We start from the raw sequence: 111417 nt of genomic DNA, 5'->3' as shown, positions 1-111417 counted from the left end.
GGTCGTACGGGCTGAGGAGCGGCCCGGGCGCGACCACGAGGCGGCGGCGGCCCGCCACCGCCAGCAGGCGGTCCGGCAGGCTCCCCGTGCCCCAGACTGCGCCGACGGCGCCGGGGCGCGCCGGCGCGAAGGCGAGGCCCGTCGCAGCCTCGATCTCCGCCCGGAGGCCGTGGATCGTCCGGCCGGTCGCGTAGAGCGACGGGGTCGGTTCAGGGGACATGATCTGCGCGTCCGGCTCCGGTCGGTCGATAGGGTCCGCCCGCCTGTAGCGCATTTTCGCGCGGGAGGGATGGGCGTGGAAGGCGGGGACAACCTCGCCCGACGTCACGACTGCCACGGGCTGGAAAGGATTCGGACATATCGTCGCCGCGATTGCCCGCTCAATCCGCACCGTAGCCGCAGAAGCGCGACCGTTGCAGACGGGTCACGCCGGCGCGGAAAAGCCGTGCTGCGGCACAGCCTTGGATTGCCGGGCCGCTAGGCACCGTGCCACCTCATGGTCTCTCATCGGCTCGGCTTGTCCGGCCAAGGGTCAAGGATAGAAGCGCCGCGGAATGCAACAGCCCGCCCCCGACGCCCTCCGCGACCGCCCCGCGACCTTCCTCTTCCTGCAGGGCATCGCCACGCCGTTTTTCTCTGACCTCGGCAAAGCGCTGCGCGCGCGGGGGCACAACGTCCGGCGCATCAATCTCTGCCCCGGCGACTGGCTGTTCTGGAACGGCGAGGCGGACAATTACCGCGGCCGCCGTGAAGCCTGGGGCGAGTACCTCGAGGCCTATCTCGACCGCGAGCATGTGACCGACATCGTGCTGTTCGGCGATTGCCGGCCGTTCCACAAGGCGGCCCGGATGATCGCGGAGTACCGCGGTCTGCGGGTTCACGTGTTCGAGGAGGGCTACATCCGCCCGAACTGGATCACCTGCGAGCTCGGCGGCGTGAACGGCTTCTCGTCCCTGCCGCGGACGGCCGCCGAGATCCGCGCCCTGGCGCGGCGCCTGCCGCAGCCCGGTCGGGCGATGCCGTCGACCGGCGACATGGCCCGCCGGAGCGTCTGGGACGTCGGCTACAACCTCGCCAACGTCCTGTTCCCCTACCTCTTCCCGCATTTCCGCAGCCACCGGCCGACCCATATCGCCGCCGAATATGCGGGCTGGATCAAGAAGTTCGCCCGGCGCGCCCATACCCGACGCGAGGCGGCGCGCTGCGACGAGATCTACCGCGCGGTGGGCTGCGACTACTTCCTGTTGCCGCTCCAGCTCGACAGCGACTATCAGATCCGGGTCCACTCGCCCTTCCTCGGGGTCGAGGGGTTCATGGACCGTGTGATCAAGTCTTTCGCGGACGCCTCCTCGGTGCCGACGCGGTTGCTGGTGAAGCTTCACCCGCTCGACAGCGGCCTGATCAACTGGCGCAAGTTCGCCCGCGCCTCGGCCCGGCGCCACGGCGTCAGTGACCGCCTCGACTTCATCGATGGCGGGGACCTGCCGGCCCTCATCAAGGGCGCCCGCGGCGTGGTGATCGTCAATTCGACGGTGGGCATGCTGTCCCTGGAGATGGGCTGCCCCACCCACGCGGTCGGAACCGCGATCTACAACATGGCCGGCCTGACCCATCAGGGGGACCTTGACGGGTTCTGGAAGAATCCGACGCCGCCCGACATGGACCTGATGGCCGATTTCCGCCGCGTCGTGCTGCACCGGACCCAGGTCAACGGCGGCTTCTTCTCCAAGGAGGCGATCGACCGGGCCGTGGCGGGCTCTGTGCCGCGCATGGAATCGGCCCTGCCCGATTCCATGCTGGCGGCGGCGCGGGCGATCCGCGAGGCGGCCGAGCGGGATGGGGAACTCGCCCCGGTCTACTGAGCGGAATCCGACCGGGCCGGGTCGTTCGGCGGCGTTTGATACGGCTTTCGCCGCCGGTGAGTCTTTCCCGACCTTGATCTTTCCACACTCCGCGGCGTAGCACCCGGGGCATGCCCCGCATTCTGATCACCGGCGCGTCGAGCGGCATCGGCGCTGCGCTGGCGCGCCACTACGCGCAGACCGGCGTGAGCCTCATCCTCGTCGGCCGCAACGCCGAACGCCTGGAGACGGTCGCCCGGGATTGCCGCGCCAGCGGCGCCGCGGTCGAGACCGCCCGCCTCGATACCCGCGACCGGGCCGCCACGGTGGCGCTCGTCCGCCGTGCGGACGCGGAAGCGCCCCTCGACCTCGTCATCGCCAATGCCGCGGTGAACGGCGGCAACCAGGAGGGGCAGGTCGAGACCGAGGACGTGGCCTTCGAGACCGCCGACATCAACTATACGGGCTCGCTCAACGTGATGCTGCCCGCCCTGACGCTGATGCTCCAGCGCGGGCGCGGCCAGATCGTCCTGATGTCGTCTCTTGCGGCCTACGCCCCCTTGCAGGACGCACCCGCCTATAGCGGCGCCAAGGCGGCGCTCGTCGCCCACGGCCTCGCCCTGCGCCAGAAGGTCGAGCCCCGGGGGGTGAAGGTCAACGTTGTCACCCCGGGCTACGTGAAGACGCCGATGGGCGGCGAGCTGAAGGGCTGGCGCCCGTTGGAGATCAGCGCCGAGGACGCGGCCGTGCGCATCGCCAAGGGCATCGCGGCCAACCGCGACGTGATCGCCTTCCCGTTCATCCTCACGGCCTTGGCCCGCACCGTCCTGCTCCTGCCGGAGAACGTCCGCAAGGCTGGCCTCTACGCTTTCCGGTTCCAGCGGCGGAAGCGGCGCTGATGGCGCGCGCCCGGATCGCGCTGTTCGTTCTGGAGGCGCTGCCGAACGCCCGCGTGGTCCGCCGGCTCGTGGCCGACCATCGGGCCGACATCGCCTTCGTGGGGCTGTCCAACGCCGAGCGGCCCTCGAGCGGCGGCCTGACCGGCCAGATCCGGCGGCACCTCGCGCGCTCCGGCGCCGGGATCCTGCCGTACCTCGCGGTGAATTTCGGGCTGCCGGACCTTCTGCGCCCGCTCGCGCCGCTCACCCAGGCGGCGGCCGGGAGCACCGACGCGCCGGAATCGACGCCGCTCAAGACCCTGTGCGGGCGCCTCGGCATCCCGACCCTGAACGTCGACGACGTCAACGGTCCGGAAGTCGCGCAGAAGCTGCGCGAGACCGCACCCGATGTGATTTTGACCTACCATTTCGACCAGATCCTGAAGTCCGAGACGATCGCGCTGGCGCGGCTCGGCGGCATCAACGGCCATCCCGGCCTGCTGCCGCGCCATCGCGGTCCGGTCCCGACGATCCACGCTTTGGCCGAAGGGCCCGGCAGCTTCGGCATGACCCTGCACCGGCTGGCCGCGACGATCGATACCGGGGCGATCCTCGCGCAGGAGGCGGTGCCGCTGCCGGCCGGGACCACCGCGACCCACGCATCCGTTGCGCTCCACGCACACGGGCGCGGCATGCTCGACAGCTTGCTCGACGTGATCGCGCGGAACGGCGCCCTGCCGGAGGGGCGGAGTGCCGAGGTGCTGCCCTACTGCCCTTTCCCGGACCGCGCCATGCTGGCCGCCCTGCGCCGCCGGGGCCTGCGGCTGACGGACAGTCGCGATCTTCGCGAGGCGCTGAGCCTTTCCGGCAAGGCAGAGTAGGCCCCGGAGCCAGCGCCTTAACCGACCGTTAAGCCTGTCCCGAGAAGGTTCGCTGCGTCGCCCTCGTCGCCGATCAGCCCCGCGCATGCCGGATACCAGCGCCCTCCACTCGGCTTCCGACGCGCTGGCCTCCGGCCGGCAGGTGCAGAGCGGGCGGATCCGTGCGATCTCCGAGAACATCGCCAACGCCGATTCGGCTCCGACGACGCCGGGTGGCACGCCCTATACCCGCAAGATCGCGATGTTCGCGCCGGTCATCGCCGACAGCCCGCACAGCCCGGTGGGGCGCATCGTCCGCGACAGCGGCGATTTCCGCAGGCGGTACGACCCGTCCCACGTCGCGGCCGACACCCGCGGCTACGTCCGGCTGCCGAACGTGAACATCGCCGAGGAATCCGCCGATCTCCAGCGGGTCATCCGGAACTACGAGCTGAACCTCAGCGCCTCGGCCTCGATCGACACGCTGACCCAGGCGACGATCAACCTGCTCGGATGAACCGGGCGTTCCGCCGACCATAGCCGGCGTAGATCGCGAGCCCGATCGCCAGCCAGGCGGCGAGCCGGATCCAGGTATCGGCCGGCAACGAGGCCATCAGCGTCAGGCAGGAGAGGATGCCGAGCCCGGCAACGAGCGTCACGGCCGGCACGCGGAACGGCCGTGTCCGCTCGGGCTGCGTGCGCCGCAGGATCAGCACGGTCGTGCAGACGAGGCTGAAGGCCAGGAGCGTGCCGATGCTGACGATCTCGCCGAGGATGGAGATGGGCACGAGCCCCGCCAGCGTCGCCGTGAAGAGCCCGATCACCAATTGGCTCGCCACGGGCGCCCGCGTCACCGGATGGACCCGGCAGAACAGCCTGGGGAGCATCCCGTCGCGGGCCATGGCAAAGAAGATCCGCCCCTGGCCGTAGAGGGCGGTCAGTGCCGAGGTGGTCAGGCCGATCAAGGCGCCGATCTTGATGAGCGTCGAGAAGCCGGACAGGCCGATCGTGTCGACCGCCTTGGCCACCGGGTCGGCGACGTCCAGGTCCCGGTAGGGCACGAGGCCGGTGAGCACGGCGGCCATCGCCACGTACAGGATTGTGGTGATCAGGAGCGACCCGATCAGCCCCACCGGCGCGTCACGCTGCGGCGCGTGGCACTCGCCCGCGGCGGTCGCCACGGTCTCGAAGCCCACGAAGGCGAAGAACACCACCGCGGCGCCGCGGAACACGCCGCTCCAGCCGTAGGTGCCGAACGTGCCGGCGTTCTCCGGCACGAACGGGTGCCAGAGTTCCGGCCTGAGATGCGCGGTGCCCACGCCCACGAAGGCCAGGATGATCGCCACCTTGCAGGCCACCAGGAACCCGTTGACCAGGGAGGCCTCCCGGGTCGCGCGGAACAGCAGGGCCGTGAGCAGCAGCACGATGCCGGCCGCAGGCAGGTTCACCACGCCGCCCTCCCCAGGGGCCGCGGCCAGTGCGGGAGGCAGCGTCAGGCCGAACTCCGCCGCGAGCGACTGTGCGTAGCCGGACCAGCCGACGGCCACCGTGGCCGCCGCCACGGCGAATTCGAGCACCAGATCCCAGCCGATGATCCAGGCGGGGAACCGGCCCAGGCTCTCCCTCGTGTACGTGTAGGTGGAGCCTGCCTCCGGAATCATCGCGGCCAGTTCGGCGTAGCACAGGCCGACGAACCCGCAGGCGATCCCGCCGATCACAAAGGACAGGCTGAGCGCGGGGCCCGCATATTGCGCTGCGGCCGTCCCCGTCAGCACGAAGATGCCCGCGCCGATCGTGGCGCCGATCCCGATGCCGACGAGGCCCGAGGCGGTGAGGCTCCGCGCGAGGTCGCGGCCCTGTCCGGAAGTCCGTGGGGCGCCTGTCGTCAGGCCCGGCTCCGCCATTGCGCATCCTCTCCTGCAGAGCGTTGTTCAGGCGGGCCCGATGGCAAGCCTCGCGCCGGTCGAGTCAAGGGGGTGTTGGAACTCAGCCATCCAAGGATTACGGCAAGGTGGAGGAGTTCAACCAGCGCTTCACCGACAGGGCCGTCAGACGGCGCAAAGATGTGCGCGCGGTGCGCTCGTCCTGTTTCAGGCCATGGCACCCGTCACGGCATCGGGTAATCGGTTCTATCGCTTCCGTTGGTGACTATTTCACGCCAGATCGTTATTTCATCGAGAAACGCACAAGAAATCATAATGCTGCATCGATTGATGTGGCGCAAAGAGTTGATTCTTTATGCTGCGCATGATTGTGACCTCGGAAGGAGGAAGTCATGCCGCTCTTCATCACACAGGGCCGCTTTACGCCGGAGGCGCTTCGGGGAATGCTGGCAAAACCGGAGGACCGGGAGACTGCCATCCGCAATCTTTTCGCGCGATCGGAGGGCAAGCTCATATCTTACTATATGACCTTTGGGGATTTCGACTTTCTGATCGTTTCAGAGGCGCCATACGAAGGCGTCGCGACCTCGACGCTGGTTGCGGCCGCGACTGGAGGGGTAACCGACCTCAAGGCAACGCTCGCCATCACATCGGCGGATATGCAGAAGGCATTCACCAAGGCTGGATCGATCGCAGCGCAGTTCAGACCGGCCGGAATGCAAGGTTAGTGTCTGCCCCCCTGAGATAATCGAACGCCGCGGCAGGGCAAAGAATGCCGCTGAAGCTGGTGGCCGTCTTCTCACAGCGGGCCGCAATGGCCCGCCCTTTTTTCGATGGGTCCGCAAGGTGGGGCCGTCGGACGCATCAGGCGACACTGGCCTCTAACGACGGCCACCTTGCGGACGCCGTACCGCCGGCCGAGTCGCCTCCCCCAACCATACGGGTATCCGTCCGCAAGACCCCGCCGCTCAGGCCGCAGGGCCGGATGAAGGCACGGCGACCACGGAGGCGTCACCGTTCCCTCGGCGGAGCCGCTTCGCGACGCTTCCGGTCTGCAAGTCCGGATAGAGTCCGCTTCGCCGCACCCGTCCGGGCACGGGGCGGTGCGGGACCGAGCGCAGGACTCGCCGCGCAGCGGCCCGCCCGCAAACGGAACGCAGCGGGCTGGCATATCCGGCGGTTTCGTGTATGGATCGCGCGGCCTCGACCCGGGTTACCGGGCGGGGCTTGAGCCGCTTGGCGCTGTGACCGTGCTGGACGACATCCCGGCACCGGCCGAACGCCGAGCCCGCGCGCGCCTGGATGGGGCGCCGCATCCGACCAGCACAACCCGAAAGGCACGCGATGTCGATCACGGCAGAGCGCAAGACCGCGCTCATCAAGGAACACCGCAAGGACGCCAAGGACACCGGTTCCCCGGAGGTCCAGGTGGCGCTCCTCACCGAGCGGATCACCAATCTGACCAACCACTTCAAGACGCACGGCAAGGACAACCATTCCCGCCGCGGCCTCCTGAAGCTGGTCTCGCAGCGCCGCTCGCTGCTCGACTACGTCAAGCGCAAGGACGAGGCCCGCTACCGCGCCCTCATCGAGCGTCTCGGCATCCGCCGCTAAGGCGACACGCGCGGTCCTGAGCCCGGCTCGGGGCCGCGTTTTACGATCTCGGGATGCCGGAATGGGTCCGGCCTCCCGGCAAGCGGGCCGCTTCGAGGCGCCAGCGTCGGGGCAGGATCGCGAGACACTTCTCCAGAGAAGTGTCTCGCCGTCTTGCCCCCGGGCGGCGCCGGGCTAAGGCCCGCCGCAGGCAAGGAAGAGACAGGAATGTTCGACGTTCAACGCGAAGAGCTGATGTGGGGTGACCGCAAGCTCGTGCTGGAGACCGGTAAGGTCGCCCGCCAGGCCGATGGCGCCGTCGTCGCCACCTACGGCGAGACCTCGGTGCTCGCGACCGTGGTCGCCGCCAAGGAGCCCAAGCCCGGCGTGGACTTCATGCCGCTCACCGTGAACTACCAGGAGCGCGCCTATGCGGCCGGCCGCATCCCCGGCGGCTACTTCAAGCGCGAGGGCCGTCCCTCCGAGAAGGAGACGCTGGTCTCCCGCCTCATCGACCGCCCGATCCGCCCGCTCTTCGTCGAGGGCTGGCGCAACGACACCCAGGTCGTCGTCACCGTCCTGACCCACGACCTTGAGAACGATCCCGACATCGTCTCGATGGTCGCGGCCTCCGCGGCGCTGACCCTCTCGGGCGTGCCGTTCATGGGCCCGATCGGCGCGGCGCGCGTTGGCTACGTCAACGGCGGCTACCGGCTGAACCCGCTGGTCACCGAGACCAAGGATGAGTCGTCCCTCGACCTTGTCGTCGCCGGCACGCAGGACGCGGTGCTGATGGTCGAGTCGGAGGCCAAGGAGCTCTCCGAGGACGTGATGCTCGGCGCCGTGATGTTCGGCCACAAGCACTTCCAGCCGGTGATCGAGGCGATCATCCGCCTGGCCGAGAAGGCCGCCAAGGAACCGCGCGACTTCCAGGCCCCCGAGAACGCCGACGTCGAGAAGGCGGTGCTGGAGGTCTGCGAGGCGGAGCTGCGCGCCGCCTACACCAAGACCGTGAAGCAGGAGCGCTACGCCGCCGTCGACGCCGTGAAGGCGAAGGTGATGGCCGCGCTGTGCCCCGAGGGCGCCGAGAAGTTCCCGGCCGAGAAGGTCAAGGCCGCCTTCAAGGAGGCCCAGTCGAAGGTGGTCCGCTGGAACATCCTCGACACCGGCTCGCGCATCGACGGCCGCGATGTGAAGACGGTCCGCCCGATCCTCTCCGAGGTCGGCGTGCTGCCCCGCGCCCACGGCTCGGCCCTCTTCACCCGCGGCGAGACCCAGGCGCTCGTGGTGGCGACGCTGGGCACCGGCGAGGACGAGCAGTTCATCGACGCGCTGGAGGGCACCTACAAGGAGCGCTTCCTGCTCCACTACAACTTCCCTCCCTATTCCGTCGGTGAGACCGGCCGGATGGGCTCCCCGGGCCGTCGCGAGATCGGCCACGGCAAGCTCGCCTGGCGGGCGATCCACCCGGTCCTGCCGCCGGCCCACGAGTTCCCCTACACGATCCGCGTCGTGTCGGAGATCACCGAGTCGAACGGCTCGTCCTCGATGGCCTCGGTCTGCGGCGGCTCGCTGTCGCTGATGGATGCCGGCGTGCCGCTGCGCCGTCCGGTGGCGGGCATCGCCATGGGCCTCATCCTGGAGGGTGAGCGCTTCGCGGTGCTCTCCGACATCCTGGGCGACGAGGACCACCTCGGCGACATGGACTTCAAGGTGGCCGGCACCGAGGAGGGCGTCACCTCCCTCCAGATGGACATCAAGATCGCCGGCATCACCGAGGAGATCATGCGGGTCGCCCTGAGCCAGGCGAAGGAGGGCCGCGCTCACATTCTCGGCGAGATGGCGAAGGCCTTGACCGCTGCCCGTCCGGAGCTCGGCGAGTACGCGCCGCGCATCGAGACGATGCAGATCCCGACCGACAAGATCCGCGACGTGATCGGCACCGGCGGCAAGGTGATCCGCGAGATCGTCGAGAAGACCGGCGCCAAGATCAACATCGAGGATACCGGCGTCGTGAAGATCGCTTCCTCGGACGGGAAGGCCATCAAGGCCGCCTATAACTGGATCCGCTCGATCGTGGCGGAGCCGGAGGTCGGCGTGATCTACGACGGCACGATCGTGAAGTGCATGGAGTTCGGCGCCTTCGTGAACTTCTTCGGCGCCAAGGACGGCCTCGTCCACATCTCGGAACTCGCCGCGAACCGGGTCGCCAAGGTGACGGACGTCGTCAAGGAGGGTGACAAGGTCAAGGTGAAGTTCCTCGGCCAGGACGACCGCGGCAAGATCCGCCTGTCCATGAAGGTCGTCGACCAGCAGACCGGCGAGGACATCACCGAGAAGGTGAAGGCCCAGCGCGACGCCGAGCGGGCCGAGCGCGGCGACGAGCCGCGCGAACCCCGCGAGGGCGGCCGTCATCGCGGCGAGCGCCGCCGCGAGGCCGGCGAGTAAGCAACCATACGCACCCGCGCGGGCCCAGGCCGGCGCGGAAGCTCATGCAGAGGCGCGGTCCCCCGGGGCCGCGCCTTTTTCGTCTCTGCGTTGGGACGATGCGTTGGGACGATCGATCTCCGCAACGCGGGTCTCCGCGGCGCGGCGACGGGGAACGGGCCGCCGGATGCCGCGTTCCCCCGCGACTTCACACCGGAGACCTTCATGGCCAACGACATGATGCACGACATCTTCAGCGGACAGCCGAATCTCTCGACCACCGAGCGCGCCGTCTCGGTGGCGCTGGGCCTCGGCATCGCCGCTGCGGCCGCGCAGCCGCGGCCCAACAAGCTCCTGAGCCTGCTGGCTCTGGTCGTCGGGGTCGGCTTGGCGGTGCGCGGCGCCACTGGCCACTGCGCCGTGAAGGCTGCGTCCGAGCATTTCTGAGCGCCGGGCAAGCACGGATCGACCGGATTCCGGCCGGAGATCGCGGTCAAGAAAAAGGGGCGCCCTGCGGGGCGCCCCTCGTCGTTTCCGATCGTGCGGAGACGGTCAGATGGTCGTGCTGCGGCGGCTGGCGATCAGGCCGTAGATGAACAGCACCACCACGGCGCCCACGATGGCGCCGATGAAGCCCGCGCCCTGGTTCGGCCCGTACCAGCCGACGGCCTGCCCCAGGAAGGTCGCCACGAAGGCGCCGACGATGCCCAGGATCGTGGTCAGGATGAAGCCCGAAGGCTCGTTCGGCCCCGGCATCAGGAACTTGGCGATGACGCCGGCGAGAAACCCGATGATGATGGTCCAGAGGATACCCATGACAAACCCCAAAGCACGACAGTCGATGCCGGCAGAACGCTTCGCGGACCGCGACGGTTGCCCGCACCCCGGGCCGGGACGACGATTTTCCTCCGGTTCCCGCGGCGCGTGACCGCGCGGCTCTTTACGGCCGGGCCGCTGCGGCGGCAGATACGCCGGTTTTGAGGGTATGGAGACGGGTATGGACATTCAGCGGATCGAGCCGGGCAAGCGGATGTCGCAGGCCGTCACCTTCGGCGACATGGTCTACCTGGCCGGGCAGGTCGCGTCCGACACGGTCGGTACCGGGGTCACGATCCAGACCCAGCAGATCCTCACGGAGATCGACCGGCTGCTGAGTGCGGCCGGCAGCGACAAGGAGCGCATCCTCTCGGCCACCGTCTACCTCGCCGACATGGCGACCTTCGCCGAGATGAACGCCGCCTGGGACGCCTGGGTCTCGAAGGAGAACCCGCCGGCCCGCGCCACCGTCGAGGCCAAGCTCGCCGGGCCCGAATATCTCGTCGAGATCGTGGTCGTGGCCGCGAGGAGCCGGTGAGCGCTCGCCGTCGCGTCGTCCTGGCGGCCGTCGCGGCCGCCCTCGCGGGGGGGCTTCTGGCGGCCCTCCCCCTCGCACGGCCGGCTCCGGCCGCCGAGGAGCGGGTCGTCAACATCTACAACTGGTCGGATTATATCGACCCGAAGGTCCTCGATGCCTTTACTCGCGAGACCGGCATCAAGGTCGTCTACGACACCTACGACAACAACGAGATCCTGGAGACCAAGCTGCTGGCGGGCCGCTCCGGCTACGATATCGTCGTCCCGTCGGGGCCCTACCTGCAGCGGCTGATCCGGGCCGGCGCCTTCCGGCCGCTCGACAAGTCGAAGCTGAAGAACCTCGGCAATCTCTGGCCGGAGGTCACGGGCCGGCTGGCGGCCTACGATCCCGGCAATACCTACGCCGTCGATTACATGTGGGGCACCACCGGCATCGGCTACAACGTCGCCGCCCTGCGCGAGCGCCTGGGCGCCAACGCGGCCGTGAACTCGTGGAGCCTCGTCCTCAATCCGGCCTCCGCGAACAAGCTCAAGGAGTGCGGGATCATGATGCTCGACTCTCCCGAGGATCTGATCCCCAGCATGCTCCCGGCCTTCGGGGCCAAGGCGGATTCCAAGCGCTGGGACGACATGACCCTGGTGACCGACGCCCTCTACAAGGTGCGGGGCAGCGTGCGGAAGTTCCACTCGTCGGAATACATCCAGGCCCTCGCCAACGGCGATATCTGCGTCGCGGTGGGCTATTCGGGCGACGTAATGCAGGCGAAGCGCCGCGCCGACGAGGCCAAGAACGGGATCGAGATCGCCTACGTGGTGCCCAAGGAGGGCGCGCTGATGTGGTTCGACACCTTCGCGATCCCGAAGGATGCCGCCCACCCGGCCGAGGCGCTGGCCTTCATCGATTACATGATGCGGCCCGAAGTGGCGGCGGCCAACACGAACTTCGTGTCCTATGCCAGCGGCAATCTCGCGGCGAAGAAGTTCGTGAAGCCGGAGATCCTGAACAATCCCGGCATCTACCCGGATGAAGCGACGATGCAGCGCCTGTCGACCAACACCGCCTGGGACGACCGCACGCAGCGCTTCGTCACCCGGCTGTGGACGCGGGTCCGCACCGGACGCTGAGCAGGGAGCCTGGTCTGCCAAGCGGCCCGGCGATGCTGGTGGTGCGGCGCCGGGGACCGGGGCACCCGCATCGCCGCAAAGCTCGATTGTGCTGGGACGTCCGGACCACCCCTCATCCTGAGACGTCCGCTGCGCGCCGGCGCCTCAGGATGAGGGCGCGGATCTGGCTCCGGACGAGGCGGTCCCAGGGACGATCGCGTGCCGGAACCGCTCCCCTCCAGGGCGGACGTGAGCGGCCCCGGCTCCCGTCTCCGATGCGGCCTAGTGCTTGAGGTCGTCCGGGACCTTGCCGCCGTTCTCCGCGAGCTTCTGCATCACCTGCTTGTGCAGCCAGATGTTCATGGTGGCCGAGTCGTCCTTGTCGCCGGTGTAGTGCAACTCGTCGGCGAGTTGTTTGCGCGAGGCGAGGCCGGAATCGAGGCCGAGCAGCTTCATCAGGTCGACGATCGAGTGCCGCCAGTCGAGCTTCTGCGGGTTTTTCTCGGCGAGGCTGGTGAGGACGGCCGCGACATCCACGGGCTCGTTGCCGCCGGAGCTTCCGGGGGCCGATGGCGTGGACGGGGTCGTCGAGGTGGCGGGGCCGCCCGAACCCGCGGTCGGCGAGGGCGCGGCCTCCGCGGTCCCGCCGCCGAACGGGTGGAGGATCTTGCCGACGATGCTGCCGAGGAGGCTCATGGGTCCGCTCCGATAATCGACGCCCGACCTCCGTGCCGGGCTGGCGTTTAACCGGTTGTTCGGCGTGACGTTCCGAGGTTCGGGTTTCGCGATGCGCTGTCTAGCCGCGGGCGCCGTGCAGGGCGATGCCGAGCAGGCACAGGCCGAGAACGATGCAGATTCCGCTCCAGCGTTCCAGGACGGCCGCGCGTGTCGGATGGCGCAAGGACAGGCCCGCGAGACTCACACCGCAGATTAAACAACCCAAGCTCATCACGACGACCAGCACGTTCCCTTGATTCCGGAGTCGGTATGCCTAGCAATAATCAAGTTTATCAGACATTCTACGGAGAAAATCGCGACACCACAGGGAAAACTGCGTACCGCGCGCCGCTTATGCAATCCGTCCCCGTGAAATCACCGGAATATAATCTGAAGTTGCGAACTGATATCAATAGACAGGTAATATGTCTCGCGATAAATCAGAACTAACGAGGTATCGACCATTAACAATTGTGATAAATCGCTGCCCGTCGGGTGCTGCGGGTTCAGGGCGCGAAGAGCCGCCGCTCGGTCCGGCCCAGGAACGGCGGTGAGGCGAACTTCGATCCGTTGCGATGGGATGCCGGCGGTCAGGCCCGTTCCGACAGGGCGGCAATGATGGCGGCCCGCTCCTGCGCCAGCGTCTCACGCGATTCCGTCCGGCCGGCGCGGCCGTACCAGTAGCGCGCGTTGCCGGCATCGCCCTCGATCCGGTGGAGATGAGCGTGTACCCAGGCGGCATCGGGACTGGCCGCGTCCTGAACCAACGCATGCGCCCTCTGCCAGGCAGACGAATCCGGTCCGGATGGGTCCTTGGCGAGCCACCAGAGCGCGGCGAGCGGCGCCGGCCAAGTCTGGGGCGGCGCGTCCTCGCTCAGGGTCGCCGCGAAGGCGGCGGGCAGGCTCTCGGCCAAGGGGCACTCCATTCTGCACCGGCTCAGCGCCCGGCGGCGCGCTCCGGCTGCCAGCGCCCGCGGCGCTGGCGGGCGGACCACGCGTAGCGGGCGTCGCCGTCGAGGCAGTCGAGATGGTCCGAGAGGCGGTTGCGTTCAAGCCAGGCGAGGGCCGCCTCCAACTCGGGCAGGGTCATGGTCGCACGGCCCTTGCCCAGGACGCGCTTGAGCACGGCGTTGTAGCGGTGCGCGAGGTTGCCGCCACGGGGAACCCGCAGGGACGTTTCGTCCTCGACCGCCTGAGCCGCCACGGCGGCGGCGAGCCTCTGCCGCAGGGTCCGCTCGGTGATCGACGGCGGCTCGGGTGCCGGCGTGACGGAGGACGGCTCGGCGAGGCGCGGACGGAGCAGGGCGTAGCGCAGGCCGATCGCGTTGCTCTCCAGCGGGGTGATCCCGGCGGGTTCGTCATCGTGCCACCGGGTCCGCTCCGGGACGACGGCGCTGGCCGGCCGCTCGCGCTTGGACCGCACGCTGCTGCCCTGCTCGGTTTCGAGTTCCAGGCGGAAACGGGCGAAGAGCGGGTCGTCGGGGTGGAAGATGAGCGCCTGCTGCGTGTCGTAGGCGCCGGCCTGCGGATCGACCCGTGTGGCCCGCGCCAGCATCTGCTCCAGCCAGGGTCGCGAGCGGATATGGGTCAGGGCCGCGACCACCGAGACCTCGGGGGCGTCGAGGCCCTCGTATGCCATCGCCACCGTCACCAGAACGGCAGGCTCGGGCGTCAATCGGAACGCGGCCAGGGCGGCATGGGCGTCGCCCTGGCCGGAGGTCGCCAGCCGGACATCGCGCTCCCCCTGCCCCGCCGGCATCCAACTTCGCAGGGTCGCGAGGTACGAGCGCGCGCTCGCCTGATCCGGGGCCACCACCAAGAGCTTGCCGAGCCCCCGCGCCAGCTCGCCGGGCGGGAGGGACCGCTCGGCCCGGCGCCGGGCGCGCAGGCGCTTCGTGGCGAAGAAGGCCTCGTTCAGGAGGTCGCGGGCGAAGCCCGTGCGCAGGGCCGTGAACAGGGCCGGCCGCGTGGTGACCCGCACCGATCCGGCGCCCAGCCGATGCGGTCCGACCCGGGGTGTCTCCCCGGCGATCCGCCCGCCCTCCAGCCAGCTCGCCTCGCCGTCGATGGCCCCGAACGTCACCGGCAGCACCGCCCGCTCGGCGAGTGCCTGCGCCCGCGAATAGCCGATGACCGCGAGGCCGGGCGCGTCGAGGTCGAGCTCCGGCCCGCGGCCCGGCGCGGCGGGATGATAGGGCAGGCCGAGGATGCGCCGCCCGTCCGCCCGCTCCAGCGTGCCGGACAGGTACAGGCGGACAGCCGCCGCCTCCATCACGGGCAGCATCGCCCGGGACCACGCGCCCGCCTCCGCATCCTCCGCGGAGGCCTCGTCCGCACCGGGCCGGCCGGGTGCCGGCAGGTGGTGGACCTCGTCGACCACCAGCAGAGTGCGGTGCGCCCGCGCCTCCGCCAGATGAAGCGCCGGAGCGGCGGCGACGGCCTGGTAGGTGGTGATGTAGCCGGCAAGGCCCCGGGCGGGATCGCGTTCGTTGTCGGCGGCACGGACGCTGAGCGCGTGCCCGAACGCCGCCCGCCAGAGCGGATCGGTGAAGGCTTCCTCAGCCTGCAGCCGCAGGGAATCGCGCGGCACCACCCAGACCACGCGCTCGACCAAGCCCGCCGCGATCAGCCGGTGCGCCGCGATCACCGGCAGCAGCGACTTGCCGCCGCCGGGCGTCACCGCCGCCAGGATTTTCCGGATATGGGCCGCCTCCCCGCTGGCCATGGCCGCGACTAGGGCCATCAGCGTGCGCTGGTGGGACCGCAGGGACGGGACGGGGCGGGTCAACGGCCGGCGAAGCAGGGCGACATCGGTGCACCGTGGCCGATCCCGATTCCTTTGTGAATCCCCGCGGACACGGAACGTTCGCGTTTTCTTCCCGGACGCGGCGATGGTGCATCGGGATCGGCCGAGCCGGCTCCGGCGATGGCTGCGCCTTTTGCGGGCCGACGGAGCGCAGTGGCATGCGATAGGCACCCGGCGGAGGATGCGCCGCGCGGCCGCTTCGATCTCGGCCCGGCGAAGGCTCGTAAACGTGGCGCCGGAGCGTTGATCGAGCCATGACAAGCGTTGACACCCGGCCGGCCCCTCACCATAAGAGCGCCGCGGGCGCGATGCCCGCCTTGGGGGAATGTCCCGAGCGGCAAAGGGGGCGGACTGTAAATCCGCTGCGTAAGCTTCGTAGGTTCGAGTCCTACTTCCCCCACCAAGTCTCTTCCGATCCTGTCAGCCCTGTTTCGCCAGCGCGGCCTCGATACGTGCCGCGGCGGCGGCGGAAAAGCCTTTCCCTTCGAGACCCTGTCCCGCGGCCGCCTGGCCGGAGAGCGAGCGCCGCTTGCCCCCCGGCAGATGCGCCTGACGGAGCGCGTGCGCATCCCGGTGGCTGGCATGGGTGATCGCGATGGCGAGCGCGTCGGCGGCGTCGGCCACGCGGAACTCGGCCTTCGGCAGCAGGAAGCGCACCATCGCCTGAATCTGCACCTTCTCGGCGTGGCCGGATCCCGCCACGGTCTTCTTGATCAGGTTGGCGGCGTATTCGAAGACCGGAAGCCCGGCGAGCGCCGGCACCACCAGCGCCATCGCCCGGGCGTGGCCGAGCTTGAGGGTCGCCTGGGCGTCCTTGTTGACGAAGGTCTCCTCCACGGCGACCTCGTCGGGCTTCACGCTGTCGACGATGCGTCCGATACCCTCGAACAATTCGCGCAGGCGCAGGGCCAGCGGCAGGTCTCCGTCCGAGGTGACGACGCCGCAATCGCCGTAGGTGAGCTTGGTCCCCTGCGCGGTGATCAGGCCCCAGCCGGTACGGCGGAGTCCGGGATCGATGCCGAGGATTCGGACGGGGCTGGTCATGATGCTCCACGGCTCGACGAACGGTCCGAAGCTGCCGTACGTATCGTGAACGCCTGGTTTCACCAAGGCATGTTCAGAAAGGACGATCATGCGCGCCGAGGCCCCGGTCAGCCGCTTTCCGGTACCGAAGCTCTCCGAGTTGCCGGACGACATCCGCGCCCGGATTGACCTCGTGCAGGAGAAGGCGGGCTTCGTGCCCAACATCTTCCTGGCGCTCGCGCACCGTCCGGACGAGTTCCGCGCCTTCATGGCCTACCATGACGCGCTGATGGACCGGCCCGGCGGTCTCACCAAGGCCGAGCGCGAGATGATCGTGGTGGCCACCAGCGCGGCCAACGACTGCCTGTACTGCGTCATCGCCCACGGGGCGATCCTGCGGGTTCGGGCCAAGAACCCGCTGATCGCCGACCAGATCGCAGTCAACTATGCCAAGGCCGACATCACCCCGCGCCAGCGCACCATGCTCGACTTCGCCGTCAAGGTGGCGACGGCCGCCCAGACCGTCGGTGCGGAGGACCACGCCGCGCTTGCGGGTCACGGGTTCAGCCCGGACGACGTCTGGGACATCGCGGCGATCACCGCCCTCTTCGCCCTGTCGAACCGGATCGCCAGCGTGGCGGAACTGCGCCCGAACGGCGAGTTCTACGCGATGGGGCGGTGAGGCCGGCCTACTCCCGGCGGCCGAGCAGGATGATCGCGGTGCCGGCGAGGCAAATCGCGCTCCCTGCGAGATCCCACCGGTCTGGTCTCTGGCCTTCCACGAGCCAGAGCCACAGGACCGACGCGGCGACGTAGACACCGCCATAGGCCGCGAAGGCGCGTCCTGCCGCCGGGCTTTCCACCAGGGTCAACAGGCCGGCGAACGCCACGAGGGCGGCGAGGCCGGGCAAGGTCCACCAGGCGGACCGGCCGAGTCGGAGCCAGGCCCAGAACGCGAAGCATCCGGCAATCTCGGCCAGGGCGGCCCCGGCATAGGCGATGAGGGTCATGGGATCAGCTTGGCACGGAGGTTCGCGAAGGGCGAGCCGTGCGACGGGGTGAAACAGGCGTCGGCATTAAGCCTGCGGCAAGGATATCGCGGTCGATTCAACCGCATGAGCGCGCGCGAGATGGCCGACGATCTGATGCTCCTTCCGGGCGACGCGCGCCTGCGCGAGGTCGTCCGCGCCTGGAGCGACGGGCTGGCGCGCGAGCGCCGGATGTCGCCCAACACCGTCGAGGCCTATGCGCGGGACCTGCGTCAGTTCCTCCGCCACCTCGCCTCGCGGCGGGGGACCCCGACAATCCCGATGCTCGTGGGCCTCAAGGTCCGCGACATCCGCGCCTTCATGGCCGCGCGTCGGGCCGACGAGGTTTCCGGGCGCTCGCTGATGCGGATGCTCGCGGGCCTGCGCTCCTTCGCGCGCTTCCTGGAGCGCGAGGGCTACGGCACGGTCTCGGCACTCGGCGGGGTGCGCTCGCCCAAGGTGCCGCGGCGTCTGCCGCGCCCTCTGCCCGTCGCCGCCGCGGTGGCGCTCACCGACACCGGGATCCGCGCCGGGGAGGAGCGTGAGCCCTGGGTGCTGGCCCGGGACGCCGCCGTGTTGGCGCTCCTCTACGGCGCGGGCCTGCGCATCTCAGAGGCGCTCGGCCTCGCGCGGCGCGACGCGCCGCTGCCCGGCATCGATCAGGTCACCGTGCTCGGCAAGGGCGGCAAGCAGCGCATGGTGCCGATCCTGCCCGTTGTGGCCCAGGCCGTCGCCGATTACGTCGCCGCCTGCCCGCTGCCGCTGCCGCCGGAGGGACCGCTCTTCGTGGGTGCGCGGGGCGGCCCGCTCTCGCCGCGCATCATCCAGTACACCGTGGCCCGCGCCCGCGGCGCTCTCGGCCTGTCCGACAGTGCGACGCCGCATGCCCTGCGCCACTCCTTCGCCACGCATCTTCTCGCCCGCCAGGGGGAATTGCGCGCGATCCAGGAGCTTCTCGGGCATGCCTCCCTGTCCACCACTCAGCTCTACACCCAGGTCGACGCGGCCCGGCTGATGAGTGCCTACGCGGCGGCCCACCCCCGGGCCGGCCGCTGATCCAAGTCGGTCGAGACGCCATCTTTCGAGCATATCCACGCCCGGGAATGGCGGATGATCCAATAGATCGGCGGCACAGCCACTTTCCTTAAGGGCTTCGTCACGATCTGAGGTCACTCTGTCCGGCAGGTAACTGATCGGCTTGGACGGGCGTCATGGGGCTTGAGGATGGGAGGACGCCGGCACGAGTCGTGATCGCGGATTGCGACGCGGGCCGCCGCGCTTCTCTCCGGGAGATCGTCGAACGCTTCGACAGCCGGTCTGTGATCGAGGAGGCGATCTCCGGTCAGGCTCTCTGCGACATCCTGCTCCGGCACCGCCCGACCCTGGCCTTCGTCGGCCTTCAGCTGGCGGATCTCAGCGGGCCCGAAGCCGTGGCGGTGGCACGCCGGGCGGGCGCCGAGCCGCCCTGCCTCGTGCTGGTCGCCCACCGCGTGCTGGCGCAGTGGCAGGAGATCGCCACGAGCCTCGGGGCCTACGAGGTTCTCAAGACGCCCCTCGACCCGAGCCATATCGAGCAACTCCTGCACGCCGATGCGCGCCGACGTGCGCCGACCAGAGCCCTCCTTGCCTGTTCATCGCCGGCCGGCCGCTCGGCGATCAGCCGTGTCGTGGCCCGCAGCGGCTTCGCCATCGAACTCGATGAGACGGATGATGGCCGCCACGCGCTGAAGCAGCTGAAGCTCGCCGCCTACGACTTCGCCTTCATCGATGTGAAGCTCGGCGGCATCGACGGGCTGGAACTCGCCTGCCAGATCCAACCCCTGAACCTCGCCACCCGGATCACCCTGCTGACGACCGCCGAGCTGGAGCCGGTTGCGCAAGCCGGACGGTATTTCGGAGTCGACGCGGTGCTGCGGATGCCGTTCTACGCGCGCGACATCGACCTCGCTTTGCACAACGCCCTGGGCCTGCGCAGGCCGTATCTCCTGAACGCGCTCACCGCCCCGCCCGCGCCGAGCGCGCTCTTGCGGATCGCGGACCTGCCGAATCCGCGGCGCAAGATCGCCTGATCGTCAGCCGGATCCGGCGTCGTCGTCGCGCGGCGCCAACGCGGCCGACCTCCCGCCCTCGCTTCGTCCTGATGTGCCGCGTCAGCGGCCTCGAAAGGAGGGCTCCAGGGATCGCAGCGTCACCTGGAGGGCTCCTCCGAGGCTTGCGCTTCGCGCGAGCGCCTCAGGATGAGGTCGAGGGTGGGATCTGACCGTCCGCCTGTCGCTCAGACGTGGATCGCGCGCTTGCTCACCGCCAGCGCGGCTTCCTTGACGGCCTCGGTGAGCGTCGGATGCGCGTGGCAGGTCCGCGCGATGTCCTCTGACGAGGCGCCGAACTCCATGGCCACCGCCACTTCGGCGATCAGGTTGCCGGCATCGGCGCCGACGATATGCACGCCGAGCACCCGGTCGGTCTGCGCATCCGCCAGCACCTTCACGAACCCGTCCGTGGTGCCGTTCGCCTTGGCCCGGCCGTTGGCCGTGAAGGGGAACTTGCCGGCATTGTAGGCGATGCCGTCCTTCTTGAGCTCCTCCTCGGTCTTGCCCACCGAGGCAACCTCCGGGAACGTGTAGACCACGTTGGGGATCACGCCGTAATTCACGTGGCCGGACTGGCCGGCCAGCATCTCGGCCACCGCGACGCCCTCGTCCTCGGCCTTGTGGGCCAGCATCGGGCCGGCGATCACGTCGCCGATGGCGTAGACGCCGGTGACGTTGGTGGCGTAGTGCGAATCCGTCTGGATCCGCCCCTTGTCGTCCCGCTGGACGCCCACCGTGTCGAGGCCCAGACCCTCCGTGTACGGCACCCGGCCGATGCAGACGAGGACTACGTCGGCCTGCAGCGTCTCCGCCGTGCCGCCCGTGGCCGGCTCCACGGAGACGGTCGCGCCGCCCTTCTTGCCGACCTCGACGCCAGTCACCTTGGTGGACAGCTTGAAGGCGATGCCCTGCTTGGTCAGGATCCGCTGGAACTGCTTGCCGACCTCGCCGTCCATGCCGGGCAGCACCCGGTCGAGATACTCGACCACGGTGACCTCGGAGCCGAGCCGGCGCCACACGGAGCCCAGCTCCAGCCCGATCACGCCGGCGCCGATCACCAGGAGCTTCTTCGGCACCCGGTCGAGCTCGAGGGCGCCCGTGGAGGACACCACGACCTTCTCGTCGATGGTCACGCCCGGCAGGCGCGCGACGTCCGAGCCGGTGGCGATGACGATGCTCTTGGTCTCGAGCATCTGGTTGCCGCCATCCTCGGCGATGACCTCGACGCGGCCCGCGCCGGCGATCCGGCCGGTGCCGTGGAAGGTGTCGACCTTGTTCTTCTTGAGCAGGAACTCGACGCCCTTGGTGTTGCCGGCGACGCCCTCTGCCTTGAAGGCCATCATCTTCTTCAGATCGAGCTTCGGCGTGCCGACATCGATGCCGAGATCGGCGAAATGCTTGTTGGCTTCCTCGAAGGCCTCGGAGGCGTGGAGCAGCGCCTTCGACGGGATGCAGCCGACATTGAGGCAGGTGCCGCCATGGGTCGCGCGCTTCTCGACCACGGCGGTCCGCAGACCGAGCTGGGCCGCGCGAATCGCACAGACATAGCCGCCAGGGCCGGTGCCGATGACGACGAGATCGTAGGACATGGGCGTTCGCTTCCGCTCGGTCGTGCCGCGTTCAGACGGGCAGGGAATGTCGGGTCGGGCTCAGGCTCAGCGGCCGCCGCCGATGTCGAGGATGGCGCCCGTGGTATAGGAGGCTTCCTCCGAGAGAAGCCACACGATCGGGGCGGCGACCTCGTCGGCGGTGCCGGCGCGGCCCATCGGAACGCCCGGGCCGAGCCGCTCCACCCGGTCGGGCTCGCCGCCGCTGGCGTGGATCTCGGTGGCGATGATGCCGGGCGCCACCGCGTTGACGCGAATACCCTCCCCGGCCACCTCGCGGGCGAGACCGATGGTCAGCGTGTCGATGGCACCCTTCGAGGCCGCGTAATCGACGAACTGGCCGGGACCGCCGAGGCGTGCCGCCACCGAGGACAGGTTGACGATCGCGCCCCCGGCCCCGCCGCGCTTGGTCGACATGCGCCGGACCGCCTCGCGGGCGCAGAGGAAGCTGCCGACCACGTTGGTGGTCATCATCCGCTGAAGCCGGGCCGCGCTCATGTCGGCGACGTCGGATTTCACGTCGACCACGCCGGCGTTGTTGACGAGCGCGGCGAGACGGCCGAGCCCGTCGGCCGCTTGGAACAGAGCGATCACGTCGGCCTCGCTGCCGACATCCCCCTTCACGGCGAGCGCCCGGCCGCCCTGGGCGGTGATCGCGTCCACCACGGTCTGGGCCGCGTCGGCGTCCGACACGTAGCTCAGGCAGACCGCGTAGCCGCGCTCCGCCAGGAGCAGCGACACGGCCCGGCCGATGCCGCGGCTGCCGCCGGTGACGATGGCAACCCTGTTCTCAGCACTCGACATGTCGGCCTCAGAGGTCCAGCACGAGCCGCGCCGGATCCTCCAGCGCCTCCTTGACCCGCACCAGGAAGGTCACGGCCTCCTTACCGTCGACGATGCGATGATCGTACGACAACGCGAGGTACATCATCGGCCGCGCCTCGATCTTCCCGGCGCGGACCACCGGGCGCTCCTCGATGCGGTGCATGCCGAGGATGCCCGATTGCGGCGCGTTGAGGATCGGCGTCGACATCAGCGAGCCGTAGATGCCGCCGTTGGTGATCGTGAAGGTCCCGCCCTGCATCTCCTCGATGGAGAGCTTGCCCTCGCGGGCCTTCTTGCCGAAGCCCGCGATCTTCTTCTCGATGCCGGCGATGGAGAGGTCGTCGGCGTCGCGCACCACCGGCACGACGAGGCCCTTATCGGTGCCGACCGCGATGCCGATGTGGTAGTAGTTCTTGTAGACGAGGTCCTGGCCGTCGATCTCGGCGTTGACCGCCGGCACGTCCTTGAGGGCGCCGATCACCGCCTTGGTGAAGAAGCCCATGAAGCCGAGCTTCGTGCCGTGCTTCTTCTCGAAGATGTCCTTGTACTGGCTGCGCATCGCCATCACGGCCGACATGTCGACGTCGTTGAACGTCGTCAGCATCGCCGCGGTGTCCTGCGCGTCCTTGAGGCGGCGCGCGATGGTCTGGCGCAGCTTCGTCATGCGCACGCGCTCCTCGCGCGCGGCGTCGTCCGGCGCCGAGGGCGCGCGCGGCAGGGTCGGGCGCGCCTCCTTGGCGGGCGCCGACGGGGCCGGGCCCTTGGCGAGGGCGCCCAGCATGTCGCCCTTGGTGACGCGGCCGTCCTTGCCCGAGCCGTTGATGCTCGAGGGATCGACACCCGACTCGCGGGCGAGCTTGGCCACCGCCGGTCCGTTGTCGCCCACCGGTCGCTGCTGGGCCGCCGGTGCGGCGGTTGCACCGTGATTGCCGTAGCCCGCGGCGGATTCCTGAGCCGGCGCCTCGGCCTTCGCGGGTGCGGCGGCCTTCGGGGCCTCGCTCCGGCTCTCGGCCTTGCTCTCGGCGGCCTCCTTCGGCGCCGCCCTCTTGCCGGCGCTGGCGCCGTCGCCCGCCCCGGCCTCGACGATCGAGCCGAGCAGCGCGCCGGGTTCCACGGTCTCGCCGTCCTTCACGAGGATCTCGCCGAGCTGGCCGGCCGCCGGGGCGTTGACCTCCAGGGTTACCTTATCGGTCTCAAGCTCGACGATCGGCTCGTCGGCCGCGACCGTGTCGCCGGGCTTCTTGAACCAGCGGCCGATGGTGGCCTCGCTCACGGATTCGCCGAGTGTCGGGACGAGGATGTCGGTAGCCATGGGTCTTGCACTTCCGGATCGGTTCGGCCGTGCCGGACGGCCTGGAAAGTAGAGGCGGCAGCCCTCTCAGGCCGCCGCCAAGTCCTGAAAGGAATCAGACCGCCAGGGCCTCGTTGAGGAAGGCCTGGAGCTGCGCCTGGTGCTTCGACATCTGGCCGACCGCCGTGGAGGCGGAGGCCGGACGCCCGACGTAGCGGGCGCGCTTCACCGCGGAGCCGGCCTGGCCGAGGACCCACTCCAGGTAGGGCTCGACGAAGGACCAGGCGCCCATGTTCTTGGGCTCCTCCTGGCACCAGATCACGTCGGCGTTGCGGAAGCGGGCCATCTCGGTGGCCAGCGCCTTCAGCGGGAACGGGTAGAGCTGCTCGACGCGCATCAGGTAGATGTCGTTGAGGCCGCGCTTCTCCCGCTCCTCCAGGAGGTCGTAGTAGACCTTGCCGGAGCAGAGCACGACGCGGCGGATCTTGTCGTCGCGCACCAGCTTGTTCTGCGCGCCCTCCTCCTCGGCGTCGTCCCACAGGACGCGGTGGAAGGTCGAGCCCTCGGCGAGCGCGTCGAGGTTCGACACGGCGCGCTTGTGGCGCAGCAGCGACTTCGGCGTCATCAGCACCAGCGGCTTGCGGAAGTCCCGCTTCAGCTGCCGGCGCAGGATGTGGAAGTAGTTCGCCGGCGTCGTGACGTTGGCGACCTGCATGTTGTCCTCGGCGCAGGCCTGCAGGTAGCGCTCCAGGCGGGCGGAGGAGTGCTCGGGCCCCTGGCCCTCGTAGCCGTGCGGCAGCAGCAGCACGAGGCCGGACATGCGCAGCCACTTGCGCTCACCGCTGGCGATGAACTGGTCGATCACCACCTGGGCGCCGTTGGCGAAGTCGCCGAACTGCGCCTCCCACAGGACTAGGGCGTTGGGCTCGGCCAGGGAGTAGCCGTACTCGAAGCCGAGCACCGCCTCCTCGGAGAGCATCGAGTTGATGATCTCGATGGAGGCCTGCCCCTCGCGGATGGAGTTGAGCGGCGTGTAGCGCTGCTCGTTCTCCTGGTCGATCACCACGGCGTGGCGCTGCGAGAATGTGCCGCGCTCCACGTCCTGCCCGGAGAGGCGGACCCGGTTGCCGTCGAGCAGGGTCGCGCCGAAGGCCAGCGCCTCGGCGGTCGCCCAGTCGACGCCGATCCCGGTCTCCACCGCCTTGGCGCGGTTGTCCATGAAGCGCTGGATCGTCCGGTGCAGGTGAAAGCCCGGGGGCACCTGCGTGATCTTCCGCCCGATCTCCTGCAGGGTCTCGACCGGCACGGCGGTACGGCCGCGGCGCGGATCGTCCACGTCCTCGTGCACGGCCTTCACGCCGGACCAGCGCCCATCGAGCCAGTCGGCCTTGTTGGCCTTGTAGTTCGACGCGACGTCGAACTCGCTGTCGAGCATCGCGCGGAACTCGGCCTTGCGGGCGTCGAGCGCCTCCTGACTGACGGAGCCGTTCTCGACGAGCTTGCGGCCGTAATTCTCCAGCACCGACGGATGCTTGCGGATCCGCTGGTACATCTTCGGCTGCGTGAAGGCCGGCTCGTCGCCCTCGTTGTGGCCAAAGCGGCGGTAGCAGAGCATGTCGATGACGACCGGCTTGCCGAACTTCTGCCGGTACTCCACGGCCACCTTCGCCGCGAAGGTGACGGCCTCCGGATCGTCGCCGTTGCAGTGGAAGATCGGCGCCTCGACCATCTTGGCGACGTCGGACGGATACGGCGAGGAGCGCGAGAAGCGCGGATCGGTGGTGAAGCCGATCTGGTTGTTGATGATGAAGTGCACCGAGCCGCCGGTGCGATGGCCCTTCAGGCCCGACAAACCGAAGCACTCCGCCACCACGCCCTGGCCCGCGAAGGCGGCGTCGCCGTGGATCAGGAGCGGCAGCACCGTGCGGCGCTCGATGTTGGGCTTGGCCCACTGATCCTGCTTGGCGCGGACCTTGCCGAGCACCACCGGATCGACGATCTCGAGGTGTGACGGGTTGGCGGTGAGCGACAGGTGGACGTTGTTGCCGTCGAAGGAGCGGTCCGAGGACGCGCCCAGGTGGTACTTCACGTCGCCCGAGCCTTCGACCTCGGCCGGGGAGGACGAGCCGCCCTTGAACTCGTGGAACACCGCCCGGAATGGCTTGGCCATCACGTTGGTGAGCACGTTGAGCCGGCCGCGATGGGCCATGCCGAGCACGATCTCGCGCACGCCGAGCGCGCCGCCGCGCTTGATGATCTGCTCCAGCGCCGGGATCATCGCCTCACCGCCGTCGAGGCCGAAGCGCTTGGTGCCGGTGTACTTGAGGTCCAGGAACTTCTCGAAGCCCTCGGCCTCGATCAGCTTGTTGAGGATCGCGCGACGGCCCTCGGGGGTGAAGGAGATCTCCTTGTCCTTGCCCTCGATGCGTTCCTGGATCCACGCCTTCTCGGCGGGGTCGGAGATGTGCATGAACTCGACGCCGAGCGTCTGGCAGTAGGTCCGCTCCAGGATGTCGACGATCTCGCGGATCGTGCCGAACTGGAGGCCGAGCACGTTGTCGAGGAAGATCGGGCGGTCCCAGTCGCTTTCCTGGAAGCCGTAATGCTGGGGATGCAGCTCCTCGTGATCGCCTCGCGGGGCCAGCCCGAGCGGGTCGAGCTTCGCGTGCAGGTGGCCGCGCATGCGGTAGGAGCGGATCAGCATGATCGCCCGCACCGAATCCTTCGTCGCCTGCTCCACGGAGACGCCGGTGGTGGCGGTGACGCTGTCCTGCGGCTTGCCGGGCTTCGCGTCCTTGCCATCACGGGCGACGATCCTGTCACCGACCGCCTTCTCCAGGGCACTCCAGTTGCCGTCGAGCGCCGAGACCAGCTCGCCGTTGAGCGGCACCGGCCAGTTGGGCTTCTCCCAGGAGGCACCGGCAGCGTTCTTCTCGACGAGGGTCTCGTCCTCGCCCAGGCCCTTGAAGAAGGTCTGCCACTCCGGATCTACCGAGGCCGGGTTGCGGGCGTAGGCCGCCTGCAATTCCTCGATGTAGGCGGCGTTGGCGCCGTACAGGAACGAGGTTTCGAGGAGCGCTTCGTTCACGTCCTGGCGTGCCATGGTGCGTCCATCCTGTCGCGCGGGCAGGCTGCCCTGCCCTTCAGGCTTTCCGTCAGCGCGGCGGATCGCCCTCAAACCGAAACGGGGCGGGTGACCGCCCCGCTGAAATCGTCTCTCCACGCCCGATATGGGCGTTGCGGCCCTGCGATGGCCGCAACGCTGGCGCGCAGACGTCAGCCCTTCAGGACCTCGACCAGGGTCGAGCCCAGCCGGGCGGGCGACGGCGAGACGCGGATCCCGGCCTCTTCCATGGCGGCGATCTTGTCCTCGGCGCCGCCCTTGCCGCCCGAGATGATCGCGCCGGCATGGCCCATGCGGCGGCCCGGAGGCGCCGTGCGGCCGGCGATGAAGCCGACCATCGGCTTCTTGCGCCCGCGCCTGGCCTCGTCACGCAGGAACTGCGCCGCCTCCTCCTCGGCCGAGCCGCCGATCTCGCCGATCATCACGATCGACTCGGTCTTCGGATCAGCCAGGAACAGCTCCAGCACGTCGATGAACTCGGTGCCCTTCACCGGGTCGCCGCCGATGCCCACCGCGGTGGTCTGACCGAGACCGGCATTCGAGGTCTGGAACACCGCCTCGTAGGTCAGCGTGCCCGAGCGGGAGACGATGCCGACCGAGCCCGGCCGGAAGATGTTGGCCGGCATGATGCCGATCTTCGACGCGCCCGCCGTGACGATGCCCGGGCAGTTCGGCCCGACGAGCCGGGACTTCGAGCCGGTCAGCGCCCGCTTCACCTTCACCATGTCGAGCACCGGAATGCCTTCCGTGATGCAGACGATCAGCGGCACCTCGGCGGCGATCGCCTCGCAGATCGCGTCGGCGGCGCCCGGCGGCGGCACGTAGACCACCGAGGCGTCGGCGCCCGTGGCCGCGCGGGCCTCGGCGACCGTGTCGAAGACCGGCAGGCCGAGGTGGCTGGAGCCGCCCTTACCCGGGCTCGTGCCGCCGACCATCTTGGTGCCGTAGGCAATCGCCTGCTCGGAGTGGAAGGTCCCGTTCTTGCCGGTGAAGCCCTGGCAGATGACCTTGGTGTTGGCGTCGATCATCACCGACATGATCAGGCTCCCTTCACGGCGGCGACGATCTTCTGGGCGGCGTCGTCGAGGTCGTCCGCCGGGATGACGTTGAGGCCGGAACTGCGGATGATGGCCTTGCCCTGCTCGACGTTGGTGCCTTCCAGCCGCACCACCAGCGGCACCTGCAGACCCACCGCCTTGACGGCCGCGATCACGCCGTTGGCGATCACGTCGCACTTCATGATCCCGCCGAAGATGTTGACGAGGATCCCCTTCACGTTCGGGTCGGCGGTGATGATCTTGAACGCCGCCGTGACCTTCTCCTCGGAGGCGCCGCCGCCGACATCGAGGAAGTTCGCCGGCTCCTCGCCGTAGAGCTTGATGATGTCGAGGGTCGCCATGGCCAGGCCGGCGCCGTTGACCATGCAGCCGATCGTGCCGTCGAGCGCGATGTAGGCGAGGTCGTACTTCGACGCCTCGATCTCCTTGGCGTCCTCCTCGGTCTCGTCGCGCAGCGCGACGATGTCGGGGTGCCGGTAGAGGGCGTTCGAGTCGAAGGCCATCTTGGCGTCGAGGCACTTGAGGTGCCCGTCCGCGGTCAGCACCAGCGGGTTGATCTCGAGCAGGCTCATGTCCTTGGCGACGAAGGCCGCGTAGAGCTTCTCGGTGAGCGCGGCGGCCTCCTTGGCCTGGGCGCCCGACAGCCCCAGCGCCTTGGCGACGGCGCGGCCGTGATGGGGCATGACGCCGGTGGCCGGGTCGACCGCGATCGTGTGGATCTTCTCGGGCGTGTCGTGGGCCACCGCCTCGATGTCCATGCCCCCCTCGGTGGAGACCACGAAGGCGACGCCGCCGGTGGCGCGGTCGACCAGCATCGAGAGGTAGAATTCCTCGGCGATCTGGGCGCCTTCCTCGATGTAGAGGCGGTTGACCTGCTTGCCGGCCGGGCCGGTCTGGATCGTCACCAGCGTCTGGCCGAGCATCTCGCCGGCGAACTGCTTGACCTCGTCGATCGACTTGGTGACGCGCACGCCGCCCTTGGCGCCCTCGGGTGCCCCCTTGAACGTGCCCTTGCCGCGACCGCCCGCGTGGATCTGGCTCTTCACGACCCAGACGGGACCGCCGAGCTCCTTGGCGGCGGCCTCGGCCTCCGACGGGTTGAAGATGGCCACGCCGCGGGAGACCGGCAGGCCGAACTCCTTCAGCACCGCCTTGGCCTGGTATTCATGGATATTCATCGGAGCCTCGTAAGGAGGAGCGAATAGGTGGCAGCGAACAGCGCGCAGAGAAATCGAGCGATTGGGATCCGAATCTCCGAACGCTACGCGCTGCCCGGTATCCGCTTACCGGTCAGGCGAGGTTGCTGTCGACGCCCTTGCAGGCCTCGATGAGGCCCGTCACCGACGCGACCGACTTGTCGAACATGGCCTTCTCGGCCGCGTCGAAGGTCACCTCGAGCACGCGCTCCACACCGTTGGCGCCGATCACGATCGGCACGCCGATGAACATGCCCTTCACCCCGTACTCGCCGTCGAGGTAGGCGGCGCAGGGCAGGACCCGCTTCTTGTCGCGCAGGTAGCTCTCGGCCATGGCGATGGCGGAGGCGGCGGGCGCGTAGAAGGCCGAGCCGGTCTTGAGCAGGTTGACGATCTCGCCGCCGCCCTTGCGGGTGCGATCGACCATGGCGTCGAGCTTCTCCTGCGTGGTCCAGCCGAGCTTGACGAGGTCGGTCAGCGGCACGCCCGCCACCGTGGAGTAGCGCACCAGCGGGACCATGTCGTCGCCGTGGCCGCCGAGCACGAAGGCGGTGACGTCCTCCACAGAAACCTTGAACTCATCGGCCAGGAAGTGCCGGAAACGGGCCGAATCGAGGACGCCGGCCATGCCGACGATCTTGTTGGTGGGCAGGCCGGAGAACTTCTGCAGCGCCCAAACCATCGCGTCGAGCGGGTTGGTGATGCAGATCACGAAGGCGTCCGGCGCGTAGGTCTTGATGCCCTCGCCCACCGCCTGCATGACCTTGAGGTTGATCCCGATCAGGTCGTCGCGGCTCATGCCGGGCTTGCGCGGCACGCCGGCGGTGACGATCACCACGTCGGCGCCCTTGATGGCGGCATAGTCGCTCGCGCCCGCATAGGTGGCGTCGAAGCCCTCGACGGGTGCGGCCTCGGCGATGTCGAGCGCCTTGCCCTGCGGAACGCCGTCGACGATGTCGAACAGCACCACATCCCCGAGATCCTTGAGGCCGGCCAGAAGGGCCAGGGTGCCGCCGATCTGGCCGGCGCCGATGAGCGCGATCTTGTTGCGAGCCATGTCGGATCCGTCTCCGCTGCGTGTCGACTTCGGTGATGTGCTGCGCGGTGCCGGGGCTGTTCCTCCGTCGGGCGCCAACACCGGATTCGCTGCTTAAAATCTGCGCGGCTGTGTGGCCGAAAAGCACCTTCGCTTCAACCCGATGCACCGCCCCGCGCAGGGCCGTTCCGGAGGCGGGGCGCCCCGGCGGCGCCCATCCGGGCCGATGAAACGTCAACGCGGTGAAGGTTTTAGGTGCGGTGCAAAGCGGGCCGCGCCCGCCGCAGGGGCTGGATGACAGATGCGAAAACCTGTCATTTCGGCGATTCCGATGCGCGGATCGCCCGCCCCGATACCCGAAACGCGAAGGGCTCGGACGGATCGCCCGAGCCCTTGAAAGCGCGTCGTGTTCTGCTGCCGGCGTCAGAGGATCCCGGAGCGCAGCACCCGCTGGATCGCGTGGATGACGGCTCCGAACCGCGCCTCGATCAGATCCCGCGGCACCTCGGCATCGTGCTGGATCGCCAGCGGATGCGTGAAGCGGTAGCTCGCGTCGAAGATGTAGGCGATGGCCCGCTCCCGGTCGCGTGCCGAGAAGATCCCCGACGTGATCCCCTCCTCGACCACGCGCTCCACAAGGCTGCGGAGGCGCACGCGGTGTCGCCGGGCGATCGGCCGGGCCGACACCGTGGCGTCGAGATGAACCGCGAACAGGTTCGGTTCATCGACAAGCGCGTCCCGCTGCACCGTCGCGAGGGCGGTGAGCAGCCGCTCGATCTTGTCGTCGGCGGGATCGGGCGCGTCGGCGATGCCGGCGAGCCGGGCTTCGACCTCGCGCAGCCAGCGCCCTGCCACCGCGTCGAGGAGCGCGTCCTTCGACGGGAAGTAGCGGTAGACGTTAGCGTGCGTCATGCCGGCTTCGGCGGCGACGGCCACGACTGTCACGCGCTTGGGGCCGAGCCGCGAGAGATGCTCGGTGGCGATGCCGAGCAGCCGGACGTCGGCCGCGACCGGAGCGCGGGGCCGCGCCGAGCCGGCTGAGTCACCCCCATCGCGGAGCGGACCGGCCTCGGCCGCGTCGGAGAGCTTGGCCTTGGCGCTGAGCGCCTCCTCCTTGGACCCGTCGGACTCTGGCTTGAGGAAAGGAAGCGGTAGGCGGGAAGTGGACAGGTGGTAGGGCGAGACGGACCCCCATCATACCGGCTGAAGCGTCCCGGCGCTTCGCGTTGACGTTACGGCTTCCCCCCGGGAGCCCGGTTACCTGAGCGGATTAGGACCGCTTAAACAACCCTATGTGTCAATTCGCCTTTAGAAGGCAACAAATTTTTCTGGCCGTTCCCTGCGTCAGAAGCGGTTCTTCCACGCCCGCAGGGCGACGAACACCGCCTCGGGATCGGCACTGTGCGCGAGATCGACTGACTTGGCCAGGGCCGGATGGCCGCTGCGCAGGAAGGGGTTGGTGGCGCGTTCCGCACCCATGGTCGTCGGGATGAGGAAGCGGCCCTCCGTCTTGGCTCGCTCGGCCTCGGCGAATCGCGCCTTGAGATCCGCGTTGTCGGGATCCGCCGCCAGGGCGAAGCGGGCATTGGAGAGGACGTAATCGTGGCCGCTGAATACCCGCGTGGCGTCTGGGAGGTCGTCGAAGCGCCGTAGCGACTGGTACAGGGTCTCGGGCGGGCTCTCCATCACCCGGCCGCAGCCTAAGGTGAACAGCGTGTCGCCGGCGCAGACGAGACCGGCCTGCGCGAACCAGTAGGTGACATGGTCGATGCAATGGCCCGGCGTCTCCCAAACCTGCGCCTCCAAGTCGCCGACCCGCACCGTGTCGCCCTCGCGGACGGCGACATCCACCTGCGGGACCGCGTCGCCAGCCTTGGCGGGTGCCACGACCCGGGCGCCGGTGGCCTGCTTCACCGCCGGGATGCCCTCGACGTGGTCGCCGTGGCGATGGGTGACGAGGATGTCGGTCAGCCGCCAGCCGGTCTCATCGAGGGCCTTCAGGACGGGGCCGGCCTCCGGCACGTCGATCGCCGCGCAGGCCCCGGTGGCCGGGTCGCGGATGAGCACGCCGATATTGTCGCTGCGGCAGAGGAAGGTTCGGATCTCGGTCTCGGTCGCCATCGGATGTGATCTCCCGGAGTGCTCTCCGCCGAACTGGTACCCGGTTCGGCGAACGAGATCGCGTCGAAAAGGCCCGGAGCCGTTGCCGATCGGGCGTGATCGACAGCGGCTGCACCGGCGTGAAAGCTGCTGCCGTGAACAGGCGGTGATCGCGCCCGGTTCCTTCAGCGCTTGCCGTGCGCAACGCGGCTCACCATTGAGTACGACAGTCGTTCCGGCCTGGGTGTCCTGTCCCTCCATGCGTCTCGACGTCAACGGCTTGCGGGCCTTCTATGCCAGTCCTCTGGGTCGCACGACGCATCGTGTTGTCGGCCGAGCGCTCCACGAGTTCCTGGGCTCGGTCTCGGGTCTGCGCGTCCTCGGCATCGGCTACGCGACGCCGTATCTCGGCCCGATCCACTGCATCGCCGAGCGCACGCTGGCCTTCATGCCGGCGACCCAGGGCGTGGTGAACTGGCCGAGCACCGGCCGCTCCTGCGCGGCGCTCGCCGACCCGACCATGATGCCGCTGCCCGAGGCCGCCATCGATCGGGTTATCCTGGTCCACGCGCTCGAAGCGGTGGAGAGCCCGACGGAGCTGCTCCAAGAGGTGTGGCGCACTCTCACCCCCGGCGGCCGCATGATCCTGGTTGTGCCCAACCGGCGGGGTGTCTGGGCCCGCCGCGAGGCGACGCCGTTCGGCCACGGCCAGCCCTACAGCCGCTCGCAGCTCGGGCGGCTGATGCGCGACACCCTGTTCTCGCCGGTGAACTGGTCCGAGACCCTGTACATGCCGCCGGCGCGCTCGCGCCTGATGCTGCGCACCGGACCGGCCTGGGAGTGGCTCGGCACAAGCCTGTCCCTGCCCTTCGCCGGCCTGCACGTGGTCGACGCGACGAAGCAGCTCTATCGCCCGGTCGCCGTGCAGCAGGTGCGGCGCGCCCGCCGCCTCACGCCCGCCCGGGCGCTGGTGCCGGCCCCCTCCCCCGGCTGATCGGCGCGCACGTCACGATTCGTAAGCGACCGATCCTCTAGGACTGCGGGCGGCATGGGCCGGTCCAGATGAGCATCGACTTTACCGTCCAGCAGTTCCTGCTGGCCCTCTCGGGCCTGATCGCGATCGTGAACCCCATCGGGGGCGCCTTCATCTTCGCCCAGGTGACGAGCGCCTACAGTCACGCCGAGCGCGTGTTGCTGTCGCGCCGGATCGGCGTCTACGCCGCCTTGGTGATGCTCGGCGCCCTATGGGCCGGCACGCCAATCCTCAACTTCTTCGGTGTCACCCTGGCGGCCCTGCGCATCGCCGGCGGCCTTGTGGTGATGTCCTCGGCCTGGACCCAGCTCAACCGGCCCGAGGCGCGCGAGGCGCGCAAGCAGGCCGAGGCCTCGGGCTCGAAGGATCGCGCGCCGGCTCCCGCAGAGGCGCATGTCGAGCAGGCGCCCGGACCGCTCTCCGAGATCGCGTTCTTCCCCCTCACCCTGCCGTTCACCACCGGACCGGGGACGATCGCGGTCGCCATCACCCTGGGCGCGAACCGGCCGGCCGTCTACGCGGAACGGCTCGGCTTCTATGTCGGCGTCACGCTGGCGGCTCTGGTGGTCGCCGGGGCGGTCGCCCTCGTCTACGCCTCGGCCGACCGCGTCGTGGCACTCATCGGCCCGGCCCGGGCCCGCGTGACCGGGCGCCTGTTTGCCTTTCTTCTGCTGTGCGTCGGGACGCAGATCCTGCTGAACGGCCTGACGGACGTCATCGCGCCGCTGCTCGCGGCGCGATGACGAGCGGTTCGAGGTGTCGTCAGATCACCGGCACCTCGGCCAGGCCACCGAACAGGGCGGCGTGGCCGACGTAGTAGAGGAACAGGAAGGTCGCGAGCGCCGCCCCGTACCAGGCCGGCGCGAGCAGTGCGTGGCGGGCCCGGACCGCGACGCGGGCGTCGTCGGCGGCGATCGCCAGGAGCACCACGATGATCCCGGAATGGCCGACCGCGTCCACCTTGCCGAACTCGATGATCGCCGAGACGAAGATCGCCGCCAGGATGATCGCCGCGCTCCGCCGCACCAGGGGCGTCCAGATCAGCGCGAACGCCAGGGTGAACTCGATGACGCCGGCGGCCTGCATGAACAGCTCCGGCGTCGCGCCGAGGGTCATCTGCGGCCTGGCGGCGAGGAGCGGCGCCGACCAGTCCGGATAGGCCCACTTCTCGATGGATGCCCACATCAGCGTGATGGCGGCGGACCACCGCACGATGTCGAGCGGACGGAGGTCGAAGGGCGTCAGGTCGAGGCCGCGGGCGATCAGGTAGGCCGCGATCCCCAGGAAGATCGGGTAATCGGCGAGGTGGAAGACGCCGTACTGCGCGGTGGCGAAGCTGAACAGGAAGACGATGCCGAGGCCGGTGATCGGCATGGTGCGACGCCAGATCAGGCAGGCCGCCATCGCGAGCTGGAGCCACGGGATCCAGGCGACGTCGGTCTTGAGTTCCGGCGTGAGGATGATCCCGCCGAGGTCCCAGAGCGAGACCAAGAAGAAGCCCAGCGTCGCGCGGACCAGCAGCTCGGTGTCGATCCGGATGCGGGTGGTCACGCGGTCCAGCGCGTTGAGCAGCGCGCCGCCCAGCGGCGTGCCCTCCGCCAGGCATCCGAACATCAGGCAGACCAGGGCCAGCGCCGTCAGCCACTCGAAGTCGAGGCAGAGGACCTGCTCGAGGCCCTGCGGCTGACCGGCCACGTCGTAGGCGCAGAACCATTTCACGTGGGCCTGGGCCGTGCTCGTCGCCGCGAGAATCAGGGGGCCCGCGAGGCTGAGGGCGCAGGCGACCGACAACCGATTCTTCTTGGATCTTATCATCGGACCCTCGTCGCCGCGCAGCGGCACCGTGGTTACCGAGCTATTTAGATATGTTAACCCGTATTAAGCCAACGGTTTGTTAACGAATATGAGTGGAAGGTTAACGCTGTGGATTCTGCGGAGGCGGTGACGTGCCCCGAGTCCTGCTGCGGCGCATTTAAGTGGCCCCGCCCCGGCTTGGCCCTCTGACATCCGAAGATCATTCCGCCTTCGCCTCGCCGCGCGTCCGACGCAGTGAAAGCGCACTGGTACCGGCCTCGCCGCCCGGCTGTTCGGAAGAACGAGATCAAAGGCACACCCAGGTCAGTCCGAGACCTGTGAGAGGCCGCTCTGCTTCGTCGCGGTCCTGCCCGGCCGGTCTGTTTCATCCGCCGGGCGCGACAGCCGCAATCGCGCCGGCTGGAATCGGCCGACCTGCGACTGTGATCTCGCGGCGACCCGGTAACGCGGACGGCGGGGCGCCGAATCCGCACCTGCCGATCTTGTCCTCTCGGCGATCTTGCGGCCCGGCTTCCGACCGCCTCGTATTTCGATCCATTCGATTGATCGATCGCCGATGTAAGCATCTAAATCGGCTGCATTAGCTGGCTATTTCGGATATAGCTTGATTTTCGTATGAGATTTATTGGCATTCTTACCGAGTAAATCCGGTAAGTTGGTCCGAAAAATTCCGTTAAACATTGCGATGTAACTGAGGAAAGATAATCGAATCGGAGTCGACTGGGCTTGCATGTTGCTCGATGTGGCGCAGAGTCTCGGAAGCACTCGGCTTTCTCTGTGCGAGGGTTCGGATCGCTCCCAGCAACGAGGCAGGTCCAGTAACGGGGTGCATACGGTGAGCAGGGAAGACTTTTCGAGACCCGACGCGCGGGGTGCGATGCCGGGGCGGCCCAATGCCCGGTCGCGCTCTCCTGACCTCATCCTGCCGCGACCGCTGACCGAACCGGATGCGTCCGGCGCATGAGCGGTTCGGCTGCTTGCGTGCGTCGGGCCCTCCCTTCCGCCACGGAGCGGTCGAGAGCCCGGCCATCGAGCGGTCGGTCGCTCTGCCGGTACGGGCTCGCGCCACGCTTCGACCGGGCCCGGCGGAGCCAGGACCCACCGCATGAACCCCGAAATCCCGGCAGGCGGCGCGTCGCCTCGAAGAGCGTGCGCGAAGGCTGTCCTGCACCGACCATCGAGGAGGTATCCCATGACCGACGGCACGCAGATCAAGGTTCCAGCCTGGTACAGCCCGGACGAGATCCATGAGATCCAGCGCGACATCCTCGGCCCGGCAGCGAAGGTTCTGATCCTCTGCCTGGGCGGCAAGGGCGGCGTCGGCAAGACCACCATCGCCCTGCAACTCGCCGATCTGTGCGCCGAGGTCGGCTCGGTGCTGGCGATCGACACTGACCCGGCCAACAGGCACTTCCACACCGCGTTGATGGAGGAGACCAGCCCCGGCAGCGAGAACTTCGTTCCGCGCCGGAAGGGCGTGTCCTGTTTCCGGCAGCGGCTACGGGCGGAGGACAGCACCGGCCGTGTCGACCCGACCCTGTGCCAGGACATGATCGAGCGGGTGACGGATGCCGCCGAGCGCTTCGTGGTGGTCGACTTCCCGGCCGGCGATACGGAGACGACGCGCCGCTGCACCGAGATCATCGTCGAGAGCTGCCGGGAGGCGAATATCCGTCTCTGCGTGGTGGTGGCGGCCGGCGCGGTCGATCCCACCGCCCTCGACGTCCTCAGGGAACTCCGGCCGATGCTGATCGACTGCGACCGAGCGGTTCTGGCGAAGAATACCGCGCAGGCGACCAATTTCGACTATCTCGAATCCTCCGATCTCGTGCGTCAACTGCGGAGACAGCCGAATTTCCGCGCCATCGAGATCGAGCGGATTGGCGAGCGGCTGATCGAGGCGTTGCGCGTCCAGCACATGACATGGCAGGCGCTGGCGACGAGCGCGCCGATGCGTCTGCGCGTGGAGGGACGCCGCCTCCGGCGCAACTTCCACGCGGCTTGGCGGGATGCGCTCCGTCCGTGACCAACCTGGAGCGGTTCTACCGGTCGGTCCATGGCCGCGATCTCCAGCCCTGGGAGCGGCAACTGGCCGTGCGGATCGCGGCCGCCCTGAACACCACGACGGACGATGATTTCGTCGTCCATCTGCTCCTCGTGTACATGTCCACCAACGCGATCACCAACATGTACAATGAGCTGGTTGCCGCGAGGAGCAGTCTCGCGGAGTACAATCAGGGTCTGGTGCGCAAACTCACGGCCGATCTGCGGCGAAACACGCTGATCGGCTACGTCCTGATCGGTGTGGTGGCCAGCGGTATCCTCGCGAGCGTCTGGAGCCTCGGCACGCTCCTGAACCTCTCGCATAGCTCTTCGGCCAACGAGACGCGCTTCGCTGCCGCGCTGGAGGCTTGCGAGCAGCGCAGCGCGGGCGCTGCCCAGCGCGGGCTCGGCGTCGGCCGCTGACGCGAGGACGACATGCCGAATGGCGCGCTGACCGCTCCGCCGGGCCGGTCGTCTCGCGTCGATCTGGGGCGGACTTGGAACCGATCGCCTCGCGTCAGGGCGCCGGAGCATGGGCCGCGAAGGACGCGGTGACCAAGCCACGGTCGGTGCTGGTGGAGAGCGTCGCCAGGAAGGCCAGGAGATCGGCCCGTTCCGTCGCCGTGAGGTGCAGCGGCTTGATCGACCGGGAGCGGCTGGGGCGCTCGATCCCGCCCCGATCGTAGAGCTCGATCACGGCTTCCAGGGTGCGGACCGATCCGTCGTGCATGTAGGGCCCACGCCGGCCGATCTCCCGCAGGGTCGGCGTCTTGAAGGCGTATTGCAGGGCGACCGAGGTCGGCTTGAGGCGCCCGCGGCCGATATCCGAGCCGGCCCCGACCCCAATGTCGTGGAACGAGTTGTCGGTGAACGACCAGCCGGAATGGCAGCCGGCGCAGCCGGCCCGCCCATTGAACAGGTCGAACCCCCGCTTGGCCGATTCGCTGATGGCGCCCTCATGGCCGGCGATCCACCGGTCGAAGGGCGTCGTTCCGGTCACGATCAGGCGCTCGAAGGTCGCCAGCGCCGCCTCCAGCCGCTCGCGCGTGATGGCGGGGTCATTGAAGGCTGTGGCGAAGGCCGCCGCGTAGCTCGGATCGGCGGCGAGCCGTGCCAGAGCTTCCGGCACAGGCAGGTTCATGTTGGCCGGCGCTGCCATCGGCATGACGGCCACCGATTCGAGCGTGCGGAACTTGCCGTCCCAGCCCATCGGCCCATCCTGCCACGCGATGTTGATGAGCGTCGGTGTGCGCAGGTCCATGTCGCCCTGCTGGCGCGTGGCCGCGCGGGCACGGCCGTCGCCCCAGGCGAGATCCGGGATGTGGCAGGTGGCGCAGGCGCGGGTCCGATCGCCGGACAGAATCGGATCGAAGAAGAGCCTCCGTCCGAGTTCGGCCTTGGCGGCAGAATAGGGGTTTTCCGCGGGAAAGGGGATCTCGGCGGGCGGCCGATAGGCGTCGCGCCAGCCGGCGCGGCGCGGATCCGGACCGCTGCCACTCCCGACGCCCACACCAACAAATCCGAGAAGCACCGCAACTGCGGCGCCGACCTTCCAAGCCATCACCGACCTCGCAGGTCTCGGTTTGACCCCTATTCGTTGATGACCGATGAATCTCTGCAGGAAGATATTCTGTTCGACGCGTATTCGCGCATGAAAAACGTCGCACCTGCCAAGCTTCACCTGGAAGATCGACGTTGCGCGGCTATTCGAGCCGGATGGAAACGCTATCGCTCGCCCCGGTGGAATCGAGAACCGAGATTCGCGCGAAGCCAGCACCTGGTGGAACCCACTCGGTCCGCCTGCGCGGAGTCTGCGCGACGGGCTGGCCGTCGACCAGCCAGGTCAGAGGCGGGACGCCGCCGAACGCCTTGAGGGCGAGCCCCGGGCTTCCAGCCGCGCGATCCTCCCCGTGCCCGGCCGCGACGAGACCCAGGTCGACCCGGGCCCCGTCCGGGGGATAGGCGATCCGCAGCGCCGGCCCCTGCGCGTCCGGGGTCTCGCGGCGCAAGCGCCGGAGCGGCGGCGGCAGACCGACGAGCCCGACCGCCAGGACGTCGCGGGGTTGCGGGATCGGCTCGGGTTCGATCCCGAGGCGCGCGTAGGCGTCGAACAGGATCGGCGCCGCGGCCGTGCGGCCGACGAGGCCTGGGACTGCGGCGCCGTCCGGCCGCCCCACCCAGACCACCACCGTCACATGCCGGTCGAAGCCCGCCGCCCAGGCGTCGCGGTAGCCGTAGGAGGTGCCCGTCTTGTAGGCGATCCGGTTCGGGAGCGCGTTCTCCGGCGGCGGCGTGCCGCGCAGGATGTCGGCGATATACCAGGCCGCGACGGGCTCGATGATCCGGCGGTCGGACACGGGCGCAGCGGCCGCTCCCGCTCGACGCAGGATGTCCGGCACCGCGCCGCCGCGAGCGAGCCCGGCATAGAGGCGCGCGAGATCGGTGAGGGTGATGCCGAGGCCGCCGAGCGCCACAGGCAGGCCTGGTGCCGCCTCGCGCGGGAGCTGGATCCCGGCGCCCGCCGCGCGCAGCCGCGCGATGAAGCGCGCGGGCCCCACCGCATCCATCAACTCGACCGCCGGTACGTTGAGGGAGAGCTGGAGGGCGCGCCGGGCCGTGACCGTGCCCTGATAGGTGAGGTCGAAATTTTCCGGAGCGTAGCTCGCCGCAAAACGCGCGGGGCGGTCCTCCAGCAGCGTCTCGGGATGGGCGAGCCCGTCCTCGAAAGCCATCCCGTAGACGAAGGGCTTCAGAGCGGAGCCCGGGGAGCGCACCGCCAGCGTCATGTCGATGGCGCCGCGTCGATCCGGATCCAGGTAGCCCGCGCTCCCGACCTGCGCGAGCACCTGCCCGTCGCGGTTGTCGAGGACGAGGATCGCCGCGGAGAGGCCGGGCCCGGCCGCCGCTGCGCGCTCGGTCGCCAGGACTTCCAGCCGTTCCTGGATGCGCCCATCGATGGTGAGGCGGATCACCGGGGCGGCGGGCTCGGCCGCCACCGCCTCCTCGGCGGCATGGGCCGCGAGCATCGGGAAAGGTTTGCGCACCGTCGGCACCGGCTCGGCCTTCGCCGCCTCGGCCTCGGGCGCGGTGAGGATGCCCTGGGCACAGGCGATCTCCAGCACCCGGTTGCGGGCGGCGCGGGCGCGCTCCGGGAAACGGTCCGGCCGGCGGGTCTCCGGGGATTGCGGCAGGGCGACGAGGAGTGCGGCCTGCGCCGCCGTGAGCCGCACCGGCTCCCGCCCGAAATAGGCGAGGCTCGCCGCCCGCACGCCTTCGAGCGGGCCGCCGTAGGGGGCGAGCGCGAGGTAGAGGTCGAGGAGCCCGGACTTCCCCAATCGCCGCTCCAGCGTGACCGCCCGCACCATCTGGCGGAGTTTGGCCTCGACGGAGCGCTCGCGCCGCGGCTCGACCAGGCGCGCCACCTGCATCGACAGGGTCGAGCCACCCGAGACGATGCGTCCCTTCGCCAGCCACTGGGACGCGGCGCGCAGCACCGCCGCCGGGTCGATGCCGGGATGCGTCTCGAAGCGCCGATCCTCGTAGGCGAGCAGCATCGCCCGGTAACGGGGATCGACCGCCTCCGCGGACACCGGCAGGCGCCAGCGCCCGTCCGCCGTCGCGAAGGGGCGCAGGAGCGTGCCGGACCGGTCGACCACCACCGTCGAGCGTGCTGCCGCCGCTGCGAGATCGAGGGGCGGCAGCGCGACGGCAAAGCGCCACAGTGCCCCAACACCGACTGTGAGGAGCCCGAGCACGAGCGCCGCGCCCGCAAGGAACAGACGCGCCTGCGGTAAAACCGCTCTGCTGGGATCGGGCCCATCCTGCGGCACGCATCCTCCGGGTTCCGGACCCGCCGGTTTCTCCCGCAGAATTCCCGGTTCCCGCCCGGCGGACAAGTGCCGGACGTTCCGGTGCGGCCGGGCGCCGAGCCCCTGCCGGGGCGCGAACCGTCGTTACGCCGTGCCGACGCCGCGGAGGCCCTCGAAGGCCGGGCGATCCGGCCGGTTCACCCGAACCGGAAAGGGAACGACGTTGGAGGGCAGCTGGACAGACTCGGCCTCGGGCGGCGGCGTGGTCTTGTGGGCCTTGGCGGGCTTCGCCCAGCGCTCGATGCGCTTGAAGTAGCTCCGTCTGGTCAGCCAACCGGGAATGCGCCTGCCCTTCAGCATGATCTGCCCCTCATCGATGCGACTCGCGACGCGAGATCCAGTCCGCGAACCCGATCGCGCCACCGAATCGAATCGGAACTGCATTCGTGATACGAGCCGATCCCGGGGGATAGCGCATCCCCCGTTTAGATGACGCGCCCTCGGACCGGTTCAGGCGGCAGCCGATTCTTTCGCGCGCTCAAGAGCGAGCTTGGTGACGGCCACCTGGTCGATCTTCCCGCTGCCGAGCATCGGGATCGCGTCCAGCACCACCACCTCGGCGGGGATCGCCACGTCCGAGGCGCCGCGGCTCTTGGCGAAGCTCTGGAAGGTGGCACGCGTGGCGCTCTTCTCCTGCGTGAACAGCACCAGCCGTTCGCCCTTGCGGGGATCAGGCACCGCCGCGACCGCACTCGGCCGCTCCGGCCACAGCTCGGCGGCGAGCGCCTCGATGCCGGCGAGCGAGACCATCTCGCCCGCGACCTTCGCGAAGCGCTTGGCCCGACCCTTGATCGTAACGAAGCCCATTGGGTCGATCGCCACGATGTCGCCGGTGTCGTGCCAGCCTCCCGGCGGCGGCTCCAGCACGCCGGGCTTCTCGGCGCGCAGGTAGCCCAGCATGATGTTGGGCCCGCGTAAGGACAGACGGCCGCCCTCGTCGATCCCCGGCACCGGCTCGAGGCGGGTCTCAATGCCGGGCAGGATCCGCCCCACCGTCCCGAACCGGTTGAACATCGGCGTGTTGAGGGCGACGACCGGCCCGCACTCGGTGACGCCGTAGCCCTCCAGGATGCGCAACCCGAACTTCTCGGCCCAGGTCTTCCGGGTTGCTTCCTTCACGGCCTCGGCGCCGGCCACGACGTAGCGGAGCGAGCGCAGGTCGTAGGAATGGGCGGCGCGGGCATAGCCCGTCAGGAACGTGTCGGTCCCGAACAGCACGGTGCTGTTTGAGCCGTAGATCAGCTCCGGCACGATCCGGTAGTGGAGCGGGGACGGGTAGAGGTAGACCGGCACGCCCGAGACCAGGGGCAGGACCAGCCCGGCCGTGAGGCCGAAGGCGTGGAACACCGGCAGGACGTTGAACACCTTGTCCATCGGGCCGAAATCGATCCGGGCCGCTACCTGCGCCACGTTGGCGAGCATGCAGCGGTTGGCGAGCACCACGCCCTTCGGCGTGCCCTCGCTTCCCGAGGTGAACAGCACCGCTCCCGGATCTTCCCCGGAGCGCGCCACCAGGGGGCGGCGAGGGGCGAGGAAGCCCCGGATCTTGTCTGCCGTCGTAATGCCGGCCCGCACGTCCTCCAGATAGACGAGCTCGACCGCGCCGCGGATCGCCTCCACGAGCGGCCCCAGCCGCCCCTTCTCGATGAAGGCCCGGGAGGTGAGGATCGTGTCGACCTGCGCGGCCCGGCAGGCGGAGAGCACGTTGGCCGGCCCGGCCGAGAAGTTGATCATCGCCGGCACCCGCCCGGCCGAGGCCAGGGCGAACAGGGTCACGGCGGCACCATTGGCGTTCGGCAGCATGATGCCGATCCGGCCGCCCACGGGGGCGAGGGGCATGAGCTTCCGACCGAGGATATTGGCGCCCATCACGAGCCGGCTGTAGGAGAGCCGGCCGCCGACCGGATCCTCCAGGGCGTTGCGGCGCCAGCCGTGAAGCTCGCCCGCCTCGATCAGCGCCGCCATCAGACCGCGGTCGATGTTGGCGGTGCGGAACAGGAGGTCGGACATGATCCCGTAGAGGGCCGCGCCCGCCGCCTGCCGCCGAGCCTTGCCCTTGAGCGACTCGTCCACCGTCAGGCGCACCGGCGGCATCACCGTCACGGTCACCTTGGGCCACCAGCGGCGGCGCACCTGCCGGCGCGACAGCCGCGAGAAGGCGGTGCGCTCCAGCCCGTCGATCTTCACGGGCACCACCAGCGCCCCCGCCTTGTCGGCAATCAGTCCGGCCCCGTCATAGACCTTCATCAGGCTGCCGGTGACGGTGAGCCGTCCTTCGGGGAAGATGATCAAGGTCTCGCCGGCCTTGACCGCGTTGATGAGCGTCCGGGTCGCCAGCGGACGGGTCGGGTCGAGGGGCATCGCCTTGGTGACCCGCAGGAACGGCCGCACCCACCAGCGCTGAGCGATCCCGCTGTCGACGGCGAAGACCGGCTCCTGGTCGAGGAGCGACAGGGCAAGCGGCGCGTCGAGGAACGAGACGTGGTTGAGGGCCACGATGGCGTTCGGCCCTGCCGCCGCGAGATTGTCGAAGCCGCGGACCTCCAGCCGGTAGAAGGCCCGGAACAGGATCGACAGGGCGTCGCGGAACGGGCTCGTCGGCAAAGTCGCGAACACGATGGCGCCGACCGCGAGGTTCAGCACCGCCACCACGGTGAGCAGGCTCGCGATCGAAAGCCCCGCGCCCTGAAGCGCCGCCAGCGCCAGGGTCCCGGCCACCATGAAGGCCGCCGTCATCACGTTGACCGCGCCGATGATGCGCGCGCGCATCGCCTTCTCGGCCCAGGCCTGCACCGCCGCGAAGGACGGGACGATGTAGAGGCCGCCCGAGATCGCGAGCCCGAGGAAGTCGATGCCGGTGCGCAGCCCGTGACCCGTCCGCAGGAAGCCGAAGGGGCCGATCGGCTCCGCGGGCGGGGTCGGCAGGTGGCCGACCGTCCAGGCGAGGTCGAGGCCGAACAGGCCCATCAGCACCGCACCGACCGGCGTCGGCAAGAGAATGATCCGGCCGCTGGCAAGCCACGAGGCGAGTCCGGACCCGACCGCGATGCCGATGGAGAACAGGGCCAGCAGCAGCGTGATCACCGTCTCGGTGCCGTTGAAGGCGCCGCGCACCAGCACCGGCAGCAGCGACAGCACCACCACGCCGACCAGCCAGAACCAGCTCACGGTGAGCGAGCCGCGCCACAGCCGCGTGTCGGCCCAGAGGTCGCGCAGGAGCGCGTAGGTGGAGCGGGCGACGTTGGGATCGACGCGCAGGTCCGGCGCCCCCTCCCCGGTCGCCGGGATCATGCGGGCCGACAGCCAGCACAGGATGGCGAAGCCCATCACGAGCGCGCCGAACAGGAGGCCGGAACCGCCCAGCGCCGAGGCCGCCCCGGCCGCGATCGTGCCCAGCAGGATCGCCAGGAAGGTCGCGGCCTCCACCAGGGCGTTGCCGGCGGGCAGTTCCTCGCGGCGCAGGTGGTCGGGCAGGATCCCGTACTTGATCGGGCCGAACAGCGCCGCGATCGTCCCGAACAGGCCGAGCGCCAGAAAGAGCACCGGCACCGAGTGCAGCAGGAAGCCGAGCACGGCGGAGCCGGCGGCGAAGATCTCGGCGAACTTGAGCCGCCTTGCCATCAGCGCCTTGTCGTAGCGGTCAGCCCACTGGCCGCCGAGGCCCGACAGGATGAAGAACGGACCGATGAACACGGCGCTCGCCAGGGTCACCAGGATGCCGGCATGGGCATCCGCCTGACCGCCGATCCCGAACAGGATCAGGAAGGCGAGCGCGTTCTTCAGGAAATTGTCGTTGAACGCCGAGAAGAACTGGCACCAGAACAGCGGCGCGAAGCGCCGTGCAGTCATCAGGGTACGGAACATGGCGATCTCTCGGTTCCGAACCTGACTGGCCCACCAGATGTGTCCAGGTCAAATCGGACCGATGCGAACGCACAGCGATCGTGGCCGCAAGGAAACCTCTCTGTGCGAACCGGCACGTTTCCGCGCGCCGGTCCACGGCCGTGAGCCCGCCCTTAGGCCTTCCGGACGATCCGGCCGGTCCGCGCAGCCGCCCCGAAGCGTCGGGCGATGACCGTGCGCAGGGAGGCGCCGAGATCGTAGGAGCGCTCGATGTGGGTCGCCAGTGTCGCGATCACGACGAGCACGGCACCGGCCACGCAGGCCGGCACGAGCAGCAGAAACGTCAGGACCATCCCGACCGCCGTCCGCTCGGCGAGCGAGGCTTGCGGCCATGGGTCGATCGGTAGGGAGAAGCGTCGTCCATCGTGCATGGCTTCGGCCCTCGGTGCCCGGCTCATCGCGGCACATGGAGTCAACAGCGGTTGCCGCCGGGCGTTGCGCGCCCGAGGCCGAAATCGTCGCGGCCGCGGCGATCAGGCAGGCTGTCGGGGCGCAACTGACCGCACCGCCGGCGGTTGCCGGTTCGACTCTTCAACTTGGATTGAGACGGGTATGGCGCGTGTTGCAGTCGTTACCGGGGGAACGGCCGGGATCGGGCTCGCGGCCGCGCACCGTTTCGCCGCGGGCGGTTGGTCGGTGGCGGTGATCGCGCGGGATCCGGGGCGTCTCGCGGCGGCCGAGCGTGCGCTCGCCGCCTACGGCCGCCCGGTGCTTGCAATCAGCGCCGACGTTGCCGATCCGCAGGCCGTGGATGCCGCCGCCGCGCGGGTGGAGGCGGAACTCGGCCCGATCCGCGCCTGGGTGAACAATGCCATGTCGACCGTGGTGAACCCGGCCGACCGCATCACGCCGGACGAGTACCGGCGGGTCACCGAGACCACCTATCTCAGCCAGGTCTACGGGACGCTCGCCGCCCTGCGGTACATGAAGCGGCGCAACCGCGGGGCGATCATCCAGGTCTCGTCGGGCCTCGCCATCCGGGCGGCCCCGCTCCAGGCCCCCTATTGTGCGGCCAAGTTCGCAGTCTCGGGCTTCACCGATGCGCTGCGCTGCGAGCTGCTCCACGACCAGGTCCATGTCAGCCTCAGCGTGGTCTATCTGCCCGCGGTCAATACGCCCCAGTTCAACTGGGCGCGCAACCGCACCGGACACCGCCAATACGCGCCGGACCCGGTCTTCGACCCCCGGCTCTGCGCCGAGGCGATCCTGTACGCCGTCGAGCATCCGCGCCGGGAGGTCTGGGTCGGGCGCTCGTCGATGATGATGGCCGCCGCCCAGGCGCTGGCGCCCGCGCTGGCCGACCGGAAGGCCGCCTCCATGTGGCCGGCGCAGCTCTCCGACGAGACGATTCCCGAGATGGACGGCAATCTCTACGAGCCGGTGCCCGGCCAAGTCGGGATCGACGGGCGGTTCTCGGATCGGACCAAGGCGAGCCGCGGCGAGTTCTGCACGAGCCGCGCCCGCGACCTTCTGGTCGGCGGTCTCGCCGGGCTTGCTCTGATCGGGCTCGCCGGCGCCGTGCAGGCGGTGCGCGAGCCGCGCCGGCTGACGGGGCGAAGCTGAGAGCTGCGCTATGTAGCGTTGCCGGCTGGTTGAGCCGCCCCGAAAAAGGTCCGAGACGATGCCCGGCTATCTGCCCTTCGCGGGCGCCCTGAAGCTACCCGCATATACCTGCGACAATTGCGGGTTCTGGCAGCGCCACTTCGAAACCCCGCCCGTCTGCCCGATGTGCCTTGATGCCCGTCACGTGGTGCCGCAGGATGGCTGGCGCTTCCGCACCGCCCGGGAGGCGCAGGACGCCTTCCCCTGTCACTGGCAGGAACTGGAACCGGGCGTCTGGCGCTTCTGGAACGAGCCGGTCTCCGGCATCGGGCCCTCCGCCTACCTGATCCAGACCGAGCACGGGAACATGGGCTTCGAGGGCTGCCCGGTCTTCAGCGAGGCCGCTCTCGACCAGATCGAGCGGCTCGGCGGAATGACGGTCCTCTCGGCCTCGCACCCGCATTCCTACGGTGCGCTGCCGCAGCTTCAGGACCGGTTCGACCCGGAACTCTGCCTGCCGGCCGCCGACTTCACGTGGAGCGCGGCCCTCCAGGTGAGCTGGCCCTACGACGACTTCCTGGAGCCCCTTCCGGGGCTGGAGCTGCATCGTACGGCAGGTCATTTCGACGGCCACGCCGTCCTGTACGACCGCGCGCGAAAGATCTGCTTCTGCGGCGACGCGCTGAAGTTCGAACTCGATCCGGCCGATTTCCGCCGGGCGACCACCATCTCGGCCCACAAGGCCTTCGTGCGCGGCGTGCCGCTCACCCCGAGCGAGCTGCGCCGCTATCGCGACGTGTTCGAGCGCCTCGACTTCGTCCAGACCTGGACGCCGTTCGAGCCCGCCCGCAATTGCGGCCGGGCCGAGGTTCTGGCGCTCCTCGACCGGCTGACGGGTGGCCGGTCACACGCGGCTCCCGTGCCGCTCGAGGCCTTGCGGCGTCAAGGGCGATAGAGCGGATCGTTCTCCAGGCGGATCGGCTGGCCGTGGGGCGTCGCCTCGGCGGCCCGGAGGAAGGCGGCGGTTCGCGCCGCGACGCTCTCGGCCGCCGCCACACCGCGTTCCGCGAGGATTCTCTCCAGCGTCGCGAGCCACTCGCCGTAATCGGCCGCCCGCTCCGGCTCCCCGACGGGCCGGATCACCCGTCCGAGGCGTTCGGCCCATTCCGACCACGTGAACAGCCCCGCCTCCTGCAGGCTCACCACCATGGCGAAGACCTGCGCCTCCCAGGGCGCCGCGAAGGTTCTCGGGGTCGGCTCGGTCATGCGGGCTCCAGATACGGTTCGAAGGCCGCCACCGTGACGATCCCGCCCGGGTCGCCGCTGTCGCCCCACAGTTCCTGCGCCGTGAAGGCGACCGTGTAGAGCCAGGTCGGGTTCTCGCCCGCCCCGTAGGCGCTGGTGTCGGGATAGACGAAGACGCCGTCGACGCGCACGATGCGGCCTCGTCGCCCGCGCACGTAGCGCGGCAGGCGGGTATGGCCGGTCGGGTGGTTGTTGCGCGCCAGGACGGCATCGCCCACCGCGAACCGGGCCGGCGCATCGGCGGCGCGGCTGCTCGGAAAACCGGCCCGGAACCGTTCTTCCAGGCCCTCGCGGACCAGGATCCGGGCCACGGGCTTGGCCGGCTCCGCGGCTTCTCCGGCTTCCATCTCGGCAGGCGTCGCCAAGCCGTTCGCGGCGAGCTGCTTCTCCAGGGCCTTCAGCCAGATCTCGTAGTAGCTCGAGGCGAGGTACTCGGCCGGCGGCAGCGACTCGCGGGCGGCGCGGCTGCCGTCGAGGTTCCAGGCGCCGGTGTAGCCCATGGCGAGCGCCATGGCGAAGACGCGGCGCTCCCACGCGGCGTGGAACACCGGCTCGTCCGGCTCCGGCACCACAGGCCCGAAACCGTGCGCGCCGCCGAGGTCCTGAGCGCCGTTCATACCGGCATCTCCACCGGCAGGACCGGGACCGACAGGGGCAGCCCCGTGCCGATCATGGAATCGCGGGTGACGAGGGCGGCGAGCGCCTCCTCGGAGAAGCCCTCGGTCTCGGCCGGGCGCATGGGCAGGACCATGTAGCGGGTCTCCGCGGTGGAATCCCAGACGGTGATGCGGGTGGTCTCCGGCAGCGTCAGCCCGAACTCGGCCAGCACCCCGCGCGGATCGATCACCGCCCGGGCCCGGTAGGGCGGCGCCTTGTACCACACCGGCGGCAGGCCGAGCACCGGCCAGGGATAGCAGGAGCAGAGGGTGCAGACGACGAGATTGTGAGTCCCGGGGGTGTTCTCGACCACCACCATGTGCTCGCCGCCCCGGCCGCCGATGCCGAGCTCGGCGATCGCCGGCGTCGCGTCGGCGAGGAGCCGCGCACGATAGGCGGGATCGACCCAGGCCCGGGCCACCACGCGGGCGCCCGCATGCGGGCCGACCTTGGTCTCATAGAGCTCGACCAGGGCGTCCAGGGCCGCCGGGTCGATGTAGCCCTTCTCGGTGAGCAGGGATTCGAGTGCCCGCACCCGCGCCTCCATGGGGGAGAGATCGCTGCCGTGGTGATGGTCGTGCGCGTGAGGCGCGTGGTCGTGGCTCATCCGGCCCTCCTGCCGCTGCGCAGTCTGCGCCGGCACACATCCCGACGCCATTCCGCGGACGCCGATATACCAATCGTCGACGGCCCAAGCACGATGCGTAAATCCCCCGATACCGCCGGGAGCGTTTGGCATCGGTTCATAATTATGCAGGTACCGACGTTAGAGCAGTTCCAGTATACCAGGGCCCGGCGACGGGATACGTTCATGATCGATGACGCTGTGAACCCGTCCGACGGAACGGAGCGCGACCGGGACGCGGACGGTTACGCCACGCTCATCGGCCACCACCTCGCTCTGTCGATCCGGGATTATTTCAAGATCGTCGAGCAGGAGCCGCTGCCGGCGCAACTCGCGGCCCTCGTGGCGCGCTTCGAGGCCGCAGTCGCAGCGCACGGCCAGACCGTCGCCTTCGATTTCCGCAGCGACATCATCAAGGCGCTTCCGGCTCTGCGCACCTTCGCCCTGTCACTGGTGGGCGATGTCAGCCGGGCCGACGATCTCGTGCAGGAGACTTTCGTGAAAGCCTGGGCCAATCAGGCCCGATTTCGGCCCGGCACGAACTTCACCGCGTGGCTGTTCACGATCCTGCGCAACCAGTTCTACTCCGAGCTGCGCAAGCACCGGCGCGAGATCGAGGATGTCGACGGGACCCATGCGGGCCAGCTAACCAGCCTGTCCGACCAGGAGGATGCGAGCACGCTCAAGGTGGTCTGGGAGCGGCTGGGGGACCTGCCTGCCGCGCAGCGGCAGGCGCTGCTGCTGGTCGGTGCGGAGGGCCATACCTACGAGGAGGCGGCCATCAAGCTCGGCTGTCAGGTCGGCACCGTGAAGAGCCGGGTGAGCCGGGCCCGCTCCTCGCTGCTGGGCACCCTCGGCGTGGTGGTGGCCGGGCAGGCCCCGGCCCCCTGAGGCCTCCGGTTCGCGCCCCTCACACCGGCGGCCGGCGCAGGTGCCAGTCGGTCGCCCGCTGGTAGGCCTGCCCGATCCGCAGCGCCATCGCCTCGTCGTAGCCCCGGCAGACGATCTGGAGCGAGAGTGGCAGCCCGGCGGCGGTGAACCCGTCCGGCAGCGCCAGGGCGCAGAGATCGAGCAGGTTGCCGAACCGGGTGAAGCGCGACGGCAAATGCGCCTCGTCCACCTCGGCGAGCGCCACCGCTGCGCATTCCGTGGTCGGCGTCAGCAGGGCGTCGATCCCCTCCAGGGCGGCCGCGTATTGCCGCTTCATCGCGGCGCGGCGGTGGAGCGTGCCGAGGTACTCTTGCGCCGAGACACCGGCACCGGCCAGGATCCGGCACCGCACGGCATCGCCCAGCGGTGCGGCCGGATCCTCGGCGAGGGCACCGTTGACGAAATAGGCCTCCGCGTTGGTGATCTGGCTCATCGCCACGCAGTCATTGAACCGGAACGGCAGGGCGACGTCGACGATCACGGCCCCTTGCCCGGCGAGGACGTCGAGGGCGGCGTCGTAGGCCGCCAGCATGTCGGGGGCGACGCCCTCGCGCTCCACCTCGGGCATGCGGGCGAGCCGCAGTCCGCGCACCCCGCGGTTCAGATTGGGCCAGGGCGCGTCCGGCTGGATGCCCCGGGTTGTCGGGTCGAGCGGATCGGGGCCGGAGATCGCTTCGTAGAGGAGCGCGGTGTCCTCCACCGTGCGGGCGAGCGGGCCGGGCGAGTCCAGCGTGGTCGAGAGTGGAACGATACCCCAGGTCGAAACGCGGCCGACCGTCACCTTGAGCCCCGTCAGCCCGCAGAAGGAGGACGGCAGGCGCACCGATCCGCCGGTATCGGTCCCGATCCCCCAGGGAGCCATGCGGGCCGCCACCGCGACGCCGGTGCCGCTGCTCGACCCGCCGGGGGTACGCGGCGTCTCGAAGTCCCAGGGGTTCCAGGGCGTGCCGAGATGCTGGTTGGTGCCCCAGCCCCCGTAGGCGAACTCCACCGTGTGGGTCTTGCCGAGCACGATCATACCCTGCGCGATCAGGCGCTTCGCGACGGTCGCGGTGCGCTCGGCCCGCCGGGCCCGGTGGGCGGCCGAGCCGCCCATGGTGATCCGGCCCTCCAAGTCGATCAGGTCTTTCAGCACCACCGGGACGCCGTGCAGCGGCCCCACCGCGTGGCCGGCGCGGATCGCCCGGTCGGCGCCCTCGGCGGCGAGGCGGGCATCGGCGTGGAAGACCTCGGTGAAGGCCTGGAGCTTCGGCTCCAGCTGCTCGATCCGGCCGAGCAGCGCGTCGACCGCGTCGACCGGCGAGAGGGTGCGCGAGCGAAGCGCCCGGGCGAGTTCGGCCGCGGGGGCGTGTACGGGATCGATATCGGGCATCGGAATTACTGCACGCTGATGAGGGTGAGGTCGACGAACCAGGATTGCGGCGAGACGAAGCCGTGGATCTTCTTCGACATGCCGCGGGGATTGAGGTCGTGGACGACGAACAGCCAGGGCGGATTGTCCACCAGGCGCTCGTGGGCGATCTTGGTCTGCGCGTCCATCACCTTGGCGTCGGTGGTCTCGGCGAGCGCCTTGAGGGCCGCGTCGAACGGGTCGTCCTTCCAGTTCGGGAAGTTGAAGCCGTTCGGCGGGAACCGGTCCCCCGCGAAATAGCGCGCCATCACGGCGGGATCGGACGAGGGCGAGGAGACGTTGAGCGCCATCGAACCCCGGAGGCTCGGCGCATCCGGCAGAGCCCGGGCCGAATTCAGGAGCACCTGCCACTCGACCACGGTGAAGCTGAGATCGACGTTGCAGGCCTGCTTCAGGTTCTCCTGCAGGTACTCGTTCATCGGCATCGGCAGCATCTGGCCGGAGCCGGAGGACGAGATCATCACCTTGAGACTGAGCGGCTTCCTGTCGGTGTAGCCCGCCTCGGCCAAGAGCGCCTTCCCCTTGGCGGGATCGAAGGTGTAGCGGTTCTTCGGGGAGCCGAAATTCGGATCCTTGTCGTTGAGCCAGCCCGAGGCCGGCTCGGCCGTGCCGTTGAGGAGCTCGACGATGCCGGCCCGGTCGATGCAGTAATTCAGGGCCTGCCGGACGCGCACATCCTTCAGCGCACTGTCCTTGGCGCCGATGTTGAAGAAGTAGGGCCAGACATGCGGGTATGAGCCCGTTGTGAGGGTGAAGCCCGCCTGCTTCAGCGACGGGATCGCGTCCGGGGCCGGCACCTCGATCCAGTCGACCTGACCCGCCCGCAGGGCCGCGACGCGGGCATTGGCCTCCGGGATCGGCAGCAGCCGGACCTTGTCGACCTTGGCCCTCCGGTCCGGGTCCCAGTAGCCGTCGAACTTGGCGAGATCGACCGCCTCCCGTGGGGCCACGCGGGTGATCCTGAACGGCCCGGTTCCGGCCGCCGGCAGCGCGGCCACCTTGCTCCAGTCGCGCCCGGCCTTCTCGAAGGAGGTCGGCGAGGTGAAGAGCACGTAGACGACCATGTAGGGGAAGTACGAGGCGACCTGCGTGGTGGTGATCTGCACGGTGGCGTCGTCGATCTTCTTATAGCTGCCGACAAGCGGGGCCCGGGCCCGGGTGATGCCGGCACCCTGCGCCTCGAATTGCGGGCTGCCGTTCTTGTAGTAGCGGTCGAGGTTCCAGATCACCGCGTCGGCGTTGAACGGCGTTCCGTCATGGAATGTCACGCCTTGGCGCAGGTGGAAGGTCCAGACCGTCTTATCGCTCGGATCCTGCTCCCACCGCTCGGCCAGGGCCGGGATGATGCCGGCGAGCTTGGTCGTGCTCTTGAGGTCCCACTGCACCAGCCCCTCGAAGATCGGGTAGCCGAGGAAGCGCATGCCCTCGAAGCCGTTGTTGGGCATGCCCGTGGTGGTGGGGATATCGGACGCCGTCATGGCGATGCGCAGGATGCTCTCGGCGCTGGCCGGACCCGCTAGGGCGAGGGAACCCGCCAGAGCGGCGGCGATCAGGCGGCGGACTGTCATCGGACCCCATTCGTCGAAGTTGCGGCTCGCCACCGGCAAATCCCGCGCCAGATCGTGCCATGATTCCGGCGTCCGGCGAACGGGAGATGTCACCCGTGTCCCCTTGCGCTGGGCTGACGCGGCGTCACCATAATAATGAATCCGAGTCGGCATAGAGGCCGTCGGAGCGAAGGGAGACGCCCGTGAGCGATGGGACGCCGGCCGCGATGAACGGGGCCGAGAGCCTGGTCCGAACCCTCGTCGATGGCGGGGTCGAGGTCTGCTTCACCAATCCCGGCACGTCCGAGATGCACTTCGTCGCCGCCCTCGACCGGGTCGAGGGCATGCGCTGCGTGCTGTTCCTGTTCGAGGGCGGGGCGACCGGGGCCGCCGACGGCTACGCCCGCATGGCCGACAAGCCGGCCTCGACCCTGCTCCATCTCGGGCCGGGCCTCGCCAACGGGCTCGCCAACCTCCACAACGCCAAGAAGGCGCGCACTCCCGTCGTCAACATCGTGGGCGAGCACGCGACCTACCACCGGGAGTACAACGCGCCTTTGACCTCGGACATCGAGGGGCTGGCCCGGCCGATGTCGTCCTGGGTGCGGACCGGGATGAGCGCCGCCGAGATCGGCACGGACGGCGCCGCCGCCATCGCGGCCGCCTGCACCGCCCCCGGGCAGGTGGCGACCCTGATCCTTCCGGCCAACACCGCCTGGGATCCCGGCACCGGGCCGGCTCCCGTGCCGACCGTCCCGGAGCGGGCGAAGGCCAGCGATGACGCGATCGCGGCCGCCGTGAAGGCGCTCCGGAGCGGCGAGCCGGTGCTCCTGCATCTCGGCGACCGGGCGGTGCGGAGCGAGGGTCGCGTCATCGCCGACCGGATCGCCCGCAAGACCGGCGCGCAGATGATGGCCATGACGTCGAACGCCCGGATCGATCGCGGCGCCGGCACCGTGCCGATCGAGCGCCTGCCCTACCCGATCGACCAGGGCATCGAGGCGTTGAAGGACTTCCGCCACATCATCCTGATCGGCGCGACCCCGCCGGTGGGCTTCTTCGCCTATCCCGGCAAGCCGAGCCTGCTGGCGCCGGAGGGCAGCACCACGGTCACGCTGGCCACCCCTGAGGAGGACCAGATCGACGCCCTGGAGCGGCTGGCCGAGGCCGTCGCGGCCCCGCCCGCCGAGCCGGTGGCCCCGGCGCCGCGCCCGAAGCTCCCGACCGCCGGCCCCCTCGACCAGGATACGATCGGGCAGGTGCTCGGCGCGCTGATCCCGGAGGGCGCGGTGATCTGCGACGAGTCGATCACCACGGGCCGCAACTTCTTCGCCCTGACCCGTGATGCCGCGCCCCATACCTGGCTCCAGCTCAGCGGCGGCTCGATCGGCCTCGGAATCCCGATGGCGACCGGCGCCGCCGTGGCCTGCCCCGACCGTAAGGTCATCAACCTCCAAGCTGACGGCAGCGGGCTCTACACGGTGCAGGCGCTCTGGACGCAGGCGCGCGAGCGCCTCGACGTGGTGACGCTCGTCTGGTCGAACCGCTCCTACGCGATCCTGCGGGCGGAGCTCACCAATGTCGGCGCGCTCAATCCCGGGCCGAAGGCGATCGGCATGCTGAGCCTGGACGACCCGGCCGTGGACTGGGTGAGCCTCGCCCGGGGCTTCGGGGTTGAGGGACGGCGCGTCGAGTCGCTCGCCGAGTTCATCGAGGCGTTCCAGCACGCGCTCGCCAACAAGGGGCCTCACCTCATCGAAGTGGCTCTGTGAGCGGGGCCGCGTACCGTCTCCCCGGCCTCGAAGGCCCGGTCGAGATCCGGGTCGACCGCTGGGGGCTGGCGCATATCCGCGCCGGCACCCCGCTCGACGCGTTCCGGGCCCAGGGGTTCAATGCCGCCCGGGACCGGCTCTGGCAACTCGACCTCTGGCGCAAGCGCGGCCTCGGTCTGCTGGCGGCGGATTTCGGGCCCGGCTACCTCGCCCAGGATCGCGCCGCCCGTCTCTTCCTCTACCGGGGCGACATGGCGGCCGAGTGGGCGGCCTACGGGCCGCAGGATACGAAAGGCATCGTCACGGCCTTCGTGGACGGGCTCAACGCCTACGTGGCGCTCACCGAGGCGCGGCCCGAATTGCTGCCGCCGGAATTCGCCCTGACGGACACCCGCCCGGCCCGGTGGCAGCCGGAGGACGTGGTGCGCGTCCGCAGCCACGCGCTGGTCCGCAACGTCCTTTCCGAGGTCGCCCGCGCCAAGATTCTGGCTCGTGCGGAGTCCCGGGAAGCCGGGCTCGCCACGGACGACCTGCGCAAGCGCATCAGCCCGGCGCATGAGCCGGTCGTCCCGGATGGGCTCGACGCCGCCGGTTGGCCGGACGATCTGCTCGACGCTTTTCGGCTGGCCACGGCGACGGTTGGATTCAGCCCCGAGCGTCTGGCGGCCTCGCGCGCAGAGGCCTGGGATTGGACGAAAGTCGACGCGCACGGCGCCGTCACGCGGGGGCCGCGCAGCGCGCCGAAGGAGTCGTCGGAGGGCTCGAACAACTGGGCGGTGGGTCCATCCCGCACCGCCACCGGCCGTCCGATCCTCGCGAGCGACCCGCACCGGGTCTACCTGCAGCCCTCGCTGCGCTACGCGGTCCACCTGACCGCCCCGGGGCTCGACGTGATCGGGGCCGGCGAGCCGGCACTTCCCGGCATCTCCATCGGCCATAACGGGCAGGCCGCCTTCAGCCTGACCATCGCGCCGATGGATCAGGAGGACCTGTTCGTCTGCGAGACCGACCCGTCCGACCCCGACCGCTACCGCTCCGGCGACGGCTGGGCGCGGATCGAGCGCGTGTCCGAAACAATCCCGGTGCGCGGTGGTCCGGACGAGACCGTGGTGCTCGGCTTCACCCGGCACGGGCCGATCATCCGCGAGGCGGGAGGCCGCGCCTTCGCGCTGCGGACCGTCTGGTCGGAGCCGGGCTCTGCCGCCTATCTCGGCAGCCTCGCCTATCTGGGCGCCACGAGCCCCGAGGCCTTCGGCGAGGCCCTGCGCCACTGGTCGGCGCCGTCCGTGAACCAGCTCTACGCCGACACCGCGGGCCGGATCGCGTGGTTCATGGCCGGCAAGGCGCCGGTACGCCCGGCCCATGACGGGCTGCTGCCGGTGCCGGGTGACGGCCGCTACGACTGGGCCGGCTTCCACGATCCCGGCGCCCTGCCCCGCAGCATCGACCCGGCCTCCGGCTGGCTCGCCACCGCCAACGAGATGAACCTGCCGCCCGATTATCCCGCGGAGGACCGGAAGGTCGGGTTCGAGTGGGCCGAGCCCTGGCGGGCCCGCCGCATCCGCGCGGTGCTCGGCGGGCAGACGCGGCACAGCCTCGCGGACTCGCAGGCACTCCAGGGCGACGCCTTCTCCGAGCCGGCCCTGCGCCTCGCCGAGCTGGTCCGGGCGCTGCCGGCGGCCTCGGATCGCGATGTCGCCGCCGCTCAGGCTCTCCTGGCCCCGTTCGACGGCACGCTGGACCCGGGCTCCGCGGCGGCTGCCCTTATCGAGGTGGTCTGGGTCCACCATCTGCGCCCGGCCTTGCTCGAGGCGCTGGTGCCCGATGATGGGACGCGGCGCCTCGTGCCGCCCGGCGACACGCAGAGCCTGATCGAGCGGATGGAGACCGGCCTCCATCCGGCGGTGCGCACGGCGCTGCTCACGGACGCCCTCGGCGCCGCCTACCGCACCTGCCGGGAGCGGATGGGCGCCGAACCCTCAGGCTGGTCGTGGGGCCACCTGCACCACGCGCTGTTCGCGCATCCGCTGACCGCTCTGAAGCCCGATTCCGGCTGGGACGTGGGTCCGCTGCCCGTGGGCGGCGCCGCGGCATCGGTCATGCACGCGGAGTACCGGACCGACACGTTCCGGCTCACCCACGGCGCCTCCTTCCGCATGGTCGTGGATGTGGGGGACTGGGACCGCTCGGTCTTCATCAACGTGCCGGGCCAGTCGGGCGACCCGGGCAACCCGCACTACGCCGACCTGGCCCCGGTCTGGGGGCGCCAGGACTACGTGCCGATGCTCTACGGCCGCGCGGCCGTGGACGCGGCGACCGAGACGGTCATCACGCTGACCCCGCGCCCCGCCTGACCCGGCGGCCGGGACGGATTGGGACAGGACCTTGAAGATCTTCATCGCGGGCCTCGCCACCGAGACCAACACCTTCGCGCCTCTGCCCACCGGGCGGGCGGCCTTCCACGCCGACTACGCCCGCCGCGACGGCACCCGAAACCCGCCGAGCCTCAGCAACATCGGCCTCAAGGCCTGGCGCGAGATGGCCGAGGCCGACGGGCACGACGTGGTCGAGAGCCTCTCGACCTTCGCGCAGCCCGGCGGGATCACCCTGCGGGCCGTCTACGAGGAACTGCGCGACGCCCTGCTGGCGGATCTGAAGGCCGCGATGCCGGTCGACGCGGTGCTGCTGTTCATGCACGGCGCCATGGTGGCCGAGGGCTACGACGACTGCGAGGGCGACACCCTGGAGCGGGTCCGCGCCATCGTCGGGCCGGACGCCACGATCGGCGTCGAACTCGACCTGCATTGCCACCTCACCGAGACGATGCGGCGCAGCGCCGACGTGATGGTGATCTACAAGGAATACCCGCACACCGACATCGTCGACCGCGCCCGCGACCTCTACCCGCTGGTCATGCGGACGGCGGCCAAGGACATCCGTCCGGTCATGGCCTATGCCGATTGCCGGATCATCAACATGTGGCGCACCAGCCGCGAGCCGGTCTCCGGCTTCGTGCGCCGGATGGAGGCCCTGGAGGGGCGGGACGGCATCCTCTCGGTCTCCTTCGGGCACGGATTCCCGTGGGGCGACGTGCCGGACGTGGGCGCCAAGATCCTGGTGGTCGCCGACGGCGATGCCGCCAAGGCGCAGGCCCTCGCCGACGAGCTCGCCGGCGCCGTCTGGGCGATGCGCGCGGAGGCGGCGAGCGCCTGCGACACGATCGACGCGGCCATAGACGCGGCTCTGGCCTCCGGCGACCCCCGCCCGATGGTGCTGGCCGACTTCGCCGACAATGCCGGCGCCGGCGCCCCGTCGGACAACACCGCGATCCTGGCCCGCTTGGCCGCGCGCGGCATCAGGGACGCGGCCCTCGGCCTGATCTGGGATCCCGGCGCGGTCGGCATCTGCCACGAGGCCGGGCTCGGCGCGACCTTCACGCTCCGGATCGGCGGCAAGTGCGGCGTGACCTCGGGCGCTCCCGTGGATCTGCGGGTCACCGTGCGGGGCCTTTCGGACGACCATAGTCAGACCGGCCTCAGCGGCGGCCGGGCGCATCTCGGGCCCGCCGCCTGGGTGGAGGCGGACGGGATCCATGTCGTCATGACGCACAAGCGCCAGCAGGCCTTCGCGCCCGACGCCTTCACCGGTCTCGGGCTCACCCTCGACGACAAGCGGATCGTCGTGGTGAAGTCGATGCAGCATTTCTACGCCGCCTTCGCGCCCATCGCGAGCGAGGTCCGATACGTGTCGGCTCCCGGCGCCGTCCCCCCAGATTACGGTGCGATTCCCTATACCAAGCGTTCCGGCCTCTACTGGCCGCGGGTCGCCGATCCGTTTGCCGAGGAGACCGCTCGATGATCCCGGACCTTCATCATTTCGACGCTCAGGAGATCCTCGCGACCCTGCGCCCCTGGGTCGAGTGCGAGAGCCCGACTTACGACGCGGCGGCGGTCAACCGCATGATGGGCGTGGCCGCCCGCGACCTCGCCCTCTTGGGGGCCGCCGTCGAGACGATCCCCGGCCGGATGGGCCTGAGCGATTGCGTCCGCGCGCGGTTCCCCCACAAGGATCGCGACGCGCCCGGCATCCTGGTGCTCGGGCATCTCGATACGGTGCACCCGGTGGGGACCCTCGGAAGTCTGCCCTGGCGGATCGAGGGCAGCCGTGCCTACGGGCCGGGCATCCTCGACATGAAGGGCGGCAACGTCATCGCCCTCGCGGCGATCCGCGCCCTGGCGGCGGCCGGGATCGAGACGCCTCTGCCGGTGACCGTGCTGTTCACCGGCGACGAGGAGGTCGGGAGCCCCTCGACCCGCGACCTGATCGAGGCGGAGGCCGCCCGTCACGCCTTCGTGCTGGTGCCGGAACCCGGTCAGCCCGAGAACGGCGTGGTCACCGGCCGCTACGCCATCGCGCGCTTCGACCTGGAGGCCCTGGGTCGTCCGAGCCACGCCGGATCCTCGCCCCACGAAGGGCGCTCGGCGATTCGCGCGATGGCGCGCATGATCCTGGCCATCGACGCCATGTCGGATGCGGACTGCACCTTCTCCACCGGCATCGTCTCGGGCGGGCAATGGGTCAATTGCGTCCCGACCGTCTGCCGCGGGCAGGCGCTCAGCATGGCCAAGCGCCAGGCCGATCTCGACCGCGGCGTGGAGCGGATGCTGGCCCTGTCGGGCGAGGCCGACGGCGTCCGCTTCACCGTGACCCGGGGCGTGACCCGCCCGGTCTGGGAGCCCGATGCGGGCTGCATGGCCCTCTACGAGACGGCGCGCGCCTTGAGCGAGGCGCTCGGCCAGCCGCTGCCCCACCGCAGCGCCGGCGGCGGCTCCGACGGCAATTTCACGGGCGCCAACGGCATCCCGACCCTCGACGGGCTCGGGCCGCTCGGCCAGGGCTATCATACGCTGGAGGAGCACGTGCTGATCGAGACGCTGCCCCAGCGGGCGCGCCTGTTCGCGGCCCTGCTGGCGAATCTCAGGGCCGCGAACCGGGCCTGAGCCCGGCTTCCGCGACCGTCCCCGGTCCGTCGCCCGCCTTAGGCGGGATCGACCGGCATCTCCGGAACCCCGCCGGCCTCGATCGCCGCACCCGCCGCGAGGCACAGGTCCTCCCGGTACCGGGCGGCGGCGAGCTGCACGCCCACGGGCGTGCGCCCGACGAGCCCGGTGGTGACGGTGAGCGCCGGGATGCCCAGGGGCGCCAGCCCGACCTGAAGCAGGTTCGCCTCGAAGGCGCGGGCGATGCCGGAATCGCCCGTGCGGTCGAGGCCGTCGGGGAAGGGCAGCTCGGCGGAGACCGGCACGAGCAGGACCGGGTTCTCGGCGAGGAACACTGACCACTCCCGGGCGAGCGTCGCGCGTCGGGTCAGCGCCGTGGCGATCGCGTCGGGCGCCATCGCCTCGGCCCGGGTCCGGAAGCTTTCCAGAAGCCCGATCGCCGCCGGGTCGCCCTCGCGCTCCGCCGCGGCACGCATGGCCGCGTAGCCGTCGCCGAGCCAGAGCTGGAGCTGGAGCTCGCTGGCCTCCCGGATCGGCGGCGTGTCGGCGATCTCCGTGACCGCCCACCCTGCCTCGGTCAGGCGCCGGGCGGCATCCCGCAGGGCGGTCTCGACCTCCGGTACGACGGCGAGGCCGCCGGGCCGCACGCAGAGGGCGACGCGGCGGGGGACGGCCGGGCCCTCCAGGGGCGCGGGCACCCACCACGGATCGCGCGGGTCGGCGGCCGCCATGACGTCCAGGCCGAGGCGCAGATCCGCGATGCTGCGCGCCAGCGGTCCCGACACGGCCATGAGCTGCGGCCCGATCCCGCGCTCGGGCGAGGACGGATTCCAGGCCGGGATCCGGCCCAGGCTTGGGCGCAGGCCGTGCACGCCGCAGGCATAGGCCGGGTAGCGCACGGAGCCGGCAATGTCGGTGCCGTGGGCGATCGCCCCGATGCCGGCGGCCACCGCGGCGCCGGCCCCGCCCGACGAGCCCCCCGGCGTCAGCGCCGGATCGCGCGGGTTCTTGGTGCCGCCGTGCAGCTGGTTGGTGGTGAACCAGCGCAGCGAGAAGGCCGGCGTGTTGGTCCGCCCGAGCAGCACCGCGCCGGCCCGGCGCAGATTGGCCACCACGGGATTGTCGTCCGCGGCCACGAGATCGCGCTGGAGGCGCAGGCCGTTCGTCGTGGCGAAGCCGCGCTGGTCGACATTCACCTTGACGGTCACCGGCACCCCCGCGAGCGGTCCGGGGGTGTCGCCGCGCGCCCGGGCGGCATCGGCCGCGTCGGCCTGCGCCAGGACGTCCTCCGGGCGGTGCTCCACCACGGCGTTGATCCGGCCGTTGACTGCGTCGAGGCGGGCGAGGGCGTCCTGCGCGGCCTCCCGGGCCGAAACCTGGCCGCTGCGGATCAGGGCCGCGAGATCGCTCGCCGTCAGACGCCAGAGCTGCATGGGGGTTCCTTTCATGCGCCCCGACGGGGCTCGATCCTTGGGGAGATTCGCGCCGTCCGGGCGGGGCCCGGCCGGCTTTCGAACCATATTCAATATGCAAGCGGGCGGCCGCTTTTTTATGCATTCGCGGATCGGCTGCATCGGCAAGGGTTTGCCGCAGTGCAGCAGAATTGCCTAAGCATTCATACGTATAGAACTCTTGCCACACCCCGACTGACTGCTAACCTCGCCGTCGTTCGCGCGTTCGACCGACCAAACCAACGAGAAGGGACGATCTCCTCAGACGAAGGCAGGCAACCTCCAGCACAAGGCAGGCTTCCATGGCAGAGGTGATTCGCGTCAAGCCGACGCACGACGGCACCTACACTGTGTATCGCGGAACACTCGCATTGATCTGCGGCCTCACGCGCCTCCAGGCCGAGCGCTACGAAGCGAGTCTCAGCCGTCAGCAGCGCGTCGATCTGGCGGCCGTGAGCACCTGATCACGCTCCCGTGCATGAGGCCGGCGCGATCAATCATCCGGGATCGTGCCGGCCGACAGGCTCAGGCGAGGGCGATGGGGCCGAGATCGCACATCGATCCCGCCGCATCGAGGCCCCGCCGCCGGGCGCTGACCGCAAAACCCTCCCCCGCCCGATCGATCTCGTACAGAAGATAGGAGGCCCGGCGCGCGGCCGCCGCCCCGTGGCCGTCCGGGCGCGCCGAGGCCGAGGGCGCCCCGATGACCGGGACGGCACGTCCGTCCGGGCCCGGGATGAACGCGCTGCTGGTGACGTGGTTGTGGCCGTGCAGGATCAGGTCCGCGCCGGCCCGCGCGACCATCGCCGTGAACGCGGCCGCGTCCTTGAGCTCCCGCCCGGCCGAGGCTCCTCCGGGCTGGGGCGGGTGATGGATCATCACTACCCGGAACGGCCGGCCCGGCTCTGTGGCCAGCGCCCGGAGCAAGGACTCGGCGGCGGCGAGCTGCGGCGCACCGAGTCGCCCGGTGGCCACGAAAGGTTTCGTGGGGATCGCGCTGGACAGGCCGACGAGCGCCAGCGGCCCGCGCCGCCTGAGATAGGGAAAGCGCCCCTGCGAGCCCGAATCGTCACCCGTGTAGCGGCCGCAGGCGGCGAGCAGTCCTTCGAGCGAACCGCGGACGTAGGCGTCGTGGTTGCCCGGCACGAAGCTCACCGAGTCGGGCGAGCCCAGGGCCTCCAGGAAGGTGCGCGCCGTCTCCCACTCGCTCGGCAGGCCGATGTTGCATAGGTCCCCCGTGCAGGCGACGTGCCCGGCCCCCTGCCCTTTCAGGTCCGCGACCAGCGCCTCCAGCACGGTCATGTCGTGGCTGCGCGAGCGTCCGCGCCGCCAGTTGGCGTAACCGGTGGCGCGCTTTCCGATGAGTTGGTGCAGGCGCACCCGGCCGAGAGGCCCGACATGCGGATCGCTGAGATGGGCGAGGCGGAAGGTCAACGCCGGAGGTCACCCTCAAGACGGCCACGGGACGCGCCCCGCATCGCGGGCGCGGGCGCCGCCGTCAAGCGCTTCCGATCAGCATGCCGGCCGCGAGCACCAGGGCACCGCCGACCATCACCTGCATCGCCGCGCGCCAGAACGGTGTCGCCATGAAGCGGGTGCGGATCGCCGCGATGACGGCGAGTTCGACGACCACCACCAGCACGGCGAGGGTCGTGGCGAGGAGGAACGGGTTCGGCCAGCCGGCGGGAAGCGTGTCGGGGATCGCGTAGGGCAACGTGTGGCCGAGCCCGCCGAGCGTCGTCATGACCCCGCAGACGAGGCCCCGCAGCAACGGGTCGCCGCGCCCGGTGACGCTGCCGTCGTCCGACAGGGCTTCGGTGAACCCCATGCTGATGCCCGCGCCCACCGAGGCGGCGAGCCCGACCAGGAAGGTCGCGCCATTGTGACCGGTGGCGAAGGCCGCCGCGAAGATGGGCGCCAGGGTCGAGACCGACCCGTCGATGAGACCGGCGAGGCCGGGCTGGACGTAACGCAGGACGAAGGCGCGGCGGGCCTCCGCGGCCATTTCGGCGGTGCTTTCCAGGACGGCAGCCATCCGGGTCTCCTTGTTTAGATGCATTCCAATCTACAGTCTGGAATTCATCTAAACAAGGGCAACTGCCGTGTTTTCGCCGCGGCGCTGGAGCATCCGCGATGCCGGAGCGCCCATCGGTCCCGGCGGTCCTATCCGTCTGGTTGTGGACGAGGCCGATTGTTTCGTCTCGGGCACGGGGGCTAGACCATGGGCGGTCGAAATCGATCCGGACCTGATCGGGCGGCGGCGTTTTGGGCCGTCCCATGCGTGACATGAACCTCGGCAAGCGACTTCTCCGCCTACCCACCGTGCAGCGCGTCCTCGGCCACCTCGCGGCGGCCTATCTGCGGCTCGTGCGGCTCACGAACCGCTTCGAGGTTCATGCCGGCGAGGCGGCCCCCGGGGCCGCCGACGCGTGGATCGATGCGCGCACCCCGCTGATCGCGGGCATGTGGCACGGGCAGCACATCATGATGCCGCTCCTGCGCCGGCCGGCGGATCGGGTGGCCACGATCATCTCGAAGAATCCGGACGGCAACATCAACACGATCGCGCTGGAGCGGCTCGGGATCCGCGTGATGCGCGCCTCCGGCGCCCGCGGCCGGACCCGGGCGACCGATCTCCGCGCCAAGGGCGGGGCCGAAGGGCTGCGGGCGATGCTGCGGGCCTTGAAGGCCGGCGAGTCGGTGGCTTTCAGCGCGGACGTGCCCAAGGTGTCGCGCCGGTGCGACGCCGGGATCCTGACGCTGGCGCGGTTCTCCGGCCGGCCGATCGTCCCGGCCGCCGTGGTGACGAGCCGCCATCTGCGGTTCAACTCCTGGGACCGGGCCTGTCTCGGCCTGCCCTTCGGGCGCGGGGCGATCGTGCTGGGCGATCCGATCTACGTTCCGCGTGATTGCGAGGGCGAGGCGCTCGAGACCCTCCGGTGTTTCGTCGAGGCCGAGATGAACCGGGTTCATGCCCGCGCCTACGCGCTGGTCGGGCGCGCCGACCGGGCGGCACTCTATCGCGAAGAGTCTGCCGGAGCCGTGTCCGTGCCGGTGGGAGACCTGGCGTGAGGCGGCCATCCGTGACCCTGCCGCTGCAGGCCTACCGGGCGGGCCTGCGGGTGGGCGAGCCGGCGCTGACCGGCCTGCTCGCCTGGCGGGCCCAGCGGGGCAAGGAGGATCCGCTCCGCCTCCCCGAGCGGCGCGGCTTCCCGGGCCGGGCTCGTCCTGTGGGGCCGCTGGCCTGGATGCACGGCGCCAGCGTGGGCGAGGTCCTGTCGCTGATCGGCCTCGTGGAAGGCATGATCGCCCGCGGCTTCTCGGTGCTTGTGACCACGGGCACGCGCGCGGCCGCCGAGCTGATCGGCTCCCGCCTGCCGCCCGGCGCGGTGCACCAGTACATGCCTCTCGACGCGCCGCGGTGGATCGGACGGTTCCTCGACCACTGGCAGCCGGACCTCGCGGTGGTCGCGGAATCCGAGATCTGGCCGAACACGATCCTGGCGCTGGACGACCGGGAGATCCCTCTGATCCTGGTCAACGGCCGCATGTCGGAGCGCTCGTTCCGGGGCTGGGAGCGCTGTCCGCGCACCGCCAAGGCGCTCCTGTCGCGGATCGCGATCTGCCTCACCCAGACCCAGGAGGACGGAGAGCGCTTCGCCAAGCTCGGCGCGCCGCGGGTGAGCATCGCCGGGAATCTGAAGTTCGATGCGCCGGTGCCGCCCGCCGACCCGCAGCAGCTCGCCTATCTCGGTTCCATGGTGGCCGGCCGGCCGGTCTGGGTCGCGGCGAGCACGCATCCCGGCGAGGAGGCCATGGTCGCCTACGCGCACGCGATGCTGAAGGCGCAGTTTCCGCGGCTTCTGACCATCATCGCCCCGCGGCACCCGGCCCGGGGCGCGGAGGTGGTGGAGTGCGCGAACGCCCTCGGCCTGCGCAGCGCCCGGCGCTCCACCGGCGGGCGGCCGCATCCGTCCATCGAGGTCTACATTGCCGACACGATCGGCGAGCTGGGCCTGTTCTACCGCCTCAGCCCTCTGGTGTTTCTCGGCGGCTCCCTTGTCCCGCGCGGCGGCCAGAACCCTATCGAGCCGGTCCGTCTCGACACAGGGGTGCTCCACGGCCCGCACACCGAGAATTTCGGCGTGGTCTATCGCGCCCTGGACCGCGCCGGGGGCGCCCTGCCGGTACGCGACAGGGTCGAGCTCGCTGCACTCGCCGGCGAGATCCTGGGCGACCGGGATCGCCTCGCCGACATGGCGCAGGCCGGGCAGCGGGCGCTGCAACCCTTCGAGGGCGCTGTGGCCCGCACGCTCGCGGTGCTCGAACCTTTTATCGCGCAGATGAAGCTTCAGCGCCTCGACCGGGGCGGTCTCGTGCGACCGCTTGCGCGGGCCTGATGCGGTCACCGGCCTTCTGGGCGGCAGGGCCGGCCCATCCCGTCGCCCGCTGCCTGGCGCCGTTCGGGGCCGCCTACGGGGCGCTCGTGGCCCGGCGCATGGATCGCCCCGGAGCGCGGGCGGGCTGCCCGGTCCTGTGCCTCGGAAACTTCACCCTCGGCGGCGCGGGCAAGACGCCTGCCGCGCTGATGGCCAGCGCCCTGCTGGCCGATCTCGGGCGCGCGCCGGCCTTCCTGTCCCGCGGCTACGGGGGCCGGATGGCCGGTCCGGTGCACGTCGACCCCGACCGGCACGGTGCCGCGGAGGTCGGCGACGAGCCGCTCCTCCTTTCCCGCCGCGCGCCCACGATCGTGTCCCGGGACCGCCCGGCGGGCGCCGCCCTGTGCCGGACCCTCGGCGCCGACGTGATCGTGATGGATGACGGGCTGCAGAACCCGAGCCTCGCCAAGGATCTGGCCCTGGCCGTGGTCGATGCGGTCGCCGGTCTCGGGAACGGCCTGCCCTTCCCCGCAGGACCCTTGCGCGCGCCGCTGGCCCGGCAATGGCCGCACGTCTCCGGGCTGATCCTGGTCGGCGACGGGGGGCCGGGCGATGCGCTCGCCCGTACCGCGGAACGCCGGGGCTTGCCGGTTCACCGGGCGCGCTTGGTCCCGGACACCGACGACCTGGCGGGCCGGCGCTGCCTCGCCTTCGCGGGGATCGGCCGGCCGGAGAAGTTCTTCGCGACGCTCGCCGAGGCGGGAGCGGTGATCGCCGGGACGCGTCCCTTTCCGGATCACCATCCCTATCGCGCCGGGGAACTGGCCGCTCTCGCCGCCGAGGCGCAGCGGCTCGGGGCCGATCTCGTGACCACCGAGAAGGATGCCGTGCGCCTGCCCGCCAGCTTTTCGGAGCAGGTGCGGGTGCTGCGGGTGCGCCTGACGCTCGATGACCCGGAGAGCCTGCGGCGGCAGGTTCGCGGCGCGCTCGGTGGCGCGCCGTGACGATCAGGGGCGACCGGTTTCCTTCAGCCGCTTCAGGATTGCCTCGGGCGAGGCGTAGGCTTCCTGACGGGCGGCGCTCCAGTAGCGCAGCGCGTCGAGCGGGATCGGCTCGCCGGTCACCGCGCAGCGCACGAAGCTGCCGGGCTTGACCACCCGCATGGTGCCGTCGCCGTACTCGACCACCGCCTCGCCGTTGTTTGCCCGCTCGTAACGACCCAGCACATCCGCCTCCTGATCGATCCCGCCTTCTACACGATCCGCGCCGGCCGCGATGCCCCCGGGAGAATCAGGTCAGCATCGACCGGGTTTCATCGCGCGCCAGCAGGGCCCGGGCCTCGGACGCGTCGACGTGCATGCGCGCGACCAGCGCGTCGGCGCTGGCGAACCGCTCCTCCCCGCGGATGTACCCGACGAATTCCACGGCGATCTCCTGCCCGTAGAGATCGCCTGCGAAGTCGAACAGGTGGACCTCCAGAAGCGGCGCGCCGTCGTCGAAGGTCGGGCGGCGGCCGTAGCTCGCCACGCCGTCGCGGAACATGCCGGGCCCGAGGCGGACCCGCACCGCGTAGATGCCGTGCGCCAGCCCGCAATCGGGCAGCCGCACATTGGCAGTGGGGAAACCGAGCTGCCGACCGCGCTTGTCGCCGTGGCGGACGGGGCCGAGGACGAACCAGCGATAGCCGAGCAGGGCGTTGGCGCGGGCGACGTCGCCGGAGGCGAGCGCCGCGCGGATCGCGCTCGACGAGACCGGGTCGGACTCGTCGCTGAGGGCGACGGGCGCCACGATCCGGCAGCTCATCCCCGCCTCGCGGCAAAGATCCGCCAGGATCGCGGGTGTGCCCTCGCGGCCACGGCCGAAATGGAAATCGTGGCCCACCACCACACCGGACAGGCCCAGGGAGCCCCTGAGGAAGTCGAGCACGAAGGCGCGCGCCCCCGTGGCCGCCAGGGCGCCGTCGAACCGGCGCACGATCAACCCGTCGAGGCCGAGTTGCGCGAACACGATCTCCTTGGCGGCGAGACCCGTGAGCCGGAACATCGGCGCGTCGGGCGTGAAGTAGGCCCGCGGATGTGGCTCGAAGGTCAGCACCGCGGCCGGGCGTCCGGCCTCCCGCGCCGCCGCGCGCACGCCCTCGACGAGCACCCGGTGGCCGAGATGGACGCCGTCAAAATTTCCGATCGCCGCCACGGCGCCTGCCAGGGCCGGCGGGACCGGCTCGTCCGCGCGGCAGATCGTGAAGGGCCGCACGGCCGTTTCGTCGCCTGAGGCCATCGATTCGGGGTCGGATGCTCGGAAAGGTCGGATGGGGTCGCCTGACGTGTCCACGAGGGGCCCGACGCGGCCGGACCCTGCCGAAAGGCGTCTTGAGGGTCAAGCGAGGCCGCACCGCGCCGCGGCGCCGCACGGACCGGGGTCAGGCGCGGCCCGCGCCGATTAACTGCTTCGCAATGCGCGTCCCCTATTTAAAATGCTGTGCTGCGCAGCTAAATTGCCGCGTTAGCGAAGCGTTAATCGATCCGGGAGCCGGCGCGGCTTCCCGCCGGGCAATACGGAGCAGTTGTTCGATGGCTCTCGATCTGAGCATGCCGATCCTCGTTGTTGACGATTACCAGACGATGGTCCGCATCATCCGTAATCTACTGAAGCAGCTCGGCTTCGAGGAAGTCGACGATGCTTCGGACGGCACTGAAGCCCTCGCCCGACTCAAAGGTCGCAAGTATGGTCTGGTGATCTCCGACTGGAACATGGAGCCCATGACGGGCTACGAGCTGCTCCGGCACGTGCGCGCCGACGAAAATCTTCGGACCACGCCCTTCATCATGGTCACCGCCGAATCGAAGACCGAGAACGTGATCGCGGCCAAGAAGGCCGGCGTGAACAATTATATCGTCAAGCCCTTCAACGCCGCGACGCTGAAGTCGAAGATCGAAGCGGTCTGCGGGAGCTGATCGCCCCCCATGGAACGTCCCCGCGCCGTCCGGCCGGATCGCCGAAGAGCCGGAAGGCGCACAGGAACGCCGCGGCCGGCCCGGACGGCCGCCGATCCCAGGAGGAGACCATGTCGTTAGCCGTCGCGCGGCAGGGCGAATTGCGGATGCGGGAGCCGCAGGCCGTCATCGCCGAGTTGATCGAGATCGCGGACTACATCGCCCACCTGCGCGAGGAGATCGGCGCATTGCGGGCGAACGAGATGAGCCGCGACCGGATCCCCATGGCGCATGAGGAACTGGGCAGTGTCGTCGCGGCGACTGCGGGCGCCACCAACACGATCATGGAAGCCGCGGAAGCGATGCTCGGCCTTCCCGACGGGCCGGGCTACCGTGAAGCTGTCGAGGAGCGGATCAACACGATCTTCGAGGCTTGCGCCTTCCAGGACATCACCGGCCAGCGGATCGCCAAGGTGGTGGAATCGCTGCGGCTGTTCGAGCAGCGCTTGGCCCGCTTCGTCGGCGCCGTGAAGGCGCGCGACGCCGGCTCTATGGACCCTGCCGAGCGTGCCCGACGCGCCCGCGCGGAGGATCTGATGCTCAACGGCCCGCAGGCCGTCGGAGCCGCGCCCTCCCAGGACGATATCGACGCCCTGTTCGCCTGACCTGAGTCGCTTCGGCGGCTGCCCGGCCGTCGACATCGCGGCGAAGCCCCGGTTAGATCGCCTCCCCAGCAACCCGCCGCCGCGTCCCGGCGGCCCCGGAAGGAGGCCCCGGCAGGCATGACGGCGCGGTCCTGGTCCGATCTCACCACGGAAGAACTGGCGCGTCGCGACATGCGGCGGGCGATCGCGGTGCTGCCGGTGGCCGCGATCGAGCAGCACGGTCCGCACCTGCCGCTCTCGACCGATTGCGACATCGCCGAGGGTTACCTCGCCCGCGTGCGCGAGCGCGTCCCGGCGGATCTCGACGTGCTGCTTCTGCCCGTGCAGGCCGTGGGCAAGTCCGATGAGCACGATGCCTTCCCGGGCACGCTCTCGCTGGAGACCGGGACGGCGCTCGCCGCCTGGACGGAGATCGGCGCCGCCATCCACCGCGCCGGGTGCCGCAAACTGGTGATCGTCACGAGCCATGGCGGGAACAGCGCGATCATCGATCTCGTGGCGGGTGACCTGCGGGCGCGGTTCGGCATGGTGGCGGTCACGACATCCTGGGCGCGGTTCGGCTATCCGGAGGGCCTGTTCCCGGCCGACGAGATCGCCCACGGCATCCATGCGGGCGGCATCGAGACCGCGCTGATGCTGGCCCTGCGGCCGGACCTCGTGCGGACCGACCGGATCGCCGATTTTCCGCCGCGGACGCGCGCGATGATCCACGACTTCACCCATCTGCGCGCCGGCCGTCCCGCCGCCTTCGCCTGGAAGGCCGGCGACCTCCATCCATCCGGCGCCATGGGTGATGCGCGGCTCGGAACCGCCGAGGCCGGCCGCGCGGCGCTCGACTATGGGGCGCAGGCGTTCGTGGCCTTGCTGCGCGACGTGGACGCGTTCGAGTTCGACGGACCGGCTTCCGCGTAACCCCCGCCTCCAAGCGGCCGAAATGGCCGGTACGCCGGGCACGATCCGCCGGCGCGCGGGAGTTTCGGTCATGCGACCTGCCGTTTTGATCGCCGTCGCCCTGCTATGCGCGGCCGCCCGTCCGGCCGCTGCGGCGGAGCGCGTCGTCGTCGTCGAGCTCTTCACCTCGCAGAGCTGCTCCTCCTGCCCGCCCGCCGAGGCACTGATCGGCCGGCTCGCTCGGGAGGGCGCTGGCATCCTGCCGCTCGCCTTTCACGTCACCTACTGGAACCACCTGAACTGGCGCGATCCCTACGCCCTGCCGGCCGCCACGGCGCGCCAGGAGGCCTATGCTGCGCGGCTCGGTGGGCCGAGCTTCACGCCGCAGGCGGTGATCGACGGCCAATCCGGCCTTGTCGGCTCCGACGAGCCCGGTCTGCGCGGCGCGATCGCGCGCGCCCGGGAGGCCGGGCCCGGGATTCCGGTGACGCTGTCCCGGAACGGCGACCGCGTCGCCGCGCGGGTCGGGGCCGGGAGCGGCCCGGCCCGGGTCCTGCTGATCGGCTTCGATCCGAGCCACACCACCCGCGTGCTGCGCGGCGAGAACGCCGGGCGCACCATCGAGCAGGCCAACATCGTCCGTTCGATTCATGATCTCGGCCCGTGGTCCGGTGCCGCCGCGACCTTCGAGGCCGTCCATCCCGAGGGCGAGCGCGCGGCCCTGCTCCTGCAGGCGCCGGACGGGCGCGTTCTCGGAGCGGCGCGCCTGGGCGATGCGGACGCCGGGACCGGCCGGGAGGCGCTGCGATGATCCTCGCAATGCCGGGCGGCATCGGGGCGTGCGGCTGGGCGCTGGCGCCAGGTTCGGCGCGTGGGTTAAACACGGCACGTGCCGGGGAGCGGAACGGCGGCGGAGCCGGGATGGCGCGCGAAGAAGACCTTGCGGTCCTGATGGCGGCGGCGCAGGGCGGCGACGCGGCCGCCTATCGCGCCCTGCTGAAGGCCTGCCTGCCGGTCGTCTCGGCGATCGCCCGGGCCCAGGGCGTGCGCGGCGAGGCCGTGGATGATGTCGTGCAAGACACGCTGATGACCGTCCACCGGGCGCGGGCGAGCTACGATCCCGCCCGCCCGTTCCTGCCCTGGCTGCGCGCGATCACGCAGCGGCGGGCGATCGACCGGCTGCGCCGGGCCGGCCGCCGTCCGCGGGAGGTCAACGATCCTCTGGCCTACGAGGCCGAGGTCGATCCCGGCCCCGCCCCCGGCCAGAATCTGGAGGCGCGTGACCGCGCCGCCGCCCTGGCGCGGGCGGTCGCCGCCCTCCCGGAGGGTCAACGGCAGGCGGTGGAGCATCTCGGCCTGCGCGAGCTGTCGCTCGATGAGACCGCGGCGCTCACCGGCCGCAGCAAGGGAGCGCTCAAGGTCAACCTGCACCGGGCCCTGAAGGCGCTCCGGGCCAGCCTGACGCAGGAGAGGGAGTGATGCCCGACCGCGCCGGCTGCGAACGGTCTCGCCACGAGCGGCTCGTCGAGGAACTCGCGGGCAGCCTGGAGCCCGTGCGGCCGCTGCCCTCCCCGATGGCGCGCGCGGCCCTCTGGCTCGGCGCAGCCCTGCTGATCGGGCTGGTGCTGGCGGCCTTGACCGGCACGAACGGCTTCATGCTGCGCATGCACGTACCCGATCTCGCCCTGGCGGCGACCGGCGCGGTGCTGACGGCGGTCACGGCTGCCTGCGCGGCCTTCGCGACCAGCGTTCCGGGCCGCTCCGCCGGCTGGGCGCTTCTGCCCCTGCCGCCGCTCGCCCTCTGGATCGGCGCGAGCGGGCTGGGCTGCCTGCGCGAATGGGTCGCCCCCGGGACCGATATTCCCGGCGCCCACACGGTGATGGGCTGCTTCAGTTTCCTGATCTGCGTCTCGGTGCCGCTCTCGGTGCTGATCGTGATGATGCTGCGCCGCGCCTGCCCGCTCCGCCCGAACCTCACGGCCGCCCTGGGCGGTCTCGCGGTGGCGGCGGCCGCGGCGGCCCTGCTGATGCCGGTTCATCCGCACGACGCCACCGCGACGGATCTCCTGATCCACGCGGCGGCGGTCGCGATCGTCATCGGCCTCAACGGGCTGGCCGGGGGAAGGCTGCTCGGCCGCGACGCCGGCATCGGCTGAGCGGACGCCGCGCCCTCAATCCGCGTGGGGATCGCGGCTCGGCCAGTCCACGATCCGGTCCGGCAGTTCCTCTTCGGAAAATTCCTCCTCGTTGCCGGCGAGCCGGCCGCGAACCGAGATGCCGGCCTCGTGCACGCTCGAGGCCCGGCCCGAGATCAGCGGATGCCACGGATAGAGGGGCTTTCCGTCCCGGACGAGCCGGTAGGCGCAGGTCGGCGGCAGCCACGCGATCGAGCGCACCGCCTCGGGCGTAAGACGGACGCAGTCGGGCACCCGCTTCTGGCGGCGCGCGTAGTCGCGGCAGCGGCAGGTCAGGCCATCGAGCAGCGTACAGCCGACATCCGTATGGTGGACCTCGCCGGTATCCTCGTCCTCGAGCTTCATCAGGCAGCACCGGCCGCACCCGTCGCACAGGCTCTCCCATTCAGACGGGGTCATGCCTTCGAGGGTCTTGGTCCGCCAGAACGGCTCGACGGCCCCGCGGCGCGGCGCCTCGGGCTTGGACATCGGTCAGGTCTCTCGATAGGGAGGTGCGCCTGTCTGCCCGAGCCGGGACAACGGGGCAAGCGGCGCATGCGCAGACCCGGTGCGACCGGACCGCGCCCTGGCGCGTTATGCCCAAGCTCGTCCGCGGCGATTCGCGAGACTGCGCAGAGCCTCGCCGACGGTTCCGGATCCTGCTATGGACTTCGGACGCCGCGCGGTGCCTCGGTCGCAGGTTTCACGCCCGCGGTGCGGGCGCTCGACCATCCGCCGCAAAGGCGCTCGACAAGCCGGGTCCGACATCGTGCGCCTGCCGACGTTCACCGAGATCAAGATTCGCCTCGAGCGCGCCGCCCTCGCGTTCGACGCCTGGGTCAATGCCAGCCTGTACGACAGCGGCCAGTCCACCGGCGAGGCTTACGAGCGCTTCCAGCGCTTCATGAGCCGCTTCGCGGTGCGCGGCTGGAAGCGCTTCGCCCTCGATCTGACCAGCGAGGCTGTCACGATCGGGGCCGGCGGCGCGGTGCTCATGCTCGCCCTGGCGCAGCCCGCCTTCCAGCTCACCAGCGAGAACTGGCTGAAGCAGCAGGATCTCGCCGTCACATTCCTCGACCGCTACGGCACCGAGGTTGGGCGGCGCGGCATCAAGCACGACGACTCGCTCAAGCTCGACGAGTTTCCCGACATCATGATCAAGGCGCTGGTCTCCACGGAGGACCGGCGCTTCTACGAGCATTGGGGCATCGACCCGATCGGCACCCTGCGGGCGCTGGTGAACAACTCCCGCGGCGGCGGCGGCACGCAGGGCGGCTCCTCGATCACCCAGCAGCTCGCCAAGAACCTGTTCCTGACGAACGAGCGCTCCCTGGAGCGCAAGATCAACGAGGCGTTCCTGGCGCTCTGGCTCGAGAGCCATCTGACCAAGAACGAGATCCTGAAGCTCTATCTCGACCGGGCCTATATGGGCGGCGGCACCTTCGGCGCGGTTGCGGCGGCGGATTACTATTTCGGCAAGCCGCTCAAGGACATCAGTCTCGCCGAGGCCGCCATGCTGGCCGGCCTGTTCAAGGCGCCGACCAAGTACGCCCCGCACGTCAACCTGCCGGCGGCGCGCGCCCGCGCGGCGGACGTGCTGCACAACATGGTGGAGGCGGGCTTCGTCACCGAAGGCCAGATCCAGACCGCCCTGCGCAATCCGGCGACCCCGGTGACCCGCACCCGCGACATCACCGCCGACTACTACCTCGACTGGGCTTTCGGCGAGATCAAGGCGATGGCCGACGCGGGCAAGCTGCGCAATGACCGCGTCCTGACCGTGAAGACGCCCCTTGACCTCGCCGTCCAGAAGCGGGCCGACGAGGTGGTGGCCGACATCCTGCGCAAGTCCGGGGACGCCTACGACGTGGACGAGGCCGCCATGGTGATCCTCGATCCCGACGGGGCCCTGCGCGCCATGGTTGGCGGCGCGGATTACGGCGAGAGCCAGTTCAACCGCGCCACCGATGCGCTGCGCCAGCCCGGCTCCTCGTTCAAACCCTACGTCTATTCCGCGGCACTGGCCTCCGGCCTGTTCAAGCCGGACACGACGGTCGTCGACAGCCCGGTCTGCATCGGCAACTGGTGCCCGCAGAATTACGGCCGCTCCTATGCCGGCCGCGTGCCGATGTGGCTCGCCGTGGCCAAATCGATCAACACGATCCCGATCAAGATCTCGATCGCGCTCGGCAAGGCCATGGGCATCACCCACGAGGCCCGGGCCGCGAAAGCGGGTCGCGCGAAGATCACCGACCTCGCCCACAAGATGGGCATTACCTCGAACCTGATCGACACGGTCTCAATGCCGATCGGCTCGGACGAGGTGACGGTAATCGACCAAGCGGCCGGTTATGCGGTGTTCGCCAATGGTGGCTTCCGCGCCAAGCCCTACGCCGCGATGGAGGTGAAGAACTCGTCGGGCGAGGTGATCTACCGCCACGCCGACGAGGCGCCCGAGCGGGTGCTCTCACCCCAGGTCGTGGCCGACATGAACTTCATGCTCAACAAGGTCGTCGAAGAAGGCACCGGCAAGCGCGCGCAGCTCGAGGGCGTGAAGGTCGCCGGCAAGTCGGGCACGACAAACGCCTACCGGGACGCGTGGTTCGTCGGCTACACGGGCAATTACGTCGGGGCGGTCTGGTTCGGGAACGATGACCACACCTCGACCAACAAGCTGACCGGCGGCTCCCTCCCGGCCCAGACCTGGCACGACGTGATGGAGCCGGCCCATCAGGGTATCGAGATCAAGGGCCTGCCGGGCCTCAAGGAAAGCCCGCGTGCTGCCCAGCAGCAGGCCTCCGGCGGCCCGACTGCCCCGACCGATCCCAATGCCAGCGCCTACGGCAAGCTCTCGCGCCGCTCCTTCGAGGTGATCAGCGGCCTGAACGGGCTGTTCCGCACGGTCGAGCGGGCACCTGCGGCGGGGCCCGGGCAGGAGGGTCGCTCCGGCAGCGATCCGCAGAAGACTGGTCGGAAGCCCGGCGACAGAGCCGCGGCAGGATTCCCGACCCAGACCCGCGCCATCGCCGAGGACACGCGGTCGGTCGGCGGCTTCATCGAGGTCCGGTGACCGCATGAGGTTCACGAGTCCTGCAGCGTTCGGTCGCACGTCCGCGGCCGAGGGCGCTTCGAGCGCCGATGAACGCGGCCCGCGCAACGGCGCGGCCCGGTTCGTCGCCCGTCTGTGGCGCAAGAGTTCGGTCGCCGGCCTCGCGGTGTACGCGCTGGTGCTCGGCGGCGCGCTCGGCCTCGCCAGCGCCGACTGGGCCACGAGCGGCGGCTATCCGTTCGGTGGCGTGGAGGTCGGCGCCTGGACGGCGTGGCCGCGGGCCGGTGCCGCGAATGCCGATCCCTATACCCGCGCGGTCAATGCCCGGCGGGGCGAGATTCCGCTTGCGGTGGGCGAGGGCCTGCTGCTGACGGCGGCGGTGGATGACGAGGGCAAAGCGCTCGACGCCACCTGCACCTACCGAATCGGCGGCGGGACACCGCCCGCCCGCGCCTGGACCCTTACGGTGGCCGGCCGCGGCCCGCGCGATCCCGGCCGTGCGCCCCTGCGCGAGGGCTTCACCTCGACCGAGGTGCTGCGCTCGGCGGACGGACGGTTCGCGGTGGTGGTCGGGCCCGAGGTCCAGCCCGGCAACTGGCTTCCGAGCCCCCGGGCGAGCGGGCCGGTGCGGCTGGCCCTGCGCCTCTACGACACGCCGGTCGCCGCCAGCGTCGGATCCCTCGACCGGGGATCGGTGCCGGCCATCACCCGTCTGGAATGTGCCTCGTGAGCCTGCGCTTCGTCTACGCCACGCTGATCGGCTTGGTCCTGGCCGGGATCGTCCACATCGCGGCGGTCCTGGCGATCCCGGCTCTGTCGGAGAAGGACGCGGTCTCGCGCGCCCGCACCAGCGAGAGTCTGGATCATCCGCAGCCCATCTACACGGTGGCCACCGGCGACGATCCCTCCCCGCCCGAGGCGTGGCTGCCGATCCCGGACCCGGCGGTGGCGGTGGGCGTCTGCGCCTACGACCTGACGGACGGTCCTATGCGCGTCTCGGCGCGAACCGGACCGCTGTCCCTGTCGCTCGCTGCCCATGCCAGGCGCGGTGCCTTCTACGCGGTGACCGACCAGGCGGCGGTCCGCGGCGCCCTCGATCTCGTCATCCTCACCCGCGCCCAGTACGACGAGGCGCTCGCCGACGACGACGAGAACGATCCGAGCCGCGACGTGCGGATCGTGGCGCCCGACACGCGCGGCTTCGTGGTGGTGCGGGTGATCGCCGGTCTTCCGAGCCAGCGGCCCGCCGCCAACGCCGCGGTTCAGGCCGTCTCCTGCACCACCGATACGCCGGCGAACGAGCCGCCGGGGAAGGATTCGGCCGGCAAGGGCGCGGGGCGGTAGCGGCTGCTCAATCCTTCGCGACGAGCGGTGCGGCCTGGGCGACCGGCACCGGTCCGAGCCCGCACCGCGCGGCCGCGTCGGGCGGCAGGAGCGGGTCCAGCAGGTTGCGGCGGGCGGCGAGCATCGCCAGCGACCGCTCGGCCGAGACGGATTCGGGCGCCGGGGCCGCAGCGAAGAGGTGCTCCAGGGCGAACCGGTAGCGCGCGAGCCGCAGGCCGGCCTCGACGCGAACCCAGGCGATCAGGCACCGGTTCTCGGCGACACGCTGGGCGGCCATCCGCACGTCGGCAGCATCGAGCGTCTTGGCGAAAGGCAGGCTGCGCAGGCGCGCGACATCCGCGTCGATGACCCGGGCGGCGAGCGCCGCGAAGGTCGGAATTAGGCGGCCATCCGCGGTGGCGTCGTCGCCGAGCTGCCGGTAGCGGGACACGGGCGAGCGGGACGGTTCCGCGGTCAGCGCGACGTAATAGGCGTCGATCTCGTCGAAGCGCCAGGGTGCCGGTGTCGCGTGCGCGCTGGCGAGTCCGAGCAGCGCGTCCTGGAAGGCCGCGAAGGTGCTGGCGGGCTGCACGAACCGCCAGGCGCGGTCGCGCAGGGCCTGCTCATCGTCGGTGAGACCCGAATCGAGGAGCAACCGGCCTCGGTCATGGGTGCTGAAACTGCCTGTCGTGTCGATGAGGCCGTTCCACACGCCGGTGCGCGGACGGCCGAAATCGCCATTCTGGGTGCAGGCGGCCAGGAAGGCCATCGCCGCGCCCGCGGGCAGCAGGCGTGCGGCCGTTCGAAGGCGGCCGAGCCGCTGGCAGTCCGGGACTGGCATGGGGAACCGTTAGAATCCGCGCGCGGCCGCTCGTCCGCCGCGACGCGTTCAGGATGCGAGGCGCTCGTAGCGCACGCCGAGGAACAGCAGGATCTCGCCGCGCCGCTCGCCCGAGCGCGGGATGCGGCACGTCCGCCGTGCCTCGGGACCGGGAAACGGAACCACGATGGCGGACGAAGCGGGGGCGGATTCGCGGATCGAATCGGCCGCGTGCAGGGATGAACGTCGGGCGCTACTCACCTGCGGTTTGAAAAGGGTCATGGTCTCAGGCTCCTGTCGGCGGTCCGAGCGTCCGGCCCGGGCCCTGCGGAGGGCGGTCGGCAAGGGCTACGGAAACAATCCAGCATGACGTGGTTAACGGACTCTTTCCGGCACCGTGACGCGGATTGAAATGCTGCGCGGGATTGGCGCGCAAATTGCGAAGGTGTCTTCGCCCATGGCGGGCGTTTCCTCCCTTCGACTTGAGGCCCTGTCCGATCCCGGACGGGGCCTTTTTCTCGCCGGGGCGGCTCTGGGTCCCAGGGACCACACCGCGGTGAAGCGTGGCCGCCGCAAGGGACGCGCGGAACCCTCGCGGACCCGCGACGCTTGCCTACCGCCCAGCGCGACCGATATGCCGGGCGCGGGTGGAGGGGGGACCGCCACACGGTTCTCCGCCCGATCGAGATTTGAGGACACCGCTGAATGCGACTGGTTCCGGAACGATCCCTGCGCGTCTCCCGCCGCCGCGGGCTGGCTACGGCGGCCCTGGCGCTGTTCGCGCTCACCGCCGGTCCTGCCTATGCCCAACGCGAGGATCAGGGCCTGCAGCTCGGCTGCGCGAACGACTATTTCCGCCTCTGCGCCGGCGTCGATCCGAACAGCCAGGACGCGGATCGGTGCATGATGCGCAACCGCAAGCGCCTCTCGCCCGAATGCCGCTCGGCGATCGGCGACTACGACAAGCGCACCGGCAGCAAGTCGCTGTCCGACGATTGAGCCGGCGTCCCGTCGAGAGTCACGCCGCTGGCGAGGGGCATTTCAGATGGGCCTGACCGTCGCGGTTCAGATGGACCCGATCCAGACGATCCGGATCGCGGGTGACACCACCTTTGCCCTGCTGCTGGAAGCCCAGCGGCGGGGGCACTCCCTCGTGTACTACACGCCCGACCGGCTCTCGATGCAGGGCCGGCGCGTGACGGCCCGCGTCGAGCGGCTGACCGTGCAGGATGTCGAGGGTGCGCATTTCACGCTGACGCCGCCGGAGCGCATCGACCTTGCCGAGACGGACGTGGTGCTGATGCGCCAGGATCCGCCCTTCGACATGGCCTACATCACGGCCACCCACATGCTGGAGCGGATCCACCCGCAGACGCTCGTGGTGAACGACCCCTTCGAGGTGCGCAACGCCCCCGAGAAGCTGTTCGTCCTCGACTTCCCCGAACTGATGCCGCCGACCCTGATCAGCCGCGACAAGGCGGAGATCGAGGCTTTCCGGCTGGAACACGGCACGGTGGCGATGAAGCCGCTGCACGGGCACGGGGGCGCAGCCGTCTTCAAGGTGACCGAGAAGGATCCGAATTTCGGCTCGATGTTCGACCTGTTCGCCACGACCTTCCGCGAGGCCTGGGTGGTCCAGCGCTACCTCGATCGGGTCACCGAGGGCGACAAGCGCATCATCCTGGTCGATGGCGTAGCGATGGGCGCGGTGAACCGCGTTCCGGCGGCCAACGACATTCGCTCGAACATGGTCCGCGGGGGGGCTGCCGCCGCCTCGGAGCTCACCGAGCGCGAACGCGAGATCTGCGCGACGATCGGCCCCGAGCTTGCGCGGCGCGGCCTGATCCTGGTCGGGATCGACGTCATCGACGGGCACCTGACCGAGATCAACGTCACCTCCCCGACGGGCATCCGGGCGATCAAGCGGCTGGGCGGCCCCGACCTGGCGGTGGCGGTCTGGGACGCGATCGAGGCGCGGGTCGCGGCACGAAAAAGCGTCTGAACCCCGCGCTCAGGTCTCGGCCTTCGGCGTGGCGCTGAGTTCGGCCCAGTCGAACTCCTCCTCCAGCAGGTAGTAGGCATCGTCGCCGATCCGGCCGCGTCGCCGCAGGGTCAGCACCGCGTCGCGTGCGGCCTCGACCGCCTTGCGGCGGGCGGCGTCCGCCGGCAGGCTTTCCGGGGCGCGGCCTTCGTCGTGCTCCTCGGCTTCGGCGAGCGCCGCGCGGAACTCGGCGCGCAGCGCATCCGTGGCCGGTTCATCCTCCGCATCCGTCAGGCTCTCGAGGGCGGCCTTGTAGGCTGCGGCCCGGGCGCGGCCGGTCTCGCGTCCGACCGGGTCGTCGTCCTCCAGCTTGAGGTAGGCGAGCAGCGGCCGCAGGGTCAGGCCCTGGACGATCAGCGTCCCGAGCACGGTGAAGAAGGCGGTGAAGACCACGAGATCCCGGTGCGGGAAGTCGGCCGGCAGCGCCAGGGCGGCCGCCACCGTCACGATGCCGCGCATCCCCGCCCAGGACAGGGCGAGCCCCGGACCAAGCCGTGCCGGCGCACCCGCCTGCCGGAGGCCGAGCCCGCGCATGCCGGTGGTCGGCAGGACCCAGGCGAGGCGGGTCACCACCACGGTGGCGAAGGTGGCGGCAGCCAGAAGCAGGGCCTGCCACGCATCCGCGCCGGTGAGCCGATCCCGGATCGGATCGATCTGGATGCCGATCAGCACGAAGGCCAGCACGTTGAGCACGAACACCGCCGTGGCCCAGACCGCGTAGGAGATCACCCGGGCGCGCGGCGCCGTGACGCCCGGCGCCCGGCGGGCCACGGTGACCGCGAAGGTCACGATGGTCAGGACCCCCGACATCTCCAGCCGCTCTGCGGCGAGCCAGATCGCGAAGGCGACGACGAACTGCATCACGATCGCGCTCGCCGGATCCGTCACGCGCCGGCTCAGGGCGACGAAGAGGAGGCCCAGGCAAGGACCTGCCAGCAGGCTCGCTACCACGCCCAGCAGGAAGGCCGGCACCACCTCGGCCGGGTGGAAGCCGCCGGCCAGCGCGGCCCCGACCGCCAGCCGGTAGATCAGCAGCGAGGCCGCGTCGTTGAGCAGGCTCTCGCCGCGCAGGATGGTGGCGAGCCGGTGCGGCATCGGCGCGTGCTTCAGGACAGCCAGGGCCGCCACCGCGTCGGGCGGCGCGACCACGGCGCCGAGCACGATGCAGGCCGACAGCGGCATGTCGGGCACCACGAGGCGCGCCACGACGGCGACGGCGAGCGTCGTCACCGCCACCGCGCCGACCGCGAGCCCCAGCACCGCGCGCCAGTTCGCCTTCAGATCCCGGACCGAGGCATCGAAGCCGGCATCGAGCAGGACGGGCGCCAGGAACAGCGCGAGCGCGAGTTCGGGATCGAGCCGCAGATTGGGCACGCCGGGCACGAAGGCGAGGCCGACGCCTCCCAGGGCCAGGAAGGCCGGATACGGTGCCCCCAGCCGTCGTGCCATCCCGGCCAACAGGACCGCGCCGAACAGCACGCCCACGACCCACTCGAAAATTAACATGGTCTTGAAAGAGCCGGGGCGCCGGGACCGTTCCCGTCCCGACCCGGCGGCATGTCCGCCCCTCACGGCTCGACGGACCGGAGCGGCGTGAGGCTTCGGGAGTCGTCGCCCGGCATGCCTCTGGCCTTTGCAGCGACCGCGCGCTCGCTTAACCCAGCGGTTGGAATACCACAGGATCCGCTATGCCCGAGACCCCCGTCTTCGCCGACAGCGCCGTCGCGGCGCCCCACCACCTCGCCGCGCAGGCGGGCCAGACCGTGCTGGCCCAGGGTGGCAACGCCATCGAGGCGATGGTGGCGATGGCCGCCTCCATCGCGGTGGTCTATCCGCACATGAACGGCATCGGCGGCGACGGGTTCTGGCTGGTGCGTGAGCGCGGCGGCCGCGTGCGCGGCATCGAGGCCTGCGGCCCGGCCGGGCGCCTCGCCACGATCCAGCGCTATCGCGAGAAGGGCTACGACACGATTCCGTCGCGCGGTCCGGACGCGATGGTGACGGTGGCCGGCGCCGTCGGCGGCTGGCGCCTCGCCCTGGAGCTGTCCCGGGCGCTGGGCGGCCGTCTTCCCCTGGAGACGTTGCTCGCAGACGCCATCAGGCAGGCACGGGACGGGGTTCCGGTCTCGGCCTCGGAGGCGCGCTACGTGCCTCAGGAACTCGACACGCTCCACGACGCCCCGAATTTCTCGACGACCTTCCTGAAGGACGGCAAGCCCTATCCGGCCGGTGAGACCCGGGCCCTGCCCCGGCTCGCCGCGACCCTGGAGCAGCTGGCCCATGCGGGACTGGGCGACTTTTACCGCGGCGATGTCGGCCGAGAGATCTCTGCCGATCTGGAGCGCCTCGGCGCGCCGGTGACCCGGGCGGATCTCGAAGCCTACGCGGCGGCCGAGCGGGCGCCCCTGTCGATTCGACGGCGCGACGCCACGCTCTACAACTTCCCGCCCCCGACCCAGGGGCTCGCCGCCCTCCTGATCCTCGGTATCTTCGACCGGCTGAACGTGACCGAGCCGGAGAGCACGGCCCAGTATCACGGGCTGATCGAGGCCACGAAGCGGGCCTTCGCGATCCGCGACCGGGTGGTGACCGATTTCGGCCGGCTGCGGCACGACCCCGCGGCTTTCCTGACGCCGGAGCGTCTCGCCCGTGAGGCGGCCCTCGTCGACATGGCCCGCGCCGCCCGCGTGCCCCTGCCCGATCCGGGCCACGGCGACACCGTCTGGATGGGGGCGATCGACCGGGACGGGCTGGCCGTCTCCTACATCCAATCGGTCTACTGGGAATACGGCTCCGGCACGGTGCTGCCGGCGACCGGCATCTGCTGGCAGAACCGGGGCATGTCCTTCTCCCTCGACCCGAAGGCCGTGAATCCCCTGGAGCCGGGCCGGCGCCCGTTCCACACCCTGATCCCGGCGCTCGCGGCCTTCGACGACGGCCGGGTGATGAGCTACGGCAGCATGGGCGGCGACGGGCAGCCGCAATTCCAGGCCCAGATTTTCACGCGCTACGCCGATTACGGGATGTCGGTGGCCGACGCCGTCGATGCGCCACGCCTTCTCTACGGCCGGACCTGGGGAGCGCCCTCCCTCAGCGTCAAGGTGGAGGACCGGTTCGATCCGGGCTGCATCGCGGCGCTCCGCCGCCTCGGCCACGAGATCGAGGAACTCGGCGGCCCTTATATCGACTCCCTCGGCCATGCCGGCATGCTGGTCCGCAATCCCCACAACGGCCGGATCGAGGCCATGCACGATCCGCGCTCGGACGGTGGCGCACGGGGACTCTGAGGGAGGGCAACGGAGCCGCTGCGCGGCCGATTTTTATGCTGGGTCCTGGACAGGGTCCGCTTCGCCGCACCGGTCCGGGAAAGGGTTGGGTTTGCACCGGACCTCTTTCCCGGGCGCCTCAAGCGCCAGCGGAATGCGATCCGGGGCCTTGCAAAAGGATCGACGCGCAGCGGCTCGAACTCTTACCCCGCCTGAACGAGCCAGCAGGCGGCACGCAGGCCTACTGTCCCGTCATGGGCGTGGCGGCGCAGCGCCTCAATCGCCGCCGCCTCGGCACGGGCGCGGAAGACAGGTTCGGCCTCGCGGACGAGGTGCGAGGTCGGGCCCAGATTGAGCGCCACATGCGCGGCGGCCTCGGCGGCTTCCGCGTCGTTCCCGCCGCGACCGAGGACGACGTCCCGGTCTACGGCATCACAGGTCACCGTCCCGAAACCGGCGCCGCGCAGGAGTGCGCTCAGCGCGTCCGCGTCGGCGAAGCGGAACGGGCCGGGCGTGTCCGGCTGCGGGGGCGGCGGGGCCTCCGGCAGGAGCGGCAGCACGGCGTCGCGTGGCACGCTCACCCACAGGTTCTCGGGCAGCGTGCGCCAGCACAGAAAGGTCAGGCGACCTCCCGGTGTGAGCATCCGCCGGACATTGCCGAAGGCGCGGGCCGAATCCGCGAAGAACATGACACCGAAGCGCGACAGCGCCTGCCCGAAGCGCCCGAGCTCCGCGCATTCCACATCCGCCTCGACGAATTGGATCGGGGCGGACCCGTTTGCCTCCGCGGCGATGCGGCTGCGGGCCACCGCCAGCAGCGGGGCCGAAATGTCGGCTCCGGTGACGGAGCCGCCCGTCCCGACCCGGCGCGCGACTTCGAGCGTCGTCGCGCCGGATCCGCAGCCGATGTCGAGCACCGCGTCCCCGGCGCTCAGGGACACCCGTGCGAACAGGGCCTCGGTCAGCGGGGCAAACACCGCGTCGAGAACCGCCTGGTTGCGGGCCCAGCGCGCGCCGACCTCACCGTTCCAGTACTCGGCCTGGGTGATGCCGCCGGCCATGGTCGCCTCCTCGATCAGGCGGTGGTGACAGCCGCCGACAGCGCGGGCTTGTTGTTCAGGGTCTGGAACACGACGCAGTAGCGCTCCGTGAGCTTCATGAGCTGGGCGAGCTTCTCCTCCGACGCGTCGGTATCGAGCTGGAAGAACAGGCGGATATCGCGGAAGCCCACCGGCGCCTCCTTGTCGACCCCAAGGGTGCCGCGGAAGTCGAGGTCGCCCTCGGCGCTCACCGTCCCGGAGCGCAGCGGGATCTCCAGCGCGGTCGCCACGGCCTTCAGGGTCACGCCCGCGCAGGCGACCAGCGCCTCCAGCAGCATGTCGCCCGAGCACAGCTCCGCCCCCGAGCCCCCGGTCGCCGGGTGGAGGCCGGCCTCCGCGATGGCGCGGCCGGTCTCGACCTTGCAGGCGATCTTGGTGTCGTCGAGCGTGCCCTTGGCCTTCAGGGTGATCACCGCGGCATCCGGCGCGGTGCGGTACTTGTCCTTGATCGGAGCCTGCAGAGCTCGCAGGGCTGTGGCGTCCATGGCGTCGTCCTCTCGATCCCGGTCCGCGCCCGCTTTCTCGGCGACGGGCATTCCGGAGCGCCTGCGCTCCGTCGGGGCTCCGGTATAGGTGCGGGCGCAGCCGACGGGAAGCGCCGTCAGGCCCGCCCGGTGAGCGCCGCCACCGCCTCGGCCAAGGCCTCGACCTGAGATTCGTCGTGGGCGGCCGAGAACGCCACCCGCAGCCGCGCCGTCCCGGCCGGCACCGTCGGCGGGCGGATCGCCACCACAAGGAAGCCGGCGTCTTCCAGCGCCGCCGAGATGTCGAGTGCCGCCTGCGCCTCGCCGACCAGCACCGGCACCACGGCGCTCTCGGCCTCGGGAAGCCCCAGGCGCGCCGTGAAGCGCCGGGCGAGGTCCAGCGGCCGGGCGCGCCGCTCGGGCTCCGATTCCAGGATTCCCAGCGCCTCCAGGGCCGCTGCGGCCGAGGCCGGGGGCAGACCGGTGGTGTAGACGAAGCTCCGGGCGCGGCTCGTCAGCAGGTCGATCACCGGGCGCGCGGCACAGAGATAGCCGCCATACGAGCCCAGCGCCTTCGACAGCGTGCCCATCTCCAGCGGCGCCCGAGGCCCGTCCTCGACGACGCCGATCCCGTGCGCGTCGTCCACCAGAGTCCAGGCGTCGAACGCGTCCGCGATACCCAGGATGTCGCCGAGCGGCGCCCGGTCGCCGTCCATGCTGAACACCCGCTCGGTGAGCACCAGGGCGCGGGTGTGCCCCGACCGATGCTCGGCGAGCTTATCCGCGAGGTCGACGGGATCGTTGTGGCGGAACGTCAGCACCCGCGCGCCGGACAGCCGCGCCCCGGCCCACATGCAGGCATGGGACAGCTCGTCCAGCAGGACGAGATCGCCGCGCCCCGCCAGCGCCGGGGTGATCCCGAGATTGGCGAGGTAGCCGCTGCCGAAGACCAGGGCCGCCTCGGTGCCCTTGTGCCGCGCGAGCCTGTCCTCCAGCGCGCCGAGAACCGGGTGGTCGCCGGTCACGAGCCGCGATCCCCCCGCCCCCGCCCCGTAGGTGGCCGCCGCCGCCTGCGCGGCCGCGATCACGCGCGGATGGTGCGACAGGCCGAGATAATCGTTGCAGGAGAACGAGACGAGCGGTCGGCCCCGCCGCGTGGCCGCGGCGCCGGACCCGCGCTCGGTGGGCGTCAGACGCCGACGCAGACTGCCGGCTTCCAGGGCGTCGAGTTTTCCGCGCGCGAAGGCGTTGAGGCTGTCCATCAGGCCGGGATGGGAGCCGCCGCGGCGGCAAAGTCAAGCGGCGGCCGCCGAACCCTTGACCCTCGTCCGGGAGACCACCATGCCGGAGGCATGATCTCCGACACGTCCGCGCGTCACCTCTGGCGGCCCTACACCCAGATGCGCCTCGCCGCGCAGCCGCTGGAAGCGGTGGCCACCCACGGGACGCGGATCGTACTGGCCGACGGGCGCGAACTGGTGGACGGGATCGCTTCCTGGTGGACGGCGGTCCACGGCTACAATCACCCGCACATAGCCCGAGCGGTGGCCGACCAGCTGGAGCGCATGCCCCACGTGATGTTCGGCGGCCTGACCCATGCACCGGCCGAGCGGCTGGCGGCGCGCCTCGCCGCCCTCCTGCCGGGCGACCTCGACCACGTCTTCCTCAGCGATTCGGGCTCGGTCGCCGTGGAGGTCGCGCTCAAGATGGCCGCACAGATGTGGCTCAACCGCGGGGTGAGCGGCCGCACGAAGGTCCTCGCTTTCCGGTTCGGCTATCACGGCGACACGATGGGGGCGATGTCGGTCTGCGATCCCGAGGAGGGCATGCACCGCCGCTTCGGTGCCTACCTGCCCACCCAGGTCTTCTGCGATTTGCCGCGCAGCCGGGCCGAGACCGAGGCTCTCGACGCGGCGCTCGCAACCCATCGCGACACGTTGGCCGCCGTGATCGTCGAGCCCCTGGTCCAAGGCGCGGGGGGCATGCGGACGCATCCGCCCGAGGTGCTCGCCACCGTGGCGCGCCTCGCCCGGCGCCACGGCCTGCCGCTGATCGCCGATGAGATCTTCACCGGCTTCGGCCGCACCGGCAGCCTGTTCGCCTGCGAGCAGGCGGAAATCGTGCCCGACATCCTGTGCCTGTCGAAGGCGCTCACCGGCGGGACGATGGCGCTCGCCGCCACCGTCGCCCGCGCGGAAGTGTTCGAGGCGTTCTGGTCCGACGATCCGGCGGCCGCGCTCATGCACGGCCCGACCTTCATGGCCAATCCCCTGGCCTGCGCAGCCGCCAATGCCAGCCTCGACCTGTTCGAGACCGAGCCGCGCCTCGCTGAGGCCCGCGCCATCGAGCGCCGGCTCGCGGACGGTCTGGAACCCCTGCGGAACGTGCCCGGCGTGGCCGATGTCCGGGTCCTCGGCGCCGTCGGAGCGGTGCAGTTCGCCCGAGCGCCCGATCTCGCCGTGCTGAAGGCGAAGCTGCTCGCGCGCGGGGTCTGGGTCAGGCCGTTCGGCGATATCGTCTATCTCACACCCGCGCTCCCCATCGCCGCGGCGGACCTCGACCGCCTGATCGGCGCAGTCGCAGCGGTCGTGACCGAACAGGGAGCCGCGAAGGCGTGACGTGATTTGTTCCACGATCCCGTGATCTGCCGCCGGGCTTGCCTGCAACCCGAGACGATTTCTGCCGTTGGGCTCACGGCTAGAGACGCGTGCGGCGGCCCTCGCGGCCGGACGCTGCCGGAGGGAGTACACAGTGGCGAGCGAGCAGACGGGTTCGGGCGGCGATCGGCCGGTAATCCTCCTCGTCGAGGACGAGGCGCTGACGATCATGGACCTCGGTGACGTGCTGGAGGAAGGCGGCTACGATACCGTGCAGTGCGCCTCCGCCGAGCGGGCGCTCAGCATTCTTCAGGCGCGCCCGGATATCTGCGGGCTCGTCACGGACGTCCAGCTCTCAGGCAAGACGGACGGGTTCGATCTCGCCAGCTCCGTGGCCGAGGCGCGCCCGCAGCTGCCGATCCTGATCGTATCGGGGCGGGCAGCGCCGGACCCGGCCCGCATGCCCGAACACGCCGACTTCATCGCCCGGCCCTGCACGGGCGAGGACATCCTGGACCGACTCAAGCGCCTGATGCACTGCTGACCGGCCGGCCTCGTCCGGCCCCGTCATCGCAACGTCACCGGTCGGCGCCACAGGGATGTCGGCGGCCGTGTGATGGGGGTGGACGGTGCAGATTCAGGACAGTCCGGCGGCCGCCGGCACAAATTCGGGCGCTCCGGTGGGCGACAAGCACAAACGCGATCGCGTGGACGAGGTTGCGGCGGCGCCGGGGCTGCCCTCCAAGAAGATGCGGCCGCCCGGTATCCGCAGCGTGGGATGGGCGCTGGTGCAGGCGGCGCGTCTGCACCGGGCGCGCACCGGTGACCGCTTGGCCAAGCTTGGCCTGTTCGCCGGTCAGGAGCAGGTGGTGCAGGCGCTGGCCACGGCCGGCACCATGACCATGGGCGACCTGGCTGCCCTCCTGCGTGTGCGTCCGCCGACAGCCTCGAAGACCGTGACGCGGCTCGCGGCTCTCGGCATCGTGGAGCGGCGAGCCGAGTCGGGCGACGGGCGCGTGGTGCGTGTGCAGCTGACCGAGGCCGGCCTCGCGAAGGCCGAGGCCATCGAGCGCATCCAGGAAGAGGTCGAGGGCGAACTGCTCGACCATCTCGACAAGACCGACCGGCGCCGCCTGCGCAAGCTGCTGCGCAAGGCCGCCCGCGGTCTGGCAGAGGCGGCCGGTGCGTCCGGCCAGATCACCGACGCCGAGATCGAAGCCGAGGACGAAGCCGAGATCCTGCCGACCTGACTGGCTGCCTGATCCTGCGCACATGCTGAGCGTCGTCGCGGGCCTCGTGGGCCGGGCACCCCCTGATCGCACGCGCCTGTTGCAATGATGTAACGTTTCGCCTCCGACCGACACGCCCGAGCAGTTCGCGCTTGCGTCAGCCCGCCATCGCAGATCAGTGAAACGTTATAACAGTCTGCGAGTCGCGATGATGACGGTGCGCCACTCGGCCTTGCTGGCCGGCACGATCCTGAGTTCGGCCGTCTCTGCGAGCCTCCTGGCCGTGTCGCCGGCTGGAGCCCAGCAGGCAGTGTCTCTCGACGAGATCAGCGTCACCAGTCCGAGTCCGATCCAGCCGAGCCGTCCCGCAGCCGACACCGCGGTCCCGACCGGCATCCTGCCGGTGGTCACCAACACGTTCTCGCCCATGACGGTTGTCACGCAGGAGCAGATCGCCCGCGACCAGCCCCGGACCCTGGGGGACGCCCTGTTCGACCGGCCCGGCATCTCGGCCACCACCTACGCGCCGGGCGCGGCCTCGCGGCCGATCATTCGCGGCCTCGACAATGCCCGGGTGCGCATTCAGGAGAACGGCATCGTCAACGGCGGGGTGTCGGACCTCGGGGAGGACCACGCGGTCCCGGTGAACCCGCTGGTCGCCGACCGGATCGAGGTGATCCGGGGGCCCGCGACCCTGCGCTACGGCTCCGGCGCCATCGGCGGCGTGGTCTCGGCCGACAACAACCGGGTGCCGACCTTCATCCCGGCGAACGGCGTGCAGGGACAGGTGACCAGCGGATTCTCCGGCGTGGACAATGGCCGGCTCGGCGCCGCCACGGTGGATGCCGGCGGCGACGGCATCGCGGTCCACGCCGACGGCTTCAGGACCGCCAACGACAGCTACGCCATCCCCGGCGGGATCCAGCGCAACTTCTATAACGAGTCGCAGGGCGGTGCCGTCGGCATCTCGGCGATCGGCGACCGCGGCTTCGTGGGCCTCTCCTTCAGCCATTACGACGCGGTCTACGCGATCCCCGGCGGAGTGGCCGAGCAGGATCGGACCCGGCTGACCCCCAATCAGGATCGGGTCCTGTCGCGGGGCGAGTACCGCCCGCTGGACGGTCCCTTCGAGGTGATCCGCTACTGGGCCGGCTACTCGGTCTACCGCCACAACGAAGTCGGCTTCGGCGAGGACGGGATCGAGGGCATCCAGGCGATCTTCAAGAACCGCGAGGCCGAGGGTCGCCTGGAATTCCAGCAGGTCCCGGTGTTCACCGCGTTCGGCAAGCTCACCGGCGCTTTGGGTATCCAGTCCGACCGGCGCGTGATCAACACGCAGCTCGAATCGTTCCTGCCCAAGACCGAGTCCCGCGCCAACGCGGTCTACCTGTTCGAGGAACTCGAGCTTCGTCCCGGCACGCGGCTCCAGGCGGCCGGGCGCTACGAGGTCGACCGTCTGTCGAGCACGGCGGCCCAGTTCCCGGCCGACTACGTGCCGGTCGATGGCCAGGAACCGGTCCAGTACGCGCTGACCCGGCGCTTCGTCCCGAAGAGCGCCAGCATCGGTGCCCTGCAGGACCTGCCCTACGGCTTCGTGGCGAGCCTCACCGGGTCCTATGTCGAGCGCGGGCCCACCGGCTACGAGCTGTTCTCGCAGGGGCCGCACGACGCCACCGCGACCTTCGAGATCGGCAATCCGGACCTCAAGAAGGAGCGCGCCCGCACGGTGGAGGTCAGCATCCGGCGGGCCGAGGGGCCGCTGCGTCTGGACGCCACAGGCTACTACACGCGCTACACGGGCTTCATCTACCGCAACTACACGGGGCTGACCTGCGACGATGACTTCGCCTCCTGCGGCACCGGCACCGACAACCGGCAGGTCGTCTACCAGCAGCAGAACGCCACCTTCTACGGTACCGAGATCATCGGCCAGTACGACCTCGTCCCGGTGGGTAATGGCTTTGCCGGAATCGAAGGCCAGTTCGATTTCGTCCGCGCCAAGTTCGACGACGGCACCAACGTGCCGCGCATCCCACCCTACCGGCTCGGCGGCGGCATCTATCTGAGGGCGGATGGCTGGTTCGCCCGGATGAACCTGCTCCACGCCTTCAGCCACGAAGCGACTGCGGTCTTCGAGACGCCGACCCCCGGCTACGAAGACCTGCGCGCCGAGGTGAGCTACACCAAGGCGATCGATCCGGCGATGTACGGGGCGAGCGAGATCACCCTCGGCCTCCAGGGCCGCAACCTGCTCAATGCCGACATCCGCAACTCGACCTCGTTCAAGAAGGACGAGATCCTGCTGCCCGGGCGGAACGTGCGGCTGTTCCTGACGGCGCGGTTCTGAGCGTCGATTTCCATCACGCTCCACCGTCCTCGCGAGCGCAGCGAAGCGATCCGGTGGCGCCCTCTTTGGCGTGTCGCGCGACCCTGGATCGCTTCGCTGCCCCCGTGATGACGGGGGTATGATTCCTCCCATCGACAACCGAGCCTCGTAGGAGCCCTATAACGACAGGGTTCGGCGCAGCCTGCGCCAGCCCGCGACGAGGCCCGTCGCGGCGATCCCCGCCGCCAGGAAGTTCAGCACCCATTGGGCCGCGTCGTGCAGGGGGCGTCTGCCGGTCAGCCCCGGCAGGTCGAGGCGGTGCGCGGCATCGAACAGCCAGCGGTTGATCCGGCCTGACCGGTCCAGGCGCTGGAGGACGGTTCCGTCCCGAGGGTCGACGTGGAGCCAGGTGCCGGCCGGATCGTCGAAGCGCAGGCGCAGGACCGGCAGCGGGCGTGGATCGGTTCCGTGCGGATACCAATAGGTGTCGAAGGCCGTCAGCTGCTCCACGGCGCGCTGGGTGCCCCCGGGCACGGCTCGGCCGGCGGCCTTCGCGACGGTGTCGGCGTCCAGCGCGACCCCGTCCGCCGCGCGGCGGGTCCGCGCACCGGCCGGGGCGTCGGCGACGATCCACCAAGCGCCGCCGATAGCGGCGAAACGCAGCGCCCGGGTCCCGGGCTCGGCGAAGCCCCGCAGGGCTCCGGCGTCGAGCCCGAGGGCCGGGGGCGTTCCGGCATAGGCGGCGCGGAGGTCGGCGGGCGCGGCGTTGGACGCAAACCAGCGGTTCGGGTTCATCGAGATCCAGCCGCTGAGGATGAAGCTGCACAACCCGAGTCCGCCCGCGAGGCCGAACAGGTGGTGCCAGCGGGCGAGCCCGCGATAGGGCGTCACCGCCCCGTGCGCGTAGCGGCGCCGGAGGCGCAGGCGCCAGATGCCGATCGCGAGGCCGCTCATCGCGCCCAGGGCGGCGAAGCCCGACAGCCAGAGCAGGACGCTCCGCCACAGCTCGGCCCGGGCGCGCAAAGGCGTCAGATAGATCCAGTGCGGCACCGAACCGAGCCAGTTCCAGGCCCGCTCGAACCGCGTCGTGTCGAGAGCGATCTCTCCGGTGACCCGCGAGACGTAGAGTTCTGTTCCGGCCGGGTCGCCGAGGACGACCTTAAGGAAGGGACGAAGCGGATCGTAGCGGGCCGTGACCGTCCACTGGTCCCGCTCCAGCGGCTTCACGCGCGCTCCTGGCCGATCCCCGGCCGCGAGGCGCAGCGCCTCCGCCGGACCCACCGGAGCGAGTCGCGCGCCGGTCCGCGCCGAGACGGTCACCCGCGTCCCGTCGCGGCCGGCGATGCGGTAGACCGGCTCGCCGCCGCGCATCTCCAGCCCGAAGCCGGCCGGCGTTTCGGGCAGCCCGCCTGCCGCCAGGGCCCGATCCGGCGAGACCGTGACCTGCTCCCAGGCGATCGGGCTGAGGCGTGCGAGGCGCTCGGCGTCGGTGAGCGCCGGGAACGGCACGTAGAGCATCACCAGGCCGGAGCCGATCCACAGGGCGAAGAACAGCCCCGCGGCGATGCCGGACCAGCGGTGGAACAGGAGCAGCCAGCGCCGGCCGGTCTTGCCGAGCCGACGCGCCGACCTCACCACGTCACCGTGTATGCGACCTCGACCGAGCGCGGGCGCCCGAGCAGCCAGTTGGTGCCGACCCCGTTCACGGCGTTGCCGCTGATCGCGTAGACCTTGTCGAACAGGTTGTAGACCCGCAGCGAGAGCCGGGACTCCGCCGTGACCTGATGGTCGAGCACGAGGTTGACCAGAGTGTAGGCCGGACGCCGCGCCGTGTTGCCGAAGTCGCTGTAGACCTGGCCGACGTTCTGGAGCCCGACCCGCGCGGTCCAGTCGCGCGCGAACTCCCAGGTCAGCCAGAGATTGGCCACGCGCTCGGGCACGTCGATCGGCTGGTTGCCGGCATACGAGACCGTGGCGCCGTTCACCGTCTGATCGAATTTGTCGTACTGCGCGTGCAGGAGCGCGAGGTTGCCGTCCAGGCGCCAGCCCGGGGCGAAATGCCAGCCCAGCGCCAGCTCGAATCCCTGCGACGATTGCTGTCCGACCTGCGTCGAGCGGGTCGGCTGGCCCGGCACGGCCGAGATCAGGTTGTCCTTGACGATGCGGTAGCCCGCGATGGTCCATTCCAGGGCGCCGTCGAAGGCCAGTCCCTTGGCGCCGACCTCGACCTGCGTGCCGGTGGCGAGCTGGAATCCCGCCAGCGACTGCGACAGCGTGATCAGGCTGTTCACCGGGTCGGTGGCGAAGCTGTACTGAGCGTAGAGCGCGCTGTCCGGCGTCGGGTTGTAGACGAGGCCGAACCGATAGCCGAGCGCCCGGTAGGTCTTCTCGAAGCGCGATCCGGTCTGCAGGTCCTCCCGGTGGAGCGTCGGCACGTCGAGGCGCACGCCCGTGAGAAACGACAGCCTGTCCGTCAGGATCACCCGGTCCTCGGCGAAGACCGAGGCCTGGCTCGTCTGGGTGGCGTAGGCCGGGCGCGCCCGCCCGGTCTGCGGGAAGGACCCCGGATCGTAGCCGACGAGCGGCACGCTGGTGGTCTGGTCGAAGTAGAAGTTGTTGGTGTGCCGGAAGTCGATGTGGTTGACGTCGAACCCGGCCACGAACTGGTTGGCGAACCCGAAGAGATCGCCCCGGACCGTCGCGTCGAGCCGGTCCCCGACCTGCTCCTGGCTGTGATAGATCTCGAGGTAGTCGCCCCGGTCCACCAGCCCGGTGCCGCGGTTGTAGGAATACTGCTCGACGTCGAGCCAGTGGCGCCGGCTGGTCAGCCGGTAGGCGGTGTTGCGCAAAGTGATGTCGGCGGAGGGTGACCATTCGGCCTTGAGCTGGGTCCAGTTGTCGGCCCAGGTGATCTTCGCGTCGCGGACGTTGTAGTTGTTGAACCGGATCAGGTCCGGGATCCGCCCCTCGACCAGCGGCGTGCCCCAGTAGCGGGCCGGCTCCTGGTAGCCGAGGTCGTGGCTGAGCGTGACGGCGAGATCCGGGCTCGGCTGGAACAGCAAGGCGGCCGAGACCGCGAGGTTGCGGAAATCGCCCTCCGGCCGGATCCAGCCGTCGGCGCGGTTGCCGCTGACGTTGAGGCGGTACGCGAGGGTGTCGCCGAACTCCGCCTGGCCGAGCGCGCCGCCGGAATCGAGGGCGAGCCGCGCGACGCCGTCGGTGCCCACCACGGCGCGCGCGGCGTTGATCGGCACGAAGACTGGCTTCTTCGGGATCACATTGATGACGCCGCCGATGGCACCGTCGCCGTAGAGCACCGAAGAGGGCCCGCGCAGCACCTCGATCCGCTCGACGTTCCAGGTGTCGAACGGGAAGGTGACGGTGTTGGCGCCCACGTAGAAGCGCGTGCCGTCGTAGAGCTGCTGGATCGAGTTCGGGCCGGCGAAGCCGCGGGACGTGAACGCGCCGTTGCCGTTGCCGGGCGCCGCGATCGTGGCGATGCCGGTGGCGTCCTGCGTCACGGCCTCGGCGATCGTGTCCTGGCCGCGCAGCCGGGCGGTCTCGCCCGACACGATGTCGAGGCTCGCCGGCGTCTCCAGGGGCGTCAGGCCGATCCGGCTCGCTGTGCGATCGCGGGTGCGCAGGTTGAGGCCGCTCGGGATGGCGCGGTTCGGATCGCCCCCCTCTCCCTCAACCGAGAGCTGATCCAGTGTGACGGCTTCCTGCGCGGCGGCCGGACTCCCGAGGAGTGCGAGGAGCACGCCGCAGAGCGGCGCGGGTCCGCCGGATTGTGGGCGGATGGTCGATGGTGACATGGCAGAGGAGGTCCATGCGCGGCGCAGGCCGGCCGACTCGTCCTACAAGCAGTGTAATAACATTACAATTGCTGAGGCGCGTCGAAGGCTCGTCGGCCGCAGGCGCATGGATACGCGTCGTGGCTGCGGAGGCGATCGATACGGTGAGGACGGGCATCGGGAGCGGTGTCGCGGGCGCGCTTGCTGTGGCACGTCACCGCGAACGAGGCCTCGCCGACCGCGCTGGCGCACGGGCGTCTCGACACCCGCCAGGACAACCCCGCCCAGCGCGTTTCGCGTGTGACCACGGCTGACGGCAGGTCTCCTGGCTCGCGGGTCGCCGCCCTCGCACCGTCTTCCCGGGTCCTCGACCCAGTGACGTGGTGGTGAAGGGCTCGCCGCTTACAGTTGCGGGGACAGCCGCGGCCTCGGGGCGAGCCCCTCACCGCGTTCCCTTTTGATCCCCGAGGGGAACCGTCGCCGACAGGCTTGGCCGTATCTGGGACCCGCGTCAACCGCCGCCAGCCGGCTGTCCCGCTGTCGGAGCGCCGGACGCCTGCGGGGCACGTGCCTTTGCCGCTGCGCGCGGGCGATGCTACAGCCGGGCAACCCCATCGGTCCGGACATCCGCGACGCCGCGGCCCCTACGCCCGGACGCTCCGTTCGAATCGGGGACGGGTCCCGGCGGAATCATGACGACACGACCTCCCAGAAGCGGCGGCCCGAAGGGGCGCAAGCCTCAGGCCGGCAAGCACCAAGCCGGCAAGTTCCACGCCGAGGGACGCGCCAGCACCGGCCCGCGCACCAGCGCCCGCGACGCCGCCGAGCGCGCCGCCCGCAACCGCGGCGACGATGCCGGCGCGCGCGACCCCTGGGGCGCGCAGGCGCCCGCCGTGCCGGCCCGGGCGCCGAAGGCCCGTGCGGCCGCGGAAGGGACGCAGGCCCGCCGCGCGGCGCCCGCCGGACGCGGCGCACCGGGGGCCAAGCCCGGGTCGAGGCCCGCGGCGACGCGGCCGGTGGCGCCCGCCCCGGGCCCGACCCGGCGCGAGCAGCGCGCCGCGGCCTCCGCGACCCTCGCCTCCGGCGTGCAGACCCTGACGGTCGAGCCGGATGAGGCCGGCATGCGGATCGACCGGTTCCTCACCGCCCGCTTCCCGCTCCTGCCCTTCACCCGGGTGCAGAGCATCGTCCGTAAGGGCGAACTGCGGGTCGACGGCAAGCGCGCCAAGCCCAACGACCGGCTGGAGCCGGGCATGAGCGTGCGCGTGCCGCCGCTGCGCCTCGACCAGCCCTCCGAACGGCCGCGCAACGCCGCGCGCGAGCAGGACGATGCCGAATTCCTGCGCTCGCTGATCCTCTACGAGGACGCGGACATGATGATCCTCAACAAGCCCTTCGGCCTTGCGGTCCAGGGCGGGTCGGGGACGGTCCGGCACGTCGACGGGCTGCTCGCGGCGCTCACCGGCCCGGACGGGCAGAAGCCCCGCCTCGTCCACCGGCTCGACAAGGACACGGCGGGCTGCCTCATCGTCGCCAAGACCCGGCTCGCTGCCGCGACACTCGCCAAGAGCTTCCGCTCTCGGGCGGCGCGCAAGATCTACTGGGCGCTCACGGCGGGCGTGCCGCGGGTGCGCCAGGGCCGCGTCTCGACCTATCTCGCCAAGGAGGAGCCCACCGATGCCGACGCGCGCATGCGCGTGGCCAAGCACGGCGACGAGGGCGCGAGCCACGCGCTGACCTACTACGCGATGGTCGATCAGGCCGCCCAGAAGCTGTCCTGGCTGTCGTTCAAGCCGGTGACCGGCCGCACGCACCAGCTGCGCGCCCATGCGGCCCATATCGGCCACCCGATCGTCGGCGACCCGAAATACTTCTCGGTGGAGAACTGGGAGCTGCCGGGTGGCATCCAGAATCGCCTGCACCTGCTCGCGCGGCGGATTGTCATCCCGCACCCGCGGACCGGCAAGCCCGTGGACGTCAGCGCGCCGCTGCCGCCCCATATGGCCCAGAGCTGGAACCTCCTGGGCTTCGATGCCGCCCGCTACGACCCGATCGTCGAGGCGCCCGAGAGCTGAGCCGATGGGAGCCTGCGCGCGAACGCCGCGCCGCAGCATGCCCGGCGGAGCACGGTTCATGAGCCGGGTGTCTCGTGGGCCGCATACCTTGGCAACCGGATGCCCCGCCTCATATGCTGCGGCGCGCCCCGCCGATCCGCCGCGGGGCCGTTTCCCGGCGGTTCGAGACCCTGACGCATGAAGCTCGCGATGCTGGCCTGCCTCGCCGCCCTGTGCCTCGCTGCGCCGGTCGCACGCGCCGCGCCGGGCGAGCAGGCCAAGTCGGCCCCGCCGGCGAGCGCGCCTCCGTCGGCTGAGGCGCCGCGTCCGGCCGGGTCGCCCGCTGAGCCGGCCGCGGTCGCGCAGCCTGCTCCGCGCCCGACCGGGAGCGCCCGTGCCGAGCGCCGGCGGCGCTCCTACGCCGCCTGCAACCGCGCCTCGCATCAGCGCGGCCTGCGCGGCGGCAAGCGCCGGCGCTTCCTGATCCGCTGCCGCCTCGGCTACGAGCGCACCCGCGTCCCGCCGGCGCAACCGTCCGCGGCCGGGCCGGAATCAGTGCCGAACCCCAGCGCTCCCACGCACCAGCTCCCCGGACGACCGCCGGCCCGCAGCGGACGATGAAGCTCGTCGTGTTCGACGTCGACGGCACGCTCGTCGACAGCCAGCATCTGATCGTCGCGGCCCAGGGGCTCGCCTTCGCGGAGAACGGTCTGCCGGCCCCCGGACGGCGGGAAGCCCTGTCGGTGGTGGGGCTCTCGCTGCCGCAGGCCTTCCGGCGCCTCGTGGGCGAGGACGGCCCGATCGTGGAACTCTCGGAGAGCTACAAGCAGGCTTACAACCGGCTGCGCCTCGACCCCGCCTACGAGGAACCCCTGTTCCCGGGGATGGCCGATCTGTTGGCCAAGCTGCACGCCCGCGACGATGTGCTGCTCGGCCTCGCCACAGGAAAATCCCGGCGCGGCGTCGACCGCCTGATCGCGCATCATGGTTGGGCGGAGTGGTTCGCCACCACCCAGAGCGCCGATGACGCGCCGTCCAAGCCCGATCCGACCATGCTGCGGCAGGCCATGGTCGAGGCGGGCTGCAAGCCCGACGCGACCGTGATGGTTGGTGACACCACCTTCGACATCGCCATGGCGGTGTCCGCCGGTGCTGCATCCGTGGGGGTCGCCTGGGGCTACCATCCGCCCGAAGCCCTCTACGGAGCCGGGGCCGTGACGGTGGTACCGAGCGCAGGCGCGCTGGAGGGCCTGCTCCTCGACGGTGTGGAGACGGCGGTCTGACGCCCCGGAAGGCTCGCGCGCGAGCCCGAGAACGCCTATCTCGCATCCATGAGCGATGAGACGACAGACTGGCTCGGCGAACCGGGCGGTGACGAGCGACCCGATCCGGTGCGGGCAGCCCGCGATCATGCCAAGCCTGCCCTCCCCCGGCGGTTCTACACGGAGTCCGGATTCTCAGAGGATGCGGACGGGTTCCGGCTGACCCTCGATGGACGTCCGGCCAACACGCCGGGCCGCAACCCGCTGCGCCTGCCCAGCCAGGCGCTGGCCGAGAAGGTTGCGGCCGAATGGGCGGCCCAGGACACCCTGATTGACCCGGCAGGGATGCCTCTGACCCGCCTCGCGAACACGGCCATCGACGGCGTCGCACCCCGGCACGCAGCGGTCGCGGCCGACCTCTGCGCCTATGCCGGCACGGACCTCCTGGCCTACCGGGCGGGAGACCCGGAGCGGCTGGTGGCGGCGCAGGGAGCGGCCTGGGATCCGATCCTCGACTGGGCGCGGGATGAACTCGGCGCCCGGGTGATTCTCAGCGAGGGCGTCATGCATGTGGAGCAGCCGCCCGACACCGTGCGGGCGCTCTCGGATGCGGTGACGGCGGTGGCCGATCCGTTCCATCTGGCGGGCCTGCACACGCTGACGTCGCTCACCGGCTCCCTGCTGATCGCCCTGGCCGTGCTCCGCGGGCGTCTCACGCCGGCCGAAGCCTGGGCGGCGGCCCATGTCGACGAGACCTATCAGGCCGAGGTCTGGGGCCGGGATGCCGAGGCCGAGGCGCGCCTCGAGGCCCGCCGCGCGGAATTCGAGGCGGCCGCCGACCTCGTCGGTGCCCGGCGCTGAGCGAGAAGCGCGCGCGCGGGTCGATTGCGCAGATGCACTTGCGCAACAATCCCGGACTCGGTGCGTAAGGGCGCTGCGGCCGGCTGACTCCGGGCGGAGAGTGCATTACGGTCTCGTCTCGCTGTGTTCGAGTCGACGATGCGTACCGATCAGGCCGTTCAATGTAGGTTCGAAGATGAGCTGACCGCGCTTATGGCGCGTAAGCAATCTTCGGAAGACGGATGGTCCCGCTGCGCACTGTTCGATGCGGTGTCGGACCTCGAGTGCAGGGCTCTCATCGGCGGTGCGTCAGACCTGACCTTGCGGAAGATTGCGGAAATCCGCTTCCTCGCCGGCATCCTGCGCGAGGCCGTTCGGCCCTTCCCGATTGCGCCTCTGCGGACGGTTCTGAGAGTGCGCCAACGCGTGGATGCGCGCAGCAGCATCCGTGCACCGACGGAGGCGGATCTCGGCTTCGTCTGAGGTCGGGGGCGCCGGGCCTATCCTTTCGCGGCCAGGGCGGACCGGATCTTCGCCTCCAGGGCGGCGGGCTTGGTCGCGGGCGCGAACCGTCCGACGACGCGACCGTCGCGGCCGACGAGGAATTTGGTGAAGTTCCACTTCACCGCCCGCGTGCCGAACAGGCCGGGCTTGGTCCGGGTGAGATGCTCGAACAGCGGCTCGGCTTCGGACCCGTTGACGGCGATCTTGGCGAGCACCGGGAAGCTGACGGCGTACCGCAGGGAGCAGAAGCGCTCGATCTCGTCGGCGTCGCCCGGTTCCTGCGCGCCGAACTGGTTGCAGGGGAAGCCCAGGACCGTGAGGCCCGCATCCCGATGGCGGCGCCAGAGCGCCTCCAGCCCTTCGTATTGTGGGGTGAAGCCGCAGCGTGAGGCCGTGTTGACGACGAGCAGCACCCGGCCACGATGCTGCGCGAGCGGGTACGGGCTCCCATCGGCCGATCGGACAGTGAAATCGTGGACAGTGGTCATGCCTGAGCAGTCGGCCAAACCGGGCGGCCCCGCAAGATCCTCCAGCGCTCCTTCCCGAAGGAGCCCCGCTTTTCGCGAGGACGGTCCCGCTGCGTCGAGGCTCCCTGCGGCGGTGATTTCTAATGTGGTTTATGGCCGAAGCGGCGAGCCTCGCGTACGACCTCGGCAATCGCAGCGACGAACCTCGGCATGGCCGCGAGTGAGGGTTGGCCGCACCCCCGCCTAGTGCTCACTGGGGTGCGTAGATGCCGCGCTTTCACTTCCACGTCCATGACGGCCACTCGGAGCTGGACACGGAAGGCGCCGAGCTGTCGGACAGGCAGGCCGCCCGGCTGGAGGCGATACGCCTCGTCGGCGACATCCTGAAGCACGATGCGCACCGGATCGCCCTGGGGGAGGACTGGCGCATCGAGGTCACCGACCATTCGGGGCTGGTCCTGTTCCAGATGACATTCCTGGTGGTCGAGTCGCCCGTGATGTGCAGAGGTGCCGCTGCGGGGTGCTGAGGCGATGCGGCGCCCCCACAGCCGGGACCGGCGCATCCTGGTCCTTCCGAGCGCGGTCGAACCCGGATGCTACCGCTGGGTCATCCGCAATCTGGACGGCACCTGCCTGGCACGCTCGCCCTGCGCCTTCGCGTCGCGGGCGGCGGCCCGGCTCTCCGCCTCGTGCTGGGACCACGATCGCGCGGGGGGCGCGTTGCGCGTCCTGATTGTCGACGACAACGTGATCTACGCCGACGCGCTCCGCAGCCTGCTCGAACGGGAGGCCCACACGGTGGTCGGCATCGCGGATCGTGCTGCCGCGGCCCTAGACCTGGCCCGTGCGGAGCAGCCTCATCTCGCGCTGGTGGACCTGACGCTGCGCGACGGGTGCAGCGGACCTGATATCGGCCGCCGCCTCGCCCGGGAAGGAGTCGGCGTGCTGTTCCTCACCGCCACGCCGCATCTCGCACCGACCGGCATCCCGGGCGTTCTGGACACGCTGCCCAAGCCGGCCGGGGACGCCCGTCTCCTGCGCGCGGTCGCGGCGGCCCGGATGCGGATCCAGGGGGGCTGCTAGCCGCCTCGAAGATCGCGCCCATCAGCCGCCTTTTCGTTCAGGCTGGAACCTTCTGCACGTCGAAGCTCGGGCCCTGCGGGGTCATTCGCTCACGCGAGACGATGCGCTCGTCGGCGGACACGATCCCGAGGCTCACGTCGCGGTCCGGCAGGACGACGGTGGTGCTCTTGTTGACGTGCACCAGCACGTGCCTCCGCAGCTGCACCGAGGCCACGGCCCAGCGCTTCAGCTGCCCGTAATAGGGTTCGCGCCGCCACGCATTCGCCTGGCCGGGATCGACCTGCACGTTCATGTTGCGCGTGATCGGATCCAGGCTGAGCACCATCTTGGCGCGGTCGGGCTTCCATTCCGGCCCGAGCCAGCCCTCCGTCATCCAGAGGCAGTGGAACGCTCGGCAATGGTCGGGCCGGGTGGCGTGGATGGCGCAGCCCTGGCCGGCCTTGGTGTGGCGGCACCATTGCCCCGCCACGCTCTCGACCGCGGGCACGTCGTAGACCTTGCAGCAGAGCGTGCAGGCCCCGCAGGCGCGGCCGGGTGCGGGCTGGGCGGCGAAGGCTTCGGGATTGAGCATGGAGCGTACGGCGTGAGCGGCATGCATCCGGCAACGGCCGGACGCGGATCCGGCGGGCTACCTGCCTGTGCTTCGGGTCGGTAGTGTGGCGGCGGATTCCCTCGGCTTGAGGACCTTGCGACCGATGCTCTCGAACCTCGCGACCCGCGACGTCGAAACCCTGCTGCACCCCTACACCAACCTATCGGCGCACCGGCACACCGGCCCACTGGTTCTGGAGCGCGGCGAGGGCGTCCACGTCTATGACACGGAGGGTCGGCCCTATATCGAGGGCATGTCCGGCCTGTGGTGCACGGCCCTCGGCTACTCGAACGCGGAACTCGTCGAGGCGGCCCGGGCGCAGATGGCGCGCCTGCCCTTCACGCACCTGTTCTCCGGCCGCAGCCACGATCCGGGGATCGAGCTCGCCGAGACCCTCAAGGAGCTGATGCCGGCGCCGGCCTCGAAGATCTTCTTCACGTCGTCGGGTTCGGAAGCCAACGACACGCAAGTGAAGCTCACTTGGTACTACAACAACGCCCTCGGCCGGCCGAAGAAGAAGAAGATCATCGCCCGCCAGAAGGGCTATCACGGGGTCACGGTGGCGAGCGCGTCGTTGACCGGGCTCGCGGCGAACCATGCCGACTGGGACCTGCCGCTGCCAGGCTTCCTGCACGTCTCCTGCGCCCACCACTACCGGGGCGCCGAGCCGGGCGAGACCGAGGAGGCCTACTCGGCGCGGCTGGCCGCCGAGCTGGAGGACACGATCCTGCGTGAGGGGCCGGAGACCGTGGCGGCCTTCATCGCCGAGCCGGTGATGGGCGCGGGCGGGGCGATCGTGCCGCCGCGGGGGTACTTCGCGGCGATCCAGGCGGTGCTGGCGAAGTACGACGTCCGCATGATCGCCGACGAGGTGATCTGCGGCTTCGGCCGGCTCGGAACGTGGTTCGGCAGCGAGGCCCTCGGAATCCGGCCGGATTCGATCTCCTTCGCCAAGGCCCTGACCTCGGCCTACATGCCGCTCGGCGGCGTGAGCATCGACGAGCCGCTCTATCAAGCACTGGTCGGCCAGAGCGAGAAGATCGGCACCTTCGGGCACGGGACCACCTATTCCGGTCATCCGGTGGCCGCCGCGGTGGCCCTCAAGGCGATCGAGATCTACCGGCGCGACCGGGTGATCGAGGGTGCGGCCGAGAAGGCGCCGCATTTCCAGCGCCGGCTCTCGGCGCTCGCCGGGCACGACATCGTCGGCGAGGCCGGGGGCATCGGCCTGATCGGTGGCCTGGAGATCGTGGCCGACAAGGCCACCAAGCGCCAGTACGATCCCAAGGCGGGCGTGGCCGCCCGCTGCGTCGCCTTCGCGCAAGGAGAGGGGCTGATCGTGCGGGCGCTCGCTGGCGACCGCGTGGCCGTCTGCCCGCCGCTGATCATCGCGCCGGACGAGATCGACGCGCTGTTCGACCGGCTCGGCCGGGCGCTGGACCGCACCCGTGAGTGGATCCGCGCCGAGGGGCTGCAGGCGATGCCGGGCTGACGCGTCTGGTCGGCGCGGCCGGGTCAGGGCGCGCCGCGCTGCGCCTCCGGCTGCGGACTCGCCTGGACCCCTCCGGGCGTCAGGGGCGTGATCCGCAGCGTGGTGATCCGGTTCTTGGCCTTCCGGAGCACCTGGAACCGGAAGCCGTGGAAGTTGAAGGCCGTCCCCTGGTCCGGGATGGTCCGGGCCTCGTGAATGACGAGGCCCGCGATGGTGGTGGCCTCCTCGTCCGGCAGGTTCCAGTCCATCGCCCTGTTGAGATCGCGGATCGGCACGCCGCCATCGACATTGACCGAGCCGTCTCCTTGCGGGCGTACCCCCGAGACGGTGACATCGTGCTCGTCGGCGATGTCGCCGACGATCTCCTCTAGGATGTCCTCCAGGGTCACGAGGCCCATCACCTCGCCGTACTCGTCGACCACCAGGGCGAAGTGGGTCTTCTTGGTGAGGAAGGCCTTGAGCTGGGCGCGCAGCGACGTCGTACCCGGCACGAACCACGTCTCCAGGGCCAGGGCCTCGACCTTGAGGCCCGAGGCGTCGCCGCCCGCGGCGTCGAGCGCCCGCAGCAGGTCCTTGGCGTGGAGCACGCCGACGATGTTCTCGGGCGTGCCGCGCCACAAGGGCATCCGGGTGTAGGGCGAGGCCAGCACCGCCCGCACGATGTCCTCGGAGGGCTGGTCGGCGTCGATCGCCCGCATCTTGGTGCGGTGGACCATCACGTCGGAGACCGTCAGGTCCGACAGGTCGAGGAGGCCGCCGAGCATGTCGCGCTCGGCCTTGGCGACGCCGCCCTCGCGGTGCATCAGCGCCACCTGCCCGCGCAGCTCCTCGGCGGCGGTGAGGATGGACTGGTGCTCGCCGATGGTGACGCCGAAGGGCTTCAGCATGAGGCGCACGATGTGCTCGATGGCGAGCGCGAGCGGACCCATGAGAGCCACCGCGAAGGCCACCGGCCGCGCCGTGAGGAGCGCCGCCTTGTCGGGCTTGGAGATCGCTAGCGTCTTCGGCAGCACCTCGGCGAAGACGATGACCAGCACCGACATGCCCACTGTCGCGTAGATGACGCCGCTCTTGCCGAACAGGGCAGTGAGCACGCTGGTGGTGAAGGCCGAGGCGCCGATCGCCACGATGTTGTAGCCGATCAGCATGGCGCCGATGAAGCGCTCGCGGATCGCCAGGATGCGGTTGACGATCGCGGCCCGCGGGTCGCCCGCCTGTTCAAGCGCGTGCATCCGGGCCCGCGAGGCCGCCGTGAAGGCGGTCTCCGCCCCCGCGAAGAAGGCCGAGAGCAGCAGCGAGATCACCACGATGCTCGCGGCGAACCACAGGTCGATATGGGTTTCCATCGGGTCCGTCAGGGGCGCCTTACACGGCGGGTCGGCCGCCCATATAGCGATTCCCGCGGCTTATTGCGCGCCGGTCTGACGCACCGTCCACGTCGCCCAGTAGACCGGACGGCCGTAGAGGCTCGACGTATCCCGGCCGGAGGCGGTCGGGGCGAGCCGGTCGAGCCAGGTCAGGAAGCCGGCCTTGCTCGGATAGATCGCGGGCGTGTCGAGGTTGCCTTGCGCATCCGTCATCCAGAAATGCGCGCTCCGGTCGTAGCGGCCGCTGCCGTCGCCGCCCGAGCGCAGGCCGAGATAGGCCGGCGAGCGGCCCGCTTCGACCGGATCGGCGTAGAGCTTGAGGGCGCCGATCCCGTCGAGGCTCATGTCGGCCGTGTATTGCAGACAGATATCGGCCACCGGGCCCCCCGGGGCGTTGGCCGGCCGCTGGCACGTGTAGGAGACCGCCCAGCGCTGCATGCCTTTGGCCCGCCCCACCCGCACGAGGGTCCCGGGCGGCAGCGGCCCGGCGAGCTTCTTCGCCGCGGACCAGACCTTCTGTCCGGCGAGGTCCTGCGACGTGCGCAGATAGAGCGCCGTGCGGCGCTTCTCGGGCGCGAGGCCGCAATCCTCGGGCAGCACGTCCGTGTAGAAGTAGTGGTAGGTACGGTCGACGATGCTGATCGACCCCGCGAGGCCGTGCGTCTCGAAGGCCGGCGCCGTGCAGGCCGAGGCCACCGGCTTGCCGGTCTCGTCGATCACCGCGGCGGGGGTGGGCGGCTCGCTCCGGCCGCGACCCGTGCCGGCCTCGAACGGCGTCCAGTCCAGCCCGTATCCGTCGGCGGTGCGGGTGCGGATCTCGAAGGTCTGGAAGTCCAGGGTGCGGGCCTCGATCTGCACGCGCCGCCGAACATCGGCCGGCCCGTCCGCGGAACCGTCGCGTTCCGTCTTCCGGCGCCCGCGCCGGCCCTTCGCATCGTCCTCCTGCCCGCCGGCCACCCCCACCCGCTCCTGCCCGAGCAGGAAGACGTAGCTGTAGGCCTCGCCGGCCCAGTCTCGGCCGGAGACCGCGATCGGATCCCGCGGGCCGATCCCCTCGGCGGCGGGCGTGGGCTCGGACCAGCCCCGGGTCCGCGCGCGCTCGTCGGGCAAGTCGACCCAGAACCGTTCGGCCGAGGGCGGCAGGGTCGTGGCCAGGGCCTCCAGGGTGCGGCCGGTGCGCAGCGAGCCGCCGTCCCGGCTGTCCGTGGCCCGCCGCTCCGGACAGGGCTCATCGCGGCGGCGGGACGCGATCGGGGTCTGCCCCTGGAAGACCGCCTGCAGCGGGCCGGGTGCCTCGGAGCGGGCGAGCCGCAGGATCTGCACGCCGCGCACGAAGGCGCATGGCGCGGGGGAGATCAGCACGCCCTCGGCTTCGGAGCCCTCCCGGCAGATCTCCAGGCCGCCGCCGCCGGTGCGGTAACAGCTCGGCGCGCTGCCCTCGTAGGTGGCGGCACGGGCTCCGGCGGGCGCCGGCGCGAGCGGCGCGGAGGCGCTCAGGGTCCAGAGCAGGGAAGCGGTCGCGATCGCCGCGCGACGGAGCTTCGACGCGCGCGGACCGGGATCGACGGTATCGGCAGGTGACGTTTCGGTACTCTCAGGAGAATCCACGTCTGTCGCCGATGGTAATCCGGTTATCGGGAAAGTCTCGCAGCCTCTAGCCTACGGTAGTGGAGCCGCAAAGTGGCGCGGACCACGCAACCGGTCTTCGCTGGGGATGCGGGCGAACCCGTTGCCCCGCTCGCCCGTTGTCGCGGCTTGAGGACCCGATGAGTCCGACCCAGTCAGCGTCCGGAGACCCGCGCATGGATATCGCCGTCGAAACCGTCACCGACATCGTCATGCGGCTGCGTGCCATCGAGGTGAAGGAGGGCAACACCGATCCGGATTCGGGCTCGAACCCGATCGACGATGGCTCCACGGACGTCCTGATCTCCGGGACCGACGATGCCACGGAATCCGAGGTGCGCGGCATGATCGCCGGGCTCGACGACGATTCCCGGGCCGAGCTGCTGGCCCTCTTCTATGTCGGACGCGGCGACATGGAGCCGGAGGAATGGGGCGAGGCGGTGCGTTTCGCCCGCGAGCGCGAGGCGGCCGGTGAGGGCGCCGTGAGGACCCTGCTGGGCTCACCGATTGCGGGCGACCTCCTGGAAGAGGGTCTCGACGCTCTGGGGCTCAGCCCCGAGCTGCCGCAGGCCTGAACGCCTGAACGGCCGGCGGCTCCATGGCCTCGCGCGTGCGCAGGGGCGCCACCAAGGCGCTGCGGGTCCTCACCCGCCCGGTCCGCCGCGCGCAAGGGTACGGCGGCAAGGGCCGCGGCGGGCTCGTGGTCGAGCCTTACCGCGGTTACGGCTCCCGAGACGAGGTGTTCCTGATCGGCCGGGTCTTCCGGCAATCGCCCGGCATCCCGGGTGAGGATCCCGAATCCCTGCGGGCGCAATGGCGCGACCTGCGCCGCCGCATCGCCCGCAGGAAGGTGGCGGGAGCGGCCGTGACCGCCCGGATCGGGGGGGACACCACCCGGGTCGAGACCGACCGCGACGGCTATTTCCGCGTGCACCTCCATCCGCGCAGCCTGGCGCCGGACGGCGGCGACTGGCACCCGGTCGAGCTGGTCCTTGAGGCCGATCCGCCGATCCCTGCCGAGGGGGCGGTGTTCATCCCGCCCGGTCGCTGCCGCTGCGTCGTGGTCAGCGACATCGACGACACGGTCATGCGCACCGGCGTCGCTAACAAGTTGAAGATGCTCTGGCGGCTGTTCGTGGAGGATGCCGAGAGCCGGGTCGCATTCCCGGGCGTGGCCGCCCTGTACCGGGCGCTGCACGCGGGCGCCGGCGGCAGCGAGGGTAACCCGATGCTCTACGTCTCCCGCGCGCCCTGGGGGCTCTACGACATGCTGTCCGAGTTCTTCCAGCGCCACGGCATTCCGGCAGGGCCGGTGCTGTTCCTGCGGGAATGGGGCCTCTCCTGGACGCACCCGCTGCCGAGACGGGCGACGGATCACAAGCAGGCCCTGATCCGGCACATGCTCGCCCTCTACCGCGACCTGCCCTTCGTGCTGATCGGCGACAGCGGCCAGCACGACCCGGAGGTCTACGCCCAGATCGTCGAGGAGAATCCCGGGCGGGTGCTGGCAGTCTACATCCGCAACGTGTCGCGCGGTGCCGCCCGGGTGGAGGAGATCGTGCGCCTCGCCGGCGCCGTTGCCCGGGCGGGCTCCAACTTGGTCCTCGCTGCCGACAGCGTCGCCATGGCCGAGCACGCCGCCGCGATCGGCCTGATCGCGCCGGATGCCGTGGCGGGTGTCGCTGACGAGCACGCGGCTGATCCGGAGACCGCGCGGCGGCGGGAGACGGCCCGGATCACCGCCGAGCCTCCGGGGCCCGCGGGCGAGGCGGCCGAAGCCGCGATCTCGCCCGATGCCATCGCGGGTGCGCTGGCCGGCGATGGGGCCGTGCCGGCCACCGTGGTGGTCGAGCCGGAGAAGCCGGCCGCCCTCCCGGTGTCCAAACCTGACGGCGCGGTGACCCACCTCCTCAAGCGGTATCCGGGATGCTGAGCGGGACGGTGGGCGAGTGGCCTCACGAAATGTTGCAACGCAGCACTTCGGGGAATGCGCTTCACATCCCGGCCGCGCCTCCTACGTTGGGACGCTTCCGTGCCGGCCCTTGCTCTCGGAGATTCTTGGAGCCCATCCGTGCAGACCTACACCCTCGCCATCGCCGACGGCGTCCTGTTCGCCTGCCTGCCCGACGAGGCCGACATCGCGGCCGCGATCACGGACGCCACCGCGACCAATTACGGCTTCGGCCTCAGCCTCGACATCGTCCGCGGCGCGACGCTCACGAACGCCGCCGGGCCCGATGACGAGGTGGTCTGGCAGGAAGGGCCGGACAGCGAACTCCTCGACGCTCAGGGGCGCCGCTATCGTTACGCCGTCCGCCGCCCGTCCTGACCGGGCTGCGCTGAGCCCCTGACGCGGGCACGCCTGCAAGTGCTACGCTCGGCCCATGCGGGCTGGGCCGATCAGCGAGAAGCGGAAGAGCGGCCTCGCCCGCTTCCTTATCCTCTACGGCACCCTCTACGGTGCCTACGGTGCCTTGTCCCCGATCCTGCCGGGCTTCTTGGCGGCGCGCGGTCTGACGGCGGGGCAGATCGGCCTCCTGCTCGCCGCCGCCGGTGCCGTTCGCCTCGCGGTCGGGCCGCTGGCCGGGTCCTTCGCCGATCGGCGGCGCGCGGCCCGTCCCATCCTGGCGGCGAGCCTCGCACTCGCGGGCCTTGCCACCCTGGCCCACCTCCCCGGTTCCGGCTTCGCGCAGCTCCTCGGGCCCGGACTGCTGTACGGGGTCGGAACCGCGGCGCCGGCGCCGCTCGCTGACGCGCTGGCCCTGGCCGCGGCGCGTGGCGGGGCAGCCTTCCAGTACGGATGGGTCCGCGCCGCCGGCTCGGCGGCCTTCATCGCCGCGACCGTCGGTGCGGGCTGGCTGATCGCGGCAGCCGGTCTCGCGGCTGCCCTCGCGGCGAGCGGCGTCCTGTTCCTCGCCGCTGCCGGCGCGGCCCTGAGACTGCCGTCCCGCCGGGAAGGAGCCGTCGCGGCCGGGCCGGCCTGGCACGGCATCTCGACGCTGCTCCGGCTGCCGCGCTTCCGCCGCACGGTGCTCGCCGCTGCCCTCATCATCGGTGCGCACGCGATGCATGACGGCTTCGCCATGATCCTGTGGCGCGGTGCCGGGATCGGCGCGAAGGTCGCCGGCCTGCTCTGGTCGGAATCGGTGGCCGCGGAGGTGCTGGTGTTCCTGCTGGTCGGGCCGCCTCTGCTGGCACGGATCGGGCTTCCCGCCGGAGTTGCCGTAGCAGCCTGTGCGGGCACCCTGCGCTGGGCGGTGCTGGCCTCCACTACGGCGATCCCGTGGCTCGCCGCCGTGGAGGCTCTGCACGGGTTGAGCTTCGCCCTCCTGCACCTCGCCTGCCTGGGCCTGATCGAGGAGGCGACGCCGCCGGACCTGCGGGCCACGGCCCTCGCGCTCTACGGGACGCTGGGCCTCGGCCTGTCCGGCGTGCTGGCGACGCTCGCCTCCGGCGCGCTCTACGGTACCTACGGGGCGGCGGCCTTCTGGGTTATGGCGGCTCTCAGCCTCACCGCCCTGCCGCTGGTGCCCGGATTGCGACGGCGCTGACGCGGCGGGTTCTTTTTCCCGAGCCTATGGTACGGACCCGGAACGGACCCGCCCGAAAAGCCCTGCATGCCTTCTGTCGCCGAGATTCTGATCCCGCTCGCCCTCGACACGCCCTACAGCTACGTGGTGCCGGCCGGGTTGGACCTTTCCGTGGGCGACGTCGTGCAGGTTCCTCTCGGGCCGCGCGAGATCGTCGGCGTCGTCTGGGGGGTGAGCGAGACCGCCGGCGGCTCGAACCTGCGTCCGGTGACGGGCCGCCTGCCCTTCCCGCGCCTCTCGGACCCGCTGCGCAGCCTCGTCGACTGGATCGCCCGCTACACCCTGGCGCCGAAGGGCTCGGCCCTCGCCATGGTGCTGCGCCTGCCCGACGAAGCCAATGCCGCCGAGACCGCCCGGGTCGCGGTGCGCATCACCGACAAGCCGCCGGCCCGGCCCACCGCGGCCCGGACCAGGGTGCTGGCCGTCGCCGCCGACCGGACCCTGCGCGGCAAGAGCGCGCTCGCCAAGGAGGCCGGCGTCTCGCTGTCGGTGGTCGACGGCCTCATCGACGACGGTGCCCTCGAGACCGTCGCGGTAGAGCCCGAGCCGGTCGCGCCGCGGCCCGACCCCGATTTCCCGCGGGCGCCGCTCTCGCCCGCCCAGGCCGAGGCCGTGACGGCGCTGGTCGAGACGTTTCCCTGGACCTCGTCCTCAGCCGAGGGAGGCACCGACCTCCGGCCGGTCCTGCTGGAGGGTGTCACCGGCTCGGGCAAGACCGAGGTCTATTTCGAGGCGGTGGCTTCCTGCATCCGGGCGGGCCGCCAGGCCCTGATCCTGATGCCCGAGATCGCTCTGACGGCGCAGTTCCTCGACCGCTTCGCGGCTCGGTTCGGGGTCCGGCCGGCAGCGTGGCATTCCGGGATCGGCGGCAAGAGGCGCGAACGCCTGCGGGCCGCGGTGGCCGAGGGCGAGGCGCTCGTGGTGGTCGGCGCGCGCTCGGCCCTGTTCCTGCCTTTCGCCCGTCTCGGCCTGATCGTGGTCGATGAGGAGCACGAGACCGCCTACAAGCAGGAAGACGGCGTTCATTACCACGCCCGCGACATGGCGGTGGTGCGCGGGCGGCTGGAAGGCTGCCCGGTCGTGCTGACCTCGGCGACGCCCGCCATCGAGACGCGGGTCAACGCCGCCCGGGGGCGCTACCGGCACATCCTGCTCCCCGAGCGCTTCGGCGGCCGGCGCCTGCCCGACATCGCCGCCATCGACATGCGCCTCGATCAGCCCGAGCGCGGCCGCTTCCTCAGCCCGCCGCTGGTGAACGCCGTGAAGCACACCCTGGAGCGCGGCGAGCAGGCGCTGCTGTTCCTCAATCGCCGGGGCTACGCACCGCTCACCCTCTGCCGCGCCTGTGGGCATCGCTACCAGTGCCGGAACTGCTCGACGTGGCTCGTGGAGCACCGGTTCCGCCGAGCGCTCGTCTGCCACCAATGCGGCTACGCCGAGCGCCGGCCGGAGGCCTGCACCGAGTGCGGCACCTTCGACAATCTCACCGCCTGCGGCCCCGGCGTCGAGCGGATCGCCGAGGAGGCCGCCGCGCTGTTCCCGGACCGGCGCGTCGTCGTCCTGTCGAGTGACTTCCCCGGGGGAGCCGAGCGCCTGCGGCAGGAACTCGACGCGGTGGCGGCGGGCGAATGCGATGTCGTGATCGGCACGCAGCTCGTCGCCAAGGGCCACAATTTTCCGTTCCTGACCCTGGTCGGCGTGCTCGACGCCGATATCGGCCTGACCTCGGGCGATCCCCGGGCGGCGGAGCGCACTTTCCAGTTGCTCCAGCAGGTGACCGGCCGCGCGGGGCGCGGCGAGAAGCCCGGGCGGGCGCTCGTCCAGACCTACCAGCCGGATCATCCGGTGATCGCCGCCCTGCTGTCGGGCGATGCCGAGCGCTTCTACGCGGAGGAGGTCCAGGCCCGCGAGGCGGCTGGCCTGCCGCCGTTCGGGCGACTCGCGGCGCTGATCGTCTCGGCGAGCGAGCGCGAGGTGGCGGAGGCCCACGGGCAGGCCCTCGCCCGCGCTGCCGAGCCACCCGAGGGCGTGATGGTGCTGGGGCCCGCCGAGGCCCCCCTCGCCCTGGTCCGGGGCCGCTACCGGTTCCGGCTGCTGGTGAAGACGGAGCGCAATGTCGACCTGCAGGGCTATCTGCGCGCCTGGATCGCCCGCGGCCCGAAGGTGCGCGGCAATGTCCGGGTCGCCGTCGATGTCGACCCGCAGAGCTTTTTGTAGGACACTCCGGCCACGGGCGGCGGACCCTGGCCGGGGATTGGCGATGGGACGCGGGCGGTTCCCGAAGGAGCGATCAGTGCTGACCTACACCAAGACGCCGGATTCGAACGTCGCCGAGATCGTGGTCGATGGGAAGATCACCGACGAGGAGATGAACGCGGCGATGACCGCCATGAAGGCCGACCTCGACAAGGGCGGCAAGATCAAGCTGCTCGAGGACATCCGCGCCTTCGAGGGCATGGAGCCGGCGGCCTTCTTCAAGGATCCCCGATTCGGCTTCTCGATGATGAAGAGCGTCAGCCACGTCGCGCTGGTGACGGACGCGCCCTGGCTCAAGGCGCTCGCCGAGACCTTCAACTTCGTCTCGCCGACGCAGATCAAGGTGTTTGAGCGCGCCCGCATCGAGGAAGCGCGCACCTGGCTGGCCGCGACCGTCTGAGCTGGCGTCAGTCGGCCTGCGCGGTGCGGTTATCGCTGCGCCGCGCGGTCCAGCGCCCGGAGCACAGCGAGGCCACCTTCCAGGTGCCCG

The 111417-nt window shown here is 70.5% G+C and carries 106 protein-coding genes, 1 tRNA gene, 1 pseudogene and 1 riboswitch (2 of these 109 running past the window's edge); of the genes and pseudogenes, 60 read left to right on the top strand and 48 right to left on the bottom strand.

The features are described 5' to 3' along the window. A protein-coding gene (locus ACYCO6_RS11890; protein ID WP_459771969.1) for a capsular polysaccharide export protein, LipB/KpsS family crosses the window boundary here: on the bottom strand, positions 1 to 220 show its 5' end (the start). 1283 nt of this gene lie to the left of the window's left edge; only the first 220 of its 1503 coding nucleotides appear in the window; it begins with the start codon at positions 218 to 220; the stop codon falls past the left edge of the window. Between the two features lie 334 nt (positions 221 to 554). Here ACYCO6_RS11890 and ACYCO6_RS11885 point away from each other — a divergent pair, with 334 nt between their 5' ends. The 4 genes from ACYCO6_RS11885 (at position 555) to ACYCO6_RS11870 (ending at position 4096) form a co-directional block, all read left to right on the top strand. Next, positions 555 to 1862, top strand: coding sequence for a capsule biosynthesis protein (locus ACYCO6_RS11885; protein WP_459771968.1), 1308 nt, complete (start codon positions 555 to 557; stop codon positions 1860 to 1862). Between the two features lie 110 nt (positions 1863 to 1972). After that, positions 1973 to 2740: an SDR family NAD(P)-dependent oxidoreductase gene (locus ACYCO6_RS11880; protein WP_459771967.1), complete on the top strand. Its 768-nt coding sequence runs from the start codon at positions 1973 to 1975 to the stop codon at positions 2738 to 2740. Next, positions 2740 to 3600 carry a formyltransferase family protein gene (locus tag ACYCO6_RS11875; RefSeq protein WP_459771966.1) on the top strand — a complete coding sequence of 287 codons (861 nt, stop codon included), beginning with the start codon at positions 2740 to 2742 and terminating at the stop codon, positions 3598 to 3600. Before ACYCO6_RS11880 ends, ACYCO6_RS11875 begins: the two co-directional genes overlap by 1 nt. Positions 3601 to 3685: 85 nt before the next feature. Further along, the gene (locus ACYCO6_RS11870) at positions 3686 to 4096 is read left to right on the top strand and encodes a flagellar basal body rod C-terminal domain-containing protein (protein WP_459771965.1); all 411 of its coding nucleotides are present in this window, start codon (positions 3686 to 3688) and stop codon (positions 4094 to 4096) included. Here the strand turns inward: ACYCO6_RS11870 and ACYCO6_RS11865 are convergent. Beyond that, positions 4080 to 5483, bottom strand: coding sequence for an amino acid permease (locus ACYCO6_RS11865; protein WP_459771964.1), 1404 nt, complete (start codon positions 5481 to 5483; stop codon positions 4080 to 4082). The two genes, ACYCO6_RS11870 and ACYCO6_RS11865, sit on opposite strands and share 17 nt — an antisense overlap. A 107-nt stretch (positions 5484 to 5590) precedes the next feature. On the opposite strand from ACYCO6_RS11865, the gene ACYCO6_RS11860 reads away from it, so the two are divergent. From ACYCO6_RS11860 to ACYCO6_RS11840, 5 genes are all read left to right on the top strand, one after another. Next, the gene (locus ACYCO6_RS11860; RefSeq protein WP_459771963.1) at positions 5591 to 5830 is read left to right on the top strand and encodes a hypothetical protein; all 240 of its coding nucleotides are present in this window, start codon (positions 5591 to 5593) and stop codon (positions 5828 to 5830) included. A gap of 24 nt (positions 5831 to 5854) precedes the next feature. After that, on the top strand, positions 5855 to 6190 hold the full coding sequence (locus ACYCO6_RS11855) for a GYD domain-containing protein (protein ID WP_459771962.1): 336 nt from the start codon (positions 5855 to 5857) through the stop codon (positions 6188 to 6190). A gap of 616 nt (positions 6191 to 6806) precedes the next feature. Further along, a complete protein-coding gene (gene rpsO / locus ACYCO6_RS11850) occupies positions 6807 to 7076 on the top strand; it encodes a 30S ribosomal protein S15 (RefSeq protein WP_459771961.1) in 270 nt (89 codons plus the stop codon). Between the two features lie 207 nt (positions 7077 to 7283). Beyond that, positions 7284 to 9503 carry a polyribonucleotide nucleotidyltransferase gene (pnp, locus tag ACYCO6_RS11845; protein ID WP_459771960.1) on the top strand — a complete coding sequence of 740 codons (2220 nt, stop codon included), beginning with the start codon at positions 7284 to 7286 and terminating at the stop codon, positions 9501 to 9503. 204 nt (positions 9504 to 9707) lie between these two features. Then, entirely contained in the window at positions 9708 to 9929 is a 222-nt protein-coding gene (locus ACYCO6_RS11840; RefSeq protein ID WP_012317941.1) for a YgaP-like transmembrane domain, read from the top strand. A 105-nt stretch (positions 9930 to 10034) separates the two neighbouring features. On the opposite strand, the gene ACYCO6_RS11835 is transcribed toward ACYCO6_RS11840, so the two are convergent. Continuing rightward, positions 10035 to 10298, bottom strand: a complete 264-nt coding sequence (locus ACYCO6_RS11835; protein ID WP_459771959.1) for a GlsB/YeaQ/YmgE family stress response membrane protein — start codon at positions 10296 to 10298, stop codon at positions 10035 to 10037. 181 nt (positions 10299 to 10479) lie between these two features. On the opposite strand from ACYCO6_RS11835, the gene ACYCO6_RS11830 reads away from it, so the two are divergent. After that, positions 10480 to 10836 carry a RidA family protein gene (locus ACYCO6_RS11830; RefSeq protein ID WP_459771958.1) on the top strand — a complete coding sequence of 119 codons (357 nt, stop codon included), beginning with the start codon at positions 10480 to 10482 and terminating at the stop codon, positions 10834 to 10836. Then, the gene (locus ACYCO6_RS11825) at positions 10833 to 11960 is read left to right on the top strand and encodes a polyamine ABC transporter substrate-binding protein (RefSeq protein ID WP_459771957.1); all 1128 of its coding nucleotides are present in this window, start codon (positions 10833 to 10835) and stop codon (positions 11958 to 11960) included. The genes ACYCO6_RS11830 and ACYCO6_RS11825 overlap by 4 nt, the downstream gene beginning before the upstream one ends. 261 nt (positions 11961 to 12221) lie before the next feature. On the opposite strand, the gene ACYCO6_RS11820 is transcribed toward ACYCO6_RS11825, so the two are convergent. The 4 genes from ACYCO6_RS11820 to ACYCO6_RS11805 form a co-directional block, all read right to left on the bottom strand. Next, complete coding sequence (locus tag ACYCO6_RS11820) at positions 12222 to 12635, bottom strand: DUF3597 domain-containing protein (protein ID WP_459771956.1); 414 nt, start codon at positions 12633 to 12635, stop codon at positions 12222 to 12224. A 100-nt stretch (positions 12636 to 12735) separates the two neighbouring features. Continuing rightward, complete coding sequence (locus ACYCO6_RS11815; RefSeq protein ID WP_459771955.1) at positions 12736 to 12903, bottom strand: hypothetical protein; 168 nt, start codon at positions 12901 to 12903, stop codon at positions 12736 to 12738. Positions 12904 to 13246: 343 nt separating this feature from the next. After that, complete coding sequence (locus tag ACYCO6_RS11810) at positions 13247 to 13570, bottom strand: hypothetical protein (RefSeq protein ID WP_459771954.1); 324 nt, start codon at positions 13568 to 13570, stop codon at positions 13247 to 13249. A gap of 23 nt (positions 13571 to 13593) precedes the next feature. After that, positions 13594 to 15444, bottom strand: coding sequence for a DEAD/DEAH box helicase (locus ACYCO6_RS11805; RefSeq protein ID WP_459771953.1), 1851 nt, complete (start codon positions 15442 to 15444; stop codon positions 13594 to 13596). 337 nt (positions 15445 to 15781) lie between these two features. Between ACYCO6_RS11805 and ACYCO6_RS11800 the strand changes: the two genes are divergently transcribed. After that, positions 15782 to 15865, top strand: a tRNA-Tyr gene (locus ACYCO6_RS11800). Between the two features lie 17 nt (positions 15866 to 15882). Here ACYCO6_RS11800 and ruvC read toward each other — a convergent pair. Beyond that, positions 15883 to 16506, bottom strand: coding sequence for a crossover junction endodeoxyribonuclease RuvC (gene ruvC / locus ACYCO6_RS11795; protein WP_459771952.1), 624 nt, complete (start codon positions 16504 to 16506; stop codon positions 15883 to 15885). An 88-nt stretch (positions 16507 to 16594) separates the two neighbouring features. On the opposite strand from ruvC, the gene ACYCO6_RS11790 reads away from it, so the two are divergent. Next, positions 16595 to 17167 (top strand): peroxidase-related enzyme, encoded by a 573-nt coding sequence (locus tag ACYCO6_RS11790; RefSeq protein ID WP_459771951.1) that lies wholly within the window; start codon positions 16595 to 16597, stop codon positions 17165 to 17167. A gap of 7 nt (positions 17168 to 17174) precedes the next feature. Here the strand turns inward: ACYCO6_RS11790 and ACYCO6_RS11785 are convergent, their stop codons facing one another. Then, entirely contained in the window at positions 17175 to 17495 is a 321-nt protein-coding gene (locus ACYCO6_RS11785) for a YnfA family protein (protein WP_459771950.1), read from the bottom strand. Between the two features lie 105 nt (positions 17496 to 17600). Between ACYCO6_RS11785 and ACYCO6_RS11780 the strand changes: the two genes are divergently transcribed. Next, positions 17601 to 18569 (top strand): tyrosine recombinase XerC, encoded by a 969-nt coding sequence (locus ACYCO6_RS11780; protein WP_459771949.1) that lies wholly within the window; start codon positions 17601 to 17603, stop codon positions 18567 to 18569. Positions 18570 to 18760: 191 nt separating this feature from the next. After that, the gene (locus tag ACYCO6_RS11775) at positions 18761 to 19582 is read left to right on the top strand and encodes a response regulator (protein ID WP_459771948.1); all 822 of its coding nucleotides are present in this window, start codon (positions 18761 to 18763) and stop codon (positions 19580 to 19582) included. Between the two features lie 206 nt (positions 19583 to 19788). On the opposite strand, the gene lpdA is transcribed toward ACYCO6_RS11775, so the two are convergent. The 9 genes from lpdA to gloB all read right to left on the bottom strand — a co-directional run bounded on the left by lpdA (position 19789) and on the right by gloB (position 31861). Continuing rightward, the gene (gene lpdA / locus ACYCO6_RS11770) at positions 19789 to 21192 is read right to left on the bottom strand and encodes a dihydrolipoyl dehydrogenase (RefSeq protein WP_459771947.1); all 1404 of its coding nucleotides are present in this window, start codon (positions 21190 to 21192) and stop codon (positions 19789 to 19791) included. Between the two features lie 66 nt (positions 21193 to 21258). Then, a complete protein-coding gene (locus tag ACYCO6_RS11765) occupies positions 21259 to 22014 on the bottom strand; it encodes an SDR family oxidoreductase (RefSeq protein WP_459771946.1) in 756 nt (251 codons plus the stop codon). Between the two features lie 7 nt (positions 22015 to 22021). Further along, positions 22022 to 23347: a 2-oxoglutarate dehydrogenase complex dihydrolipoyllysine-residue succinyltransferase gene (gene odhB, locus ACYCO6_RS11760; RefSeq protein ID WP_459771945.1), complete on the bottom strand. Its 1326-nt coding sequence runs from the start codon at positions 23345 to 23347 to the stop codon at positions 22022 to 22024. A gap of 94 nt (positions 23348 to 23441) precedes the next feature. Beyond that, positions 23442 to 26429, bottom strand: a complete 2988-nt coding sequence (locus tag ACYCO6_RS11755; RefSeq protein WP_459771944.1) for a 2-oxoglutarate dehydrogenase E1 component — start codon at positions 26427 to 26429, stop codon at positions 23442 to 23444. 173 nt (positions 26430 to 26602) lie between these two features. Next, complete coding sequence (gene sucD, locus ACYCO6_RS11750; protein WP_459771943.1) at positions 26603 to 27487, bottom strand: succinate--CoA ligase subunit alpha; 885 nt, start codon at positions 27485 to 27487, stop codon at positions 26603 to 26605. 2 nt (positions 27488 to 27489) lie between these two features. Then, positions 27490 to 28686 (bottom strand): ADP-forming succinate--CoA ligase subunit beta, encoded by a 1197-nt coding sequence (gene sucC / locus ACYCO6_RS11745; RefSeq protein WP_459771942.1) that lies wholly within the window; start codon positions 28684 to 28686, stop codon positions 27490 to 27492. A gap of 112 nt (positions 28687 to 28798) precedes the next feature. Then, complete coding sequence (gene mdh / locus ACYCO6_RS11740; protein WP_459771941.1) at positions 28799 to 29761, bottom strand: malate dehydrogenase; 963 nt, start codon at positions 29759 to 29761, stop codon at positions 28799 to 28801. A gap of 402 nt (positions 29762 to 30163) precedes the next feature. Next, positions 30164 to 30733 (bottom strand): TetR family transcriptional regulator, encoded by a 570-nt coding sequence (locus tag ACYCO6_RS11735; RefSeq protein WP_243909762.1) that lies wholly within the window; start codon positions 30731 to 30733, stop codon positions 30164 to 30166. A 351-nt stretch (positions 30734 to 31084) separates the two neighbouring features. After that, entirely contained in the window at positions 31085 to 31861 is a 777-nt protein-coding gene (gene gloB, locus ACYCO6_RS11730) for a hydroxyacylglutathione hydrolase (protein WP_459771940.1), read from the bottom strand. Between the two features lie 238 nt (positions 31862 to 32099). On the opposite strand from gloB, the gene ACYCO6_RS11725 reads away from it, so the two are divergent. Together ACYCO6_RS11725 and ACYCO6_RS11720 are read left to right on the top strand one after the other, a co-directional pair. Continuing rightward, a complete protein-coding gene (locus ACYCO6_RS11725) occupies positions 32100 to 32834 on the top strand; it encodes a methyltransferase domain-containing protein (protein ID WP_459771939.1) in 735 nt (244 codons plus the stop codon). Positions 32835 to 32902: 68 nt separating this feature from the next. Then, a complete protein-coding gene (locus ACYCO6_RS11720) occupies positions 32903 to 33616 on the top strand; it encodes a MarC family protein (RefSeq protein WP_459771938.1) in 714 nt (237 codons plus the stop codon). 19 nt (positions 33617 to 33635) lie between these two features. Here ACYCO6_RS11720 and ACYCO6_RS11715 read toward each other — a convergent pair whose 3' ends face one another. Further along, on the bottom strand, positions 33636 to 34688 hold the full coding sequence (locus tag ACYCO6_RS11715; RefSeq protein ID WP_459771937.1) for a hypothetical protein: 1053 nt from the start codon (positions 34686 to 34688) through the stop codon (positions 33636 to 33638). Positions 34689 to 35880: 1192 nt separating this feature from the next. On the opposite strand from ACYCO6_RS11715, the gene ACYCO6_RS11710 reads away from it, so the two are divergent. Further along, the gene (locus ACYCO6_RS11710) at positions 35881 to 36714 is read left to right on the top strand and encodes a nucleotide-binding protein (RefSeq protein WP_459771936.1); all 834 of its coding nucleotides are present in this window, start codon (positions 35881 to 35883) and stop codon (positions 36712 to 36714) included. Continuing rightward, positions 36711 to 37154, top strand: coding sequence for a hypothetical protein (locus tag ACYCO6_RS11705; protein ID WP_459771935.1), 444 nt, complete (start codon positions 36711 to 36713; stop codon positions 37152 to 37154). The genes ACYCO6_RS11710 and ACYCO6_RS11705 overlap by 4 nt, the downstream gene beginning before the upstream one ends. A gap of 94 nt (positions 37155 to 37248) precedes the next feature. On the opposite strand, the gene ACYCO6_RS11700 is transcribed toward ACYCO6_RS11705, so the two are convergent. The 5 genes from ACYCO6_RS11700 to ACYCO6_RS11680 form a co-directional block, all read right to left on the bottom strand. Next, positions 37249 to 38292 carry a cytochrome-c peroxidase gene (locus ACYCO6_RS11700; protein WP_459771934.1) on the bottom strand — a complete coding sequence of 348 codons (1044 nt, stop codon included), beginning with the start codon at positions 38290 to 38292 and terminating at the stop codon, positions 37249 to 37251. 142 nt (positions 38293 to 38434) lie between these two features. Then, entirely contained in the window at positions 38435 to 40561 is a 2127-nt protein-coding gene (pbpC, locus tag ACYCO6_RS11695) for a penicillin-binding protein 1C (RefSeq protein ID WP_459771933.1), read from the bottom strand. A 123-nt stretch (positions 40562 to 40684) separates the two neighbouring features. Further along, on the bottom strand, positions 40685 to 40900 hold the full coding sequence (locus tag ACYCO6_RS11690; protein ID WP_459771932.1) for a hypothetical protein: 216 nt from the start codon (positions 40898 to 40900) through the stop codon (positions 40685 to 40687). Positions 40901 to 41050: 150 nt separating this feature from the next. After that, on the bottom strand, positions 41051 to 44464 hold the full coding sequence (locus ACYCO6_RS11685; RefSeq protein WP_459771931.1) for an acyl-[ACP]--phospholipid O-acyltransferase: 3414 nt from the start codon (positions 44462 to 44464) through the stop codon (positions 41051 to 41053). Positions 44465 to 44616: 152 nt separating this feature from the next. Then, positions 44617 to 44874: a hypothetical protein gene (locus ACYCO6_RS11680; protein WP_459771930.1), complete on the bottom strand. Its 258-nt coding sequence runs from the start codon at positions 44872 to 44874 to the stop codon at positions 44617 to 44619. A 181-nt stretch (positions 44875 to 45055) separates the two neighbouring features. Here ACYCO6_RS11680 and ACYCO6_RS11675 point away from each other — a divergent pair, with 181 nt between their 5' ends. Together ACYCO6_RS11675 and ACYCO6_RS11670 are read left to right on the top strand one after the other, a co-directional pair. Next, on the top strand, positions 45056 to 46066 hold the full coding sequence (locus tag ACYCO6_RS11675) for an SDR family oxidoreductase (RefSeq protein WP_459771929.1): 1011 nt from the start codon (positions 45056 to 45058) through the stop codon (positions 46064 to 46066). A gap of 58 nt (positions 46067 to 46124) precedes the next feature. Further along, a complete protein-coding gene (locus tag ACYCO6_RS11670; protein ID WP_459771928.1) occupies positions 46125 to 47000 on the top strand; it encodes an MBL fold metallo-hydrolase in 876 nt (291 codons plus the stop codon). Here ACYCO6_RS11670 and ACYCO6_RS11665 read toward each other — a convergent pair. From ACYCO6_RS11665 to nthA, 3 genes are read right to left on the bottom strand one after another with little or no spacing between them, the layout of a single operon-like run. After that, entirely contained in the window at positions 46988 to 47311 is a 324-nt protein-coding gene (locus ACYCO6_RS11665) for a nitrile hydratase accessory protein (RefSeq protein WP_459771927.1), read from the bottom strand. The genes ACYCO6_RS11670 and ACYCO6_RS11665 overlap by 13 nt on opposite strands. Next, complete coding sequence (gene nthB, locus ACYCO6_RS11660; protein WP_459771926.1) at positions 47308 to 47967, bottom strand: nitrile hydratase subunit beta; 660 nt, start codon at positions 47965 to 47967, stop codon at positions 47308 to 47310. The genes ACYCO6_RS11665 and nthB overlap by 4 nt, the downstream gene beginning before the upstream one ends. Further along, positions 47964 to 48614, bottom strand: a complete 651-nt coding sequence (gene nthA, locus ACYCO6_RS11655) for a nitrile hydratase subunit alpha (RefSeq protein WP_459771925.1) — start codon at positions 48612 to 48614, stop codon at positions 47964 to 47966. Before nthA ends, nthB begins: the two co-directional genes overlap by 4 nt. A 204-nt stretch (positions 48615 to 48818) precedes the next feature. Here nthA and ACYCO6_RS11650 point away from each other — a divergent pair, with 204 nt between their 5' ends. Next, positions 48819 to 49523, top strand: coding sequence for a sigma-70 family RNA polymerase sigma factor (locus ACYCO6_RS11650; protein ID WP_459771924.1), 705 nt, complete (start codon positions 48819 to 48821; stop codon positions 49521 to 49523). A 19-nt stretch (positions 49524 to 49542) separates the two neighbouring features. On the opposite strand, the gene ACYCO6_RS11645 is transcribed toward ACYCO6_RS11650, so the two are convergent. Both ACYCO6_RS11645 and ACYCO6_RS11640 read right to left on the bottom strand, forming a co-directional pair. After that, positions 49543 to 50934: an amidase gene (locus tag ACYCO6_RS11645; RefSeq protein ID WP_459771923.1), complete on the bottom strand. Its 1392-nt coding sequence runs from the start codon at positions 50932 to 50934 to the stop codon at positions 49543 to 49545. Positions 50935 to 50939: 5 nt separating this feature from the next. Continuing rightward, entirely contained in the window at positions 50940 to 52574 is a 1635-nt protein-coding gene (locus tag ACYCO6_RS11640) for an ABC transporter substrate-binding protein (RefSeq protein ID WP_459771922.1), read from the bottom strand. A gap of 173 nt (positions 52575 to 52747) precedes the next feature. On the opposite strand from ACYCO6_RS11640, the gene ACYCO6_RS11635 reads away from it, so the two are divergent. From ACYCO6_RS11635 to ACYCO6_RS11620, 4 genes are read left to right on the top strand one after another with little or no spacing between them, the layout of a single operon-like run. After that, positions 52748 to 54292, top strand: coding sequence for an acetolactate synthase large subunit (locus ACYCO6_RS11635; protein WP_459773535.1), 1545 nt, complete (start codon positions 52748 to 52750; stop codon positions 54290 to 54292). Beyond that, positions 54289 to 56646, top strand: a complete 2358-nt coding sequence (locus ACYCO6_RS11630) for a penicillin acylase family protein (protein WP_459771921.1) — start codon at positions 54289 to 54291, stop codon at positions 56644 to 56646. Before ACYCO6_RS11635 ends, ACYCO6_RS11630 begins: the two co-directional genes overlap by 4 nt. A 31-nt stretch (positions 56647 to 56677) precedes the next feature. Continuing rightward, the gene (locus tag ACYCO6_RS11625; RefSeq protein ID WP_459771920.1) at positions 56678 to 58150 is read left to right on the top strand and encodes a M81 family metallopeptidase; all 1473 of its coding nucleotides are present in this window, start codon (positions 56678 to 56680) and stop codon (positions 58148 to 58150) included. Continuing rightward, a complete protein-coding gene (locus ACYCO6_RS11620) occupies positions 58147 to 59292 on the top strand; it encodes a M20/M25/M40 family metallo-hydrolase (RefSeq protein WP_459771919.1) in 1146 nt (381 codons plus the stop codon). Before ACYCO6_RS11625 ends, ACYCO6_RS11620 begins: the two co-directional genes overlap by 4 nt. Before the next feature lie 38 nt (positions 59293 to 59330). On the opposite strand, the gene ACYCO6_RS11615 is transcribed toward ACYCO6_RS11620, so the two are convergent. Next, positions 59331 to 60725 carry an amidase family protein gene (locus tag ACYCO6_RS11615; protein WP_459771918.1) on the bottom strand — a complete coding sequence of 465 codons (1395 nt, stop codon included), beginning with the start codon at positions 60723 to 60725 and terminating at the stop codon, positions 59331 to 59333. A 320-nt stretch (positions 60726 to 61045) separates the two neighbouring features. Here ACYCO6_RS11615 and ACYCO6_RS11610 point away from each other — a divergent pair, with 320 nt between their 5' ends. Continuing rightward, positions 61046 to 61207, top strand: coding sequence for a hypothetical protein (locus ACYCO6_RS11610; protein ID WP_459771917.1), 162 nt, complete (start codon positions 61046 to 61048; stop codon positions 61205 to 61207). 61 nt (positions 61208 to 61268) lie between these two features. On the opposite strand, the gene ACYCO6_RS11605 is transcribed toward ACYCO6_RS11610, so the two are convergent. Beyond that, entirely contained in the window at positions 61269 to 62177 is a 909-nt protein-coding gene (locus ACYCO6_RS11605; RefSeq protein ID WP_459771916.1) for a metallophosphoesterase family protein, read from the bottom strand. A gap of 64 nt (positions 62178 to 62241) precedes the next feature. Further along, a pseudogene (locus ACYCO6_RS11600) lies at positions 62242 to 62733 on the bottom strand (VIT1/CCC1 transporter family protein); the annotation flags it as partial. Positions 62734 to 63029: 296 nt separating this feature from the next. On the opposite strand from ACYCO6_RS11600, the gene ACYCO6_RS11595 reads away from it, so the two are divergent. From ACYCO6_RS11595 to lpxK, 3 genes are read left to right on the top strand one after another with little or no spacing between them, the layout of a single operon-like run. Beyond that, positions 63030 to 63815: a lysophospholipid acyltransferase family protein gene (locus ACYCO6_RS11595; RefSeq protein WP_459773534.1), complete on the top strand. Its 786-nt coding sequence runs from the start codon at positions 63030 to 63032 to the stop codon at positions 63813 to 63815. Beyond that, positions 63812 to 65143 carry a 3-deoxy-D-manno-octulosonic acid transferase gene (locus ACYCO6_RS11590; RefSeq protein ID WP_459771915.1) on the top strand — a complete coding sequence of 444 codons (1332 nt, stop codon included), beginning with the start codon at positions 63812 to 63814 and terminating at the stop codon, positions 65141 to 65143. The genes ACYCO6_RS11595 and ACYCO6_RS11590 overlap by 4 nt, the downstream gene beginning before the upstream one ends. Further along, the gene (lpxK, locus tag ACYCO6_RS11585) at positions 65143 to 66126 is read left to right on the top strand and encodes a tetraacyldisaccharide 4'-kinase (RefSeq protein WP_459771914.1); all 984 of its coding nucleotides are present in this window, start codon (positions 65143 to 65145) and stop codon (positions 66124 to 66126) included. Before ACYCO6_RS11590 ends, lpxK begins: the two co-directional genes overlap by 1 nt. Before the next feature lie 3 nt (positions 66127 to 66129). Here the strand turns inward: lpxK and ACYCO6_RS11580 are convergent, their stop codons facing one another. Beyond that, positions 66130 to 66348: a DUF2093 domain-containing protein gene (locus ACYCO6_RS11580; RefSeq protein WP_459771913.1), complete on the bottom strand. Its 219-nt coding sequence runs from the start codon at positions 66346 to 66348 to the stop codon at positions 66130 to 66132. A gap of 64 nt (positions 66349 to 66412) precedes the next feature. Then, positions 66413 to 67399, bottom strand: coding sequence for a bifunctional riboflavin kinase/FAD synthetase (locus ACYCO6_RS11575; RefSeq protein WP_459771912.1), 987 nt, complete (start codon positions 67397 to 67399; stop codon positions 66413 to 66415). 293 nt (positions 67400 to 67692) lie between these two features. Here ACYCO6_RS11575 and ACYCO6_RS11570 point away from each other — a divergent pair, with 293 nt between their 5' ends. The 6 genes from ACYCO6_RS11570 (at position 67693) to ACYCO6_RS11545 (ending at position 71767) form a co-directional block, all read left to right on the top strand. Further along, positions 67693 to 68076, top strand: coding sequence for a response regulator (locus ACYCO6_RS11570; protein WP_012317888.1), 384 nt, complete (start codon positions 67693 to 67695; stop codon positions 68074 to 68076). Between the two features lie 110 nt (positions 68077 to 68186). Next, entirely contained in the window at positions 68187 to 68720 is a 534-nt protein-coding gene (locus tag ACYCO6_RS11565; protein ID WP_459771911.1) for a protein phosphatase CheZ, read from the top strand. A 117-nt stretch (positions 68721 to 68837) separates the two neighbouring features. Beyond that, positions 68838 to 69632 (top strand): creatininase family protein, encoded by a 795-nt coding sequence (locus ACYCO6_RS11560; protein WP_459771910.1) that lies wholly within the window; start codon positions 68838 to 68840, stop codon positions 69630 to 69632. Between the two features lie 70 nt (positions 69633 to 69702). Further along, positions 69703 to 70422, top strand: a complete 720-nt coding sequence (locus ACYCO6_RS11555) for a DUF1223 domain-containing protein (RefSeq protein WP_459771909.1) — start codon at positions 69703 to 69705, stop codon at positions 70420 to 70422. A 110-nt stretch (positions 70423 to 70532) separates the two neighbouring features. Next, a complete protein-coding gene (locus tag ACYCO6_RS11550; protein WP_459771908.1) occupies positions 70533 to 71090 on the top strand; it encodes a sigma-70 family RNA polymerase sigma factor in 558 nt (185 codons plus the stop codon). Further along, positions 71090 to 71767: an NrsF family protein gene (locus tag ACYCO6_RS11545; protein WP_459771907.1), complete on the top strand. Its 678-nt coding sequence runs from the start codon at positions 71090 to 71092 to the stop codon at positions 71765 to 71767. The genes ACYCO6_RS11550 and ACYCO6_RS11545 overlap by 1 nt, the downstream gene beginning before the upstream one ends. A gap of 15 nt (positions 71768 to 71782) precedes the next feature. Here ACYCO6_RS11545 and ACYCO6_RS11540 read toward each other — a convergent pair whose 3' ends face one another. Further along, on the bottom strand, positions 71783 to 72274 hold the full coding sequence (locus ACYCO6_RS11540; RefSeq protein ID WP_459771906.1) for a YcgN family cysteine cluster protein: 492 nt from the start codon (positions 72272 to 72274) through the stop codon (positions 71783 to 71785). A 280-nt stretch (positions 72275 to 72554) separates the two neighbouring features. Here ACYCO6_RS11540 and ACYCO6_RS11535 point away from each other — a divergent pair, with 280 nt between their 5' ends. From ACYCO6_RS11535 to ACYCO6_RS11525, 3 genes are read left to right on the top strand one after another with little or no spacing between them, the layout of a single operon-like run. Beyond that, positions 72555 to 74855 carry a transglycosylase domain-containing protein gene (locus tag ACYCO6_RS11535; RefSeq protein WP_459771905.1) on the top strand — a complete coding sequence of 767 codons (2301 nt, stop codon included), beginning with the start codon at positions 72555 to 72557 and terminating at the stop codon, positions 74853 to 74855. 4 nt (positions 74856 to 74859) lie between these two features. Then, on the top strand, positions 74860 to 75564 hold the full coding sequence (locus ACYCO6_RS11530) for a DUF1214 domain-containing protein (protein WP_459771904.1): 705 nt from the start codon (positions 74860 to 74862) through the stop codon (positions 75562 to 75564). Beyond that, on the top strand, positions 75552 to 76178 hold the full coding sequence (locus ACYCO6_RS11525) for a DUF1254 domain-containing protein (RefSeq protein ID WP_459771903.1): 627 nt from the start codon (positions 75552 to 75554) through the stop codon (positions 76176 to 76178). The genes ACYCO6_RS11530 and ACYCO6_RS11525 overlap by 13 nt, the downstream gene beginning before the upstream one ends. A 7-nt stretch (positions 76179 to 76185) precedes the next feature. On the opposite strand, the gene ACYCO6_RS11520 is transcribed toward ACYCO6_RS11525, so the two are convergent. Both ACYCO6_RS11520 and ACYCO6_RS11515 read right to left on the bottom strand, forming a co-directional pair. Next, positions 76186 to 76998, bottom strand: coding sequence for a hypothetical protein (locus ACYCO6_RS11520; protein WP_459771902.1), 813 nt, complete (start codon positions 76996 to 76998; stop codon positions 76186 to 76188). Between the two features lie 48 nt (positions 76999 to 77046). Further along, positions 77047 to 77259 carry a hypothetical protein gene (locus ACYCO6_RS11515; protein WP_459771901.1) on the bottom strand — a complete coding sequence of 71 codons (213 nt, stop codon included), beginning with the start codon at positions 77257 to 77259 and terminating at the stop codon, positions 77047 to 77049. Between the two features lie 423 nt (positions 77260 to 77682). Between ACYCO6_RS11515 and ACYCO6_RS11510 the strand changes: the two genes are divergently transcribed. Together ACYCO6_RS11510 and gshB are read left to right on the top strand one after the other, a co-directional pair. Then, a complete protein-coding gene (locus ACYCO6_RS11510) occupies positions 77683 to 77976 on the top strand; it encodes a hypothetical protein (protein WP_459771900.1) in 294 nt (97 codons plus the stop codon). A 46-nt stretch (positions 77977 to 78022) separates the two neighbouring features. Continuing rightward, the gene (gshB, locus tag ACYCO6_RS11505) at positions 78023 to 78979 is read left to right on the top strand and encodes a glutathione synthase (protein ID WP_459771899.1); all 957 of its coding nucleotides are present in this window, start codon (positions 78023 to 78025) and stop codon (positions 78977 to 78979) included. A 9-nt stretch (positions 78980 to 78988) separates the two neighbouring features. Here gshB and ACYCO6_RS11500 read toward each other — a convergent pair whose 3' ends face one another. Further along, the gene (locus ACYCO6_RS11500) at positions 78989 to 80524 is read right to left on the bottom strand and encodes a cation:proton antiporter (protein ID WP_459771898.1); all 1536 of its coding nucleotides are present in this window, start codon (positions 80522 to 80524) and stop codon (positions 78989 to 78991) included. Positions 80525 to 80706: 182 nt separating this feature from the next. On the opposite strand from ACYCO6_RS11500, the gene ACYCO6_RS11495 reads away from it, so the two are divergent. Beyond that, complete coding sequence (locus ACYCO6_RS11495; RefSeq protein ID WP_459771897.1) at positions 80707 to 82305, top strand: gamma-glutamyltransferase family protein; 1599 nt, start codon at positions 80707 to 80709, stop codon at positions 82303 to 82305. 182 nt (positions 82306 to 82487) lie between these two features. On the opposite strand, the gene ACYCO6_RS11490 is transcribed toward ACYCO6_RS11495, so the two are convergent. The 3 genes from ACYCO6_RS11490 to ACYCO6_RS11480 all read right to left on the bottom strand — a co-directional run bounded on the left by ACYCO6_RS11490 (position 82488) and on the right by ACYCO6_RS11480 (position 85110). Then, positions 82488 to 83345: a class I SAM-dependent methyltransferase gene (locus tag ACYCO6_RS11490; protein WP_459771896.1), complete on the bottom strand. Its 858-nt coding sequence runs from the start codon at positions 83343 to 83345 to the stop codon at positions 82488 to 82490. Positions 83346 to 83359: 14 nt separating this feature from the next. Further along, entirely contained in the window at positions 83360 to 83869 is a 510-nt protein-coding gene (locus tag ACYCO6_RS11485; protein ID WP_459773532.1) for an OsmC family protein, read from the bottom strand. 116 nt (positions 83870 to 83985) lie between these two features. Beyond that, entirely contained in the window at positions 83986 to 85110 is a 1125-nt protein-coding gene (locus tag ACYCO6_RS11480; RefSeq protein WP_459771895.1) for an aminotransferase class I/II-fold pyridoxal phosphate-dependent enzyme, read from the bottom strand. 90 nt (positions 85111 to 85200) lie between these two features. Here ACYCO6_RS11480 and ACYCO6_RS11475 point away from each other — a divergent pair, with 90 nt between their 5' ends. The 4 genes from ACYCO6_RS11475 (at position 85201) to ACYCO6_RS11460 (ending at position 90021) form a co-directional block, all read left to right on the top strand. Continuing rightward, positions 85201 to 86466, top strand: coding sequence for an adenosylmethionine--8-amino-7-oxononanoate transaminase (locus ACYCO6_RS11475; protein ID WP_459771894.1), 1266 nt, complete (start codon positions 85201 to 85203; stop codon positions 86464 to 86466). 133 nt (positions 86467 to 86599) lie between these two features. Next, complete coding sequence (locus ACYCO6_RS11470; protein WP_459771893.1) at positions 86600 to 86989, top strand: response regulator; 390 nt, start codon at positions 86600 to 86602, stop codon at positions 86987 to 86989. An 85-nt stretch (positions 86990 to 87074) separates the two neighbouring features. Continuing rightward, complete coding sequence (locus ACYCO6_RS11465) at positions 87075 to 87695, top strand: MarR family winged helix-turn-helix transcriptional regulator (RefSeq protein ID WP_459771892.1); 621 nt, start codon at positions 87075 to 87077, stop codon at positions 87693 to 87695. Between the two features lie 190 nt (positions 87696 to 87885). After that, the gene (locus ACYCO6_RS11460) at positions 87886 to 90021 is read left to right on the top strand and encodes a TonB-dependent receptor (protein ID WP_459773530.1); all 2136 of its coding nucleotides are present in this window, start codon (positions 87886 to 87888) and stop codon (positions 90019 to 90021) included. A gap of 156 nt (positions 90022 to 90177) precedes the next feature. On the opposite strand, the gene ACYCO6_RS11455 is transcribed toward ACYCO6_RS11460, so the two are convergent. Together ACYCO6_RS11455 and ACYCO6_RS11450 are read right to left on the bottom strand one after the other, a co-directional pair. Beyond that, positions 90178 to 91638, bottom strand: coding sequence for a PepSY domain-containing protein (locus tag ACYCO6_RS11455; RefSeq protein WP_459771891.1), 1461 nt, complete (start codon positions 91636 to 91638; stop codon positions 90178 to 90180). Then, the gene (locus ACYCO6_RS11450; protein WP_459771890.1) at positions 91632 to 93815 is read right to left on the bottom strand and encodes a TonB-dependent receptor; all 2184 of its coding nucleotides are present in this window, start codon (positions 93813 to 93815) and stop codon (positions 91632 to 91634) included. The genes ACYCO6_RS11455 and ACYCO6_RS11450 overlap by 7 nt, the downstream gene beginning before the upstream one ends. A gap of 277 nt (positions 93816 to 94092) precedes the next feature. Then, a riboswitch (cobalamin riboswitch) is annotated at positions 94093 to 94288 on the bottom strand. Between the two features lie 198 nt (positions 94289 to 94486). Here ACYCO6_RS11450 and ACYCO6_RS11445 point away from each other — a divergent pair. The 5 genes from ACYCO6_RS11445 (at position 94487) to ACYCO6_RS11425 (ending at position 98433) form a co-directional block, all read left to right on the top strand. Then, the gene (locus tag ACYCO6_RS11445; RefSeq protein WP_459771889.1) at positions 94487 to 95869 is read left to right on the top strand and encodes an RluA family pseudouridine synthase; all 1383 of its coding nucleotides are present in this window, start codon (positions 94487 to 94489) and stop codon (positions 95867 to 95869) included. 177 nt (positions 95870 to 96046) lie between these two features. Beyond that, positions 96047 to 96469: a hypothetical protein gene (locus ACYCO6_RS11440; protein ID WP_459771888.1), complete on the top strand. Its 423-nt coding sequence runs from the start codon at positions 96047 to 96049 to the stop codon at positions 96467 to 96469. Beyond that, positions 96466 to 97131: an HAD-IA family hydrolase gene (locus ACYCO6_RS11435; RefSeq protein WP_459771887.1), complete on the top strand. Its 666-nt coding sequence runs from the start codon at positions 96466 to 96468 to the stop codon at positions 97129 to 97131. Before ACYCO6_RS11440 ends, ACYCO6_RS11435 begins: the two co-directional genes overlap by 4 nt. A gap of 48 nt (positions 97132 to 97179) precedes the next feature. After that, positions 97180 to 97971: an ATP12 family chaperone protein gene (locus ACYCO6_RS11430; RefSeq protein WP_459771886.1), complete on the top strand. Its 792-nt coding sequence runs from the start codon at positions 97180 to 97182 to the stop codon at positions 97969 to 97971. Between the two features lie 138 nt (positions 97972 to 98109). After that, the gene (locus tag ACYCO6_RS11425) at positions 98110 to 98433 is read left to right on the top strand and encodes a hypothetical protein (protein WP_459771885.1); all 324 of its coding nucleotides are present in this window, start codon (positions 98110 to 98112) and stop codon (positions 98431 to 98433) included. A gap of 17 nt (positions 98434 to 98450) precedes the next feature. Here ACYCO6_RS11425 and ACYCO6_RS11420 read toward each other — a convergent pair whose 3' ends face one another. Beyond that, the gene (locus ACYCO6_RS11420; protein ID WP_459771884.1) at positions 98451 to 98942 is read right to left on the bottom strand and encodes a glutathione peroxidase; all 492 of its coding nucleotides are present in this window, start codon (positions 98940 to 98942) and stop codon (positions 98451 to 98453) included. Between the two features lie 245 nt (positions 98943 to 99187). Between ACYCO6_RS11420 and ACYCO6_RS11415 the strand changes: the two genes are divergently transcribed. Together ACYCO6_RS11415 and ACYCO6_RS11410 are read left to right on the top strand one after the other, a co-directional pair. Then, on the top strand, positions 99188 to 99448 hold the full coding sequence (locus ACYCO6_RS11415) for a DUF6894 family protein (protein WP_459771883.1): 261 nt from the start codon (positions 99188 to 99190) through the stop codon (positions 99446 to 99448). 4 nt (positions 99449 to 99452) lie between these two features. After that, positions 99453 to 100004 (top strand): response regulator, encoded by a 552-nt coding sequence (locus ACYCO6_RS11410; RefSeq protein WP_459771882.1) that lies wholly within the window; start codon positions 99453 to 99455, stop codon positions 100002 to 100004. Between the two features lie 37 nt (positions 100005 to 100041). Here ACYCO6_RS11410 and ACYCO6_RS11405 read toward each other — a convergent pair whose 3' ends face one another. Continuing rightward, entirely contained in the window at positions 100042 to 100575 is a 534-nt protein-coding gene (locus ACYCO6_RS11405; protein WP_459771881.1) for a hypothetical protein, read from the bottom strand. Positions 100576 to 100699: 124 nt separating this feature from the next. Here ACYCO6_RS11405 and ACYCO6_RS11400 point away from each other — a divergent pair, with 124 nt between their 5' ends. Continuing rightward, positions 100700 to 102088 carry an aminotransferase gene (locus tag ACYCO6_RS11400; RefSeq protein ID WP_459771880.1) on the top strand — a complete coding sequence of 463 codons (1389 nt, stop codon included), beginning with the start codon at positions 100700 to 100702 and terminating at the stop codon, positions 102086 to 102088. Between the two features lie 23 nt (positions 102089 to 102111). Here the strand turns inward: ACYCO6_RS11400 and ACYCO6_RS11395 are convergent, their stop codons facing one another. Continuing rightward, positions 102112 to 103434 (bottom strand): HlyC/CorC family transporter, encoded by a 1323-nt coding sequence (locus tag ACYCO6_RS11395; protein WP_459771879.1) that lies wholly within the window; start codon positions 103432 to 103434, stop codon positions 102112 to 102114. 60 nt (positions 103435 to 103494) lie between these two features. Further along, on the bottom strand, positions 103495 to 104964 hold the full coding sequence (locus ACYCO6_RS11390; protein WP_459773528.1) for a hypothetical protein: 1470 nt from the start codon (positions 104962 to 104964) through the stop codon (positions 103495 to 103497). A gap of 293 nt (positions 104965 to 105257) precedes the next feature. Between ACYCO6_RS11390 and ACYCO6_RS11385 the strand changes: the two genes are divergently transcribed. The 6 genes from ACYCO6_RS11385 to ACYCO6_RS11360 all read left to right on the top strand — a co-directional run bounded on the left by ACYCO6_RS11385 (position 105258) and on the right by ACYCO6_RS11360 (position 111327). After that, a complete protein-coding gene (locus ACYCO6_RS11385) occupies positions 105258 to 105656 on the top strand; it encodes a DUF3775 domain-containing protein (protein WP_459771878.1) in 399 nt (132 codons plus the stop codon). 23 nt (positions 105657 to 105679) lie between these two features. Then, positions 105680 to 107014, top strand: a complete 1335-nt coding sequence (locus ACYCO6_RS11380) for an App1 family protein (protein ID WP_459771877.1) — start codon at positions 105680 to 105682, stop codon at positions 107012 to 107014. Positions 107015 to 107152: 138 nt separating this feature from the next. Beyond that, positions 107153 to 107410: a hypothetical protein gene (locus ACYCO6_RS11375; protein WP_459771876.1), complete on the top strand. Its 258-nt coding sequence runs from the start codon at positions 107153 to 107155 to the stop codon at positions 107408 to 107410. 55 nt (positions 107411 to 107465) lie between these two features. Continuing rightward, a complete protein-coding gene (locus tag ACYCO6_RS11370; protein WP_459771875.1) occupies positions 107466 to 108632 on the top strand; it encodes an MFS transporter in 1167 nt (388 codons plus the stop codon). Positions 108633 to 108698: 66 nt separating this feature from the next. Beyond that, the gene (locus ACYCO6_RS11365; protein WP_459771874.1) at positions 108699 to 110888 is read left to right on the top strand and encodes a primosomal protein N'; all 2190 of its coding nucleotides are present in this window, start codon (positions 108699 to 108701) and stop codon (positions 110886 to 110888) included. A 76-nt stretch (positions 110889 to 110964) separates the two neighbouring features. Then, a complete protein-coding gene (locus tag ACYCO6_RS11360; protein WP_459771873.1) occupies positions 110965 to 111327 on the top strand; it encodes a SpoIIAA family protein in 363 nt (120 codons plus the stop codon). Between the two features lie 7 nt (positions 111328 to 111334). Here the strand turns inward: ACYCO6_RS11360 and ACYCO6_RS11355 are convergent, their stop codons facing one another. After that, a protein-coding gene (locus ACYCO6_RS11355; protein WP_459771872.1) for a hypothetical protein crosses the window boundary here: on the bottom strand, positions 111335 to 111417 show its 3' end. Its footprint extends 307 nt past the window's final position; 83 of the gene's 390 nt are visible here — the last part of the coding sequence; its start codon lies off the right edge, out of view; the stop codon is at positions 111335 to 111337.

It is taken from the genome of Methylobacterium sp. CM6257 (genome assembly GCF_054611515.1).
This window is presented reverse-complemented; position numbering and strand designations above follow the sequence as displayed.

What these genes read in the sequence shown, in the direction of transcription:
- ACYCO6_RS11545 (WP_459771907.1), top strand. Translation starts at nt 71,090, where the DNA reads ATGCCCGACCGCGCCGGCTGCGAACGGTCTCGCCACGAGCGGCTCGTC.
- ACYCO6_RS11820 (WP_459771956.1), bottom strand. Translation starts at nt 12,635, where the DNA reads ATGAGCCTCCTCGGCAGCATCGTCGGCAAGATCCTCCACCCGTTCGGC.
- ACYCO6_RS11720 (WP_459771938.1), top strand. Translation starts at nt 32,903, where the DNA reads ATGAGCATCGACTTTACCGTCCAGCAGTTCCTGCTGGCCCTCTCGGGC.
- ACYCO6_RS11690 (WP_459771932.1), bottom strand. Translation starts at nt 40,900, where the DNA reads ATGCTGAAGGGCAGGCGCATTCCCGGTTGGCTGACCAGACGGAGCTAC.
- ACYCO6_RS11430 (WP_459771886.1), top strand. Translation starts at nt 97,180, where the DNA reads ATGAGCGATGAGACGACAGACTGGCTCGGCGAACCGGGCGGTGACGAG.
- ACYCO6_RS11400 (WP_459771880.1), top strand. Translation starts at nt 100,700, where the DNA reads ATGCTCTCGAACCTCGCGACCCGCGACGTCGAAACCCTGCTGCACCCC.
- ACYCO6_RS11595 (WP_459773534.1), top strand. Translation starts at nt 63,030, where the DNA reads ATGAACCTCGGCAAGCGACTTCTCCGCCTACCCACCGTGCAGCGCGTC.
- ACYCO6_RS11780 (WP_459771949.1), top strand. Translation starts at nt 17,601, where the DNA reads ATGAGCGCGCGCGAGATGGCCGACGATCTGATGCTCCTTCCGGGCGAC.
- ACYCO6_RS11460 (WP_459773530.1), top strand. Translation starts at nt 87,886, where the DNA reads ATGACGGTGCGCCACTCGGCCTTGCTGGCCGGCACGATCCTGAGTTCG.
- ACYCO6_RS11665 (WP_459771927.1), bottom strand. Translation starts at nt 47,311, where the DNA reads ATGACCGAGCCGACCCCGAGAACCTTCGCGGCGCCCTGGGAGGCGCAG.
- ACYCO6_RS11555 (WP_459771909.1), top strand. Translation starts at nt 69,703, where the DNA reads ATGCGACCTGCCGTTTTGATCGCCGTCGCCCTGCTATGCGCGGCCGCC.
- ACYCO6_RS11725 (WP_459771939.1), top strand. Translation starts at nt 32,100, where the DNA reads ATGCGTCTCGACGTCAACGGCTTGCGGGCCTTCTATGCCAGTCCTCTG.
- ACYCO6_RS11835 (WP_459771959.1), bottom strand. Translation starts at nt 10,298, where the DNA reads ATGGGTATCCTCTGGACCATCATCATCGGGTTTCTCGCCGGCGTCATC.
- ACYCO6_RS11670 (WP_459771928.1), top strand. Translation starts at nt 46,125, where the DNA reads ATGCCCGGCTATCTGCCCTTCGCGGGCGCCCTGAAGCTACCCGCATAT.
- mdh (WP_459771941.1), bottom strand. Translation starts at nt 29,761, where the DNA reads ATGGCTCGCAACAAGATCGCGCTCATCGGCGCCGGCCAGATCGGCGGC.
- ACYCO6_RS11710 (WP_459771936.1), top strand. Translation starts at nt 35,881, where the DNA reads ATGACCGACGGCACGCAGATCAAGGTTCCAGCCTGGTACAGCCCGGAC.
- ACYCO6_RS11380 (WP_459771877.1), top strand. Translation starts at nt 105,680, where the DNA reads ATGGCCTCGCGCGTGCGCAGGGGCGCCACCAAGGCGCTGCGGGTCCTC.
- ruvC (WP_459771952.1), bottom strand. Translation starts at nt 16,506, where the DNA reads ATGACCAGCCCCGTCCGAATCCTCGGCATCGATCCCGGACTCCGCCGT.
- ACYCO6_RS11880 (WP_459771967.1), top strand. Translation starts at nt 1,973, where the DNA reads ATGCCCCGCATTCTGATCACCGGCGCGTCGAGCGGCATCGGCGCTGCG.
- ACYCO6_RS11620 (WP_459771919.1), top strand. Translation starts at nt 58,147, where the DNA reads ATGATCCCGGACCTTCATCATTTCGACGCTCAGGAGATCCTCGCGACC.
- ACYCO6_RS11790 (WP_459771951.1), top strand. Translation starts at nt 16,595, where the DNA reads ATGCGCGCCGAGGCCCCGGTCAGCCGCTTTCCGGTACCGAAGCTCTCC.
- ACYCO6_RS11865 (WP_459771964.1), bottom strand. Translation starts at nt 5,483, where the DNA reads ATGGCGGAGCCGGGCCTGACGACAGGCGCCCCACGGACTTCCGGACAG.
- ACYCO6_RS11510 (WP_459771900.1), top strand. Translation starts at nt 77,683, where the DNA reads ATGCGACTGGTTCCGGAACGATCCCTGCGCGTCTCCCGCCGCCGCGGG.
- ACYCO6_RS11610 (WP_459771917.1), top strand. Translation starts at nt 61,046, where the DNA reads ATGGCAGAGGTGATTCGCGTCAAGCCGACGCACGACGGCACCTACACT.
- nthB (WP_459771926.1), bottom strand. Translation starts at nt 47,967, where the DNA reads ATGAACGGCGCTCAGGACCTCGGCGGCGCGCACGGTTTCGGGCCTGTG.
- ACYCO6_RS11425 (WP_459771885.1), top strand. Translation starts at nt 98,110, where the DNA reads ATGCGTACCGATCAGGCCGTTCAATGTAGGTTCGAAGATGAGCTGACC.
- ACYCO6_RS11495 (WP_459771897.1), top strand. Translation starts at nt 80,707, where the DNA reads ATGCCCGAGACCCCCGTCTTCGCCGACAGCGCCGTCGCGGCGCCCCAC.
- ACYCO6_RS11500 (WP_459771898.1), bottom strand. Translation starts at nt 80,524, where the DNA reads ATGTTAATTTTCGAGTGGGTCGTGGGCGTGCTGTTCGGCGCGGTCCTG.
- ACYCO6_RS11645 (WP_459771923.1), bottom strand. Translation starts at nt 50,934, where the DNA reads ATGCCCGATATCGATCCCGTACACGCCCCCGCGGCCGAACTCGCCCGG.
- sucD (WP_459771943.1), bottom strand. Translation starts at nt 27,487, where the DNA reads ATGTCGGTGATGATCGACGCCAACACCAAGGTCATCTGCCAGGGCTTC.
- ACYCO6_RS11635 (WP_459773535.1), top strand. Translation starts at nt 52,748, where the DNA reads ATGAACGGGGCCGAGAGCCTGGTCCGAACCCTCGTCGATGGCGGGGTC.
- ACYCO6_RS11450 (WP_459771890.1), bottom strand. Translation starts at nt 93,815, where the DNA reads ATGTCACCATCGACCATCCGCCCACAATCCGGCGGACCCGCGCCGCTC.
- ACYCO6_RS11440 (WP_459771888.1), top strand. Translation starts at nt 96,047, where the DNA reads ATGAAGCTCGCGATGCTGGCCTGCCTCGCCGCCCTGTGCCTCGCTGCG.
- ACYCO6_RS11700 (WP_459771934.1), bottom strand. Translation starts at nt 38,292, where the DNA reads ATGGCTTGGAAGGTCGGCGCCGCAGTTGCGGTGCTTCTCGGATTTGTT.
- ACYCO6_RS11870 (WP_459771965.1), top strand. Translation starts at nt 3,686, where the DNA reads ATGCCGGATACCAGCGCCCTCCACTCGGCTTCCGACGCGCTGGCCTCC.
- lpxK (WP_459771914.1), top strand. Translation starts at nt 65,143, where the DNA reads ATGCGGTCACCGGCCTTCTGGGCGGCAGGGCCGGCCCATCCCGTCGCC.
- ACYCO6_RS11675 (WP_459771929.1), top strand. Translation starts at nt 45,056, where the DNA reads ATGGCGCGTGTTGCAGTCGTTACCGGGGGAACGGCCGGGATCGGGCTC.
- odhB (WP_459771945.1), bottom strand. Translation starts at nt 23,347, where the DNA reads ATGGCTACCGACATCCTCGTCCCGACACTCGGCGAATCCGTGAGCGAG.
- ACYCO6_RS11395 (WP_459771879.1), bottom strand. Translation starts at nt 103,434, where the DNA reads ATGGAAACCCATATCGACCTGTGGTTCGCCGCGAGCATCGTGGTGATC.
- pnp (WP_459771960.1), top strand. Translation starts at nt 7,284, where the DNA reads ATGTTCGACGTTCAACGCGAAGAGCTGATGTGGGGTGACCGCAAGCTC.
- rpsO (WP_459771961.1), top strand. Translation starts at nt 6,807, where the DNA reads ATGTCGATCACGGCAGAGCGCAAGACCGCGCTCATCAAGGAACACCGC.
- ACYCO6_RS11405 (WP_459771881.1), bottom strand. Translation starts at nt 100,575, where the DNA reads ATGCTCAATCCCGAAGCCTTCGCCGCCCAGCCCGCACCCGGCCGCGCC.
- ACYCO6_RS11755 (WP_459771944.1), bottom strand. Translation starts at nt 26,429, where the DNA reads ATGGCACGCCAGGACGTGAACGAAGCGCTCCTCGAAACCTCGTTCCTG.
- ACYCO6_RS11520 (WP_459771902.1), bottom strand. Translation starts at nt 76,998, where the DNA reads ATGCCAGTCCCGGACTGCCAGCGGCTCGGCCGCCTTCGAACGGCCGCA.
- ACYCO6_RS11420 (WP_459771884.1), bottom strand. Translation starts at nt 98,942, where the DNA reads ATGACCACTGTCCACGATTTCACTGTCCGATCGGCCGATGGGAGCCCG.
- ACYCO6_RS11485 (WP_459773532.1), bottom strand. Translation starts at nt 83,869, where the DNA reads ATGGACGCCACAGCCCTGCGAGCTCTGCAGGCTCCGATCAAGGACAAG.
- ACYCO6_RS11570 (WP_012317888.1), top strand. Translation starts at nt 67,693, where the DNA reads ATGGCTCTCGATCTGAGCATGCCGATCCTCGTTGTTGACGATTACCAG.
- ACYCO6_RS11785 (WP_459771950.1), bottom strand. Translation starts at nt 17,495, where the DNA reads ATGACCCTCATCGCCTATGCCGGGGCCGCCCTGGCCGAGATTGCCGGA.
- ACYCO6_RS11480 (WP_459771895.1), bottom strand. Translation starts at nt 85,110, where the DNA reads ATGGACAGCCTCAACGCCTTCGCGCGCGGAAAACTCGACGCCCTGGAA.
- ACYCO6_RS11370 (WP_459771875.1), top strand. Translation starts at nt 107,466, where the DNA reads ATGCGGGCTGGGCCGATCAGCGAGAAGCGGAAGAGCGGCCTCGCCCGC.
- ACYCO6_RS11550 (WP_459771908.1), top strand. Translation starts at nt 70,533, where the DNA reads ATGGCGCGCGAAGAAGACCTTGCGGTCCTGATGGCGGCGGCGCAGGGC.
- ACYCO6_RS11515 (WP_459771901.1), bottom strand. Translation starts at nt 77,259, where the DNA reads ATGACCCTTTTCAAACCGCAGGTGAGTAGCGCCCGACGTTCATCCCTG.
- gloB (WP_459771940.1), bottom strand. Translation starts at nt 31,861, where the DNA reads ATGGCGACCGAGACCGAGATCCGAACCTTCCTCTGCCGCAGCGACAAT.
- ACYCO6_RS11680 (WP_459771930.1), bottom strand. Translation starts at nt 44,874, where the DNA reads ATGCACGATGGACGACGCTTCTCCCTACCGATCGACCCATGGCCGCAA.
- ACYCO6_RS11875 (WP_459771966.1), top strand. Translation starts at nt 2,740, where the DNA reads ATGGCGCGCGCCCGGATCGCGCTGTTCGTTCTGGAGGCGCTGCCGAAC.
- ACYCO6_RS11765 (WP_459771946.1), bottom strand. Translation starts at nt 22,014, where the DNA reads ATGTCGAGTGCTGAGAACAGGGTTGCCATCGTCACCGGCGGCAGCCGC.
- ACYCO6_RS11650 (WP_459771924.1), top strand. Translation starts at nt 48,819, where the DNA reads ATGATCGATGACGCTGTGAACCCGTCCGACGGAACGGAGCGCGACCGG.
- ACYCO6_RS11840 (WP_012317941.1), top strand. Translation starts at nt 9,708, where the DNA reads ATGGCCAACGACATGATGCACGACATCTTCAGCGGACAGCCGAATCTC.
- ACYCO6_RS11565 (WP_459771911.1), top strand. Translation starts at nt 68,187, where the DNA reads ATGTCGTTAGCCGTCGCGCGGCAGGGCGAATTGCGGATGCGGGAGCCG.
- sucC (WP_459771942.1), bottom strand. Translation starts at nt 28,686, where the DNA reads ATGAATATCCATGAATACCAGGCCAAGGCGGTGCTGAAGGAGTTCGGC.
- ACYCO6_RS11415 (WP_459771883.1), top strand. Translation starts at nt 99,188, where the DNA reads ATGCCGCGCTTTCACTTCCACGTCCATGACGGCCACTCGGAGCTGGAC.
- ACYCO6_RS11385 (WP_459771878.1), top strand. Translation starts at nt 105,258, where the DNA reads ATGGATATCGCCGTCGAAACCGTCACCGACATCGTCATGCGGCTGCGT.
- ACYCO6_RS11540 (WP_459771906.1), bottom strand. Translation starts at nt 72,274, where the DNA reads ATGTCCAAGCCCGAGGCGCCGCGCCGCGGGGCCGTCGAGCCGTTCTGG.
- ACYCO6_RS11885 (WP_459771968.1), top strand. Translation starts at nt 555, where the DNA reads ATGCAACAGCCCGCCCCCGACGCCCTCCGCGACCGCCCCGCGACCTTC.
- ACYCO6_RS11715 (WP_459771937.1), bottom strand. Translation starts at nt 34,688, where the DNA reads ATGATAAGATCCAAGAAGAATCGGTTGTCGGTCGCCTGCGCCCTCAGC.
- ACYCO6_RS11490 (WP_459771896.1), bottom strand. Translation starts at nt 83,345, where the DNA reads ATGGCCGGCGGCATCACCCAGGCCGAGTACTGGAACGGTGAGGTCGGC.
- ACYCO6_RS11855 (WP_459771962.1), top strand. Translation starts at nt 5,855, where the DNA reads ATGCCGCTCTTCATCACACAGGGCCGCTTTACGCCGGAGGCGCTTCGG.
- ACYCO6_RS11575 (WP_459771912.1), bottom strand. Translation starts at nt 67,399, where the DNA reads ATGGCCTCAGGCGACGAAACGGCCGTGCGGCCCTTCACGATCTGCCGC.
- ACYCO6_RS11365 (WP_459771874.1), top strand. Translation starts at nt 108,699, where the DNA reads ATGCCTTCTGTCGCCGAGATTCTGATCCCGCTCGCCCTCGACACGCCC.
- ACYCO6_RS11560 (WP_459771910.1), top strand. Translation starts at nt 68,838, where the DNA reads ATGACGGCGCGGTCCTGGTCCGATCTCACCACGGAAGAACTGGCGCGT.
- ACYCO6_RS11685 (WP_459771931.1), bottom strand. Translation starts at nt 44,464, where the DNA reads ATGTTCCGTACCCTGATGACTGCACGGCGCTTCGCGCCGCTGTTCTGG.
- lpdA (WP_459771947.1), bottom strand. Translation starts at nt 21,192, where the DNA reads ATGTCCTACGATCTCGTCGTCATCGGCACCGGCCCTGGCGGCTATGTC.
- ACYCO6_RS11445 (WP_459771889.1), top strand. Translation starts at nt 94,487, where the DNA reads ATGACGACACGACCTCCCAGAAGCGGCGGCCCGAAGGGGCGCAAGCCT.
- ACYCO6_RS11525 (WP_459771903.1), top strand. Translation starts at nt 75,552, where the DNA reads ATGTGCCTCGTGAGCCTGCGCTTCGTCTACGCCACGCTGATCGGCTTG.
- nthA (WP_459771925.1), bottom strand. Translation starts at nt 48,614, where the DNA reads ATGAGCCACGACCACGCGCCTCACGCGCACGACCATCACCACGGCAGC.
- ACYCO6_RS11475 (WP_459771894.1), top strand. Translation starts at nt 85,201, where the DNA reads ATGATCTCCGACACGTCCGCGCGTCACCTCTGGCGGCCCTACACCCAG.
- ACYCO6_RS11530 (WP_459771904.1), top strand. Translation starts at nt 74,860, where the DNA reads ATGAGGTTCACGAGTCCTGCAGCGTTCGGTCGCACGTCCGCGGCCGAG.
- ACYCO6_RS11615 (WP_459771918.1), bottom strand. Translation starts at nt 60,725, where the DNA reads ATGCAGCTCTGGCGTCTGACGGCGAGCGATCTCGCGGCCCTGATCCGC.
- gshB (WP_459771899.1), top strand. Translation starts at nt 78,023, where the DNA reads ATGGGCCTGACCGTCGCGGTTCAGATGGACCCGATCCAGACGATCCGG.
- ACYCO6_RS11410 (WP_459771882.1), top strand. Translation starts at nt 99,453, where the DNA reads ATGCGGCGCCCCCACAGCCGGGACCGGCGCATCCTGGTCCTTCCGAGC.
- ACYCO6_RS11830 (WP_459771958.1), top strand. Translation starts at nt 10,480, where the DNA reads ATGGACATTCAGCGGATCGAGCCGGGCAAGCGGATGTCGCAGGCCGTC.
- ACYCO6_RS11435 (WP_459771887.1), top strand. Translation starts at nt 96,466, where the DNA reads ATGAAGCTCGTCGTGTTCGACGTCGACGGCACGCTCGTCGACAGCCAG.